At 69.9% G+C, this 115,343-nt stretch carries 84 protein-coding genes, 1 tRNA gene, 3 rRNA genes and 1 pseudogene (2 of these 89 running past the window's edge); 28 read left to right on the forward strand and 61 right to left on the reverse strand.

The features are described 5' to 3' along the window. Together QOM21_RS10125 and nrdR are read right to left on the reverse strand one after the other, a co-directional pair. A protein-coding gene (locus QOM21_RS10125) for a vitamin B12-dependent ribonucleotide reductase (protein WP_407549478.1) crosses the window boundary here: on the reverse strand, positions 1-1,009 show its 5' portion. The gene continues 1,871 nt to the left of window position 1, outside the view; 1,009 of the gene's 2,880 nt are visible here — the first part of the coding sequence; it begins with the start codon at positions 1,007-1,009; the stop codon falls past the left edge of the window. 121 nt (positions 1,010-1,130) lie between these two features. Further along, entirely contained in the window at positions 1,131-1,670 is a 540-nt protein-coding gene (gene nrdR, locus QOM21_RS10130) for a transcriptional regulator NrdR (RefSeq protein ID WP_393893343.1), read from the reverse strand. Positions 1,671-2,201: 531 nt separating this feature from the next. Here nrdR and lexA point away from each other — a divergent pair. Continuing rightward, positions 2,202-3,002, forward strand: coding sequence for a transcriptional repressor LexA (lexA, locus tag QOM21_RS10135; RefSeq protein ID WP_407549480.1), 801 nt, complete (start codon positions 2,202-2,204; stop codon positions 3,000-3,002). Positions 3,003-3,085: 83 nt separating this feature from the next. On the opposite strand, the gene QOM21_RS10140 is transcribed toward lexA, so the two are convergent. The 5 genes from QOM21_RS10140 to QOM21_RS10160 all read right to left on the reverse strand — a co-directional run bounded on the left by QOM21_RS10140 (position 3,086) and on the right by QOM21_RS10160 (position 11,326). Continuing rightward, positions 3,086-5,107 carry an ATP-dependent DNA helicase gene (locus tag QOM21_RS10140; protein WP_407549482.1) on the reverse strand — a complete coding sequence of 674 codons (2,022 nt, stop codon included), beginning with the start codon at positions 5,105-5,107 and terminating at the stop codon, positions 3,086-3,088. 41 nt (positions 5,108-5,148) lie between these two features. Beyond that, entirely contained in the window at positions 5,149-6,915 is a 1,767-nt protein-coding gene (locus tag QOM21_RS10145; RefSeq protein WP_407549484.1) for an IucA/IucC family protein, read from the reverse strand. A gap of 176 nt (positions 6,916-7,091) precedes the next feature. Continuing rightward, complete coding sequence (locus QOM21_RS10150; protein WP_407549486.1) at positions 7,092-7,793, reverse strand: GNAT family N-acetyltransferase; 702 nt, start codon at positions 7,791-7,793, stop codon at positions 7,092-7,094. Positions 7,794-7,895: 102 nt separating this feature from the next. Continuing rightward, entirely contained in the window at positions 7,896-9,935 is a 2,040-nt protein-coding gene (locus QOM21_RS10155) for an IucA/IucC family protein (RefSeq protein ID WP_407549488.1), read from the reverse strand. Further along, on the reverse strand, positions 9,932-11,326 hold the full coding sequence (locus tag QOM21_RS10160; RefSeq protein WP_407549490.1) for a diaminobutyrate--2-oxoglutarate transaminase family protein: 1,395 nt from the start codon (positions 11,324-11,326) through the stop codon (positions 9,932-9,934). The genes QOM21_RS10155 and QOM21_RS10160 overlap by 4 nt, the downstream gene beginning before the upstream one ends. A 279-nt stretch (positions 11,327-11,605) precedes the next feature. Here QOM21_RS10160 and QOM21_RS10165 point away from each other — a divergent pair, with 279 nt between their 5' ends. Then, on the forward strand, positions 11,606-12,796 hold the full coding sequence (locus QOM21_RS10165; RefSeq protein ID WP_407549491.1) for a trypsin-like serine peptidase: 1,191 nt from the start codon (positions 11,606-11,608) through the stop codon (positions 12,794-12,796). 139 nt (positions 12,797-12,935) lie between these two features. Here the strand turns inward: QOM21_RS10165 and hflX are convergent, their stop codons facing one another. The 6 genes from hflX to miaA all read right to left on the reverse strand — a co-directional run bounded on the left by hflX (position 12,936) and on the right by miaA (position 21,549). Next, positions 12,936-14,420 (reverse strand): GTPase HflX, encoded by a 1,485-nt coding sequence (hflX, locus tag QOM21_RS10170; RefSeq protein ID WP_407549493.1) that lies wholly within the window; start codon positions 14,418-14,420, stop codon positions 12,936-12,938. Positions 14,421-14,748: 328 nt separating this feature from the next. Next, positions 14,749-16,458 carry a M1 family metallopeptidase gene (locus QOM21_RS10175; protein ID WP_407549495.1) on the reverse strand — a complete coding sequence of 570 codons (1,710 nt, stop codon included), beginning with the start codon at positions 16,456-16,458 and terminating at the stop codon, positions 14,749-14,751. Between the two features lie 111 nt (positions 16,459-16,569). Next, a complete protein-coding gene (locus QOM21_RS10180) occupies positions 16,570-18,819 on the reverse strand; it encodes a RelA/SpoT family protein (protein ID WP_407549497.1) in 2,250 nt (749 codons plus the stop codon). Positions 18,820-19,038: 219 nt separating this feature from the next. Further along, on the reverse strand, positions 19,039-19,914 hold the full coding sequence (dapF, locus tag QOM21_RS10185; RefSeq protein WP_407549499.1) for a diaminopimelate epimerase: 876 nt from the start codon (positions 19,912-19,914) through the stop codon (positions 19,039-19,041). A 93-nt stretch (positions 19,915-20,007) separates the two neighbouring features. Continuing rightward, entirely contained in the window at positions 20,008-20,502 is a 495-nt protein-coding gene (locus QOM21_RS10190; RefSeq protein WP_407555626.1) for a hypothetical protein, read from the reverse strand. 108 nt (positions 20,503-20,610) lie between these two features. Beyond that, positions 20,611-21,549, reverse strand: a complete 939-nt coding sequence (gene miaA / locus QOM21_RS10195; RefSeq protein ID WP_393893331.1) for a tRNA (adenosine(37)-N6)-dimethylallyltransferase MiaA — start codon at positions 21,547-21,549, stop codon at positions 20,611-20,613. A 179-nt stretch (positions 21,550-21,728) separates the two neighbouring features. Here miaA and QOM21_RS10200 point away from each other — a divergent pair, with 179 nt between their 5' ends. Continuing rightward, a complete protein-coding gene (locus QOM21_RS10200; protein ID WP_407549501.1) occupies positions 21,729-22,052 on the forward strand; it encodes a hypothetical protein in 324 nt (107 codons plus the stop codon). 58 nt (positions 22,053-22,110) lie between these two features. After that, on the forward strand, positions 22,111-22,383 hold the full coding sequence (locus QOM21_RS10205) for an antitoxin (protein ID WP_407549503.1): 273 nt from the start codon (positions 22,111-22,113) through the stop codon (positions 22,381-22,383). A 181-nt stretch (positions 22,384-22,564) separates the two neighbouring features. Here QOM21_RS10205 and QOM21_RS10210 read toward each other — a convergent pair whose 3' ends face one another. Together QOM21_RS10210 and miaB are read right to left on the reverse strand one after the other, a co-directional pair. After that, on the reverse strand, positions 22,565-23,293 hold the full coding sequence (locus QOM21_RS10210; protein ID WP_407549505.1) for a class III extradiol dioxygenase subunit B-like domain-containing protein: 729 nt from the start codon (positions 23,291-23,293) through the stop codon (positions 22,565-22,567). 129 nt (positions 23,294-23,422) lie between these two features. Beyond that, positions 23,423-24,937, reverse strand: coding sequence for a tRNA (N6-isopentenyl adenosine(37)-C2)-methylthiotransferase MiaB (gene miaB, locus QOM21_RS10215; protein WP_407549506.1), 1,515 nt, complete (start codon positions 24,935-24,937; stop codon positions 23,423-23,425). 160 nt (positions 24,938-25,097) lie between these two features. Between miaB and QOM21_RS10220 the strand changes: the two genes are divergently transcribed. Then, positions 25,098-26,096 (forward strand): TAXI family TRAP transporter solute-binding subunit, encoded by a 999-nt coding sequence (locus QOM21_RS10220; RefSeq protein ID WP_407549508.1) that lies wholly within the window; start codon positions 25,098-25,100, stop codon positions 26,094-26,096. A 15-nt stretch (positions 26,097-26,111) separates the two neighbouring features. Here QOM21_RS10220 and QOM21_RS10225 read toward each other — a convergent pair whose 3' ends face one another. The 4 genes from QOM21_RS10225 to QOM21_RS10240 form a co-directional block, all read right to left on the reverse strand. Continuing rightward, positions 26,112-27,467, reverse strand: a complete 1,356-nt coding sequence (locus QOM21_RS10225; protein WP_407549510.1) for a DEAD/DEAH box helicase — start codon at positions 27,465-27,467, stop codon at positions 26,112-26,114. 144 nt (positions 27,468-27,611) lie between these two features. Continuing rightward, entirely contained in the window at positions 27,612-27,815 is a 204-nt protein-coding gene (locus tag QOM21_RS10230) for a cold-shock protein (protein ID WP_398554450.1), read from the reverse strand. Between the two features lie 225 nt (positions 27,816-28,040). Next, positions 28,041-29,456, reverse strand: a complete 1,416-nt coding sequence (locus QOM21_RS10235) for a sensor histidine kinase (protein WP_407549511.1) — start codon at positions 29,454-29,456, stop codon at positions 28,041-28,043. Positions 29,457-29,472: 16 nt separating this feature from the next. Continuing rightward, on the reverse strand, positions 29,473-30,216 hold the full coding sequence (locus QOM21_RS10240; protein WP_407549513.1) for a response regulator transcription factor: 744 nt from the start codon (positions 30,214-30,216) through the stop codon (positions 29,473-29,475). 276 nt (positions 30,217-30,492) lie between these two features. On the opposite strand from QOM21_RS10240, the gene QOM21_RS10245 reads away from it, so the two are divergent. From QOM21_RS10245 to QOM21_RS10275, 7 genes are all read left to right on the forward strand, one after another. Then, positions 30,493-31,278: an amino acid ABC transporter ATP-binding protein gene (locus QOM21_RS10245; RefSeq protein ID WP_407549515.1), complete on the forward strand. Its 786-nt coding sequence runs from the start codon at positions 30,493-30,495 to the stop codon at positions 31,276-31,278. Positions 31,279-31,334: 56 nt separating this feature from the next. Continuing rightward, on the forward strand, positions 31,335-32,246 hold the full coding sequence (locus QOM21_RS10250; RefSeq protein WP_407549517.1) for a glutamate ABC transporter substrate-binding protein: 912 nt from the start codon (positions 31,335-31,337) through the stop codon (positions 32,244-32,246). A 153-nt stretch (positions 32,247-32,399) separates the two neighbouring features. Beyond that, the gene (locus QOM21_RS10255) at positions 32,400-33,047 is read left to right on the forward strand and encodes an amino acid ABC transporter permease (RefSeq protein WP_407549518.1); all 648 of its coding nucleotides are present in this window, start codon (positions 32,400-32,402) and stop codon (positions 33,045-33,047) included. Between the two features lie 73 nt (positions 33,048-33,120). Next, positions 33,121-34,056, forward strand: a complete 936-nt coding sequence (locus QOM21_RS10260) for an amino acid ABC transporter permease (protein WP_407549520.1) — start codon at positions 33,121-33,123, stop codon at positions 34,054-34,056. A gap of 175 nt (positions 34,057-34,231) precedes the next feature. Beyond that, entirely contained in the window at positions 34,232-36,070 is a 1,839-nt protein-coding gene (locus QOM21_RS10265) for an FAD-dependent monooxygenase (RefSeq protein ID WP_407549522.1), read from the forward strand. 154 nt (positions 36,071-36,224) lie between these two features. Further along, entirely contained in the window at positions 36,225-36,767 is a 543-nt protein-coding gene (locus QOM21_RS10270; RefSeq protein WP_407549524.1) for a cysteine dioxygenase, read from the forward strand. 190 nt (positions 36,768-36,957) lie between these two features. Next, complete coding sequence (locus QOM21_RS10275) at positions 36,958-37,335, forward strand: rhodanese-like domain-containing protein (RefSeq protein WP_407549525.1); 378 nt, start codon at positions 36,958-36,960, stop codon at positions 37,333-37,335. A gap of 231 nt (positions 37,336-37,566) precedes the next feature. Here QOM21_RS10275 and recX read toward each other — a convergent pair whose 3' ends face one another. The 4 genes from recX to QOM21_RS10295 form a co-directional block, all read right to left on the reverse strand. Next, complete coding sequence (gene recX, locus QOM21_RS10280) at positions 37,567-38,241, reverse strand: recombination regulator RecX (protein WP_407549527.1); 675 nt, start codon at positions 38,239-38,241, stop codon at positions 37,567-37,569. A 6-nt stretch (positions 38,242-38,247) separates the two neighbouring features. Beyond that, positions 38,248-39,369 carry a recombinase RecA gene (recA, locus tag QOM21_RS10285; protein ID WP_407549529.1) on the reverse strand — a complete coding sequence of 374 codons (1,122 nt, stop codon included), beginning with the start codon at positions 39,367-39,369 and terminating at the stop codon, positions 38,248-38,250. Between the two features lie 236 nt (positions 39,370-39,605). Next, the gene (locus QOM21_RS10290) at positions 39,606-40,919 is read right to left on the reverse strand and encodes an AI-2E family transporter (protein ID WP_407555627.1); all 1,314 of its coding nucleotides are present in this window, start codon (positions 40,917-40,919) and stop codon (positions 39,606-39,608) included. A 227-nt stretch (positions 40,920-41,146) separates the two neighbouring features. After that, positions 41,147-41,341: a DUF3046 domain-containing protein gene (locus QOM21_RS10295; RefSeq protein ID WP_407549530.1), complete on the reverse strand. Its 195-nt coding sequence runs from the start codon at positions 41,339-41,341 to the stop codon at positions 41,147-41,149. A 78-nt stretch (positions 41,342-41,419) separates the two neighbouring features. On the opposite strand from QOM21_RS10295, the gene QOM21_RS10300 reads away from it, so the two are divergent. After that, positions 41,420-42,343 (forward strand): hypothetical protein, encoded by a 924-nt coding sequence (locus QOM21_RS10300; protein WP_407549532.1) that lies wholly within the window; start codon positions 41,420-41,422, stop codon positions 42,341-42,343. Positions 42,344-42,380: 37 nt separating this feature from the next. Here the strand turns inward: QOM21_RS10300 and QOM21_RS10305 are convergent, their stop codons facing one another. Genes QOM21_RS10305 through QOM21_RS10315 form a run of 3 tightly spaced genes read right to left on the reverse strand, consistent with a single transcriptional unit; the run spans position 42,381 to position 44,444 of the window. Further along, positions 42,381-42,689: an AzlD domain-containing protein gene (locus QOM21_RS10305; RefSeq protein ID WP_407549534.1), complete on the reverse strand. Its 309-nt coding sequence runs from the start codon at positions 42,687-42,689 to the stop codon at positions 42,381-42,383. Beyond that, a complete protein-coding gene (locus tag QOM21_RS10310; RefSeq protein ID WP_407549536.1) occupies positions 42,686-43,498 on the reverse strand; it encodes an AzlC family ABC transporter permease in 813 nt (270 codons plus the stop codon). Before QOM21_RS10310 ends, QOM21_RS10305 begins: the two co-directional genes overlap by 4 nt. Before the next feature lie 10 nt (positions 43,499-43,508). Next, entirely contained in the window at positions 43,509-44,444 is a 936-nt protein-coding gene (locus QOM21_RS10315; protein WP_407549537.1) for an AraC family transcriptional regulator, read from the reverse strand. A gap of 179 nt (positions 44,445-44,623) precedes the next feature. Here QOM21_RS10315 and QOM21_RS10320 point away from each other — a divergent pair, with 179 nt between their 5' ends. The 3 genes and pseudogenes from QOM21_RS10320 (at position 44,624) to QOM21_RS10330 (ending at position 51,283) form a co-directional block, all read left to right on the forward strand. Continuing rightward, the gene (locus tag QOM21_RS10320) at positions 44,624-49,372 is read left to right on the forward strand and encodes a DEAD/DEAH box helicase (protein ID WP_407549539.1); all 4,749 of its coding nucleotides are present in this window, start codon (positions 44,624-44,626) and stop codon (positions 49,370-49,372) included. Positions 49,373-49,608: 236 nt separating this feature from the next. Further along, positions 49,609-50,426 (forward strand): annotated as a pseudogene (locus QOM21_RS10325) (DNA-formamidopyrimidine glycosylase family protein). Positions 50,427-50,506: 80 nt separating this feature from the next. Then, entirely contained in the window at positions 50,507-51,283 is a 777-nt protein-coding gene (locus QOM21_RS10330) for an SDR family NAD(P)-dependent oxidoreductase (RefSeq protein WP_407549541.1), read from the forward strand. Positions 51,284-51,759: 476 nt separating this feature from the next. Here the strand turns inward: QOM21_RS10330 and QOM21_RS10335 are convergent, their stop codons facing one another. The 9 genes from QOM21_RS10335 to QOM21_RS10375 form a co-directional block, all read right to left on the reverse strand. Next, positions 51,760-52,230: a Dps family protein gene (locus tag QOM21_RS10335; RefSeq protein ID WP_407549543.1), complete on the reverse strand. Its 471-nt coding sequence runs from the start codon at positions 52,228-52,230 to the stop codon at positions 51,760-51,762. A gap of 178 nt (positions 52,231-52,408) precedes the next feature. Then, positions 52,409-52,792 (reverse strand): helix-turn-helix domain-containing protein, encoded by a 384-nt coding sequence (locus QOM21_RS10340; RefSeq protein WP_393893301.1) that lies wholly within the window; start codon positions 52,790-52,792, stop codon positions 52,409-52,411. Between the two features lie 109 nt (positions 52,793-52,901). Continuing rightward, positions 52,902-53,423, reverse strand: a complete 522-nt coding sequence (locus tag QOM21_RS10345; protein ID WP_407549544.1) for a CinA family protein — start codon at positions 53,421-53,423, stop codon at positions 52,902-52,904. Further along, positions 53,420-54,070: a CDP-diacylglycerol--glycerol-3-phosphate 3-phosphatidyltransferase gene (pgsA, locus tag QOM21_RS10350; RefSeq protein WP_407549546.1), complete on the reverse strand. Its 651-nt coding sequence runs from the start codon at positions 54,068-54,070 to the stop codon at positions 53,420-53,422. The genes QOM21_RS10345 and pgsA overlap by 4 nt, the downstream gene beginning before the upstream one ends. Beyond that, complete coding sequence (gene rimO / locus QOM21_RS10355; protein ID WP_407549547.1) at positions 54,067-55,551, reverse strand: 30S ribosomal protein S12 methylthiotransferase RimO; 1,485 nt, start codon at positions 55,549-55,551, stop codon at positions 54,067-54,069. The genes pgsA and rimO overlap by 4 nt, the downstream gene beginning before the upstream one ends. 103 nt (positions 55,552-55,654) lie before the next feature. Further along, entirely contained in the window at positions 55,655-56,464 is an 810-nt protein-coding gene (locus tag QOM21_RS10360; protein WP_407549548.1) for a helix-turn-helix domain-containing protein, read from the reverse strand. 225 nt (positions 56,465-56,689) lie between these two features. Continuing rightward, a complete protein-coding gene (locus tag QOM21_RS10365; protein ID WP_407549550.1) occupies positions 56,690-59,458 on the reverse strand; it encodes a DNA translocase FtsK in 2,769 nt (922 codons plus the stop codon). Positions 59,459-59,550: 92 nt separating this feature from the next. Next, positions 59,551-60,210 carry a two-component system response regulator gene (locus tag QOM21_RS10370; RefSeq protein ID WP_393893295.1) on the reverse strand — a complete coding sequence of 220 codons (660 nt, stop codon included), beginning with the start codon at positions 60,208-60,210 and terminating at the stop codon, positions 59,551-59,553. A 255-nt stretch (positions 60,211-60,465) separates the two neighbouring features. Beyond that, positions 60,466-65,991 (reverse strand): HAMP domain-containing protein, encoded by a 5,526-nt coding sequence (locus tag QOM21_RS10375; RefSeq protein ID WP_407549551.1) that lies wholly within the window; start codon positions 65,989-65,991, stop codon positions 60,466-60,468. 263 nt (positions 65,992-66,254) lie between these two features. Between QOM21_RS10375 and QOM21_RS10380 the strand changes: the two genes are divergently transcribed. Next, entirely contained in the window at positions 66,255-68,924 is a 2,670-nt protein-coding gene (locus QOM21_RS10380) for a SpoIIE family protein phosphatase (RefSeq protein WP_407549553.1), read from the forward strand. A 127-nt stretch (positions 68,925-69,051) separates the two neighbouring features. Here the strand turns inward: QOM21_RS10380 and QOM21_RS10385 are convergent. The 8 genes from QOM21_RS10385 to thyX all read right to left on the reverse strand — a co-directional run bounded on the left by QOM21_RS10385 (position 69,052) and on the right by thyX (position 79,385). Further along, positions 69,052-69,124, reverse strand: a tRNA-Thr gene (locus tag QOM21_RS10385). Between the two features lie 57 nt (positions 69,125-69,181). Next, positions 69,182-69,859 (reverse strand): DegT/DnrJ/EryC1/StrS family aminotransferase, encoded by a 678-nt coding sequence (locus QOM21_RS10390; RefSeq protein ID WP_407549555.1) that lies wholly within the window; start codon positions 69,857-69,859, stop codon positions 69,182-69,184. Positions 69,860-69,975: 116 nt separating this feature from the next. Next, a 5S ribosomal RNA gene (rrf, locus tag QOM21_RS10395) occupies positions 69,976-70,092 on the reverse strand. A gap of 74 nt (positions 70,093-70,166) precedes the next feature. Beyond that, positions 70,167-73,290 (reverse strand): 23S ribosomal RNA (locus tag QOM21_RS10400). A 303-nt stretch (positions 73,291-73,593) separates the two neighbouring features. Continuing rightward, positions 73,594-75,122 (reverse strand): 16S ribosomal RNA (locus tag QOM21_RS10405). Together the 16S, 23S and 5S rRNA genes form the textbook arrangement of a ribosomal RNA operon. Before the next feature lie 609 nt (positions 75,123-75,731). Beyond that, positions 75,732-77,417: a ribonuclease J gene (locus QOM21_RS10410; RefSeq protein ID WP_407549557.1), complete on the reverse strand. Its 1,686-nt coding sequence runs from the start codon at positions 77,415-77,417 to the stop codon at positions 75,732-75,734. Between the two features lie 113 nt (positions 77,418-77,530). Then, positions 77,531-78,430: a 4-hydroxy-tetrahydrodipicolinate synthase gene (gene dapA / locus QOM21_RS10415; protein ID WP_407549559.1), complete on the reverse strand. Its 900-nt coding sequence runs from the start codon at positions 78,428-78,430 to the stop codon at positions 77,531-77,533. A gap of 196 nt (positions 78,431-78,626) precedes the next feature. Next, positions 78,627-79,385: an FAD-dependent thymidylate synthase gene (gene thyX / locus QOM21_RS10420; protein WP_407549561.1), complete on the reverse strand. Its 759-nt coding sequence runs from the start codon at positions 79,383-79,385 to the stop codon at positions 78,627-78,629. 231 nt (positions 79,386-79,616) lie between these two features. Here thyX and QOM21_RS10425 point away from each other — a divergent pair, with 231 nt between their 5' ends. Both QOM21_RS10425 and QOM21_RS10430 read left to right on the forward strand, forming a co-directional pair. Beyond that, positions 79,617-79,856 (forward strand): hypothetical protein, encoded by a 240-nt coding sequence (locus QOM21_RS10425; RefSeq protein ID WP_407549563.1) that lies wholly within the window; start codon positions 79,617-79,619, stop codon positions 79,854-79,856. A 101-nt stretch (positions 79,857-79,957) separates the two neighbouring features. Beyond that, positions 79,958-80,515, forward strand: coding sequence for a hypothetical protein (locus tag QOM21_RS10430; RefSeq protein ID WP_407549565.1), 558 nt, complete (start codon positions 79,958-79,960; stop codon positions 80,513-80,515). 70 nt (positions 80,516-80,585) lie between these two features. On the opposite strand, the gene QOM21_RS10435 is transcribed toward QOM21_RS10430, so the two are convergent. The 6 genes from QOM21_RS10435 to eccD all read right to left on the reverse strand — a co-directional run bounded on the left by QOM21_RS10435 (position 80,586) and on the right by eccD (position 87,721). Further along, positions 80,586-81,038: a hypothetical protein gene (locus QOM21_RS10435; RefSeq protein WP_407549567.1), complete on the reverse strand. Its 453-nt coding sequence runs from the start codon at positions 81,036-81,038 to the stop codon at positions 80,586-80,588. Between the two features lie 15 nt (positions 81,039-81,053). Continuing rightward, positions 81,054-81,806, reverse strand: a complete 753-nt coding sequence (dapB, locus tag QOM21_RS10440) for a 4-hydroxy-tetrahydrodipicolinate reductase (protein ID WP_407549569.1) — start codon at positions 81,804-81,806, stop codon at positions 81,054-81,056. 116 nt (positions 81,807-81,922) lie between these two features. Then, the gene (locus QOM21_RS10445) at positions 81,923-83,302 is read right to left on the reverse strand and encodes a M16 family metallopeptidase (protein WP_407549571.1); all 1,380 of its coding nucleotides are present in this window, start codon (positions 83,300-83,302) and stop codon (positions 81,923-81,925) included. Further along, positions 83,299-85,521, reverse strand: a complete 2,223-nt coding sequence (locus QOM21_RS10450) for a polyribonucleotide nucleotidyltransferase (RefSeq protein WP_407549573.1) — start codon at positions 85,519-85,521, stop codon at positions 83,299-83,301. The genes QOM21_RS10445 and QOM21_RS10450 overlap by 4 nt, the downstream gene beginning before the upstream one ends. Before the next feature lie 296 nt (positions 85,522-85,817). Continuing rightward, on the reverse strand, positions 85,818-86,105 hold the full coding sequence (gene rpsO, locus QOM21_RS10455; protein ID WP_006602744.1) for a 30S ribosomal protein S15: 288 nt from the start codon (positions 86,103-86,105) through the stop codon (positions 85,818-85,820). 152 nt (positions 86,106-86,257) lie between these two features. Next, positions 86,258-87,721 carry a type VII secretion integral membrane protein EccD gene (gene eccD, locus QOM21_RS10460; RefSeq protein WP_407549575.1) on the reverse strand — a complete coding sequence of 488 codons (1,464 nt, stop codon included), beginning with the start codon at positions 87,719-87,721 and terminating at the stop codon, positions 86,258-86,260. 253 nt (positions 87,722-87,974) lie between these two features. Here eccD and eccCa point away from each other — a divergent pair, with 253 nt between their 5' ends. Then, positions 87,975-91,931, forward strand: a complete 3,957-nt coding sequence (gene eccCa, locus QOM21_RS10465; protein ID WP_407549577.1) for a type VII secretion protein EccCa — start codon at positions 87,975-87,977, stop codon at positions 91,929-91,931. An 80-nt stretch (positions 91,932-92,011) separates the two neighbouring features. Here the strand turns inward: eccCa and QOM21_RS10470 are convergent, their stop codons facing one another. Beyond that, positions 92,012-92,644: a WXG100 family type VII secretion target gene (locus tag QOM21_RS10470; protein WP_407549579.1), complete on the reverse strand. Its 633-nt coding sequence runs from the start codon at positions 92,642-92,644 to the stop codon at positions 92,012-92,014. Further along, positions 92,641-92,949 carry a hypothetical protein gene (locus QOM21_RS10475; protein ID WP_407549581.1) on the reverse strand — a complete coding sequence of 103 codons (309 nt, stop codon included), beginning with the start codon at positions 92,947-92,949 and terminating at the stop codon, positions 92,641-92,643. Before QOM21_RS10475 ends, QOM21_RS10470 begins: the two co-directional genes overlap by 4 nt. A gap of 238 nt (positions 92,950-93,187) precedes the next feature. Between QOM21_RS10475 and QOM21_RS10480 the strand changes: the two genes are divergently transcribed. The 3 genes from QOM21_RS10480 (at position 93,188) to QOM21_RS10490 (ending at position 97,744) form a co-directional block, all read left to right on the forward strand. Beyond that, positions 93,188-93,592 (forward strand): hypothetical protein, encoded by a 405-nt coding sequence (locus QOM21_RS10480; protein WP_407549582.1) that lies wholly within the window; start codon positions 93,188-93,190, stop codon positions 93,590-93,592. Positions 93,593-94,262: 670 nt separating this feature from the next. Next, the gene (locus QOM21_RS10485; protein WP_407549584.1) at positions 94,263-96,422 is read left to right on the forward strand and encodes an ATP-binding protein; all 2,160 of its coding nucleotides are present in this window, start codon (positions 94,263-94,265) and stop codon (positions 96,420-96,422) included. Next, the gene (locus tag QOM21_RS10490; protein ID WP_407549586.1) at positions 96,419-97,744 is read left to right on the forward strand and encodes an SUKH-4 family immunity protein; all 1,326 of its coding nucleotides are present in this window, start codon (positions 96,419-96,421) and stop codon (positions 97,742-97,744) included. Before QOM21_RS10485 ends, QOM21_RS10490 begins: the two co-directional genes overlap by 4 nt. 334 nt (positions 97,745-98,078) lie before the next feature. Here the strand turns inward: QOM21_RS10490 and QOM21_RS10495 are convergent, their stop codons facing one another. Beyond that, positions 98,079-98,390, reverse strand: a complete 312-nt coding sequence (locus QOM21_RS10495) for a hypothetical protein (protein WP_407549588.1) — start codon at positions 98,388-98,390, stop codon at positions 98,079-98,081. A gap of 499 nt (positions 98,391-98,889) precedes the next feature. Between QOM21_RS10495 and QOM21_RS10500 the strand changes: the two genes are divergently transcribed. Next, positions 98,890-99,222, forward strand: a complete 333-nt coding sequence (locus QOM21_RS10500) for a WXG100 family type VII secretion target (RefSeq protein ID WP_407549589.1) — start codon at positions 98,890-98,892, stop codon at positions 99,220-99,222. A 115-nt stretch (positions 99,223-99,337) separates the two neighbouring features. Further along, a complete protein-coding gene (locus QOM21_RS10505) occupies positions 99,338-100,384 on the forward strand; it encodes a PE-PGRS family protein (RefSeq protein ID WP_407549591.1) in 1,047 nt (348 codons plus the stop codon). A gap of 439 nt (positions 100,385-100,823) precedes the next feature. Here QOM21_RS10505 and QOM21_RS10510 read toward each other — a convergent pair whose 3' ends face one another. The 7 genes from QOM21_RS10510 to QOM21_RS10540 all read right to left on the reverse strand — a co-directional run bounded on the left by QOM21_RS10510 (position 100,824) and on the right by QOM21_RS10540 (position 108,469). After that, entirely contained in the window at positions 100,824-102,167 is a 1,344-nt protein-coding gene (locus QOM21_RS10510) for a S8 family serine peptidase (protein WP_407549593.1), read from the reverse strand. Positions 102,168-102,263: 96 nt separating this feature from the next. Then, positions 102,264-103,730, reverse strand: a complete 1,467-nt coding sequence (locus tag QOM21_RS10515) for a hypothetical protein (RefSeq protein WP_407549595.1) — start codon at positions 103,728-103,730, stop codon at positions 102,264-102,266. Between the two features lie 156 nt (positions 103,731-103,886). Next, positions 103,887-104,201: a hypothetical protein gene (locus tag QOM21_RS10520; protein ID WP_407549597.1), complete on the reverse strand. Its 315-nt coding sequence runs from the start codon at positions 104,199-104,201 to the stop codon at positions 103,887-103,889. A 2-nt stretch (positions 104,202-104,203) separates the two neighbouring features. Continuing rightward, positions 104,204-105,379, reverse strand: coding sequence for a type VII secretion-associated serine protease mycosin (gene mycP / locus QOM21_RS10525; protein ID WP_407549598.1), 1,176 nt, complete (start codon positions 105,377-105,379; stop codon positions 104,204-104,206). 301 nt (positions 105,380-105,680) lie between these two features. Further along, a complete protein-coding gene (locus QOM21_RS10530) occupies positions 105,681-105,974 on the reverse strand; it encodes a WXG100 family type VII secretion target (RefSeq protein WP_393895579.1) in 294 nt (97 codons plus the stop codon). A gap of 119 nt (positions 105,975-106,093) precedes the next feature. Further along, positions 106,094-106,417, reverse strand: a complete 324-nt coding sequence (locus tag QOM21_RS10535) for a WXG100 family type VII secretion target (protein WP_407549601.1) — start codon at positions 106,415-106,417, stop codon at positions 106,094-106,096. 375 nt (positions 106,418-106,792) lie between these two features. After that, positions 106,793-108,469, reverse strand: a complete 1,677-nt coding sequence (locus QOM21_RS10540) for a type VII secretion protein EccB (RefSeq protein WP_407549603.1) — start codon at positions 108,467-108,469, stop codon at positions 106,793-106,795. Positions 108,470-108,779: 310 nt separating this feature from the next. On the opposite strand from QOM21_RS10540, the gene eccE reads away from it, so the two are divergent. From eccE to QOM21_RS10555, 3 genes are all read left to right on the forward strand, one after another. Next, positions 108,780-110,003: a type VII secretion protein EccE gene (gene eccE / locus QOM21_RS10545; RefSeq protein ID WP_407549605.1), complete on the forward strand. Its 1,224-nt coding sequence runs from the start codon at positions 108,780-108,782 to the stop codon at positions 110,001-110,003. After that, positions 110,003-110,845: a hypothetical protein gene (locus QOM21_RS10550; protein WP_407549607.1), complete on the forward strand. Its 843-nt coding sequence runs from the start codon at positions 110,003-110,005 to the stop codon at positions 110,843-110,845. The genes eccE and QOM21_RS10550 overlap by 1 nt, the downstream gene beginning before the upstream one ends. Positions 110,846-111,173: 328 nt before the next feature. Then, positions 111,174-113,879, forward strand: a complete 2,706-nt coding sequence (locus tag QOM21_RS10555) for an SCO5717 family growth-regulating ATPase (protein WP_407549609.1) — start codon at positions 111,174-111,176, stop codon at positions 113,877-113,879. A gap of 152 nt (positions 113,880-114,031) precedes the next feature. Here QOM21_RS10555 and QOM21_RS10560 read toward each other — a convergent pair whose 3' ends face one another. Both QOM21_RS10560 and QOM21_RS10565 read right to left on the reverse strand, forming a co-directional pair. After that, positions 114,032-114,982 carry a bifunctional riboflavin kinase/FAD synthetase gene (locus QOM21_RS10560; protein WP_407549611.1) on the reverse strand — a complete coding sequence of 317 codons (951 nt, stop codon included), beginning with the start codon at positions 114,980-114,982 and terminating at the stop codon, positions 114,032-114,034. A gap of 266 nt (positions 114,983-115,248) precedes the next feature. Next, positions 115,249-115,343, reverse strand: partial view of a hypothetical protein gene (locus QOM21_RS10565; protein ID WP_407549613.1) — the end only. 5,362 nt of this gene lie beyond the right edge of the window; the window shows 95 of its 5,457 coding nt (coding positions 5,363-5,457); its start codon lies beyond the right edge, outside the window; its stop codon occupies positions 115,249-115,251.

Here is a 115,343-nt window from a genome sequence, read left to right on the forward strand (position 1 = left end):
ACGCCCAGGCGGCCTCCGCCATCTTGCGGAAGAGACCCTTGGCGTCGACCTCCTCGATGACCTCACCGGTCATCCGGCCGCGCAGGCCGAACTTCGAGCCGGTCTCGACGGCCTTCATGAACTCGTCGTTCACACGGACCGAGTTGTTGGCGTTCTGGTACTGGACGGACGTGATGTCGTCGCCGCCCAGGTCCATGTCGAAGCCGGCGTCGCGCAGCGCGCGGACCTTCTCCTCTTCCTTCACCTTGGTCTCGATGAAGGCCTCGACGTCGGGGTGATCGACGTCCAGGACGACCATCTTGGCCGCGCGGCGGGTGGCGCCGCCCGACTTGATGGTGCCCGCGGAAGCGTCGGCGCCGCGCATGAAGGAGACCGGACCGGAGGCGTTGCCGCCGGAGGAGAGCAGCTCCTTGGAGGAGCGGATGCGGGAGAGGTTCAGGCCGGCGCCGGAGCCGCCCTTGAAGATCATCCCCTCTTCCTTGTACCAGTCCAGGATCGACTCCATGGAGTCGTCCACGGAGAGGATGAAGCAGGCGCTGACCTGCTGCGGCTGCTTGGTGCCGACGTTGAACCACACCGGCGAGTTGAAGCTGAAGACCTGGTGCAGCAGCGCGTACGCCAGCTCGTGCTCGAAGATCTCGGCGTCCGCCGGGGAGGCGAAGTAACCGTTGTCCTCGCCACCCTTGCGGTACGTCTTGACCACACGGTCGATGAGCTGCTTGAGGCTCGACTCCCGCGTCGGCGAACCCACCGCGCCGCGGAAGTACTTGCTCGTGACGATGTTGACCGCGTTCACCGACCAGAAGTCGGGGAACTCGACGCCACGCTGCTCGAAGTTGACCGAGCCGTCGCGCCAGTTGGTCATGACGACGTCACGGCGCGCCCACTCCACCTCGTCGTACGGATGCACGCCGGGGGTGGTGTGGATGCGCTCGATGCGCAGACCCTTGCTCGCCTTGCTGCCCTTGGCGCGGGAGCCTCGTGCCGGGCCGCTCGTCGTCTCTGTCATTCCGCCTCCCTATACGGGCAAACGCCCATATGTGCACACTCATTCCGTGGCACGGTGTATGTCTTGCATATGCCGGGGCGCCTGCTCTAGCCCCGACCAGGTTCTTGGTTGCGCGCCGAACTCAGTCGGCGGCGGTGGCGGTACCGACGGCGAGGGCGCCGGTCGGGCCGCCGGCCTCCCCGTCGCTCCCGCGGTGCTGCCCGGGCGGTCCCAGCTCGCGCTGCTCCCGCAGCTCGGCGATGGCCGCCTCGAAGTCGTCGAGCGAGTCGAAGGCGCGGTAGACCGACGCGAAGCGCAGGTAGGCGACGAGGTCCAGCTCCTGAAGCGGGCCCAGTATGGCGAGCCCGACGTCATGGGTGGACAGCTCGGCGCTGCCGGTGGCGCGCACCGCCTCCTCGACCTGCTGGCCGAGCTTGGCGAGGGCGTCCTCGGTGACCGGGCGGCCCTGGCATGCCTTGCGCACACCCGCGATGACCTTGTTCCGGCTGAAGGGCTCGGTGACACCGCTGCGCTTGATCACCATCAGCGACGCGGTCTCGACGGTCGTGAAGCGGCGCGAGCAGTCGGGGCACTGGCGGCGCCGGCGGATCGACGTGCCGTCGTCCGTGGTGCGGCTGTCGACGACCCGGCTGTCTGGGTGCCTACAGAAGGGGCAGTGCATGGCTCCACCCTCCTCACCCTCGAAAAAACGGACGTACGCCACCGAATCCGGCGTACGACGAATGGCCTCCGACCAGCCCTTTCGGGCCCTTCGGAGCAGCCTCCAGCATAGGCGATCCCCGGAGCCTCGGAGGACCGGCACCACAACTTGTAGGCGGTGAATCGCATTCAAGCACTAGATGTGGTGTCGGGCCGCTTACGAGTGCCTACCGCGTGTCGCGGGGGAGGCGGGCCCGGGGGTCGCCCACGAGCGTACGGGAAGCCACCCGGCCGGCGGGCCGCAGGGGCCGGGATGACAGAATCGGCGCCGGCGCGGCGGACGGCGGCCACGGCGTGCCGTCCACGGAAGAGGCGACCGGAGAACTCGGGCGAAAAGGTACAGCAGAGGCCCGAATTGCCTTTCGGCTATACACCCAGCCACGCGACCAGGTCAGCCAATCAGCGAATATTTCACTCGAACGTGTGTTTGGCGCAACCTTTCGAAAGCTACTACCGTTGGCTAACTAGGGAGAACATTTCGAGAGGGGCCGACGTGACCACCACCGCAGACAGCGCGACCATCACCGCACAAAGCCACTCCCAGAGCCGATTCGAGCCTCCTCAATCGGCACGGAACACGCCGATGGACGACGCCACGTTGGACTCCGAAGAGCCGAAGCCCGCACGCTCGCTACCGGGCCGCCCGCCCGGAATTCGCGCCGACAGTTCGGGGCTCACCGATCGCCAGCGCCGGGTGATCGAAGTGATCCGGGATTCGGTGCAGCGCCGCGGCTATCCGCCGTCCATGCGGGAGATCGGCCAGGCGGTCGGGCTGTCCAGCACCTCCTCGGTCGCCCATCAGCTGATGGCGCTCGAGCGCAAGGGCTTCCTGCGGCGCGACCCGCACCGCCCCCGGGCGTACGAGGTCCGCGGCTCGGACCAGGCCACCAGCGCGGCCACCGAGACCGCCGGCAAGCCCGCGGCTTCCTACGTCCCGCTCGTCGGCCGGATCGCGGCCGGTGGCCCGATCCTCGCCGAGGAGTCGGTCGAGGATGTCTTCCCGCTCCCCCGCCAGCTGGTCGGTGACGGTGAACTCTTCGTGCTGAAGGTCGTCGGTGACTCCATGATCGAGGCCGCGATCTGCGACGGGGACTGGGTCACCGTCCGCCGTCAGCCCGTCGCGGAGAACGGCGACATCGTCGCCGCGATGCTCGACGGCGAGGCCACCGTCAAGCGCTTCAAGCGCGAGGACGGCCATGTGTGGCTGCTGCCGCACAACGCCGCGTACCAGCCGATCCCCGGCGACGAGGCAACCATCCTCGGCAAGGTCGTGGCGGTACTGCGCCGGGTCTGACCCAGCCCTCATGCCGAGCCCCGGAACCACTGCGCCGGTTCCGGGGCTCAGTTCTGTCCCCGCTCGGTTCCCCGCGTGTGGGGCTACTCCCCCGCCTCCGCAACGACGGCCGTCTCGTCCGTCCCGTCCGTGGCCGGCTTCTCGGCCGTCTGTGCGGCGGCGTCGATGGCGGAGAGAGAGCGGCGGACCTGATTGCGGTCGGTCGTGTACCAGAAGTCCGGCATCGACTTCCGCAGGAACGAGCCATAACGGGCCCGCTCCACCCGCGGATCCAGGACCGCGACCACCCCGCGGTCACCGGTGGCACGGACCAGCCGCCCGGCGCCCTGCGCCATCAACAGCGCCGCATGGGTCGCCGCCACGGCCATGAAGCCGTTCCCTCCGGCCTGCTCCACCGCCTTCTGCCTGGCGCTCATCAACGGATCGTCCGGGCGCGGGAACGGCACCCGGTCCATCACCACCAGCTGGCAGTTGGGCCCCGGCACATCCACGCCCTGCCACAGCGAGAGGGTGCCGAACAGGCACGTACGGGCGTCCTCGGCGAAGTGGCGGATCAGCTCGCCGAGCGTCTCCTCGCCCTGGAGCAGGATCGGCATGTCGAGGCGGCCGCGCAGCGCCTCGGCCGCGGCCTGCGCACCGCGCATCGACGAGAAGAGCCCGAGCGTCCGGCCGCCCGCGGCCTCGACCAGCTCCGCCAGCTCATCGAGCATGTCCTCGCGGTTGCCCTCCCTGCCCGGCTGCGCCAGATGCTTGGCGACGTAGAGGATCCCCTGCCGGGAGTAGTCGAAGGGCGAGCCGACGTCGAGACCCTTCCAGACCGGGATGTCCTCGCCCTGGACGCCTTCGGGCGACAGGCCGAGGGAGGCGCCGACGCCGTTGAAGTCGCCGCCGAGTTTGAGGGTGGCGGAGGTCAGCACGACGGAGCGGTCCGCGAAGAGCTTCTCCCGCAGCAGGCCGGACACCGAGAGCGGCGCCACCCGCAGGGACGCGCCGAAGCGGTCATGGCGCTCGTACCAGACGACGTCGTATTCGGAGCCGTTCGCGATGCGCTCGGCGACCGCGTGCACGTTCTCCACCGCGGCGAGGGCTTGTTTGCGGACGGCGTCCTCGTCCTGGACGGATTTGTCGCGGGTCGAGCCGAGTGCGGAGATGACCGTGCGGGCGGCGTCGCGCAGGGACATCAGGCAGTAGCCGAGGTCCTCGGGGATCTCCTCCAGGCGGCCGGGCAGCGCCAGCTCCATCAGCCGCTCGAAGGTCTCCGAGGCGGTCTGGAGCTGGTCGGCGGCCTTTTCGTTGACGAGCTTGGCGGCCCGGCGCACGGCGCGGTTGACCTGTCCCGGGGTGAGCTCGCCGGTGGCGACGCCGGTGACCCGGGAGACCAACTCATGGGCTTCGTCGACGATCAGCACCTCGTGCTGCGGGAGGACCGGCGCGCCCTCGATCGCGTCGATGGCGAGCAGCGCGTGGTTGGTGACGACGACATCGGCGAGCTTGGCCCGCTCCCTGGCGGCCTCGGCGAAGCACTCCGCGCCGTACGCGCACTTCGACGCGCCCAGGCACTCCCGGGAGGACACCGAGACCTGGCCCCAGGCGCGGTCGGAGACACCGGGCGTGAGCGCGTCGCGGTCGCCGGTCTCGGTCTCGTCCGCCCAGTCCCGCAGCCGCAGCAGGTCCTTGCCGAGCTTGCTCGTGGGCGTCGCCTGCTCGAACGGATCGAAGAGGCCGTCCTCCTCTTCCTGCGGGACGCCTTCGTGCAGGCGGTGCAGGCAGAGGTAGTTCGAGCGGCCCTTGAGCATGGCGAACTCGGGCCGGCGGCGCAGCTGCGGATGCAGGGCGTCGACCGTACGGGGCAGGTCGCGCTCGACGAGCTGGCGCTGCAGCGCGAGGGTGGCCGTCGCGACGACCACGCGCTCGCCGTGGGCCAGCGCCGGCACCAGATAGCCGAGGGACTTGCCGGTGCCGGTGCCGGCCTGGACCAGCAGATGGGCGTTGTCGTCCACGGCCTCGGCGACGGCCTCGGCCATCGCCACCTGGCCGGGGCGCTCGGTGCCGCCGACGGCGGTGACGGCGGCATGGAGCAGATCGGGGAGGGAGGGCTTCGTCATAGCGCTGCAAGCCTACGCGGGACCACTGACAGCCGGTCCGGTCACGGGGCGTGCAGGGGGTTGGGGACGGTGCCGTGCACGGCGGCGTGCGGGCGGTCGCTTCGGTCCCGGTAGCCGTCGACGTGCAGCCGGTTGCGGTTCAGGCACAACCGCTCGATCCGGGGGGTGAGCAGGTCGAAGGTCTCGTGCCGCTCCTTGAGCCGGGGGAAGCGCTCGTGGTGGCGCAGGATCTCCGCCCGTACGAGTGACCAGAACTCGGCCTCGGGAACGCCCAGTTGCTCCTCGCACAGCGGTGCGAGGTAGCGGAAGACCCCGACGAAGAGGCCGGAGTGGATGAACTGGGTCAGAAAGGCGGGCGGCTCGGTCAGCAGCACCGTGCGCACGTCGTCCGGCATGGACTGGTGCTCGGGCAGCGGCTGCGAGGTGGTGTTCACGTCGTCGACGAAGTCCTTGACCGCGAGCCGGGTGGGGACGTCGTGCGCGTCGAAGACGACGATGGCGTTCTCGCCGTGCGGGGAGAAGACCGTGCCGTACTGGTAGAGGAAGTGCAGCAGTGGGGGCAGCAGGGCGGCGAAGAGGCGGCGGAGCCAGTCCCGCGGCGCCAGCCCCGAGCGGTGCACCAGCTCCGCGGTCAGGGCGCGGCCCCGGGGGTCGGTCTGCAGGAGCGAGGCGAGGGTGCGGGCGCGCTCGCCGGGGTCGAGGTGGCGGCTGACGGGCTCGCGCCAGATGCAGCCGAGGAGCTCCTTGAACTGGTACGGGACTCTCGGGAGCCGGTCGTAGAGGGGGTGCTCGACGGTGACGGAGGCGGTCTCGCCGAGCAGGATCACCCGGGTCTCGTCGCGCAGGAAGGGGTCCTCGTCGCGCAGGCCGTGGACCCAGCGGGTGACGGCGGGTGCGGCGAGGGTGCGTTCGGTGGGCAGGCCGCGCCAGACAAGGGTGTTGAGGATGGACAGCGGCAGTTTGACCGTGCGGGCCTGCGGGCGGCTGAGATTGAGGAAGGTGCGGATCGACTGCTGCGGGAGCCGGAGGTCGTCGTCGCTCGGCAGTGCGATGAGGGAGCGGTCGGCGAGCTGCGGGGCGAAGAGCGGGGCGATGGTCTCGTCCCACTGCCAGGGGTGCACAGGGAGGTAGAGGTAGTCGTCGGGGTCGCCGCCCTGGCCGGTGACGGCGCGGGCGAAGGCGGCGCGGGTGGCGGGGGTGAGTTCCTCGGCATAGAGGCGGTCGGGGGTGGCGAGGGCGGGGACGCCCCGGTAGTGGGCGAGGCTGTGGTGCGCGGCGAGCCAGGGCAGCCGCTGCGGGGTGCGGGCCTCCGGGGCCCAGCGTTCGGCGTCGGCGGCGGAGAAGCCGAGCCGGCCCTTGTTCGCGACGAGCCAGGGGTGACCGGTCTGGTGGCCTTCTAGGGCGGCGTAGTCGAGGTCGGCGAGGGCGCCGGCGTCTACGGCGGTGGCGTCCAGGCGGGTGTCGGCGGCGAGGGTGGCGGTGAGCTCGCGGATGAGATGGCCGGTGGTGTCGCCGCTCAGGTTCAGCACGGTGTCGTGGGCCTGGGCGAGGAAGTGCAGGGGGTCGGCGTGGGGGGTGATGGAGTCGGGGTCGACGCGCCAGTGGCCGTAGGCGCCGCGCCGGGCGCGGAAGCGGTAGACCAGGTCGTCGGTGACCGGCAGCCGGTAGCGGGGGGTGCCGTCCGGGGCGGTGCCGTCGGGCTCGGGGGTGAGGACTTCCTCGTACGCGAACTCCGACAGGGTCTTGGCGAAGAGGCGGCGGGCGGCGTGCTGCCAGGCGCTGTGCGGGGGCTGGTGCGCAGGAGACAAGGCGGGACTCCTCTGAGCGGGACCGGCCCGGCTCGTGCGGGGACAGCAACCGGGGCGGCACGGTGGACAACGACGGGTGGAGGCGGATCCGGCGGAGAGGTGGACGGGTTGCGGAAGGCCGCGAGATGCGGCGGGTCGGGAACGAGGACCGGGGCCGTCCGTGGACGGCCCCGGTCTCAGAGCTGGTGGCGGTGGGCGCGGTCGCGGATCATCAGGGCCGCGCGTTTGTCGGGCAGCTCGATCTCGTCGGCGTAGCGGAATCCCGCGCCGAGGAACGCGGCGACGGACGGGACGTTGCGCAGATCGGGCTCGGCGATGACGCGTCCGCAGTGCGGCCGGTGGTCGAGGACGAGATCGGCGGTGGCGCGCAGCAGTGTCGTACCGAGGCCGTGTCCGCGGTCGGCACCGCCGCCGATGAGCAGGTGGATGCCGGTGTCCTGGGGCCGGGCCGGGTAGTAGCGGGCCACGGGGTCCAGGTCGGCGCGGTAGATCTCCCAGTAGCTCATCGGCACGCCGTCGAGCACGCCGAGGCAGGGCACGCTCCGTCCGTCACCGCGGAGCTGCGTGAGGAGGTGGGCCGCGGTGGTCTCCGCTGGCCCGGCCAGTTCCCAGAAGGCCGCGACTGCCGGATCGTTCATCCAGGCGGCGATCCGGCCCAGATCGCGGTCCGGTTGGACGGGGAGCAGTGCGAACAGCCCGGCCGGGGTGTCGGCCGGGCCCCAGCCCGCGAGGTGGTCGAGCAGGGCTCCGGCGGCCGGGGCGCCGGGTGGTGCCGGCGGCCGGGCTCCCGCGGCGAGCAACGCGTCCCATTCGGGCGGCAGTTGCAGGTCGAGGGTGTCGTCGGAGCTTGAGCTGAGGCCGGAATCGGTGGGTGGCACGGCGTCGCTCTCCTCTCGTGGCCGGGGCCGCGTGGCCTTGTGGGTCGCGGTGCGGCGGAGGCCGGGGCGGGTCCGGGGTCGGTGCCGGGCTGGTGAGCGCGGCTAGGGGGCCAGGGGGTTGGGCAGCGTGACGTAGACGGACTGGGTGTCGACGGGGCCGACCAACTCGTCGAGGCCGTGCAGCCGGGTGGCGAGGTTGGCCTTGCAGCGCAGGGTGCGGGCTGTCAGCAGGTGTTCGGGCAGTGTGGAGCGATGCCCGCGGGGCGCCGCGGCGGCGTCGGCGAGGAAGCGGCGGAAGGCGGCGAGCAGGATTTCCTCTCGGACCATGCGGTGCGCGCCGAACGCCCCGATGAGGCCGAGGACGTTGTTGATCCCGAGGTAGTAGGCGAACCGCTCGTCGGTGACATCGTCGGCGACGAAGCTGTCGCTGGTCGCGCCGATGCCGGGCAGCCGCCGTTGGAGGTCCGCGCGCCGGGACTCGCGGAAGTAGTAGCCCTGGTTGTCGCGGTACCGGCCGCCGACGGGCCAGCCGTCGGGGTCGAGCAGCACGAGGGTGTTCTGCTGGTGGGCTTCCAGCGCCACGCCGGCCGTGCCGTCGAGCCACAGCACGGGCCGTACGACGGCTTCGAGGTAGCGAAGGAACCACTCGGTGGCGACCGCGCCGAGGCTGCGGCCGGTGCGGACGCCGAGTGTGCTGACGAGACCGGCGAGCCGGGAGCGCATCCCCGGGTGACCGGGCCAGGGCCTCGGCGAGGTGAGTCCGGCGATGCAGACGGCGTCGTCGGTGGTGGTGAACGGGTTGTGGCGGAGGACGACGTCGAGCCCTTGGACGGGGGTGCCGTCGGCGCCGTCGACGGCGACATAGGCGGGGTCGCGGACGATGTCGAAGCCGGGGTGGACGGTCTGCCACTGCTCGGCGAGGCCGGTGCGCAGCAGCCGGTGGACCTCGACACCGCGCTCCAGTTCCTTGCGGAGGTTCTCGCGGCGGGAGTTGGTGATGCGCAGGCCGAGGGAGAGCTTGAGCATGGCGTCCGCGTCGGGGCGGTAGACCGTGCGGACCGAGGAGGTGGGGTGCCAGTGGGGGCCGCGGGGGCCGAGGTCGTGCAGCAGGCCGGCGTCGCGGAGGGCGGCGACGTCCGGGCGATCGGCGAGTTCGCGTGCCTGCCAGGGGTGCAGGGGCAGGGGGACGGTGCCGTCGGGGAGCGGGAGGACATCTCCGGCGAGGCGGGTGGTGAGCTGCTCGGCGGTGACGGGCTTGCCGCGTTCGGTCCAGGCGGAGTCGGTGGCGAGGACGGAGCGGTGCACGGCCATCCAGTGGAGCGGGAAGGCGCCGCGCAGTTCGGGTGAGTAGGCGCGGGTCTCCGCGTCGGTGAGGCCCTCGCGGCTCTTGGGTGTGGGGTGCAGCGGGTGGCCGAAGAGCAGCGACTGTTCCGCTTCGAGGAAGAGCGAGCCGTGGTCGTCGGCGGGGTGGGCGCGTCGGTCGGTGACGAAGACGGCGGTGCTGCGGACGGAGTTGGCGACCCGGCCGATCAGCTCGGCGCCGTCGCCGTCGGGCACCTGCCGCCGGCCGTCCGCGTCCGGCCGCGCCGCGCCGTCCGGGTCGGCCGGCTCGGCGTCCGCCGTCCCGGGGGCGGCGCCGTGGGCGGTGCGGCATTCGCCGCCGTACGCGGCTTCGCGGCGCAGCAGCGCGGCGAGGGTGACGGCGTCCAGGGGCGCGGCGTCCTCGGGGGCGCTTTCGAGTGTGGGGGCGCCGAGGCGGTGCCAGCCGGTGGGTGACCAGTAGCGGACGGGGACGAGCAGGGCGCTCGCGCTGGCGTGGAGCGGGAGGCGCAGCCGGGTGCCGGCCGGGGGGTGGGTGGCGCTCTCGCGGATCCAGCAGCGCAGGAGGTTCTCGATGCCCGCGGCGTCGGCGGCGACTGCCGGGTCGGGGTGGTCCAGGGGGTCGCCGGGAAGGAGGCTGTCGCCGGGTGCGGTGCCGGGGGTGGGGGCCCGGTGGAGCGCGTCCGCGGCGGGCAGGTGGCAGGGGGTGTCCGCGGGGCGCCGTTGCTGGCGCGGGACCGACTCGATCGTGCCCGCGCCCTGGGGGTGGGCGGGGAGCCGCTCGGCGGCCTGGATGCCGTCGGAGCCGGGGCGTTCGTTCATCGGGAGGTGCCTCGCATTGTCGTGGGGGAGGTGCCCGTCGGCGCGGGAGTGGTGCGGACCGCCGCCGCGATGGCGTCGGTGAGGCGGTCGAGGATCGCGTCCGCCTGCTCGTCGGTGATGGTCAGGGGCGGCAGCAGCCGGACGACGGCGGACTGCCTGCCGCCCAGCTCGACGATCAGGCCGCGGTCGAGGCAGGCGTTCTGGACGGCGACCGCGAGCGTGGGGTCCGCGGGGCGCGCGCCGGTGGCGTCGGCGTCGGCGTCCCGGTCGACGAGCTCGACGCCGAGCATCAGGCCGCGGCCGCGGACATCGCCGATGCAGTCGTGGGCCGCGGCGAGTTGGGTGAGCCGGGCGAGCATCCGGGCGCCGAGCTCCCCGGCGCGCCGGTCGAGGCCGTTCTCGCGGACGTGGACGAGGGTGGCGCGGCCGGCGGCCATGGCGAGCTGGTTGCCGCGGAAGGTGCCGGCGTGGGCGCCGGGCTGCCAGGTGTCCAGTTCCGCGCGGTAGACGATGACGGCGAGGGGAAGGCTGCCGCCGATCGCCTTCGACAGGACGAGTACGTCGGGCACGATCCCGCTGTGTTCCATCGCCCAGAAGGTGCCGGTCCTGCCGACGCCGGTCTGCACCTCGTCGACGATCAGCGGGATCCCCCGCGCTGCGGTGACGTCCCGCATACGGCGCAGCCAGCTGTCCGGGGCGGGGATCACGCCGCCCTCACCCTGGACCGGTTCGAGGATCATCCCGGCCGGGCGCGGTACCCCGCTCTTCTGGTCGTCGAGCAGGCTCTCCGTCCAGCGCGCGGCGAGTTCGGCACCGCGCTCGCCGCCGGTCCGGAAGGGACAGCGGTAGTCGGAGGGATAGGGCAGGCGGGTCACCGCGGTGGTCCGTGCGCCCCCGGAGGCGGCGAGCGCCCCCTCGGTCATGCCGTGGTAGGCGCCGGAGAAGGCCATCAGGCCCTCCCTGCCGGTCGCGGTGCGGACGAGGGTGAAAGCGGCCTCGACGGCGTCCGTGCCGGCCGGTCCGCAGAACTGGATACGGCCGTTCTCCGCCAATTCCCGCGGCAGGGTGGCGAAAAGTTCGGTGGTGAAGTCGTCCTTGACCGGGGTGGCCAGGTCGAGGGTGTGCAGCGGCGCGCCGGAGTCGAGGACTGCGCGGATGGCTTCGAGCACCACGGGGTGGTTGTGCCCGAGCGCCAAGGTGCCGGCGCCGGAGAGGCAGTCGAGGTAGCGCCGGCCGTCGGCGCCCTCGATGGTCAGTCCCCTGGCCCGTACCGGGACGATGGGCAGCGAGCGCGCGTAAGTGCGGGCGGCGGACTCACGCAGGGACTGTCGGCGCAGGATCCCCTCGTGGGACGACGGCGTGGCCGCCGGTGCTGTTTCGGTCAACGCCACGGCAGTTGTGACCTCCTGCTGATCTGCTCCTGGATGCCGCGGGCCCGTTTCGGGCAGCCCGGCTCTCCCCCGTACCTACCAACGACGGCGTCACCGGAGGATCACGGTTGAGCACAAGATCCTTGCCGCGGGAACCGGGGACCCGGGTGCCGCCGTCCCCTTCGGCACCGGCATAGTGGGGTGCTGCGCCGGGCTCTTTAAGGTTCATGACAAGACGAAACGGCGCACACATCCCGTTTCACCGAAGCGCAGTTCGAAAACATCAGGGGGAGCTCACCCATGCGATCCATACGTCGGCCAGTCCTGGCCGCGGCCGCCCTCACCGCCGTACTGGCGATGACCGCAACCGCCTGCGGGCCGGAGGGTGGCCAGGCGGACGCCAAGGCCACCGAGTCCGCGGCTCAGGACACCACGGGCGGAGGTGAGATCAAGATCCCCCAGGAGATCCAGGACAAGCTCAAGGAGCACGGGTTCGACCTGGACAAGTGGAAGAACGGCGAGTGGAAGAACTGGGACCGCGACACGTGGCTCCGTGAGGCCGGGGAGTTCATCAACCCGATCATCAAGGACTTCTGGAACCCGGACAAGATCGACAAGGTCAAGCCGCCCAAGGACCCGAGCAAGCCGGAGGACATCTCCGAGGACCAGGGCAAGACCGACCCCGAGCCCGCCGCGGTCCCCGCTCAGCCCGTCAAGACCCCGTACACCTCCACCGCTCCCGGCGTCGGCCTGCTGCTCTTCAGCACCCCCGAGGGCGAGTCGCGTTGCTCCGCCACGGTCGTCAAGGACCCGGCGCACCCCGGCAAGTCCAACCTGGTGTGGACCGCCGCGCACTGTGTGCACGCCGGCAAGAACGGCGGCTGGTACCGCAACATGATGTTCGTCCCGAACTTCAACCGGACGGGCCAGACCGCCGACAAGATGAAGACCACGCCCTTCGAGGACCGCGTCCCGTCGGGCAAGTGGTGGGCCGATGACATGGCGACGTCCAACCAGTGGATCAAGGCCGGCGGCGCCGTTCCCGGTGTGCCGATGGCTCCGTACGACTTCGCCCTGATGCACGTGAAGCCGGAGACCGGCACCGGCGGCAAGTCCCTGGAGGAGGTCGCCGGCGGTGCGTACGACGTCGAGTTCAACGCTCCGGCGATGAACAAGATCCCGAGCCTGACCGCCCAGGGCTACCCGGCCGAGGCGCCGTTCGACGGTGCCGTGCAGCAGCAGTGCACCGACAGGCCGACCCGCCTGTCGATGGACGCGCAGAAGCCGACCATGTACCGCATCGGCTGCACCATGACCGGTGGCTCCTCCGGTGGCCCCTGGTTCATCAAGGGCCAGGACGGCAAGCCCGTGCTGGTCTCCAACATGTCGATGGGGCCGCGTCCGGCCCGCTGGTCGGCCGGCCCGCACCTGGGCCCCGAGGCCAAGTCCATCTTCGACGCGATGAGCAAGCGCTGGGCCGCCAAGGGCTGATGCCCGACGGTGGTGGTGCCGGGTCCCGGCGCCACCACCGGCCCATGCATCAGGCCCGCCCCCGGACTTCCGGGGGCGGGCCTGATTGGTTTGCGCTCCGAGCCGTGCCCCCGAAAGGGACACGGCTCCCGGGGCGTCGCTACGCCGCGGGGACGAAGGGCTGGAATTCGGCGGCCAGCTCCTGGTGGACGCGCGCCTTGAGGACCGTACCCTCCGCGGTGTGCTCCTCGGAGAGAACCTCGCCCTCGGCGTGCGCCCGCGAGACCAGGGCGCCCTGGGTGTAGGGCACCAGCGCCTCGATCTCGACCTCGGGGCGCGGCAGTTCCTCGTCGAGGAGTTCGAGCAGCTCCGTCATGCCCTGGCCGGTACGGGCCGAGACGACGAGGGCGTGCTTCTCCTGCCGCAGCAGACGCTGGAGTACCAGCGGATCGGCGGCGTCCGCCTTGTTGACGACGACGATCTCGGGCACGTCCGTCGCGCCGACCTCCCGGATCACCTCGCGCACGGCGGCCAGTTGCTCCTCCGGCACCGGATGCGAGCCGTCGACGACGTGCAGGATGAGATCGGAGTCCCCGACCTCCTCCATCGTGGAGCGGAACGCCTCGACGAGGTGGTGCGGCAGGTGCCGTACGAAGCCGACGGTGTCGGCGAGGGTGTAGAGGCGCCCGCTGGGCGTCTCGGCCCGCCGGACGGTCGGGTCCAGGGTGGCGAACAGGGCGTTCTCCACCAGCACACCGGCGCCGGTGAGGCGGTTGAGGAGCGAGGACTTGCCGGCGTTGGTGTAGCCGGCGATGGCGACCGAGGGGACCTTGTTGCGCCGGCGTTCCTGGCGCTTGATGTCCCGGCCGGTCTTCATCTCCGCGATCTCCCGGCGCATCTTCGCCATCTTCTCGCGGATCCGGCGCCGGTCCGTCTCGATCTTGGTCTCACCGGGGCCACGGGTGGCCATACCGCCACCGCCGCTGGATCCGCCGCCGCCCATCTGCCGGGACAGCGACTGACCCCAGCCGCGGAGCCTGGGCAGCATGTACTGCATCTGCGCCAGGGAGACCTGCGCCTTGCCCTCTCGGGACTTGGCGTGCTGGGCGAAGATGTCGAGGATCAGGGCGGTCCGGTCGACCACCTTGACCTTGACGACATCCTCCAGGTGGATGAGCTGGCCCGGGGAGAGTTCACCGTCGCACACCACGGTGTCCGCCCCGGATTCGAGCACGATGTCGCGCAGCTCAAGAGCCTTGCCCGAGCCGATGTAGGTGGCCGGGTCCGGCTTGTCGCGACGCTGCACGACGCCGTCGAGCACCAGGGCGCCGGCGGTCTCCGCCAGGGCGGAGAGCTCGGCGAGGGAGTTCTCCGCGTCATGCACCGTCCCCGAGGTCCAGACGCCGACGAGCACGACCCGCTCCAGACGGAGCTGTCGGTACTCGACCTCGGTGACGTCTTCGAGTTCGGTGGAAAGGCCCGCCACGCGGCGCAGCGCCGCGCGCGCCGAGCGGTCGTACTGGTCGCCGTCACGCTCCCCGTCGATCTCGTGGCTCCAGGCGACGTCCTCTTCCATCAGGGCGTCGGCCCGAAGGCTCTCGGGGAGGCGCTGTCGGTCCTGCGGAAGGGAAGAAGAGGAGGTCATTTGATCCTTTGTGTCGTTGGGAGTCCACGATGGGGGCCTGCCGGTCCCACTGGGACTGTCGGTGATGACAACGTCCGAGCCGCCCGGGAGATTCCCCGGGCCCGTCGGCGTCGACCCGATGATGGTCCCACGCCCGGTGAAGCCCGTCACGCGGGTTTTCCGGTGATTTCCGGGCCCGGCGCGGCCCGCGCGCCGGGGAAGGCCGCCCTCCGTGGGTCGGCCCCCGGCCCGGGGCGGAGGGCCGCAGCGGTCACAGTCGGTGAGCAGCCGTGAGGGGCCGCGCGACAGCCGCTCCGCGCTCTCCCCTCACGACTCCGGTCGGGGCCCCTCAGGACGGCTTCCCCGCGTCCGTGAGCGACGGCTTGTCGGCCTCGTGCGGGCCACCGGTCGGCTTCTGCGACTCCGGCCGGTCCGCGGCGGGCTTCGGGGCCTCCGCCCGGTCGGCGGTCGGCTTCGGGGCCTCGGTCGGCGCCTCCGGTGCCGGGGCGGCCGTGGGCGACTGGCTCTTCCAGCTCGGTTCGCCCGGCATCGGCGGCGTCTTCGCCGCGTACAGCCACGACCGGAAGAAGCCCGCGAGATTCTGACCGGCGACGTCGGACGCCAGGGCGATGAAGTCGGCGGTACCGGCGACGCCGTCACGGTGGCGTGCGACCCAGGTGCGCTCCAGGCGGTCGAAGGCGGTGGGGCCGATCTTCTGGCGCAGGGCGTACAGCACCAGCGCGCTGCCGTCGTAGATGACCGGGCGGAAGATGCTGATCTTCTTGCCGGGGTCCGGCGGCTTGGGTGAGGCGGGCGGCCCGCCGGCGGCGCGCCAGCGGTCCGACAGCTCGTACGCCCGGCGCATCCGCGTCTCCAGGGACGCCGCCTTGCCGCCCTTCTCCTGCGCGTAGAGCGCCTCGTACCAGGTGGCGTGGGACTCGTTGAGCCAGACGTCGGACCAGCGGTGCGGGCTGACGCTGTCACCGAACCACTGGTGGGTCAGCTCGTGCACCATCACCGACTCGACGTACCAGGCGGGCAGCCGGTTGGTGGTGAACAGGCCCTTCTCGAAGAGCGAGAGGGTCTGTGTCTCCAGCTCGAAGCCGGTCTTGGCGTCCGCGACCAGCACCCCGTACGTCTCGAAGGGGTAGCGGCCGATCTTGCGCTCCATCCAGGCCAGGTGGCCCGGGGTCTTGGCGAGCCAGGGCGCGAGGGCGGCGCGGTCGGCGGTCGGTACGACATCGCGCACCGGCAGGCCGTGCGGTCCGCGACGGCGCAGCACGGTGGACGTGCCGAGGGAGACCTGCGCCAGCTCGGTGGCCATGGGGTGCTCGGTGCGGTAGGTCCAGGTGCGGCGTGGGCCGGGGTCCCCCTTCTCGGCCCGCTCTTCCACCGGCTTCCCCACCGGTTCCCCGTTGGCGACGGCCGTCACGTCCTTGGGCGCGGAGATGTGGAAGGTGAAGAACGCCTTGTCGGAGGGGTGGTCGTTGCAGGGGAAGACGCGGTGTCCGGCATCGGCCTGGTTGGCCATGGCCAGCCCGTCGGTGGTGCGGATCCAGCCGCCGTCGCTCTTGTCGCCCGGGTCGCTGGTGTGCCGGATGACGATGCGCAGCTCCTCCCCCCGCAGGACGGGCACGAGCGGGGTGACCACGAGGTCCTCGCCGTGCTGCTCGTGCTGCGCGGGGAGGCCGCCGACCATGACAGAGGAGACGCTCCCCCGGTCGAAGTCGAGGTTGATCCGGTCGAGGTCGCCGGTGGCCCGGGCGGTGATGTCGGTGACGGCGTTCAGGGGCCGGTCGTTGTGGCCGGAGTAGTCCAGGGAGATGTCGTAGGACGTGACGTCGTAGCCGGGGTTGCCGAGCATGGGGAAGAGGCGGTCGCCGATGCCGAGCGGCCCCGGGCCGGGAGGTACGGCCGCACCGAGTGTGGCGGCGGCCGCCAGCCCGAGTACGGCGGCACGGCGGGCGGCCTGCGAGGCGATCCGGCCGCGCGGGGCACGGGTCAGGCCGCGATCGGGGCGGTCGGGGTCTCGGGACGGGCGACGCGAGCGAAGGGACATGGGCTACCGCTATCAGCGCGGCCGCCCCGCCGGTGGACGACGCGGCACCACGGCACCCGAACGGGCGGTGGTTGGTGTCGTCCGGCTTACGCCCGCGCTACCCGTGATCGCTCAGCGGCGCGCCGTGGCGGCCTGTCTGGCGCGGCCGGCCCGCAACACGTCGAAGACGCCAGGTACTTGACGCATCGCGCGCATCAGCGCCGGCAGCCCGGCGGCGTTGGGGAGTTGCAGCGTGTAGGTGTGGCGCACCCGCTGCTCATGCGGGGGTTCGACGGCGGCGGAGACGACGGCGGCGCCCTCCGAGGCGATCACTTCGGTGAGGTCGGCCAGGAGGTGGGGCCGGCTGAAGGCCTCGGCGAGGAGCGTCACCCGGCAGCCGTGGCCGGTCTTGCCCGCGCCGCGCCATCGCACACCGACCGGCTGGCGGCCCGTCGCCGCCATCCGCGCCACGACGGGGCACAGCGCGCGGTGCACGGTGACCGTGCCGCCCCGGACGGCGAAGCCGGTGACGGTGTCGGGCGGCACCGGGGTGCAGCAGCCGGCCAGCCGCAGCGCCGCACCGGGCAGATCCGCCACCGCCAGCACGGAGGCAGGGGTGGACGAGGACCACGAGGAGAATCCGTCGTCCGGGGAATTCCGGAGAGCGGCGCCCTGTCCTGCTTCGGCGTCGTCGTGGGGGTGGTCGCCCGCCGGCCCCATGGCCCGTGCGCCGGGACGGCCGGCCGTCGGCAGCGGCTCCGCCAGCCGGCGGGCGATGGCGAGCCGGGCGGCGGGTGTACGGGCGTGGTCGAGCCACTCGGGCGAGGGGCCTGCCGCGGAGTCCGGCGCGATCAGCAGGTGCAGGCTGTCGCCGTCGTGCAGCACGGTGGAGAGGGTGGCGAGGCGGCCGTTGACCCGGGCGCCGATGCAGCAGTGCGCGGCCTCGCCGTGCCGGGCGTAGGCGGCGTCCACGCAACTCGCCCCGGCGGGCAGGCCGATGGCGCCTCCCAGGCCGCCCGGCTCCCCCTCCGCCACGCCGGCGGACAGCCCGTCCGACAGGCCGTCCGCGCAGAAGACCGTGATCTCCCGGTCCTGTGCGAGGTCGTCGCGCAGCGAGGTCCAGAACGTGTCGGGGTCGGGGGTCGTGCGCTGCCATTCCAGCAGCCGGGAGAGCCAGCCGGGGCGGGTCGGGTCGGCCCGCTCGCCGTCGGGTGCGTCCGCGCCGTCGGTGGGCGTGTACGGGTTGCCCAGGGCGATCACGCCCGCCTCGGCGACCCGGTGCATCTGGTGCGTACGGATCAGTGTTTCGGCGATCTCCCCGGCCTCGCCGGTGATGGCGGTGTGCAGCGATTGGTAGAGGTTGAACTTGGGGGCCGCGATGAAATCCTTGAACTCCGAGACGACCGGGGTGAAGCAGGTGTGCAGCTCCCCGAGCACCGCGTAGCAGTCGGCGTCCTCCGCGACGAGCACCAGCAGCCGCCCCAGGTCCGCGCCGGTGACCTCGCCGCGCCCCAGCAGGACACGGTGCACCGACACCAAGTGCCGTGCGAAGACATGGACTTCGGCCTCGATGCCGGCGTCGTGCAGGGTGCTGCGCACCCGGTCGGCGATGGCGGCGAGCGGGTCCGGCCGGCCCGCGTGTTCGAGCACCATGCGGCGGGTGGTGGCGTGTTCCTCGGGGTGCAGGATCGCGAAGACCAGGTCCTCCAGCTCGCTCTTGAGCGCCTGGACACCGAGGCGTTCGGCGAGCGGGATCAGCACATCGCGGGTCACCTTGGCGATCCGGGCCTGCTTCTCGGGCCGCATCACACCGAGGGTGCGCATGTTGTGCAGCCGGTCGGCGAGCTTGATGGACATCACCCGGACGTCGTTGCCGGTGGCGACGAGCATCTTGCGGAAGGTCTCCGGCTCCGCCGCCGCGCCGTAGTCGACCTTCTCCAGCTTCGTGACACCGTCGACGAGATAACAGACCTCGGCGCCGAACTCCGCCCGCACCTGATCGAGCGTCACCTCGGTGTCCTCGACGGTGTCGTGGAGCAGCGAGGCGGTCAACGTCGTGGTCTCCGCGCCCAGTTCGGCGAGGATCAGCGTCACGGCGAGGGGGTGGGTGATGTACGGCTCGCCGCTCTTGCGCATCTGGCCGCGGTGCGAGGACTCGGCCAGCACATAGGCCTTGCTCAGGATGTCGAGGTCGGCGTCCGGATGGTGTCCGCGGTGCACCTTGGCGACGTGCTCCAGGGCGTGCGGGAGGCCGTCACGGGGGGTCGGGCCGAGGAGCGCGGCGCGCCCGATCCGGCGCAGCCCCCGCACATCGAGTCGGGGGCGGCCGCGCTTGCGGCCCGCTGCTTCAGGAATACCAGGGTTAGTGGCCTCTGCGCTCATGGGCACCTCCGGCAGCGTCGACCGGCGGTTGGGCGCCGTCAGTTCGGACGTCCGGGCCGGTGCTTGATGCTACCGAGCCCATCACGCACCGCTGCCCGCCTCTCGCTCAGCGTGAAACGGATCACCCATTCGAGCGAAGAAGGCGGCTGGAGCCGTGTCCCGCGAAGGCCACCTGCCGTGGCTGCGGGGCGCCCGGTCGGGGCCCCGCGATGAGGTGCGTCAGGCCAGGGAGGCGGACAGCCAGTCCGGCTCGAAGGTGCCCTCGGCGACGATCACGGCCGGGCCCGTCATCTCGACGGTGCCGTCCGGCAGCTCGGTGATCGAGAGGCTGCCGCCGAGCACATCGACGGTGTACGTGACGGGAGTCCCGGTCTCGGAGGGGTCCACACCGTCCCGGCGCGCGGTGGCGACGGCGACCGCGCAGGCGCCGGTGCCGCAGGAGCGGGTCTCGCCGGAGCCGCGCTCGTGGACGCGCATCGCCACGTGCCGCGGGCCGCGGTCGGCGACGAACTCGATGTTCACGCCGTCGGGATAAACCGCCGCTGGGCTGAACGGCGGAACGCTCAGCAGGTCACCGGCGTGGGCCAGGTCCTCGACGAACGCGACGGCGTGCGGATTGCCCATGTTCACGTTGCGGGCCGGCCAGCTGCGGCCGTCCAGGGTGACCACGACGCCCTCCGCGGGCAGCTCGGCGCGGCCCATGGAGACAGTGACATCGCCGGTCTTGGCGACGTGCACACGGCGGATGCCGGCGCGGGTGGCGATCGCGAGGTCGCCCGCCTCGGCCAGCCCGGCGTGCAGCAGGTAGCGCGCGAAGACGCGGACGCCGTTGCCGCACATCTCGGCGATCGAACCGTCGCCGTTGCGGTAGTCCATGAACCACTCGGCCTCGTCGGCCAGGGCGCGTGCCTCCGGGTGCGCGGCGGACCGTACGACGCGGAGCACGCCGTCGCCGCCGAGTCCGGCCCGGCGGTCGCAGATCCGGGCGACCGCGGCCGCGGACAGGTCGAGCCGGCCGTCCGGGTCGGGAACGATCACGAAGTCGTTCTCGGTGCCGTGGCCCTTGAGGAAGGTGATGCGCTGTGCGGTGGTCACCCTTGAATCGTACGGGGGTGGCGGGGCGATCGGCGCGGGTGGGGCAACGGGCCCCGCGAGGGGCGGCCGGGTCCCGGCACGGTGCGGGACGCGTCAGCGCAGGCGGGCCACGCGCCAGATGGCAAGGGCCGCCAGGACGGTCACCACCGCGGTGTAGATCAGGACGACACGCCAGTCGGTACGCCGTCCGGAGCCGCGGACCGGCAGGCCGGGCCAGGTGTGGCCCACCCGGCGGGCGGCCATCATGCCCCAGCCCGCGGCGCAGCAGCACAGCAGCAGACCGAGCATCGCGATCACCGCGCCGCCGTCGCCGCCGAGCTCGAAGGCCAGGGGGAAGGCGAACATCAGCGAGCCGACGGCCGCCAGCACCACGATCGGCGCGAGCTGCCACAGCCGCAGTCTGCGCGGCGGGCGCAGCTCCCGGAAGGACGCGCCGTCCTCGGCGGGACCGTCATCCGCATCCGGACCGTCGGAGTCGTCCAGCGCGGCCTGCTCTGCCATGCCGTCGGGACCGTCCGCGGTCAGCGGTGCCGTGTCGGCGCCGTCGCGGTCCGGCTGCTGCGCTCCGTTACGAGGGCCGGCCTTCATTGCCACGCGCCCTCCCCACTGCAGATTGCACGCCTCGATCGAAGGTCGATGATGACACGCCCTCAGGGGGCCGGATGACGGCCGGAGCGTCCCGATGCCATGACGTGATCAGGCTGTGACCGGTCGTTCGAGCAACGCCAGCGCCTGCCCGGGAAGTTCCGCCCTTCGGTCCGCGGCGCCGCTCAGCCAGTGGACGCGCGGGTCCCGGCGGAACCACGAGTCCTGACGGCGCGCGAAGCGCTTGGTGGCGCGCACCGTCTCCTCGCGCGCGGCCTGCTCGGTGCACTCTCCGGCCAGCTGGGCCAGCACCTGCTGGTAGCCGAGCGCGCGGGAGGCCGTACGGCCCTCGCGCAGCCCCTCGCCCTCCAGGCGGCGCACCTCGTCGACCAGCCCGGCCTCCCACATGCGGTCCACCCGCAGCGCGATCCGCTCGTCCAGTTCGGGGCGCTCGACGTCGACGCCGATCTGCAGGGTGTCGTAGACCGCTTCGTGGCGGGGGAGGTTGGCGGTGAAGGGCCGGCCGGTGATCTCGATGACTTCCAGGGCGCGCACGATGCGGCGGCCGTTCCCGGCCAGGATCGCCCGGCCCGCCTCGGGGTCGGCGGCGGTGAGCCGGGCGTGCAGGGCGCCGCTGCCCAGCTCCGCCAGCTCGGCCTCCAGCCGGGCGCGCACCTCCGGATCGGTGCCGGGGAAGTCGAGGGCGTCGATGGCGCCGCGGACGTACAGGCCGGAGCCGCCGACGAGGACCGGGGTGCGGCCCTCGGCGAGGAGACGGTCGATCTCGGCGCGCGCCAGCTGCTGGTACTCGGCGACGCTGGCCGCGCGGGTCACGTCCCAGATGTCGAGGAGGCGGTGCGGGATGCCCTGCTGCTCGTCCGGGGTGAGTTTGGCGGTGCCGATGTCCATGCCCCGGTAGAGCTGCATGGAGTCGGCGTTGATGACCTCGCCGCCCAGGTGCCGGGCGAGCGCGACGCCCAGATCGGACTTTCCGGCAGCGGTGGGGCCGACGACGGCGATGACCCGCGGAGCGGGAACGGCGGTGTTCACCCCGTCAGTCTCGCAAACATCGGGCCGCCCTCTCGAACGAGCGACGTGACGGGCCACCTATGGGGTCGTTGCCCATTCGAGGTCCCGAGAGCCGGTGCACGACCGGCGCCCGCGGGCGGCGCAATGGGACGCTCCGGGTGGCGAGGGATTTCACCTGAATGCATAGGATAGGAGCAGTTATGGGTGTATTTTCCCGCTTTCGCCGCCGCCGGTCCGATGCGGCGACGGAGGAGAACGGAGCAGCGGAGGTGAGGGCGGAAGGAACGTCGCCCGAGGATTCCGCCGCCCCGGCCGACGACGCCGAGGGCAGCGGGGCCGCGCAGGCCGCCGAGGCGTCCTCGGAGGCCGCCGGCGCCCCGGAGGAGCCGGCGGAGGTGTCCGGTGAGACCGCCACGGCGGACGAGCCGGGTGCCGACGGGGCCATCGGGGCGGCCGCGAGCCCGGAGATTCCTCGCCAGCAGTCGGTGTCGGACAGCGAGACCGACAAGGGTGCCCGGAAGTAATTCCGGCGGCGGAGGATCGTTTCACAAGCTTCGGCAGCAGGGAGAAGGGAGCGCCGTAATGGGCCTGAAGGAGAATCTCAAGACCGGTGCCGACCACCTGAAGGGCCGGGCCGGCGACTTCGCCCAGCAGCATCACGACAAGATCGAGTCCGGTCTGGAGAAGGCCGCCAGGACGGTCGACGAGAAGACCAAGGGCAAGTACAGCAGCCGGATCCGTTCCGGAACCGGCAAGGCCAAGCACGCGCTGGAGCGGCTTTCGGAGCAGGCGGAGCATTCGCACGGCCCGGGACCCGCCAAACGCGCCCAGTGGCCCGACAAGGGGCCTTCCTGAGGCGGTGAGCAGGTCTTGGCGCGGGGAGCCGCGCCGGAGCCGGTGCACGGCACGCGAAGACGGCGACGGCCGCGAGGTGATTCACCTCGCGGCCGTCGCCGTACGTCCCCACGGGGAGCTGTCCCCGGGCGATCGGGGCCGCTCTCGTGGACGGATCCACTCCCGCGGCAGGCTCCGGCGGTCAGGACCACGTCGCCGCGAAGTAGCCGACGCCGTAGGGCGCCTCCTCGCGCAGCAGCCGACCCTGGAGCCCCGCGCCCTCTGCCGCGCCCGCCAGCACCTGCCAGCAGGCCCTCCCGGACGCCCGGAGGTCGAAGGCCAGCTCCTCGTCGAGCGCCCTCAGCGCGGCGATGTCGGCGGCTCCCAGCGCGCGTGCGGCCGCTGTATCGAAGCCCTCGGCACGCTCGTCGAAGTATCCCGGCGCCTTCACCGACCGGCAGGCGCTGCCGTCCCCCATCACCAGGAGCGCGACCCGCTCCGCGGATGCGGCGATCTCGCGGCCCACCGGCAGGCACCGGTCGCGGGCCAGCGGCTCGCCGACCCCGAGGCCCTCGACGGGGGCGTCCGCCCACTCCGTACGCGACAGCAGCCAGGCACCGACGGTCAGCGACGGCGGGAGCTCCCGCTCGGCCCCGGGGGACCCGGGTGACCCGGGGGACACAGCACCCAGCGGCACCTCCAGCTCCACCCCGAAGCCGCGGAAGGAGCCGACGGCGCCCTGCGGGTGGGGGCCGCGGCCCGCCTGTTCGGCCGGGCCGATGACGATCAGCCGGTCCGGCCTTGCCGCGGCGAGCACGCCGACCGCGTCGAAGGAGGCGGCACGCAGCGCCTCCAACTCGGGCGCGGCACCGGCGGCGACCTCCGGGACGAGCAGCGGCGGGCAGGGGCAGATGGCGGCGGCTACGAGCATGCCACGCAGCGTAACGCCCGGGATGCGGGCAACCCGCCCCGCCTGCGGTTCTGCCGTCCGCCGCAGGGCAGGCCGGCTCCGGCAAGGGCGGCCCGCCCCGAGGGTCGGGCCGCCCCGGCGAGGGGCCGGTCAGTCGCAGCCGCAGCCCGACGTGGGGGCCGGGGCGGGCGCCGGGGCGCCGATGGTGGGCAGGCCCAGCAGCACGCCCTGGGGCTTCTCGGCCGGGGCGGCGTTGCGCTTCTCCCAGGCGTCACCGGCGCGGGTGCGGCGCACCGTCCGGGTCGCGCCCTCGGCGAGGAGGTGGTGCGGTGCGGCGTAGGTGATGTCGACGGTCACCATGTCGCCGGGGCGCACCGGCTCCTCGGGGCGGGTGAAGTGGACGAGGCGGTTGTCGGGGGCCCGGCCGGACAGGCGCCGGGTCGCGTCGTCCTTGCGGCCCTCACCCTCGGCGACCATGACCTCCAGGGTGCGGCCGACCTGCTTCTTGTTCTCCGCCCAGGAGATCTCCTCCTGGAGGGCGACCAGGCGCTCGTAGCGCTCCTGGACGACGGCCTTGGGGATCTGGCCGTCCATGTCGGCGGCGGGCGTCCCCGGGCGCTTGGAGTACTGGAAGGTGAACGCCTGCGCGAAGCGGGACTCGCGGACCGTGTGCAGCGTCTGCGCGAAGTCCTCCTCGGTCTCCCCCGGGAAGCCGACGATGATGTCGGTGGAGATGGCGGCGTCCGGCATCGCCGCCCGCACCTTCTCGATGATGCCGAGGAAGCGCTCCTGGCGGTAGGAGCGGCGCATGGCCTTGAGGACCGAGTCGGAGCCGGACTGCAGCGGCATGTGGAGCTGCGGCATGACGTTGGGCGTCTCGGCCATGGCGGCGATGACGTCGTCGGTGAAGTCACGCGGGTGCGGGGAGGTGAAGCGCACCCGCTCCAGGCCCTCGATCGCGCCGCAGGCGCGCAGCAGCTTGCTGAACGCCTCGCGGTCACCGATGTCGGAGCCGTAGGCGTTGACGTTCTGGCCGAGCAGGGTGATCTCGCTGACGCCCTCGGCGACCAGCGCCTCGACCTCGGCGAGGATGTCGCCGGGCCGGCGGTCCTTCTCCTTGCCACGCAGCGCCGGGACGATGCAGAAGGTGCAGGTGTTGTTGCAGCCGACCGAGATGGAGACCCAGGCCGCGTAGGCGCTCTCGCGGCGGGTGGGCAGGGTGGACGGGAACGCCTCCAGCGATTCGGCGATCTCGACCTGCGCCTCCTCCTGGACGCGCGCACGCTCCAGCAGCACCGGCAGCTTGCCGATGTTGTGCGTTCCGAAGACCACGTCGACCCAGGGGGCCTTCTTGACGATGGTGTCGCGGTCCTTCTGGGCGAGGCAGCCGCCGACGGCGATCTGCATGCCCGGTCGGGCGGCCTTCTTCGGGGCGAGCTGCCCGAGGTTGCCGTAGAGCCGGTTGTCGGCGTTCTCCCGCACGGCGCAGGTGTTGAAGACGACCACGTCGGCACCTTCGGCGTCCTTGGGCGCGGGGACGTATCCGGCGTCCTCCAGCAAGCCCGACAGCCGCTCGGAGTCGTGGACGTTCATCTGGCACCCGTAGGTGCGGATCTCATAACTGCGCTTGACGCCCACTGCCTGGCTCCGGTCACTGCTGCTCATGCGTCAAGGGTAGGCGGTGTCCGGAGTGCCTCCCGACTCCGGAGCGGGCTGCCCGGACCCGGGGCCCGCGGGCCGCGCGGACGGCACGACGGGCGGCCGGGAGCCGTGCGGCAGCGGCACCCCCTCCCATTCGGGCGTCACTGCTGGCAGGATCCCGCCCATGGTCTCCGCACTCCCCCGCGCCTTCGGCCGCCGGGCCCTCCAGCTGACCGTCGCGGCATCGGTCGCGCTCGGCATGCTGCTGTGGTGGCTGCTGTCGACGGGTGCGGCCCCCTCCCCCGGCGGGAAGGTGACCCTGGCGACCGGGGTACCGACCGGGGTGTACGCGCGCTACGGGGAGCTGCTGAAGCAGGACATGGCCCGCGACATGCCCGAGGTCGACCTGCGGCTGGCCCGCAGTGAGGGGTCCATAGACAACCTGCGGCAGCTGGTCGCCGGGCGCGCGGGATTCGCCATCGCGACGGCCGACGCGGTGTCGACGTACCGCAGCAGGGGCGAGCCGGGCGCCGCACGGCTGCGGGCCTGCGCGCGGCTGTACGACGACTACATGCAGCTGGTCGTCCCGAAGGACTCCCCGGTCCGCTCGACCAAGGAGCTGCGCCGGCTGCGGGTCGGTGTCGGGGCGGACGGCTCGGGCGTACAGCTGATCACCCGGCGGCTGCTGGAGGCGGCGGGGCTGGACTTCGACAAGGACATCGAGCCGGTGCGGGTCGGTATCGACCGGATGCCGGGGCTGCTGGAGCGCGGTGAGCTGGACGCTTTCTTCTGGTCGGGCGGGCTGCCGACGACGGCGGTGCAGCACCTGGCGCAGCGGTTCCCGGTCCGCCTGGTGCAGCTCGGTGATCTGAGCCCGGCGCTGCACCGGCAGGGCGAGCGCACCCGCTACTACCGGGCCGCGGTGATGCCCGCCGACGCCTATCCGCTGGTGCAGGACGGGCAGGCGGTGAAGACCATCGCGGTGGCCAACCTGCTGGTGACGACGGACCGGGCGGATGCCGCGCTGACCGAGGGCATCACGCGGACCGTCATCGACAGCCGCGACCGGATCGGGCGGGAGGTGCACGCCGCCCAGAAGGTGGATCTGCGGACGGCGGTCTTCACCGATCCGCTGGCGCTGCATCAGGGCGCCCGGCGCTATTACGTGTCGGTCAAGCCCTGACGCCACGTCCCCGGGTCAGCTCCGCGGCGTCCCGGCGGAGCGGCGCGCGGGCCTGCTGCGGCGGGGGCGGCTCCTGCCGCCGTTGCCCGCGGCGCCGGCGGACGCCGCCGTGGCGGGCGCAGCGGTCACGATCGGGACACCGTTCGGTGTGCGCGCGCCGGTGATCCGTATCAACTCGGTGTCGCCGGGGGCGACCTCGGCGGTGCCCGGGGTGATCTGCGCCTGCCGCATCAGCCGGGTCATGTCCCGGCGCTGGCCGGGCGTGACGAGGGTGACGACGGTGCCGGACTCGCCGGCCCGTGCGGTGCGGCCGCCGCGGTGCAGATAGTCCTTGGCCTCGGTCGGCGGATCGACGTTGACGACCAGGTCGAGGCCGTCGATGTGGATCCCGCGGGCGGCGACGTTGGTGGCGATCAGCGCCGAGGCGTCGCCGGTGCGGAACTGCTCCAGCGTGCGGGTGCGCTGCGGCTGGGACTTGCCGCCGTGCAGCGCGGCGGCGCGCACGCCTTGGGCGAGCAGGTGCTTGGTGAGCCGGTCGGCGCCGCGCTTGGTGTCGACGAACATGATCACGCGGCCGTCGCGGGCGGCGATCTCGGTGGCGGTGGCGCGCTTGTCGACGTCGTTCACGTACAGGACGTGGTGGTCCATGGTGGTGACCGTCGCGGCCGACGGGTCGACGGAGTGGGTGACCGGGTCGGTCAGGAAGCGCCGGACGAGCTTGTCGACATTGCGGTCGAGGGTGGCCGAGAACAGCATGCGCTGGCCGTTGGGGTCGACCTTCTCCATCAGCCGGGTCACCTGCGGCAGGAAGCCCATGTCGGTCATCTGGTCGGCCTCGTCGAGGACGGTGACGGCGACCTGGTCCAGCTTGCAGGCCCGGCGGTCCAGCAGGTCGGCGAGCCGTCCGGGGGTGGCGACCAGCACCTCGGTGCCCTTGCGCAGCGCGTCGACCTGGCGGCTGATCGAGGTGCCGCCGACGACGGTGGCGGTTCGCAGCTCCAGCGCGGCCGCGTACGGCGCGAGCGCGTCGGAGACCTGGCCGGCCAGTTCACGGGTGGGTACGAGCACCAGCGCCAGCGGGCGCTTGCTCACGGCGCGCTTGCCGGCGGTGCGGTGCAGCATCGCGAGGCCGAAGGCGAGGGTCTTGCCGGAGCCGGTGCGTCCGCGGCCGAGCACATCCCGGCCGGCGAGGGTCGCGGGGAGGGTGGCGGCCTGGATGGGGAAGGGCTCGGTGACGCCCTGCGCACGCAGCGCGGAGAGGAGGGCCGGTGCCAGCGGCAGCTCGTCGAAGGAGCCGGCGGGCGGAGGAGGAGACGCCGGTGCGGGCGTCTGCGGGGCGGCGCTCTGTCGCGGTGCGGTCGCTCGTGTCACTGAAGGCCCTTCAGGGGAGGCGCTGGTGGGTCGTCACGATCTCGCACGCCGTGATCCGCATGTCACGCTCCGGCGTCCGTACACACGGGACGGGGCCCGCACCGGCCTGCCGGTGCGGGCCCCGTACGCGAGACGCGGGGTGCGTCAGGCGGGGACGATGTTCTCCGCCTGCGGGCCCTTGGGGCCCTGGGTCACGTCGAACGAGACCTTCTGGCCCTCCAGCAGCTCACGGAAGCCCTGAGCCTGGATGTTCGAGTAGTGGGCGAAGACGTCCGGGCCGCCGCCGTCCTGCTCGAGGAAGCCGAAGCCCTTTTCCGAGTTGAACCACTTCACGGTGCCAGTAGCCATGTTTTTCTCCTTCATGGGGCAAACCGGAGACCGCACTTCGCGGACTCCATGTCGCCGAGATGATTGCCCCACACCGGAAAGGTCCGGAAAACAATGAACGCCCGGGGCTACAAGCCTCCGGGCGCGCACAAAGTTCATGGGTACCACAACTGCAACGCTGTTCACGTTAGCACAGATTCCGGTGGTGATGCGGCGAATGCCCTGGTGGCCGGGCAGGGCCGGGGTTCACGGTGCGTTGCGCGGCACGGTGACGGTGACCCGGAGACCGTGCGGCGGGTGCGGAGCGAAGGCGAGGCCGGCACCGCCCGCGGCGAGCAGCGCACGGGTGATCGACAGCCCCAGACCCGATCCGGAGACGTTCTGGTGGCGGCCGCTGCGCCAGAAGCGGTCGCCGATCCGCGCCAGCTCGTCCTCGGTCAGCCCGGGACCGCGGTCGGCGACGGTGACGCGGACGCTCTCGCCGTCCGCGGCGACCGCGACGGTGACCGGTTCGCCGGGCGGGGTGAACTTCAGGGCGTTGTCGACGACCGCGTCGAGCGCGCTGGAGAGGGCGATCGGATCGGCCCAGCCGGTGACGGCGCTGTGGCCCTCGTACGTCAGCCGGACGCCCTTGTCGTCGGCCAGCGGGCGCCAGGAGCCGACGCGTTCGACGGCCAGCGCGGCGACGTCGGTGAGCTGGAGATCGGCGGGGGTGTGCTCGGCGAGGGCGAGGTCGAGGAGGTCGTCGAGGACATGCGCCAGGCGCTTGCCCTCGGTGCGGACCGAGGCGATCTCCTCGTTGCCGTCGGGGAGCTCGAGGGCGAGCAGCTCGATGCGCAGGAGGAGCGCGGAGAGCGGGTTGCGCAGTTGGTGGGAGGCGTCGGCGACGAAGGCACGCTGCTGTTCCAGGACGTCCTCGACGTTGTCGGCCATCTCGTTGAACGAGCGGGCCAGGCGGCGCAGTTCGGGTGGGCCCGCGGTGGCGGCGACCCGGGACTTCATCCGGCCGGTGGCGATGTCGTGGCTGGCCGCGTCCAGCACCCGCACCGGGCGCAGCACCCAGCCGGTGAGGCGGAAGGCCGCGGCGACGGCGAGGAGCATGGCGGCGCACACCCCCGCCGCGATGGTCAGCCAGCCGTCCACGATGTGCGAACGCATCTGCGCGGTGGGCGAGTCGGTGACGACGACCGCGACCACGTCACCGTCCCGGATGACGGGCGAGGCGACGGGGATGCGGCCGTCTCGGTCCCAGGGCCAGATCTGCCGCGGGTCGTGGCTGCGGCGGCCGGCCAGCGCCTCGCGGAACGCCTGGGCGCCTTCGCGGTCGCGGGGCACCGGCAGGTCGCCGGGGGCCGCGGCCATCGGGGTGTGATCGCGGTAGAAGACGCCGGCGCGGATGCCGTAGAGGTCGTGGTAGCGGGCCAGCTCGGAGCGCAGGGTGTTGCGCCGCTCGTCCTCGTCGGGGCTCTTTACCGCCGTGTCGGATTCGGGGCGGGCGGTGACGAACTGGGCCAGGGAGGCGAACCGCGCGGCGTCGTCGATCCGGTCGACGACGACCCGCTGCTGCTCCACCCCGGCCGTGATGACGCCGAGCGGGATGCCGAGCGCGAGCAGCACACCGGCCATGAGGACGATGAGGAGCGGAAGGAGTCGGGTGCGCACGTGCTCGCGGCGGCCTTCAGGACGCCGGCGAGGCGGGCGGCGTGCCCGGAGCGGCGGGGGCCGGGACGACCAGGCGGTAGCCGACGCCGCGGACGGTCTCGATCAGCGCGGGCATCCGCAGCTTGGCGCGGAGCGAGGCGATGTGCACCTCCAGGGTCCGGCCGGTGCCCTCCCAACTCGTGCGCCACACCTCGCTGATGATCTGCTCCCGGCGGAAGACCACACCGGGGCGCTGGGCGAGGAGGGCGAGCAGGTCGAACTCCTTGCGGGTGAGCGGGACCGCGGTGCCGTCCACGGACACCTGGCGGGTGGAGAGTTCGACGCTGACCGCGCCGAGCCGCACCGCGTCACCGCCGCCGGGGCTCTCCTCGGCCTGCTGGTCGGGGCCGCCGGAGGCGTTGCGCCGGCTCACCGCGTGGATACGGGCGAGCAGTTCGCCGGTGTCATAGGGCTTGACGACGTAGTCGTCGGCGCCGAGATTGAGGCCGTGGATGCGCGAGCGCACGTCCGAGCGCGCGGTGACCATGATCACCGGGATGGCGCAGAGCTTGCGGATCCGGCCGCACACCTCGAAGCCGTCCTGGTCGGGCAGGCCGAGATCGAGGAGCACCACGGCGAACGGCTCCGTGTCGTGGGGCAGCAGCGCCTGCAGGGCCTCCTCGCCGCTGCGTGCGTGCACGACCGCGACGCCGTGCTTGGCGAGCACGGCGGACAGGGCCGCGGCGACATGATCGTCGTCCTCGACGAGCAGCAGTCTCATCGGCCTCCTCCTCGGTTCCGTGCGTACAGGCCACAGGGCATCTACGGCGATAGGTGGTGTGCGCGTCAAGGGGAGGCCACCCCCGCGACGCCATCCGTTACCCAGCCGGTACGCCGGGGGCATGCCGGCACCGGACACGCACTGTCGTAGGTCTTTCACCCAGTGTGTCCCTTTGCGGCCGGATCGTTATGCTCAATTTCCCCTCAGATGTAATGACGCTGGTCGAAGGCCGTTACTAGGGTCCTCCACAACCGAGGAGGACGGAGCTACACGCCGATGAGCGAAGTATCGGTGACCAAGAACGCCGAGGGTCCCGCGCCGGCAGGGGATCAGCTGGTCGTGCTGGACAACGTGAACAAGCACTTCGGCGCGCTGCACGTGCTCCAGGACATCGACCTGACGATCCGCCGCGGCGAGGTCGTCGTCGTGATCGGGCCCTCGGGGTCCGGCAAGTCGACGCTCTGCCGCACGATCAACCGCCTGGAGACGATCGACACCGGCAGCATCAGCATCGACGGCAAGGCACTGCCGCAGGAGGGGCGTGAGCTGGCGCGACTGCGCGCCGACGTGGGAATGGTCTTCCAGTCCTTCAACCTCTTCGCGCACAAGACCGTGCTCGAGAACGTGATGCTGGGGCAGACCAAGGTCCGCCGGACGGACAAGGCGGCCGCGGAGAAGAAGGCCCGCGCCCTCCTGGACCGGGTGGGCGTCGGCACGCAGGCGGACAAGTACCCCGCCCAGCTGTCCGGTGGTCAGCAGCAGCGCGTGGCGATCGCCCGTGCGCTGGCCATGGACCCGAAGGTCATGCTCTTCGACGAGCCGACCTCGGCGCTGGACCCGGAGATGATCAATGAGGTGCTGGAGGTCATGCAGCAGCTCGCCCGGGACGGCATGACGATGGTCGTCGTCACCCATGAGATGGGCTTCGCCCGCTCCGCGGCGAACCGCGTCGTCTTCATGGCGGACGGCCGCATCGTCGAGGAAGCCGAGCCGAACCAGTTCTTCAACAACCCGCGCAGCGACCGGGCGAAGGACTTCCTGTCGAAGATCCTTCACCACTGAGGCCGCAGTTGGGCCACCATGTTTGCCAACACTTGTTGAACCAAAGGATGTTCACCATGAGGATTCGTAAGACGGCCGCTGCGGGTGCGGTGGTGCTCGCTCTGGCGGCGACGGCGACCGCGTGTGGCGGCGAGTCGGGTACGGCCGGCGACAAGCCCGCCGGTGGCGATCTCTTCAGCGGCAAGTACAAGGTCGCCTCGGCGCCGAAGATCGACTCGGCGGTGCTGAAGAAGGCCCAGAAGGCCAAGAAGATCACCATTGGCGTCAAGGCCGACCAGCCGTTCCTCGGCTTCAAGGACCCGGCGACCGGCAAGTACTCCGGTTTCGACATCGAGATCGCCAAGATGGTCGCGGCCGACCTCGGTTTCTCCGAGAAGCAGATCACCTTCAAGACGATCGACTCCAACGTCCGTGAGACCACCATCTCCAACGGCTCGGTGGACTACTACGTCGGTACGTACACGATCAACGACGAGCGCAAGAAGCAGGTCGGCTTCGCGGGCCCGTACTACACGGCCGGCGCGGACCTCCTGGTGCGCAAGGACGACAAGGCCATCAAGGGCCCGGACTCGCTCAAGGGCAAGAAGGTCTGCTCGATCGTCGGCTCCACTCCGCTCCAGGAGATCAAGAAGCCGAAGTACGGCGCCGACACCAACGAGCAGTCGAAGTACTCCGACTGCGTCAAGCTCCTGCTGGACGGCGCGGTCGACGCGGTCACCACCGACGACGCGATCCTCAAGGGCTACGCCGCCCAGCGGCCCGAGAAGCTCAAGGTGGTCGAGAAGCCGTTCACCAAGGAGCCCTACGGCGTCGGCATGCTCAAGGACGACAAGGCCCTGCGCAACGCGATCACCGACGCGCTGGAGAGCCACATCAAGAACGGTGACTACAAGAAGGCGTACGAAGGCACGCTCGGCAAGTCGGGCTCGTCCTACGTCGCCCCGGAGACGCCGCTTCCGCGCTACTGAGGCGCCCGCGCATCTCTCCGACTGCGCCGCCCCGTACGCCCGCCGCGGCGGGTGTACGGGGCGCGCTGTCTTCCGGCCCGCACCGACGGCCCCGCGCCGACGTCCGCACCGGCCCCTTCCCGCCGTCGACCTGACCGCTACCGCGGAGACCTCATGAACGTACTCCTCGATTATCTGCCCGAGTTCCGCGACGGATTCCTCGGAACCCTGGCGATCACCGCGTCCAGCGCGCTGCTCGCCCTGGTACTCGGCGTTCTCATAGCCGGTTTCCGGGTCTCTCCGATCCCGCCGCTGCGCGCTTTCGGGACGGCCTGGGTCACGGTGCTGCGCAACACGCCGCTGACGCTGCTCTTCCTCGTCGCGTTCTTCGTCGTTCCCCAGATCCTCTTCCAGGGGGCGAGCCCGTACATCCTCGCCACCCTGGCCCTCGGCTTCTACACCTCCTCCTTCGTGTGCGAGGCGGTCCGGTCCGGTATCAACACCGTGCCCCTGGGCCAGGCCGAGGCCGCCCGCAGCATCGGCATGACGTTCTCCCAGACGCTGCGCGAGATCGTGCTCCCGCAGGCCACACGCACCGTTCTGCCGCCGCTGAGCAGCATCTTCATCGCGCTGACGAAGAACTCCGCGATCGCCGGAGCGTTCGGCTACAGCGAGCTGTTCAACGTCTCCAAGCTGCTGAACGACAAGGGGTACGCGATCGCCTGGATCTTCCTGTGGACCGCGCTCGCCTACCTCGTCATCACCTTCGCCATCAGCGGTCTCTTCCGGCTGGCGGAGCGCCGGATGGGGGTCGCCCGATGAGCGGACGTGACAGGCGGAACAGCATGACGTGGATGCCACGCGCAGGCGGGGCGGAACAGAGCGAGGTAAGGGCATGAGCGGCGCCAGCGTTCTCTACGACGTACCGGGACCGAAGGCGAAGGTACGCAACCGCTTCTACACCGTCCTCGGCTCCCTCGCGGTGCTCTCGCTGATCGCTTTCGCGTTCATGCGGCTGAGCGCCAAGGGCCAGCTCGAGCCCGAGGTGTGGAACATCTTCAACAACGCCGGTGTGCGGAGCAACATCCGCGACGGCGTGGTGACGACACTGTCCGTCTTCGCGGTCGCGGCGGTGCTTTCGCTGGTCCTGGGCGTGCTGCTCGCGGTGGCACGGCTGTCCGACCACAAGCCGGTCCGCTGGCTGGCGACGGGCTTCATCGAGCTCTTCCGCGCCGTCCCCCTGCTGATCACGATCTACGCGCTGTGGGTGATCCTCCTCAGCAACCGCGAGAGCCTGGGCCTGTCCGGCAGCGAGCCGCAGTTCTGGGCGCTGGTGATCGGCCTGACGATCTACAACGGCTCGGTGCAGGCCGAGGTGCTGCGGGCCGGCATCAACTCCGTGCCCAAGGGGCAGAGCGAGGCCGCCTACGCGCTGGGCATGAGCAAGACGCAGGTCATGACGACGGTGCTGATTCCGCAGGCCGTCCGCGCGATGCTGCCGACGATCATCAGCCAGCTGGTGGTGACCCTGAAGGACACCTCCCTCGGATACATCATCACGTTCGAGGAGCTGCTCTACACGGCTCGCCTGATGAGCACCAACATCATCGTCAACGGCAACGACACCTACGTCCCGGTCATCATCGTCATCGGCAGCATCTACGTCGCGATGTGCCTGGCGCTGTCCGCCCTGGCGAACTGGATCGAGCGGCGCGGCCGCCGGGCCAGGACGGGCATCGGGGTGACCGAGGCCGGTGAGCCGGTGGCGGCGACCGACGCCCTGGAAGTCCACGACCCGATCCCCGGCGGGCCGGTCGACAAGAAGGACTGACGGTACGACAGACTGTCCTCGGACTGCCCGAAGGCGGCGGCGCACATGCCGCCGCCTTTGGTCACTTGACGGGGACGGCCGCAATGGGTTGCATACGCTGTGTGATCACGCACCGGGCTCCAACTGCCAGTTCCCGTACGCCCCGTAAGCACCGCTGGACTCGGGGAGCCACGCCGTGGACCCGGTGATCGTCGTCGGGGCCGGCCCGGTCGGCCTCTCGCTCGCTCTCTCCCTGGCCCGCCTCGGTGTCCCTTCGGTCGTCCTGGACGAGACCACCGGCCAGGAGGACACCCGGCCCGCCCGCACCGCCGTGCTCCGCGAGGAGACCGCGGAATTCGTCGGACGCCTCGGCTGCGCCGACACCCTGGAGACGGCGGGCACCCGCTGGACTGCCTGGCGCACGATGCACCGCCGCCGGCTGCTGGAGCGCGTCGTCTTCGACCACCCGGCGCCCACCGCCACGCCCTCCCCCGTCCACCTCCCCCAGCACTCCCTGACCCGCGCGCTGCGCGCCGCCCTCGCCCGCGAGAAGCTCGCCGAGATCGTCACCGGCAGCCGGCTGGCCGAGCTGGAGCAGGACGAGCGCGGCATCAGCGCCCACACCCGCGGGCCCAACGGGACCTGGTGGCGCGGCAGTTACCTCGTCGGCTGCGACGGCCCCCGCTCGACGGTCCGCAAGCTGCTCGACATCCGCTTTCCGGGCCGCACGGCCGTCGAACGGCATGCCGTCGCGGCGCTGCGCACCGACCTCCCCTGGCCCGGCGAGGCCCTGCTGCACCGCTCACCGACCCGGCACGGCGGGCCCCGCGGCGAGGTCTCCGCCCGCCCGCTGGCCGACGGCGTATGGCGGCTGGACTGGCTGCTGCCGCCCGGTCGTGAGCTGGTCACGCCGGACGCGCTGGTCGCCAGGATCCGCGACTCCCTGGCCGGATGGGCGCACGAACCGGTGACCGGGCCGGACGGCGCCACCGAGGCCGCCCACGGCACCCCGCACTCCCGAGGGCGCGGCCACGGGCGGCTGGTCCCCCCGTACGAGCTGCTCGACACCGGCGTCCACACCGTCCATCACCGGCTGGCGCGGCGCTGGCGACTGGGCCGTGCCTTTCTCGCCGGTGACGCCGCGCATCTGCTGGGCGCGCTGGGGACCCAAGGGCTCGACGAGGGGCTGCGGGACGCCGAGAACCTCGCCTGGAAGCTGGGCCTGGCCTGGCACCAGGGCGGCTCCGAGACCCTGCTGGACAGCTACCAGGCGGAGCGGCGCGGGTCGGTCGCGGCGCGGCTGCGCGCCGCCGACCAGGTGCTGCCACTGCTTCGGGAGGGCGGCGGAGCCCGCTGGCGGACCCTGGTGCCGGGCGGCGCGCGCGGTCGCTGCGAGATGCTGACGGACGGGCATCTGGGCCGGGGCCCGCTGGGCGCACCGCCGGCGTACGCCCGCTCCCCGCTCGCGCCGACCGCCGAGCAGGCCGCGGGCACGCCCGTCGGCACCCTCCCGGGAGCGCCCGTCACCGATGTCCCGGTGACCGCGTCGGACGGCTCGGTCGTCCGGCTGCGTGACCGGCTGGGCCACGGGCTGCTGGCGGTCCTGGTGGCGCCCGGTACGGGCGTGTGGGACCGGCGGCACTGGAAGTCCGCGGGCCTGATGCCGCGGCTGACCGGCACCGTCTCCGGGCTGCCGATGCCGGCCGAGGTCCTGGTCACGGAGTCCTATCCGGGGGCTCCGGCACACACCGTGCTGCTCGTACGGCCCGACGGCCACCTCGTCACCGCCCTGTCCGGCGTCCGGCCGGAGGAGCTGTACGCGTGCGCGGACGCGGTGCGGGGAGGGTCCGACCGGGAGGGGATGCGGCAGCTGCCACGGCCCGCCGCTCCCGAGGGGCCCGGCGCGGGCGGCGAGAGCAGGGCCGCGGCGGACAGTCCGGCCGAGGGTGCCGCGCCCGGGTCCGGATCCGCTCACGACGCGCTTCCGGCTGTTGACCGTGCGGGAACACGCATGCTTCACTCCGAGGGTGACTGATCACGGCTCGCGATTCTGGCGGAGGGTCCATCTGGACCTGGTCCGCTATGCGGGCTACATGTGTAGTCCGTCCTTCTGATTCGCCTTCCTTCCCGCGCGGCCCCTCGTCATCTCCTGGCGGCCGCGCCTCTTCGCGATCACCAGGACGGTTTCCGTGCCCGACGTACGTACCCTTGCGCGCCCGCATGCCGCCGGCCAGGACAGTGGCCCCGGCGCATCCGAGCTCCTCGACTTCGCCCGCCGCACCGCCGCGGACAGCGCACTCGTCACCTCGCTCCCCCTCGACCCCGAAGGCCGCACCTGGATCCGGCTGGACGGGCCCGGCGGCAGCGAGGCGTGGCTCATCGGCTGGCCGCCCGGCACGGGCACCGGCTGGCACGATCACGGCGGCTCGCGCGGCGCCTTCGCGACGGCCGACGGTGAGCTGACCGAGCAGTCGCTCGCGGTCCAGCTGCCCACCGAGGGCTGGAAGACCCTGGAACTCGCCGACGGCGTGGACCGGGAGCGCACTCTCAGCGACGGACGGGGCCGCGCCTTCGGCCCGCACCATGTCCACCAGGTGCTCAACCTCTCGCACGACACCCATGCGGTGTCGGTGCACGCCTACTACCCGCCGCTGCCGCTGATGCGCCGTTACAGCCGGACCGGCCCCGTGCTGCGGCTCGAAGAGGTCGAGAGCCCGGAGGAGTGGGAGTGAGCGCCCGGCAGAAGGGGGACGTGACGGTGCGCATGCGTCGTGCCCCGAGGAGGCGCGAGCCGTTGCCGGTGACCGCCCTGACGCGTCCGGCCGACCGGATTGGGCCCGTCGGGCCAGTTGTTCGGGGGCGGGACACCGTGGACAACGGCAGCGCGGGAAGCACCGGAGCCATGAGAGGGGTGCGGGCGGGATGAGCGCCGTTGAGGAACTGCTGGACAGGGCCCGGGAAGAGCTGGAGCGCGTCAGCCCCGAGGAGGCCGCCGCGGTGCAGGAAGCCGGCGGGCTGCTGGTGGACATCCGCTACGCGGCGCTGCGGGAGCGCGACGGCACCATTCCCGGCGCGCTCATCGTCGAACGCAACGAGCTGGAGTGGCGGCTCGACCCGACGGGCGAGCACCGCGCCCCGGAGGCGACCCATCACGCCCTGCCGGTCGTGGTGATCTGCAACGAGGGCTACGCATCGAGTCTCGCGGCCGTCTCCCTGCGCCAGTTGGGCCTGCACCGCGCGACCGACCTGACGGGCGGCTTCCAGGCGTGGCGGGCAGCGGGTCTGCCGGTTAAGGGCTGAGGTCCGGGGGCGGACTGCGGTCCGGGGGACGTGCCGGGCGGAAGTCGGACGCGGCCGGGACACCGGACGACGGCAGGTGGTCGGGGCGCCTGGGCGGCGCCCCACCGCTGCTGTCCGTACCGGACGCCGCTCGCCCTGCTCGCTTCGTCTCCGTCGAACCGGCCGGCGTTCCGTGCCCGGCCGGACTCGGCTGTTCGACGACCGGGCTGCGATGTCGCACGGGGCAGGGGCTCAGACGTCCGGCAGATGCTGGTCCAGCAGTTCCGGGTCTTCGCCTTCCTCTTCCAGGGCACGGCGGACCACGCGCAGGGCGAGACCTTCCGGATAGCCCTTGCGGGCCAGCATCCCGGCCAGTCGGCGGAGCCGCTTCTCCCTGTCCAGCCCCCGCGTCGTACGGAGCTTGCGGTCGACCAGGGCGCGGGCGGTGGATTCCTCCTGCTCGGAGTCGAGGCGCCCGACGGCCTCATCGATCACGGCGGAGTCCACGCCCTTGGTGCGCAGTTCGCGCGCGAGGGCACGGCGGGCCAGCCCCCGGCCGTGGTGGCGTGATTCCACCCAGGCGTCGGCGAAGGCCGCGTCATCAATGAGCCCGACATCCTCGAATCGGGACAGCACCTCCTCCGCGGCCTCCTCGGGGATGCCCCGCTGATGCAGGGCGTCCCCGAGTTGCTTGCGCGTACGCGGGCTTCCGGTGAGCAGGCGCAGACATATGGCCCGTGCCTGCTCCTCGGGCGTACGCGGTGGTTCCGTCGTGGCCTTCGGCGCGTCCGGGTCTCCCCCGCTGAAGGCAAGGGCGGAACCACCGCCCTTCTTACGGCGGCCCCTGCGGCCGTTACGGTTCTCGGCGTCGCCCGCAGCGCTGCTGGTGTCGTCCTCGCTGCCCGGCCATTCCGTTCGCCGCGTCATGGCGGACTAGCTTTTGGCCGCGGTGGCCTTGGAACCCTTGGCGGCCTTGGCCGCCGGTGCCGGAACCGCGGCGGCCGGGTCGGCCACCACCCCCGCGGCGTCCGCGCCGGGCTCCGCTGCAGGTTCCTGCGGCTTCACGCCGATGCCCAGCTTCTCCTTGATCTTCTTCTCGACCTCGTTGGCGAGGTCCGGGTTGTCCTTGAGGAAGTTGCGGGCGTTCTCCTTGCCCTGGCCGAGCTGGTCGCCCTCGTAGGTGTACCAAGCGCCGGACTTGCGGATGAAGCCGTGCTCCACGCCCATGTCGATCAGGCCGCCCTCGCGGCTGATGCCCTGGCCGTAGAGGATGTCGAACTCCGCCTGCTTGAAGGGCGGTGCGACCTTGTTCTTCACGACCTTGACGCGGGTGCGGTTGCCGACCGCGTCGGTGCCGTCCTTGAGGGTCTCGATGCGGCGGATGTCGAGCCGCACGGAGGCGTAGAACTTCAGCGCGCGGCCACCGGTCGTGGTCTCCGGCGAGCCGAACATCACGCCGATCTTCTCGCGGAGCTGGTTGATGAAGATCGCGGTGGTCTTGGACTGGTTGAGCGCGCTGGTGATCTTGCGCAGCGCCTGGCTCATGAGCCGGGCCTGGAGGCCGACGTGGGAGTCGCCCATTTCGCCCTCGATCTCGGCCCGCGGCACCAGGGCGGCGACGGAGTCGATGACGATGAGGTCGAGCGCCCCGGACCGGACCAGCATGTCCGTGATCTCCAGGGCCTGCTCGCCGTTGTCCGGCTGGGACAGGATCAGGGCGTCGGTGTCCACACCGAGCTTCTTGGCGTACTCGGGGTCGAGTGCGTGCTCGGCGTCGATGAACGCCACGGAGCCGCCGGCCTTCTGGGCGTTCGCCACGGCGTGCAGCGTGAGGGTCGTCTTACCGGAGGACTCCGGACCGTAGACCTCCACCACACGGCCGCGGGGGATGCCGCCGACGCCCAGCGCCACGTCGAGCGCGGTCGAGCCGGTGGGGATGACCTCGATGGGTTCGTTGGGCCGCTCCCCCATGCGCATCACGGCGCCCTTGCCGAATTGCCGTTCAATCTGTGCGAGCGCAGCGTCGAGCGCCTTCTCGCGGTCAGTGCCTGCCATGGGTTCCACCCGATTTGCTTGAGTCGATCGCTTCACGTCCATGACGCTAACGCCTGCCACTGACAATGCGCCCGGACCCGGCTCCAGCCTGTGGATAACTCCCGGAAAGCTCCGGGACACAGGTCGGATCTCCCATGAGAATGGATGTTCGATTTTGATGTCAAGCGCACCACCCGTGCACCCGGGAAGCGGCGCGCCCCCGCCACAGGAGCCGCCGCCCGCCCCGGCGGCCGCCCTCAGCGGCGGTTCTCGGGACCGCCTTCGTCGTTCCCCTGCTCCCGGCCCGGGTCTTCGTCGCCCGGCTCTTCGCCACGGGCATCCTGACCGCCGTCGTCCGGGGCCGGCTCCTCCCCGGGCTTCCCCTTCTTCTTCCCGGGCCCCGGATCCAGATGCGACCCGCCCGGACCCTTGCGCCAGTCCTCCAGGGGCGCGGTCGGCTGCCTGGCGTGCAGGGTGCGCCGGGCCCGCGCGAGCACCCGCGCGCCGCGCCTGCGCCCCGCGCCTCCCCGGACGCGCGGATCATTGGTGACCTCGTACCGCCTGACGTACGCGCTCAGGAACGCCTGCAGCGTCGCGGTGGCCGGGATGGCGATCAGCGCGCCGACCACTCCCATCAGCGCCGTGCCCGCGACGACCGATCCGAAGGCGACGGCGGGGTGAATATCGACGGTCTTCGCGGTGATCCGGGGCTGCAGGAGGTAGTTCTCGAACTGCTGGTAGACGACCACGAACCCGAACACCCACAAGGCGTACCAAGGGTTGACGCTGAAGGCGATCAGTATCGGCAGGGCGCCCGCCAGATAGGTGCCGATGGTCGGGATGAACTGCGAGACCAGGCCCACCCACATGCCCAGCGCCGGGGCGTACGGCACGCCGAGGATCTCCAGCAGGACGTAGTGCGCGACGCCCGAGATCAGCGCCATCAGGCCGCGGGAGTAGAGATATCCGCCGGTCTTGGCGACCGCGATCTCCCAGGCGCGCAGCACCTCGGCCTGCCGGCTCGGCGGGAGGACGGAGCACAGCGCTCGGCGCAGCCGGGGGCCGTCGGCGGCGAAGTAGAACGAGAACAGAGCGACCGTCAGCAGGTTGAACAGGCTGCCGAGCACCGTCGCGGAGACGGCGAGGACGTTGTTGGCGCTGTCCTGGACGTACTTCTGCAGCCAGTCGGACTTGAGCAGGTTGTTCTGCACCTCGACCCGCGAGAGGTGGGTGTGGAAGGTGTCGTTCGTCCAGCTGATGACGGAGTCGAGGTAGTGCGGGAACTCCTCGACCATCGTGGTGATCTGACCGGCGAGCATGGAGCCCAGCAGGGTGAAGAAACCGGCGGTGATGACGAGGACCCCGAGGAACACCGATCCCGTGGCGAGCCCGCGCCGCATGCCGCGGGCCGCCATCCAGTCGACCGCGGGTTCGACGGCCAGCGCGAGGAAGAACGCGATCAGTACGTTCAGCAGGAGGTTGATGAGCTGGTGGAACGCCCAGCTGGCGAGCTGGAAGCAGCCCACGAGAGCGAGCGCGAGCAGCATGGCGCGCGGCAGCCAGCGCGGCATCCGGGTGCCGAAGCGATCCTCGGGCCGTGGTTCGTCGTTGCTGGTGATCTCATCTGTCGCGGGCACGGGCCAAGTGTCGCGCACGGGTAGGACAGTGCACGGCCTGCCCCGCGCATTCGTGCGAGATGGGGCGCCCCTGGGCTTCCATCAGCGGGCCGGGGACCGACGCCGGAGGTCACGGGGTCACGGCGGCCGCCAAGGGGTGCGCACAGCCGCCGGAGCCCGGCTCACCGCTTGTCGTAGGGCACATCCATCGTCGAGCAGACCACCCGCCACACCTCTTTGGCGCTCCAGCCCGCGTCCAGCGCCTCGTGGACCGTCCGGCCGCCGAGGTCGGACATCACGTGATCGCGCGCGAAGGAGTCGGCGTACGCCCCACCGAAGTGATCCGCCATCCGCTGCCAGAAGACCGTCAACCGCATGCCCCCAGTATCCCGCCCTGGGAGGGCAGCCGTGCACGAGCCGCTGTCACGGGGCGGTGTGGGCTCTACGGTCGGGCCATGGCCGAAAACGCAAGCCCCTCCCCGACCGCTGTGGCGCGTGCCGAGCGCTTCGTCTGGCTGACCGCGCGGGTGCTCGAACAGCGGCTCTTCGAGTACCACTTCCTGGGCGGCGGTGCGGACGCGGTGGAGACCGCGCTCGCCGCTTACCGCAATGACGACGACGGCTACGGCCACGCCCTGGAGCCGGATCTGCGCGGCCCGGTCAGCCAGCCGCTGCACACCGCGCACGCCCTCGCGGTGCTGGACGGCATCGGGCGCTGCGAAGGCCGCCGGGTGGAGCACGTCTGCCGCTATCTGACGCGGATCTCGACTCCGCAGGGCGCGCTGCCGGCGCTGCACCCGTCGATCAGTGGATACCCGTCCGCGCCGTGGATCCCGGTGGTCGACGAGCCGCCGAGCGCCCTCCTGGCGACCGGGCCGGTGGTGGGTGTGCTGCACCGCAACGAGGTGTGGCACGCCTGGCTCTTCCGGGCCACGGACTACTGCTGGGCCGCTGTGGAGTCGCTGGACAAGACCCACCCCTACGAGCTGGAGGCCGCGGTGGCCTTCCTGGACGGCGCACCGGACCGCCCGCGGGCGGCGGCCGCCGCCAAGCGCCTCGGCAGCCTCGCGCGGGAGCAGAGGCTGGTCCTGTTGGACCCCGACCGCGCGGCGGACGTCCCCGTGGCGGAGGGGTACGGCCCGGAGGAGCACCACCTGGCGTACGACTTCGCCCCCAGGCCCGACTCGCTCGCGCGCCGGTGGTTCAGCGACGCGGAGATGGACCGGGCACTGGAGCATCTGGCATCGCTCCAGGAGGAGGACGGCGGCTGGCCGCTGAACTGGCGGTCCTGGGCTCCTGGCACGGCCCTGGAGTGCCGCCCGATGGTGACCCTCAAGGCCCTGCTCACACTGCGCGCCTACGGCCGGCCCCTGGGCTGAGGCGGGAACGCCCGGCCGCTCCCGCCTCGGCCGGCAGTCACCCTCCCAAGGCCCGCACCCCGGCGGTGACGACCACCGCGACGCCGATGACCAGGAGGAACGGCGCCCGCAGAACGAGCGCGAGGGCCGCGGCGGCGACGCCTGCCGCCTTGGCGTCGAGCAGCAGGTGCTGCCCGTCGCTGAAGGTCTGCTGTGCGGTGAGCGCCGCCAGCAGGGCAACCGGCAGGAGGGCCGCGAGCCTCTTGACGAGCGGGCGCTCCAGAAGGCCGGCGGGCGCCGCGAGACCGAGGAACTTGACCAGGTAGCAGCCGACGGCGGTGGCGCCGATGGCGATCCAGACGCTCATGTCAGGTCCTCCTCGGTGTCGGCACGGCTGTCGCCGCCTTGCCCCTGAGGGGCGTGCGGCGCGACCGGGGTCCCGTCGGCCGCCTTCTTCTGCGCCCTGCGCCCCTCCAGGAAGAGGACCACGGGTGCGGCGAGCGCCGCGAGGAGGACCGGGACACCCGTGGGCAGCACGGGCGTGGTCACCATGACCAGCACCACGGCGAGGCCGGCGGACGCCCGCTCGACGGTGGTCCTGAGCATCGGTGCGAGCAGCGCCAGGAAGACGGCCGGACCGGCCGCGTCCAGACCCCAGGCGGCGGTGTCTCCGAGCGCCTCGGCACCGAGGGCGCCGCCCAGGGTGGTGAGGTTCCACAGGATGTACAGGGTCAGCCCGGTGACGGTGAAGCCGAGGCGGGCACTGTGCCGATCGGGCTGCGCCAGGGCGACGGCGGACGTCTCGTCGATGACCCAGTGGGCGGCGAGGGGCCGGACGGACGCCCGGTAGCCGAGGACCGCGGACAGCCGCAGCCCGTAGAAGGCGTTGCGGGCCCCCAGGAAGAACGCGCCGGCGGCGGCGGTGAGCGGGTTGCCGCCCGCGGCAAGCGCGCCGACGAGGGCGAACTGCGAGGCCCCGGTGAAGACCAGCAGGCTGAGCGCGCAGGTCTGGAGGATGCTGAGGTGGGCCCCGGCAGCGGTCACACCGAAGGCGAAGCCGGAGAGGCCCACGGCGACGCCGACGCCGAGGGCGTCCCTGATGACGGCGGAGTCCGGTGTGGCGGGCCGCGGCGGCGCGGCCCGCTCCGGGGTGGCTATGTCTGTCTGTTCTGGCACACCCGCGACGTTAGGCGGAGGCGCGGCCCGGAGTCTTGTACGTTTTTGCGCCGACGCGGCGACCGGCGCGTTCCCTGCGGTACGCGCCGGGCGGCACGCCGACGATCCGGGTGAAGTGGCGGTTGAGGTGTGGCTGGTCGGTGAAGCCGACGGCCAGGGCTGCCTCGGCGGGTGCGCTGCCCGCCTCCAGGAGGCGGCGGGCCCGGCGCACCCGGGCGTCGGTGAGCCAGGTGTGCGGCGGCATGCCGTGGACGTGCTTGAAGGCCCTCAGCAGCGCGAACGGGCTGGTCCCCAGCTCCGCCGCCAGCTTCTCCAGGGAAGGCGGGTCGGCCATCCGCTCCTCCAGGACGGTTCTGGCGCGGTCGGCGGCGTCGGCACCGGCCGACCGGGGCGTGCGTGCCGGGAGGGGACCGCCGTAGCTGCGCAGCAGGCGGGCGACGGCGATCCGCAGCAGGCTGTCGGCGGCGAGGGCGTTGCCGGCCTCCGCGGCCCGGTGGATCCCGGTGATCATGCCGCCCAGGTGCGGGTCCACGGCGACGGTCTCGGTGAACCCGGCGGTGCCGCGCAGCGCGGTCGTCTCCTCGGCGATCTCGGAGACGAGCTCGGCCGAGGGGTAGAGCGTGGAGTAGGCCCAGCCTTCGGGGACGCCGGCGCGCGCGGTGTGCGCGACCTCCGGATTGATCATGATGACGCCGCCGTGGCCGGCCCGGATCACACCGGACGGCAGGCCGACCTCCTCGACCCCGTCGGTGACCGCGCACACGACGTAGCCGTCGTGGGCGTGCCGGGGGAAGGAGTGCCGGACGTAGCGTGCGCGCAGCAGTTCCAGACCGGGCAGCTCCGGAAACGCCCAGTGGCGCGCCCACTCGCCTCGGTCCCGGGGCGTGACCACCGCACCGGACCCACCGCCCTCCGCGGCGGTGCCCTCCTCGCTGCCCGTGACCATGACTCCATTCTGCGCCTGCACGGTCGCGTCCTCCCTGCACGTCCGCAGCGTGGACGATCCCGCACGGTCTCGTCGGGGAGGGACGGGCCCCGGGCGGGCGGCCACGTCCGGCACCGGCACGCGCCGTCCGCCCGCCGCGTACGGCCGCATTGTCAGTGGTGCGGTGCACGATGGGGAACATGGCCAAGGCAGCGCTCGACTCGTTCTCCCCCGCGACCCGCGGCTGGTTCGCCGGGGCGTTCAGCGCGCCCACCGCGGCGCAGGAGGGCGCCTGGCGGGCGATCGGGGAGGGATCCGACGTCCTCGTGGTGGCGCCGACCGGCTCCGGCAAGACCCTCGCCGCCTTCCTGGCCTCGCTGGACTCCCTGGCGAGCGCGCCCCCGCCGGCCGAGCCGAAGAAGCGCTGCCGGGTGCTGTACGTGTCACCGCTGAAGGCGCTCGCCGTCGATGTCGAGCGCAATCTGCGCAGCCCGCTGACGGGCATCCGCCAGGAGTCGGTGCGGCTCGGGCTGCCCGAACCGGACGTCACGGTGGGCATCCGCTCGGGGGACACCCCGCCCGCCGAGCGCCGCTCGATCGCCAACCGCCCGCCGGACATCCTCATCACGACCCCCGAATCGCTGTTCCTGATGCTGACGTCCTCGGCCCGGGAGGCACTCGCGGGCGTCGAGACGGTGATCCTCGACGAGGTGCACGCCGTCGCCGGCACCAAGCGCGGCGCGCATCTGGCCCTCTCCCTGGAGCGGCTGGACGAGCTGCTGGACCGCCCGGCCCGCCGGATCGGCCTGTCGGCGACGGTCCGGCCGGTGGAGGAGGTCGCCCGCTATCTGTCGCCGCAGCGGCGGGTGGAGATCGTCCAGCCGCCGTCCGGCAAGCGGTTCCACCTCTCGGTCGTCGTCCCCGTGGAGGACATGGGCGAGCTGGGCGGCTCCCCGGTGCAGGAGGGCGAGACCGGGGAGAAGCCGTCCATCTGGCCGCAGGTCGAGGAGAAGATCGCCGACCTCGTCCAGGCCCACCGCTCCACGATCGTCTTCGCCAACTCCCGCCGGCTGGCGGAGCGGCTGTGCAACCGCCTCAACGAGATCGCCTACGAGCGGGCCACCGGCGAGGCCATGCCCGAGGCGCACTCCCCCGCGGAGATCATGGCCGAGGCCGGTGCCGCCAAGGGCGCGCCCCCGGTCCTCGCCCGCGCCCACCACGGCTCGGTCTCCAAGGAGCAGCGCGCCCAGGTGGAGGAGGACCTGAAGGCCGGCCGGCTGCCCGCCGTGGTGGCGACCTCCAGCCTGGAGCTGGGCATCGACATGGGCGCGGTCGATCTGGTGGTCCAGGTCGAGTCCCCGCCGTCCGTCGCCTCCGGGCTGCAGCGGGTGGGCCGCGCGGGCCACCAGGTCGGCGCGGTGTCGACGGGCATCGTCTTCCCCAAGTACCGCGGCGACCTGGTGCAGGCCGCCGTGGTCACCGAGCGGATGCGTTCGGGCGCCATCGAGGCCCTGCGGGTGCCCGCCAATCCACTGGACGTCCTCGCCCAGCAGATCGTGGCGATGACCGCGATGGACACCTGGGACGTGGAGGAGCTGCTGGCGGTCGCCCGCCGGGCGGCGCCGTTCGCCGCGCTCCCCGAGTCGGCGTTCACCGCGGTGCTGGACATGCTCGCCGGTCGCTATCCCTCCGACGCCTTCGCCGAGCTGCGCCCGCGCCTGGTGTGGGACCGCGTCGCCCGGACGGTGACGGGCCGCCCCGGGGCGCAGCGGCTGGCCGTCACCTCCGGTGGCACGATCCCCGACCGCGGTCTGTTCGGCGTCTTCCTGGCGGGCGGCGACTCCGGCAAGGGCGGTGGCGGGCGCCGGGTCGGCGAGCTGGACGAGGAGATGGTCTACGAATCCCGCGTGGGCGACGTCTTCACGCTCGGCACGACCTCGTGGCGCATCGAGGACATCACCCGCGACCGCGTCCTCGTCACCCCCGCACCGGGCGTCCCGGGCCGGCTGCCCTTCTGGAAGGGCGACCAACTCGGCCGTCCTCTGGAGCTGGGCCGGGCCCTCGGCGCGTTCCTGCGCGAGGTCGGCTCGCTCGGCCCGGAGGAGGCCCGCGCCCGCCTCGCGGCGGCCGGGCTCGACGACTGGGCGACCTCCAACGTGCTGAGCTATCTCGCCGAGCAGAAGCAGGCCTGCGGTCATGTCCCGGATGACCGCACCATCGTCGTCGAGCGGTTCCGCGACGAACTGGGCGACTGGCGGGTCGTCATCCACTCCCCCTTCGGCGCGCAGGTGCACGCCCCCTGGGCGCTGGCGCTCGGCGCCCGTCTCTCCGAGCGCTACGGCATGGACGCACAGGTGATGCATGCCGACGACGGCATCGTGCTGCGGCTGCCGGACGCCGACCTGATGGGCCTGGACCTTCTCGACGACGGCTTCGAACCGGGCGGCGACCCCGGCCTCGCCGCCCGGGGCACGGAATTCGACCCGGAGCAGTCGCCCGTGGGCGCCTCGGATGTGGTCTTCGACCACGGCGAGGTCGATCAGCTCGTCACCGACCAGGTCGGTGGCTCCGCGCTGTTCGCCTCCCGGTTCCGCGAATGCGCCGCCCGCGCCCTGCTGCTGCCGCGCCGCAGCCCCGGCAAGCGCACCCCGCTGTGGCAGCAGCGCCAACGGGCGGCACAACTCCTCCAGGTGGCGAGCGAGTTCGGGTCCTTCCCGATCGTGCTGGAAGCCGTCCGCGAGTGCCTGCAGGACGTCTTCGACGTACCGGGTCTGACGGAGCTCATGGGCGATGTCGAGGCGCGCCGGGTGCGCCTGGTGGAGGTCACCACCCCCGAGCCGTCCCCGTTCGCCCGTTCGCTGCTCTTCGGCTATGTCGCCCAGTTCCTCTACGAGGGCGACTCCCCCCTGGCCGAGCGGCGCGCCGCCGCGCTGTCCCTGGACTCCCGCCTGCTGGCCGAGCTGCTGGGCCAGGCCGAGCTGCGCGAGCTGCTGGACGCCGAGGTGCTGGCCGAGCTGGAGGGCGAGTTGCAGTGGCTGACGGAGGACCGCCGCGTCAAGGACGTCGAGGGCGTCGCCGACCTGCTGCGGCTGCTCGGGCCGCTGACGGATGCCGAGTTGGTCGAGCGCGGCGCGGATCCGGCCTGGCCCCGGGAGCTGGCCTCGGCCCGCCGTGCCATCACGGTGCGGATCGCCGGCGCCGACCACTGGGCCGCGGTGGAGGACGCCGGACGCCTGCGCGACGCCCTGGGGACGGCCCTTCCGGTCGGTGTGCCGGAATCGTTCACCGAGCCGGTCAAGGACCCGCTGGGCGATCTCCTCTCCCGCTACGCCCGCACCCACGGCCCCTTCACCTCGGAGCAGGCCGCCGCCCGCTTCGGCCTGGGCACGGCCGTGACCGATGGCGCCCTGCACCGTCTGGCCGCCGCGGGCCGTGTCGTCCAGGGTGAATTCCACCCGGCCGGCATCGGTCAGGAATGGTGCGACGCACAGGTGCTGCGCAGGCTGCGCCGCCGCTCGCTGGCCGCGCTGCGCGAGGAACTGGAGCCGGTGCCGCCGGCCGCGCTCGCCGCCTTCCTCCCCCAGTGGCAGCACGTCACCGCGCCGGGCGGCCCGGGCCGGAGCGGGTCGCACGGCCTGCGCGGCATCGACGGCCTGGTCCGCGCCATCGAGCAGCTCCAGGGCGCCCCGGTCCCCGCGTCCGCCCTGGAGAAGCTGGTGCTGCCGTCCCGCATCGGCGACTACACCCCCGCGATGCTGGACGAACTCACCGCCACCGGCGAAGTGGTGTGGTCCGGCGCCGGCGCGCTGCCGGGCAAGGACGGCTGGGTGTCCCTGCATCTCACGGACTCCGCGCCGCTGCTCCTCCCTCCCCCGCTCCCCCTCGAACTCACCGCGCTGCACGAATCGGTGCTGACCACCCTCGCCCCCGGGTACGGCCTGTTCTTCCGGCAGATCACCGACCAGGTCCGTGCCACCACCCACCCCGAGGCCACCGACCCGCAACTCGCCGATGTGCTCTGGGATCTGGCCTGGTCCGGGCGGTTGAGCAACGACACGCTCGCCCCGCTGCGCGCCCTCCTCGGCTCGGGCCGCACGGCCGGCTCGACCGCCCACCGCGCCCGGCGCGCCGTCCCCCGCGGCCGGTACGGCTCCCTGACCGCCGCGACGGGCCGTACGGGCCGCCCCACCGCCTCGCGCTCCGGGCCGCCCACCGTCGGCGGCCGCTGGTCCCTGCTCCCCGCCCTCGAACCGGACGCCACCCACCGCGCCCATGCGCTGGCCCGTACGCTCCTGGACCGGCACGGCATCGTCACCCGCGGCGCGGTCGCCGCGGAGGGCGTCGAGGGAGGTTTCTCCGCCGCGTATCGGGTCCTTGCCGTGTTCGAGGAGTCCGGGCAGGCGCGCCGCGGGTATGTCGTGGAGGGGCTGGGCGCCGCGCAGTTCGCGATGGACGGCGCGGTGGACCGCCTGCGCGCGGTCAACACCCAGCGGGAGCGCACGGCGGACGACGCCCTGCCGGACGGGAGCGCGGGCCGGCATCGCCGCGGCGGGCCGCAGCGCGCCGTGGTCCTGGCGGCCGCCGACCCGGCCAACGCCTACGGCGCCGCCCTCCCGTGGCCCGACCCGCCGGAAGGGTCGACCCACAAGCCCGGCCGCAAGGCGGGCTCCCTCGTCGTCCTGGTCGACGGCGAGCTGACGCTCTACATGGAACGCGGCGGCAAGACCCTGCTGATCTGGCCTCTCGGCGACGATCCGGCCGGCGCCGGCAGCGACGCCCGGGTCCAGCCCGCCGTCGCGGCGCTCACCGAGGCGGCCGGTGCGGGCGCTCTCGGCACCATCACCACCGAACGCATCAACGGCACCGCGGCCCTCACCTCCCCCTTCGCCCCGGCCCTGGAGGCCGCCGGCTTCCATCCCACCCCCCGGGGGATGCGGCTGCGCGGATGACGGATCCGCGCCCCGATCCCACCGGTCGCGGCACTACCGCTACGGCACGCGCCCGGCGGCCGGCAGGCAACGGTGGGCGGTCAGCACCACAGGCCCGGCACCCAGCGGCCGGCGATCCGCGGCCGGTACCCGGCGGTCAGCGATCAGCGATCAGCCATCGACCGTCGGCGCCGTCGGAACGGGAAGCCAACGGCCGCATCCGCCCTCCCGACGCCGCTCCCCGGCATGATGGATCCATGCCCGAAGGCGACACCGTCTGGCGTCTGGCCCAGCGCTTGCACGACGCGCTGGCCGATCACCCGCTGACCCGTTCCGACCTCCGTGTCCCGCAACTCGCGACGGTGGACCTGACCGGCCGCACGGTGCTCGGTGTCCTCCCGCGCGGCAAGCACCTCCTCACCCGCATCGAGGGCGGCCTCACCCTGCACTCCCATCTCCGCATGGACGGCGCCTGGAAGATCTACCGCCCGGCCGAGCGCTGGCGCGGCGGCCCCGCCCACCAGATCAGGGCGATCCTCGGCACCGAGCAGCACACCGTCGTCGGCTACCGCCTCCCCGTCCTGGAGCTGCTGCGTACCAGCGACGAGTCCCGGGTCGTCGGCCACCTCGGGCCCGACCTCCTCGGCCCCGACTGGGACCCGGCCGAAGCCCTGCGCAGGCTGCTCTCCGTCCCCGCGCGCCCGCTGGGTGAAGCCCTGCTCGACCAGCGCAATCTCGCCGGCATCGGCAACGTCTACAAATGCGAGCTCTGCTTCCTCCTGCGCGCCTCGCCGTGGCTCCCCGTCGGCGCCCTCCCCGACCCCGAGCGCGCCATCACGCTCGCCAAGAAGCTCCTCGAAGCCAACAAGCACCGCCCGGCCCGCGTCACCACCCCCAGCGCCCGCACCGACCGCCGGCTGTGGGTCTACGGCAGGGCAGGGCAACCTGCCGACGCTGCGGCACCGAGATCCTCTCCGCCGACCAGGGCCCGGCCCCCGAGGAACGCGTCACGTACTGGTGCCCGGCCTGCCAGCCGGAGCCCCCCGAACCACACCGCGGATCCGCAGCCCCCTGACGCCCACGGCCTCCCGGCCGCGCAGAATCCGCCCGTCCCGCCAATTGACGCACCGTCAGCTGTCTCTCTACCCTCACGCCATGCCTGTCACGGCGTACGACCTCATGGGCCGCACCGCGATCGTCACCGGCGCCGCGAGCGGCATCGGGCGCGCCACCGCCGTCCTGCTCGCGGAGGCGGGCGCAACGGTGCACTGCGCGGACCGCGACGGCAGCGGGGCCGAGGCAACCGCCTCGACCATCAACCGCTCCGGGGGCGCCGCCCACCCGCATGTCCTGGATGTCGCCCGGCGCGATCAGGTCGCCGCCGTCGTCGAGGAGGCCCGCCGCGCCACCGGCCACCTCGACGTGATGGCCAATATCGCCGGGATCATGCACACCTCGACGGTCCTGGAGACCGACGACGCGGATCTCGACCGGGTCTGGAACACCAATTTCAAGGGTGTGCTGCACGGCTGCCAGGAGGCCGCTCGCGCGATGCTCGCCGCCGGCACCCGGGGCAGCATCGTGACCATGGCGTCCGGCGCCATCGACACCGGCGCTCCCGGGCTGCTCTGCTACGGCGTGGCCAAGGCGGCGGTCGTCCAGCTCACCAAGACCCTGGCCTCCGAGGTCGGCCGGCACGGCATCCGCGTCAACGCCGTCGCCCCGGGCTGGGTGCGGACCGCGATGACCGACCGCCACACCAGCGAGGCCCGGCAACAGGCGGAAGGCCCCATGATCCGGATGTCTCCCCTGGGCCGGGTGGGTGAGCCCGAGGACATCGCGCACGCCGTACTCCATCTGGCGTCCGATGCCTCGTCCTTCACGACCGGCCAGATTCTCCGCCCCAACGGCGGCGTCGCCATGCCGTGGTGAGCGCCCTCCAGGCCTCCCCCCCCGGCCTGGCGCGCCCGCGCCCGCGGTCACCGCGGCCCGCCCAGGGGACGCAGTGCACCGGAAGCAGGCTCAGCCCCCACCCGCCTGCCGCCACCGCCCCCTCGACCATGCCCGCCGCCTGGGGCCACAGCGTGAGCCGGAGTACGGCCCACCACCACAGCCCGCCGATGACGGTCACGGCTATCCAGCGCCCCGGTATCGCCCGGGAAGGCCGGTCTTCCGGCCCGCGGGCCGGAAGTCTCCCGGTCACGCCGCGGGCCACGAAATCGTGCCACGCCATGGCTGCCTCCTCCGACCGACGCTAAGCGGACCCGCCACCCGGCGCGAGGGCGCACCGGGGCAGTCCCGGCGCGCACCGGGTGGCGGCACGCCCATCCGTGGACGGCGCGTCCTGCGACGGGACGGGCAGCCGGCCACCGGACACCGCGGCTCTCGACGAGGCGGCCATCAGCCGGTCAGTACGACTCGGCCTGGAACATCCAGTGGTGTTTCTCCAGCTCCGCCGTCAGCCCGATCAGGATGTCCTGAGTGACCGGGTCCGGGTCACCGGTGGCGTTGATCCGCTCCCGCATCCGCTCGATGATCGCGGCAAGCCCCGTCACCAGGGTCTGCACCGCGTCACCGTCCTTGATCCAGCCGTCCGACACCTCGCCGATGCCGCTCGTCTTGGCGATCGTCACGGCCCGGCCGTCCGGCGACACACCGATCGCGGAAGCCCGCTCGGCAACGGTGTCGGCGTGCTGCCGCGCGGTGTCCACGACCTCGTCGAGCTGCAGATGTACGGAACGGAAGCGCGGACCCACGACATTCCAGTGCACCTGCTTGGCGACGAGGGAGAGGTCCACCAGGTCGACGAGCGCGCCCTGCAGGGCGTTGCCGACGACGGTGAGGTCTTCATCGGACAGCGTGCTCTTGACCACAGGCATCCAAATGCTCCTTTTCAGGTGAATGTTCCGATTTACTCATCGTACAAACGATTGTTCCGTTCTGAGTAGATCGGGCGGTCCGACCGAGCGGGTACCCGCACCCACCGGGCCCACACACGCCACAGAGCCCCGACCGGCGACAACCGGTCGGGGCTCTGCAGGGAATGGAACAGGGGCGTCAGGCGGCGACGACATCCACGACGTCCGCCGGGGACTTGATGGTCACACGGTCCTCCGGCACGCCGGCCAGGGACGTGACGGACACCGAGTTGAGCTTCGGCCGCACCGGTGCCGGCACCGGGTCACTCGCGGCCGCGGACTGTGCCAGCTCGGCGAGTGCCAGCTCATCGCTGACCTCTCGCATGAGCTCTGACATGCGCACATCCAACGCGTCACAGATCGACGAGAGCAGCTCGGAGGACGCCTCCTTCTGCCCCCTTTCGACCTCGGACAAATAGCCGAGTGATACCCGAGCGGAGGAAGAGACCTCGCGCAGGGTTCGGCCCTGGCGCTGACGCTGTCGGCGCAGCACGTCACCCAGCAGGCGACGAAGCAGAATCATCGCTGGCTCCCTCCTCGGACCTCGGATCCGGATCCTTCTCGCCCCACCGTACCGCCTCGGGCCGCAGCCGTGCCGGGCGCAAGTTCGTGTTCTCTCAGGGCTGCAAACATCAATTCCCCCTGTGTTGTTCCGTATCCTGTGCCCGCGCATTTTCTGTCAGTTCGCTCAACAACAGGATGATCACGGCTTCCACGGTGTCCAGGCGGATTCGGTCACGATCCCCCTCCAGTGCCAGCCTGCGTACCTCGCCCGCACCATCGGGGCCCTGAACCGCCACGAACACGGTCCCCACGGGCTGCCCGTCCTGGGGATCGGGGCCTGCGACCCCGGTCGTGGCGATGCCCCAGTCGGCGCCCAGAGCCCGTCGCACACCGCTCGCCATCTGGCGCGCGACCTCACCGTCCACGGCTCCGCGCTCGGCCAGCAGCGCGCCGTCCACGCCCAGCACGGCACGCTTGAGGTCGGTGGCGTAGGCGGTCACCGAACCCCGTACGACACGCGAGGCCCCCGGGACGGCGGTCAGCGCGCCCGCGACCAGGCCACCGGTCAGCGATTCGGCCACCGCCAGGCTCTGCCCGCGCCCCGCGAGCTGCTCCAACGCCCCGGCCGCCGCAGAACCCGGCCCGGTCACCGTACGGCTTCCCGATCGGCCCGCTCGGCGCGCTCCTTGGCCAGCCCGGCCCGGCGCATGGTGACGGCCTGGCGGACGTAGTCCAGCCCGGTCGCGACCGTCAGCACCACGGCCACCGCCATCACCCACCAGCGCAGTGTCGCCAGCGGCCCGGTCAGCACCAGGACGTACATCCCCACCGCGGTGCCCTGCGCCAATGTCTTGATCTTGCCGCCACGACTGGCCGGAATCACACCGTGCTTGATCACCCAGAAGCGCATCAGCGTGATGCCCAGCTCACGGAAGAGGATCACGCCGGTCACCCACCACGGCAGATCGCCCAGCACCGACAGGCACACCAGCGCCGCGCCCATGATCGCCTTGTCCGCTATCGGGTCGGCGATCTTCCCGAAGTCCGTGACCAGGTTGTACGCGCGGGCCAGGTGCCCGTCGAAGATGTCGGTGATCATGGCGACGGCGAAGGCCGCCCAGGCGAAGGCGCGCCAGGCCGGATCCGAGCCGTCCTCGTGCATGAGCAGCACCACGAACGCCGGGACGAGCACCAGCCGCAGCATGGTGAGGACGTTGGCGATGTTCCACAGCCCGGCCTGCCGGACGACCGGCGCCGTGCGCGGGCCACCCGCTGCGGAAGCCGGGACTCCGGTCATCTGCCCGCCTCCTCGGTACATGCCGCGCCGTCGACCGACAGCACCTCGGCCACGAGGTCCACGCCCTCGCTCGCCACCACCTTTGCTTCGACCATACGACCGGGAGCAAGCTCCAGGTCGGACGAGAGCAGCGTGACCCCGTCGGTTTCCGGTGCCTGGTGCGCGGCCCGCCCGACGACGCCGTCCTCCTCGTCGATCCGGTCGACCAGCACCCGGACATGCTCACCGACGCGCTCCTCGGCGCGCTGCGCGGTCAGCTCCTCGGCCAGCCGCGAGACCCGCGCCAGCCGCTCGGCGACCACGTCCGGATCGACCTTCTCCTCGTAGGAGGCGGCTTCCGTGCCGTCCTCGTCGGAGTAGCCGAAGACGCCGATGGCGTCGAGGCGGGCCTCGGTGATGAAGCGTTCGAGCTCCGCGAGGTCGCTCTCGCTCTCGCCCGGGAAGCCGACGATGAAGTTGGAGCGGGCACCGGCCTGCGGCGCCTTCGCGCGGATCTGCTCCAGCAGCTCCAGGAAGCGCTCGGTGTCCCCGAAGCGGCGCATCGCGCGCAGCACCCCGGGCGCCGAATGCTGGAAGGACAGATCGAAGTAGGGCGCCACCTTGTCGGTGCCGGTCAGGACGTCGATGAGCCCGGGCCGCATCTCGGCGGGCTGCAGATAGCTGACGCGGATCCGCTCGATGCCGTCCACCGCGGCCAGCTCCGGCAGCAGCGTCTCCAGCAGCCGGATGTCGCCGAGGTCCTTGCCGTAGGAGGTGTTGTTCTCGGAGACCAGCATGACCTCCTTGACGCCCTGCTCGGCCAGCCAGCGGGTCTCGCCGAGCACGTCGGAGGGCCGGCGCGAGATGAAGGAGCCACGGAAGGACGGGATCGCGCAGAACGAGCAGCGCCGGTCGCAGCCGGAGGCGAGCTTGACCGAGGCCACCGGGTTGCTGCCGAGCCTGCGGCGCAGCGGCGCGCGCGGCCCCGAGGCGGGTGCGACGCCCTCCGGGAGGTCCTCCGGGGGCGTGTCCTGGGCGTGGCCCGGCAGCGCGACCTCGGCCGCGCCCTGCCGCTCGGCGGGGCTGATCGGCAGCAGCTTGCGGCGGTCGCGCGGGGTGTGCGAGGCGTGGATGCCGCCGTTGAGGATGGTCTGCAGGCGGTCGGAGATGTCGGTGTAGTCGTCGAAGCCGAGCACGCCGTCGGCCTCGGGCAGCGCCTGGGCGAGCTCGGTGCCGTAGCGCTCGGCCATGCAGCCGACGGCCACCACGGCCTGGGTCTTGCCGTGATCCTTCAGATCGTTGGCTTCGAGCAGGGCGTCGACGGAGTCCTTCTTGGCGGCTTCGACGAAGCCGCAGGTGTTGACGACGGCGACATCGGCTTCGGCGGCTTCCTCGACGAGCTCCCAGCCGTCCGCTGCCAAGCGGCCTGCGAGCTCCTCCGAGTCCACCTCGTTACGGGCGCAGCCAAGGGTGACGAGGGCGACGGTACGGCGTTCGGGCATGAGGCTCAGCCTACTTCGTCCCGGCCGTACCCATTGCGCCCAGGTCTCCGCCGCCGGTCCCGGGCATTCCGGGGCCTGGCGGCGGAGGGGGTCGCGCGGGGTATCAGCCCGCCTGCGGGTCTCCGGGGGTGTAGCTGAGCCGCTCCACGGATCCCTCGTCGCCGACCTGCTTGACCTCCTTGCCGTTGACGTACAGCTGTACGGCTCCGGCGTTACCGAGGACCAGGTCGATCCGCTTCTTGTCGGTGAAGGTCTTGGACTCGCCCTGCTTGAGCAGGCCGTCCTGGAGGAGCTTGCCGTTGGCGTCCTTGGCGGACACCCAGCTCTGGCCGTCCCGGGCGGTCACCTTGATCGTGACCTTGTCCTTGGGCAGACCGGCGATGGCACTGTCGGAGGGCTGGGGCTTGTCGGGCTTGACGGTGGGCCTGGTGGTGCTCGGGGCGGGCGCCGGCTTGCGGGCGCCCGTGGTGTCGTCGGCCGCGATCGGGCCGCCGCTGTTCTTTTCCCCGCCGTTGAACATCGTGAAGCCGACGAAGCCGACGACGGCCACGATCGCCGCGACCATGGCGGCGGTCCAATTGGGTCGCCGGGGCTCCGCACGGATGCGCTCGGCCTCGAAGAGGGGCGCGGCGGGGGTCGGCGCGGGCCGTCCGCCGTGCTCGGCGTCGAACTGGCCGATGAGGGGTTCGGGATCGAGGGAGACGGCGCGGGCGAGCGTACGGATGTGTCCCCGGGCGTAGACGTCGCCGCCACAGCGCGAGAAATCGTCCTGCTCGATCGCGTGCACGATGGGGATGCGCACCCGTGTCGTCGTACTGACCTCTTCGACGGTCAGCTGTGCGTCGATACGGGCCTGCTGGAGGGCGCGACCGACGGAAGGCCGGTCGTCTTCGGGGGAGTTGCCGATGGACACGGGGGCGCCTTTCGAGCGTGTAGCCACCTGCTGGAGGTTCAGTCTAGGGGTGGAGCGAAAGGGTCGGGCAAGCGGGAGAGCAGAGTTTGTACGCCATCAGAACGCCCGCGGTCGGAGCCGGCGGGCCAGATGTTGCAGCATCGTTCCCTCACCTCCCTCAACTTGACGTATCGGCAGGAGAAACGGTTGCGTCCCCGTCTCGTACGGGTGAGCCGGACGTCTGTGCTACTCGGTAGCCTCCCCCCGGATCACCGCGAGCACTCCGTCCAATTCATCCGGCTTCACCATGACATCGCGTGCCTTGGAACCCTCGCTCGGCCCGACGATGTTGCGTGATTCCATGAGGTCCATCAGCCGTCCGGCCTTCGCAAAGCCCACCCGCAGCTTGCGCTGAAGCATGGACGTCGACCCGAACTGGGTGGAAACGACCAGTTCAGCGGCCTGACACAGCAGATCGAGGTCATCGCCGATGTCCTCGTCGATCTCTTTCTTCTTCGCCGTGCCCACGGTGACGTCGTCACGGAAGACCGGCGCCATCTGATCCTTGCAGTGCTGGACGACTGCCGCGACTTCGGACTCGGTCACGAAGGCGCCCTGCATACGGACCGGCTTGTTGGCGCCCATGGGCAGGAAGAGCCCGTCGCCCTTCCCGATCAGCTTCTCGGCGCCCGGCTGGTCGAGGATGACCCGGCTGTCGGCGAGCGAGGAGGTGGCGAAGGCGAGACGGGAGGGCACATTGGCCTTGATCAGGCCGGTGACCACGTCGACGGACGGGCGCTGGGTGGCGAGCACCAGGTGGATGCCGGCCGCGCGGGCGAGCTGCGTGATGCGGACGATGGAGTCCTCCACGTCCCGCGGCGCCACCATCATCAGGTCCGCCAGCTCATCCACGATGACCAGCAGATACGGGTAAGGCGCCAGCTCGCGCTCGCTGCCCTCGGGCGAGCTGACCTTGCCGTTACGGACCGCTTCGTTGAAGTCGTCGATGTGCCGGAAGCCGTACGCCGCGAGATCGTCGTAGCGCAGGTCCATCTCGCGGACCACCCACTGCAGCGCCTCGGCGGCGCGCTTGGGGTTGGTGATGATGGGCGTGATGAGGTGCGGGATGCCTTCGTAGGCGGTCAGCTCGACCCGCTTGGGGTCGACCAGCACCATCCGCACATCCTCCGGAGTGGCACGGAGCATGACGGAGGTGATCAGGCAGTTGATGCAGGAGGACTTGCCGGACCCGGTGGCACCGGCCACGAGGACGTGCGGCATCTTCGTCATGTTCGCCATGACATAGCCGCCCTCGACGTCCTTGCCGAGCGCCACCAGCATCGGGTGCTCGTCGCCCGCGGCGTCGGCCAGCCGCAGAACATCGCCGAGGTTGACCATCTCGCGGTCGGTGTTGGGGATCTCGATGCCCACCGCGGACTTGCCCGGGATCGGGCTGATGATCCGGACGTCCGGGCTGGCGACGGCATACGCGATGTTCTTGGCCAGCGCGGTGATCTTCTCGACCTTCACCGCCGGGCCCAGCTCGACCTCGTAGCGGGTGACCGTCGGCCCCCGGGTGAATCCGGTGACCGCGGCGTCGACCTTGAACTCCTGGAAGACCGTGGTCAGGGACGCCACTATGGCGTCGTTGGCGGCGCTGCGGGTCTTGCCGGGGCCGCCCCGGGCGAGCAGGTCGAGCGAGGGCAGCGAGTAGGTGATGTCGCCGGACAGCTGGAGCTGCTCGGCGCGCGCCGGCAGCTCTCCGGACGGCTCCGGCGCGGCCTTGGTGTAGTCCGGCACCGCCGAGGACTGCTCGGCGGCGGGCGACGGCTCCGGGCCCCGGGCCGGCGGCACCGAGCCGCTGTCCCCCGTGTCGCTCTCGCCGCCGCGCTCCCGCCGCTCCCCGGAGATGCTGCTGCTCAGCCCCGCGACGAGCGGGGAGGGCTGGACGCCGTGCAGGACCGCGCCGTCCAGGGATGCGGCAGCCGCGGCGGCCACATCCACCGCGTCCATCGCCCGGTCACCCGGCTGTACGGACGCCCGGCGCGGACGGCGGCGCCTGGCGAGCGCCTCCTCCTCCCGCGCGTCCGGATCGTCCGCTTCCACCGGGCCGCCGCGCCGCGCCCGTCGGGCGGGCTGCTCACGCCAGTCGTCGTCGTAGTCGTCCAGCTCGCCGACGGCGCCCTCGGGCTCCAGGGGCTCCAGCACGCCCAGCTTCACGCAGAGCGCCCGCAGCCGCTGCGGGATGGCGTTCACCGGCGTCGCGGTCACCACCAGCAGACCGAAGACCGTCAGCAGCACCAGCAGCGCCACGGCGAGGGTCTGGCCGACGGCGAAGATCAGCGGCTTCGAGGCGGCCCAGCCGACATAGCCGCCGGCGTCCTGCATCGCCGCGACGCCCTCGTCCCGGCCCGGCGACCCGCAGGCCATCGCGACCTGTCCGAGGACCCCCACGACCAGCGCGGACAGCCCGATGATGATCCGGCCGTTGGCCTCGGGCTGCTCGGGGTGCCGGATGAGCCGTACGGCGATGCCGCCGAGCAGTATCGGAGCGACCAGGTCGAGCCGCCCGAAGGCACCCGTCACCAGCAGTGCGACGAGATCGCCCACCGGGCCGCTGAGGTTGGACCAGGTGCCGGCCGCTATCACCAGCGCCACGCCGAGCAGCAACAGCGCCAGCCCGTCCTTGCGGTGGGCCGGGTCGAGGTTCCTCGCACCGCGGCCCACACCGCGGAACAGCGCACCGACGGCATGCGCCACGCCCAGCCAGCAGGCACGGACGAGACGGTAGATGCCGCCGGTGGGCGACGGCGCCGGTTTCGGGGCGGCCTTCTTCGCGGGCGCCCTCTTGGCCGGCGCCCGCTTCGCGGCCGCGGTCTTCTTCACCGGTGGCTTCCTGGCGGACGAAGCCTTCTTCGCTGCGGCCTTCTTGGCGGCGCCTCCGGCCTGTCCGGCGCGCTGCTTCGAGGGGCCCGCCGTGCTCTGGGATCCCTTGCCGGACGTACGTGAGGCCATGGTGACGAGATTACAGCCGACGACGCGCGTGACACGAGCGCGCGGCGTTTCACCCATTCGTGTCGCGCGTGCGCCTCATGAGAGGGCGTCAGTTACCCCGCGCCGTTTCCCGATCCCGGCTCGAGCGCGTCCAGCGCTCTGCGCAGGCCCGTGAGCTTCCGCTCCAGATGCGCGGCGGTGGCCACCGCCGCGGCGTCCGCGGACTCGTCCAACTGCTTGGACAGCGCCTCCGCCTGCTCCTCGACCGCGGCAAGTCGCGCCGACAGCTCGGCGAGCAGCCCGGCGGACTCCTTAGCCTCGTCGGGGCTCGGCCGCCCGCCCTCCAGCTGCAGCCTCAGCAGAGAGGCCTGCTCCCGCAGTTGGCAGTTCTTCATGTACAGCTCGACGAAGACCGAGACCTTCGCCCGCAGCACCCACGGGTCGAACGGCTTGGAGATGTAGTCGACCGCACCGGCCGCGTAGCCGCGGAAGGTGTGGTGCGGCCCGTGGTTGATGGCCGTGAGGAAGATGATCGGGATGTCGCGGGTCCGCTCCCGCCGCTTGATGTGCGCGGCGGTCTCGAATCCATCCATTCCCGGCATCTGCACATCGAGCAGAATCACCGCGAAGTCGTCCGTGAGCAGTGCTTTGAGCGCTTCCTCCCCGGACGATGCCCGCACCAGTGTCTGATCGAGCGCAGAGAGGATCGCCTCCAGCGCCAGCAGATTCTCCGGCCGGTCATCGACCAGGAGGATTTTGGCCTTCTGCACCATGGCCCGCCCTCCTCGCCCCGGCATGGAACCGGACGCCGCCCCAGGGGACGACTCCGTCACGCCGCCCGTCCTTGTGCCGGTCATGGTAGCTGCACCCCGCTTGTCGCCACACCCTGTCACCGCGATGTCACTGTGCACGTAGCAGAAACGCAGCGGGAGACCAGAAGGTTCCCCGAATCCCACGCTTCCACACGTCCACGGCGACCCTGAGTCAGCACGCGGTGATCCTCTTTCGGCTCCATAGTGGACGCCCCGTCACTCCGCGCGCATCCATTGCTCCATGACCGACAACAGATGATCGGTATCCACCGGCTTGGTCACATAGTCGGAGGCTCCGGAGTCGATGCTCTTCTCCCGGTCGCCCTTCATCGCCTTCGCGGTCAGCGCGATGATGGGCAGCCCGGCGAACTGCGGCATCCGACGGATCGCGGCCGTGGTCGCGTAACCGTCCATCTCCGGCATCATGATGTCCATCAGCACCAGGACCACATCGTCGTGCTGTTCGAGCACCTCGATGCCTTCCCGGCCGTTCTCCGCGTACAGCACCGAGAGCCCGTGCTGCTCCAGGACGCTGGTGAGCGCGAAGACGTTGCGGATGTCGTCGTCGACGATCAACACCTTCTCACCATGGAACCCGCCCTCGGGCCCCGGGGCCACCAGATCCTGGCCGTTGCCGAGCCATTGCTCGTCCGCGGGCTGCTGGGTGGTCGGCTGCGCGGGCTGGGACGGCTGTGAGGGCGCCTGCGCCGGATGCTTCGGCGGCAGGGACGACGGCGGCAGCGCGAACCGCCGGGCGCCGCCCGAAACGCTGCGCCTGCGCCGCCGGTTGAGGGTGCCGGGGTCGTTCGGCTCCTCACCCTGCAGCTCCTCGGCCTCGGCCTGCCGCACGACCTCCGTCTCGCGTGCCTCCGCGTCCATCGCCAGCCCGCCGGCCACCAGCTGCGGGTAGCCCTGCGGAGGCAGCCCACCGGGGTTGTGCGGCAGGTACAGCGTGAAGGTGGAGCCGCGGCCGGGCTCACTGGCCGCATGGATCTCACCGCCCAGCAGCCGGGCGATCTCCCGGCTGATGGACAGGCCGAGACCCGTACCGCCGTACTTGCGGCTGGTCGTGCCGTCCGCCTGCTTGAAGGCCTCGAAGATGACCCGCATCTTGCTCGACGCGATACCGATACCGGTGTCGGTCACCGAGAAGGCGATCATGTCGGCGTCCGGGTCGCGCAGCGAACCGTGCTCCAGCAGCTGCTCCCGGATCGCCACCGGCACGTCCGTGCGGGCCGGCCGGATGACCAGCTCCACGGCGCCGCTGTCGGTGAACTTCACCGCGTTGGACAGCAGGTTGCGCAGCACCTGGAGCAGGCGCTGCTCGTCGGTGTGCAGGGTGGCCGGCAGCTCCGGGGAGACCCGCACGGAGAAGTCGAGTCCCTTCTCCGCGGTCAGCGGCCGGAACGTCGCCTCGACGTAGTCGACGAGCTGGACCAGCGCGATCCGCGTCGGGCTGACGTCCATCTTGCCCGCCTCGACCTTCGACAGGTCGAGGATGTCGTTGATCAGCTGGAGCAGGTCGCTGCCCGCCCCGTGGATCGTCTCGGCGAACTCCACCTGCTTCGGGGAGAGATTGCCCTCGGCGTTGTCGGCCAGCAGCTTGGCGAGGATCAGCAGCGAGTTCAGCGGCGTGCGCAGCTCGTGCGACATGTTCGCCAGGAACTCCGACTTGTAGCGCATGGAGACCGCGAGCTGCTCGGCGCGCTCCTCCAGGACCTGCCGCGCCTCCTCGATCTCGGTGTTCTTCACCTCGATGTCGCGGTTCTGCGCCCGCAGCTGCTCGGCCTTCTCCTCCAGCTCGGAGTTGGACAGCTCCAGCGCCTTCTGCCGGCTCTCCAGCTCACCGGAGCGCTCCTTGAGCTGCTCGGTCAGTTCCTGCGACTGCTTGAGCAGGACCTCGGTCTTGGTGTTGACCGAGATGGTGTTGACGCTGGTGGCGATCATCTCGGCGATCTGGCTGAGGAAGTCCTTCTGGATCTGGGTGAACGGCTGGAACGAGGCCAGCTCGATCACGCCCAGCACCTTGTCCTCGAAGAGCACCGGCAGCACGATCACGTTGGCCGGCGGAGCCTCCCCGAGCCCGGAGGCGATCTTGAGGTAGCCCGAGGGGACGTTCTCCACCAGGATGGTGCGCCCCTCCTCGGCGGCCGTGCCGATCAGCGTCTCGCCCGGCCGGAAGGTCGTCGGCATCCCGCCCATGGCGTAGCCGTAGGAGCCCATCAGCCGCAGCTCGTACGCGCCCGCCTCGCCGCCGTCCGCGCCGATCTCCTGGCTGTCGGGCTGCGCGGCGAGGAAGAACGCGCCGTGCTGTGCCGAGACCGCGGGCGAGAGCTCGCTCATGATGAGCGTGGCGACGTCCTTGAGGTCGCGCCGGCCCTGCATCAGGCCGGAGATCCGGGCGAGGTTGCCCTTGAGCCAGTCCTGTTCCTCGTTGGCGAGGGTGGTCTCCCGGAGCGTGGAGATCATGGTGTTGACGTTGTCCTGGAGTTCCAGGATCTCGCCGGCCGCGTCCACATCGATGCGGACGTTGTGGTCGCCGAGGGTGACCGCCGCGGCGACCGCGGCGATGGCACGCACCTGACGGGTCAGGTTGCCGGCCATCTCGTTCACCGATTCGGTCAGGTCCTTCCAGGTGCCGGCCACGCCCCGCACCTGCGCCTGACCGCCCAGCTGGCCTTCCGTACCCACCTCGCGGGCCACCCTGGTGACCTGCTCGGCGAAGGACGACAGCTGATCGACCATGGTGTTGATGGTGGTCTTCAGCGCGAGGATCTCACCCCGCGCGTCGATGTCGATCTTCTTGGTCAGATCACCCTTGGCGATGGCGGTGGTGACCATGGCGATGTTGCGGACCTGGCCGGTGAGGTTGTTGGCCATGGAGTTCACCGACTCGGTGAGGTCCTTCCACGTACCGGCGACGCCGGGGACGCGGGCCTGACCGCCCAGGATGCCGTCGGTGCCCACCTCGCGGGCCACTCGCGTGACCTCGTCGGCGAACGACGACAGCGTCGTGACCATGGTGTTGACCGTGTCGGCGAGCTGCGCGACCTCGCCGCGCGCCTCGACCGTCACCTTCTTCGTCAGATCGCCGTTGGCGACCGCCGCCGAGACCTGCGAGATGTTGCGGACCTGGATGGTCAGGTTGTTGGCCATCAGGTTCACGTTGTCGCTGAGATCCAGCCAGATACCGGTGGCACCCGGCACCCGCGCCTGACCGCCCAGCTGCCCCTCGGTGCCCACCTCACGGGCCACCCGCGTCACCTGCTCGGCGAACGAGGACAGCTGGTCGACCATGGTGTTCACGGTCGTGACCAGTTCGAGGATCTCGCCCTTGGCGTCGACGGTGATCTTCTTGGACAGATCACCGCGGGCCACCGCTGTCGTCACCTCGGCGATGTTGCGCACCTGGGACGTCAGGTTGTTCGCCATGAAGTTGACGGACTGGGTGAGGTCCTTCCACGTCCCGCTGACGCCCTGCACCTCGGCCTGGCCGCCCAGGATGCCCTCGGTGCCCACCTCGCGGGCGACCCGGGTGACCTGCTCCGCGAAGGACGAGAGCTGGTCGACCATCGTGTTGAGGGTGTTCTTCAGCTCCAGGATCTCGCCCCGGGCGTCCACGTCGATCTTCTGCGACAGGTCACCGCGCGCGACCGCCGTGGCGACCTGCGCGATGTTGCGGACCTGAGCGGTCAGGTTCCCGGCCATGCCGTTCACCGAGTCGGTCAGGTCCCGCCAGACGCCCGCGACGCCCGGCACCTGCGCCTGGCCGCCCAGCCTGCCGTCCGTACCGACCTCCCGGGCGACCCGGGTGACCTGCTCGGCGAACGCGGAGAGCTGGTCGACCATCGTGTTGATGGTGTTCTTCAGCTCCAGGATCTCGCCGCGCGCGTCGACGTCGATCTTCTGCGACAGGTCGCCCCGCGCGACCGCCGTGGTCACCTGCGCGATCTGCCGCACCTGCGAGGTGAGGTTCCCCGCCATGAAGTTGACGGAGTCGGTGAGTTCCTTCCAGGTACCGCTGACGCCGTCCACGCGGGCCTGGCCGCCCAGGCGGCCCTCCGTGCCCACGTCCCTGGCCATCCGGGTGACCTGATCGGCGAACGACGACAGCTGGTCCACCATGGTGTTCACGGTGTTCTTCAGCTGGAGCATCTCGCCGGAGACATCGACGGTGACCTTCTGGGACAGGTCGCCGTTGGCGACCGCCGTCGTCACCTGCGCGATGTTGCGCACCTGCCCGGTCAGGTTCCGGAAGGCGGTGTTCACGGAGTCCGTGAGGTCCTTCCACGTCCCCGCCGCGCCCGGCACCGCGGCCTGGCCGCCGAGCTCACCCTCGACACCGATCTCCCGCGCCACGCGCGTCACTTCGGCACCGAACGACGACAGCTGACCCACCATCGTATTGACGGTGTTCTTCAGCTCCAGCATCTCGCCGGCCACGTCGACGGTGATCGTCTGGGACAGGTCACCGTTGGCGACCGCCGTCGTCACCTGCGCGATGTCCCGCACCTGCGCCGTGAGGTTGCGGAACGCGGTGTTCACCGAGTCGGTGAGGTCCTTCCACGTTCCCGCCGCGCCCGGCACCTGCGCCTGACCGCCGAGCTGGCCCTCGGCGCCGACCTCGCTCGCCACCCGCGTCACTTCGTCCGCGAAGGTGCGCAACGTCTCGGTCATGGTGTTGATCGTGTCGGCGAGCTGCGCGACCTCGCCGCGCGCGCTGACCGTGACCTTCTGCGACAGGTCGCCGTTCGCGACCGCTGTCGTGACCTGGGCGATGCCGCGGACCTGTGCGGTGAGGTTTCCGGCCATGAGATTGACCGAATCCGTGAGGTCCTTCCACACTCCGGCGACACCGGGGACCTGCGCCTGACCGCCGAGCTCCCCTTCGGTGCCGACCTCGCGGGCGACCCTGGTGACCTCGGAGGCGAACGAGGAGAGCTGGTCCACCATCGTGTTGACGGTGTTCTTCAGCTCCAGCATCTCGCCGGCGACGTGAACCGTCACCTTCCGGGACAGATCACCCTTCGCGACCGCGGTGGTGACGAGAGCAATGTCACGCACCTGCGCGGTGAGCCGGGAGGCCATCGTGTTGACGGATTCCGTGAGGTCCTTCCACGAACCCGACATTCCGCGCACCCGCGCCTGACCGCCGAGCTTGCCCTCCGTACCGACCTCGCTGGCCACCCTCGTGACCTCGTCGGTGAACGCCGAGAGCTGGTCGACCAGGCCGTTGACCGTACGGCCGACCTTGAGGAACTCGCCCCGCAACGGATGCTCCGAGGAGCTGTCCGAACTGCGCGAGCGCAGGTCCATCCGCTGTTCCAGGTCACCCTCGGACACCGCCGACAGCACCCGTCCCACTTCGGAGACGGGCCGTACGAGGTCGTCCACCAAGGCGTTCGAGGCGTCGATGGCCGCGGCCCAGGAGCCCTCGCAGGCACCGACCTCCAGCCGTTCCGTGAGTTTTCCCTCACGACCGACCACCCTGCGCACCCGGGCGAGCTCACCCGTCAGGTGCAGATTGCGGTCCGCCACCTCGTTGAATACCGCCGCGATCTCCGACATGACGCCGTCGCCGGAAACCGTCAACCGCTTGCGGAAGTTCCCGTCCCGCATGGCGACAAGAGCGACCAACAGCCGATTCAGGGCAGCCGTATCCACCTCGGTCGTCCCATTGTTCCGGGATCGTCCGCCTTTTGCGCGTGTGCTTGCGCCCCGCGCCGCTGCGCCAGACTCCACCGTGTCCCTCCCGCAGGGTCGACCGTTCTACCCAGGCTTTCTCGTGATGCTCGCCCAGTGTTTCACCATGGCCCAACGAGGCCATAACAGTTCGGCAGCATCGCACACCCGTCCCGGGGCACGATTAGGGCGGAAACACACGTGACCGGCATCCGCAGGCGCGGCGAAGGTAAGTAACCTGGCATACGGCTGTCCACCCCGCCCCGGCCATCCAGTACGGGCGGTGGTGCGAGCACAACAGGTATTCGGAGGGGCGCCGCAGCATGGGGGAGCAGATCACCGACACACGCACGAGGAGACCAGTGATCACCGCGCGGGCCGCCGCCACTTTCGAGCCGGTCGGGCGCTCTGTCGCCACTGCCCGTGCGTTCGTCCGTGACACCCTCCAGGGCTGGGGCTACGGCGACATCGTCGACGACGCCGTCGTGTTGACGAGCGAGCTCGTGACCAACGCCGTGGTGCACGCAGGCACCGCCGCGGACGTGCTGTGCCTGCGGACGGACGGCGGCGTGCGCATCTCCGTCGCCGACCGGTACCCCGAACGTGAGATTCCGCTCCAGAACGCCGGCCAAACCATCGTCCACCCGGACCGCGAGGGTGGCCGCGGCCTGCTGCTGTGCGGCGCCCTCGCCTCCCGGTGGGGTGTGGAGTACACCGCGGCCCAGAAGCACGTCTGGTTCCAGCTCGACCTCCCCGACCGCCCCGCCGGCACCCGCTCCGCCGGCCCCGCCCTCCCCGTGGACGCCCTCCCGGTCACCGACACCCGCGTCCGGGTCGCGGTCATCCAGATCGACCGCAGCGGCTGCATCGGTTTCTGGAACGACGACGCCAAGGACCTCTTCGCGTACGACCCCGAGCAGGTCATCGGCAAGCCCCTCACCGACTTCGCCGCCTGGCCGCACACCCCCGGCACGGGCACCGGCATCGCCGAGGCCCTCCAGCTCTCCCGCTGGGAGGGCTCCTACGGCATAAGGGGCGCCGACGGCCGGGTCGTCCCCGTCTACGCCTCCCACCTCCGCGTCCGCGACGCCGACGGCGAGGCGTCCACGGTCTGCCTCCTGGTCCGCGACCACGAACGGGCGATCCTGCAGAGCCCGCAGCGCAACCCCGCCCCGGACGCCGCCTCCCAGGGCGCGCAGTCGGAGGGCCGCCCGTCCGACCCGTTCGAGGTCTTCATCGGCTCCCCCGCCCCCGACGACCTCGACGGCCTCCTCCAGCGCACCGTCGAACGCGCCCGCGACATGCTCGACGGCGATGCCGCCTACCTCCTGCTGGCCACCGACGACGAGACCGAGCTGGAGGTCCGCGCCTCCACCGGCCTGCCCTCCGCCCGCCAGCGCTTCGCCCGCGTCCCGGTCGAGGCCGGCTCCGGCCGCTACGGCTCCGCCCGGATGCCCGCCGTCCACGAGGACCTCACCGCCGTCCCCGGAGCGGTCCCGCTGCTCAGCGGCACGGGCATGCGTTCGGTCGTCACCGTCCCGCTGAAGGTCGAGGGCCGGCTGACCGGCTCCCTCGGCGTCGCCGCGGAGGCCGCCGGCCGCTACACCAACGAAGAGGCGCTGCGCCTCCAGTTCGCCGCCGACCGCATCGCCCTCGCCGTCGAACGCGCCCGCCTGACCGAACTGGAACGGCTCCGCCGCGGCTCGCTGTCCTTCCTCGTCGAGGCTTCCGACCTCCTGGCCGGCACCCTCGACCGCGACCAGACCCTGGCCCTGATGGCCCAGATGACGGTCCCCACCCTCGCCACCTGGTGCGCCGTCTACACCGTCGCCGACCAGAGTTCGGAACCCGAGCTCTCCTACGTCCTGCACGAGGACGAGGACCGCATCGACGGCCTCAAGACCCTCCTGATGAAGGTCGATCCGCCCGAGCCGGTCCCCACCCCCGGCGCCCGGGTCTGGACCGCCCCCACCGACGCCGCACACGACGCCGCCCTGCGCACGTCTCTGCGCAGCCTCGGCCTGGGCAACTCCGCCCGCCCCTCGACCGGCCCCGGCGCCACGCTCGCCACCGCGTCCGCGGTCGGCGGCGAGACCGTCGTGCTGCCCCTCGTCGCGCGCAACCGCGTCATCGGCATGCTGACCCTCGGCAAGCCCACCGAGGAGCACTTCCGCCAGGAGATCCTCGAACTCGCCGAGGACCTCTCCCGCCGGGCCGCCCTCGCCCTGGACAACGCCCGCCTCTACTCCGAGCGCACGGCCATCAGCCAGTCCCTCCAGCGCAGCCTGCTGCCCCCGGAACTCCCCGAAGTACCCGGCGTCGAGGTCGAGGTCATCTACCGCGCCGCCGGCGAGGGCAACGAGGTCGGCGGCGACTTCTACGACCTCTTCCCCATCCGCGACGGCGCGTACGGCTTCGCCATCGGCGACGTCTGCGGCACGGGCCCCGAAGCCGCCGCCGTCACAGGCCTGGCCCGGCACGCCCTGCGCCTGCTCGCCCGCGAGGGCTTCAGCGGCCCCGCCGTCCTGGAGCGACTGAACGCCGCGATCCTCGACGAAGGCGCCCGCAGCCGCTTCCTGACGCTCCTTTACGGCGAACTGTGGCCGCAGGAGGACGGCAGCGCCCTCCTCAAGGTCGTCTGCGCCGGCCATCCCCTGCCGCTGCGCCTGCGCCAGGACGGCTCCGTCGAACCGGCCGCGGAACCCCAGCCGCTCCTCGGCGTCATGGAGGACCTCGAACTCTACGAGCAGAACGTCACCCTCGACCCGGGCGACGTCCTCCTGTGCGTCACCGACGGCGTCACCGAACGCCGCGAGGGCACCCGCATGCTCGGCGACGACGGCCTCACCGACGTCCTGACCACCTGCACCGGCCTGACCGCCGGCGCCGTCGCCGCCCGCGTCCTGCGCGCCGTGGAACGCTTCGCCGCGGAACCGGCCTCCGACGACATGGCGATCCTCGCCATGCGCGTGCCCGAGGTCCCGACCGACTGACACCCGTGAGGGCCGGTTCTCCCGATCCGGCCCTCACACCCGAGCGAAAGCCACCCACGGCTGAAGCGCCGTCAACTTCCGGACACAACAAAGGCCCCCGCCGAATGGCGGGGGCCTTTGTTCTCTGAGCCCCAATACGGAATCGAACCGTAGACCTTCTCCTTACCATGGAGACGCTCTGCCGACTGAGCTATTGGGGCGCGTCGACGGGATAGATCATACCTGAAGTCCGCGCCGCCTCCGAACCACCCATCGGATCAAAAGGCCGGCTGCAGCAATCCACCCAGCGCATTGCAGGCACCGACGACCTTGTGCAACTCCCGCCGCGACAGTCCCGCATGCGCCGGCAGCGCCAGCGTCTCGTCAACGGCCCGCTCGGTGTGCGGCAGGAACACATCCCTCCGCAGCCCCGGCATCCGGTACACGGGCGCCTGCACGGGAACCCGGCACATCACACCCTTGGCCCGCAGGGCACGCACGAACGCGTCCCGGTCGGGCCGCCCGTTCCCCGGCACCCGCACGACATAGTGCTCGTACGTGTGCCCCACGGCCGCCTCCGGCGTCCGGACTCCACTGAGCCTGCCGTCCAGGTACGACGCATGCTCCCGACGCCGCTCCACACCGCCCGGGTCCGCCCCGGGCTCTTCCTCGACCATCACCAGCAACCCGTGGCGCTGGCCGATCTCACGTATCCAGGCCTCGTTCGCCCGCCGACCGAAACGGTGTACAGCAACGACCGCGGCGGTCCTGCTGGTGACGACGTCGGACACAGCGGCCGGGTCCACGCAGTAGCTGTCGGCGTCCACGTCGGCGAACACCGGCAAGGCACGCAACTGGACGACCGCCTCGGCCACTTCGGCGTTGCCGTAGGCGGGCACCACGACCTCATCGCCGGCGCGCACCCCGGCGGACTTGAGCGTTTCGAATGTCCCCATGTCTGCGGATCCTGGTCAGGCCAGGTGAACGTCACGTTACGAGCACCACCAGAAGACCAGAACAAAAAAGCTCCGGTCCCTGAACCAAGAGGTTCAGGGACCGGAGCTGAATGATTGTTCGGCGGCGTCCTACTCTCCCACAGGGTCCCCCCTGCAGTACCATCGGCGCTGAAAGGCTTAGCTTCCGGGTTCGAAATGTAACCGGGCGTTTCCCTAACGCAATGACCACCGAAACACTATGAAGTTAACCAACCCGGCAAAAACACAGGTCGTTACTTCAGAACCTACACAGTGGACGCGAGCAACTGAGGACAAGCCCTCGGCCTATTAGTACCAGTCAACTCCAACCGTTACCGGTCTTCCATATCTGGCCTATCAACCCAGTCGTCTACTGGGAGCCTTAACCCCTCAAAGGGGGTGGGAGTACTCATCTCGAAGCAGGCTTCCCGCTTAGATGCTTTCAGCGGTTATCCTTTCCGAACGTAGCCAACCAGCCATGCCCTTGGCAGGACAACTGGCACACCAGAGGTTCGTCCGTCCCGGTCCTCTCGTACTAGGGACAGCCCTTCTCAATACTCCTACGCGCACAGCGGATAGGGACCGAACTGTCTCACGACGTTCTAAACCCAGCTCGCGTACCGCTTTAATGGGCGAACAGCCCAACCCTTGGGACCGACTCCAGCCCCAGGATGCGACGAGCCGACATCGAGGTGCCAAACCATCCCGTCGATATGGACTCTTGGGGAAGATCAGCCTGTTATCCCCGGGGTACCTTTTATCCGTTGAGCGACGGCGCTTCCACAAGCCACCGCCGGATCACTAGTCCCTACTTTCGTACCTGCTCGACCCGTCAGTCTCACAGTCAAGCTCCCTTGTGCACTTACACTCAACACCTGATTGCCAACCAGGCTGAGGGAACCTTTGGGCGCCTCCGTTACTCTTTAGGAGGCAACCGCCCCAGTTAAACTACCCACCAGACACTGTCCCTGATCCGGATCACGGACCCAGGTTAGACATCCAGCACGACCAGAGTGGTATTTCAACAATGACTCCACAACCACTGGCGTGGCTGCTTCAAAGTCTCCCACCTATCCTACACAAGCCGAACCGAACACCAATATCAAGCTATAGTAAAGGTCCCGGGGTCTTTCCGTCCTGCTGCGCGAAACGAGCATCTTTACTCGTAGTGCAATTTCACCGGGCCTATGGTTGAGACAGTCGAGAAGTCGTTACGCCATTCGTGCAGGTCGGAACTTACCCGACAAGGAATTTCGCTACCTTAGGATGGTTATAGTTACCACCGCCGTTTACTGGCGCTTAAGTTCTCAGCTTCGCCACACCGAAATGTGACTAACCGGTCCCCTTAACGTTCCAGCACCGGGCAGGCGTCAGTCCGTATACATCGCCTTACGGCTTCGCACGGACCTGTGTTTTTAGTAAACAGTCGCTTCTCGCTGGTCTCTGCGGCCACCCCCAGCTCACCGAGTAAATCGGATCACCAGAAATGGCCCCCCTTCTCCCGAAGTTACGGGGGCATTTTGCCGAGTTCCTTAACCATAGTTCACCCGAACGCCTCGGTATTCTCTACCTGACCACCTGAGTCGGTTTAGGGTACGGGCCGCCATGAAACTCGCTAGAGGCTTTTCTCGACAGCATAGGATCATCCACTTCGCCACAATCGGCTCGGCATCAGGTCTCAGCCTTAACGTGTGACGGATTTACCTACCACACGGCCTACACCCTTACCCCGGGACAACCACCGCCCGGGCTGGACTACCTTCCTGCGTCACCCCATCACTCACCTACTACAAGTCTGGTTCGTCGGCTCCACCACGTCCCTTTGTCCGAAGACTCCAGGCCGGCTTCACGGACTTAGCATCGCCTGATTCAATGTTTGGCGCTTCAAAGCGGGTACCGGAATATCAACCGGTTGTCCATCGACTACGCCTGTCGGCCTCGCCTTAGGTCCCGACTTACCCTGGGCAGATCAGCTTGACCCAGGAACCCTTAGTCAATCGGCGCACACGTTTCCCACGTGTGTATCGCTACTCATGCCTGCATTCTCACTCGTGAACCGTCCACAACTCGTTTCCACGGCTGCTTCACCCGGCACACGACGCTCCCCTACCCATCACAGTCCCCGTTGGGGGTATGTACTGCAATGACACGACTTCGGCGGTGTGCTTGAGCCCCGCTACATTGTCGGCGCGGAATCACTTGACCAGTGAGCTATTACGCACTCTTTCAAGGATGGCTGCTTCTAAGCCAACCTCCTGGTTGTCTCTGCGACTCCACATCCTTTCCCACTTAGCACACGCTTAGGGGCCTTAGTCGATGCTCTGGGCTGTTTCCCTCTCGACCATGGAGCTTATCCCCCACAGTCTCACTGCCGCGCTCTCACTTACCGGCATTCGGAGTTTGGCTAAGGTCAGTAACCCGGTAGGGCCCATCGCCTATCCAGTGCTCTACCTCCGGCAAGAAACACACGACGCTGCACCTAAATGCATTTCGGGGAGAACCAGCTATCACGGAGTTTGATTGGCCTTTCACCCCTAACCACAGGTCATCCCCCAGGTTTTCAACCCTGGTGGGTTCGGTCCTCCACGAAGTCTTACCTCCGCTTCAACCTGCCCATGGCTAGATCACTCCGCTTCGGGTCTTGGGCACGCTACTCAACGCCCTATTCGGACTCGCTTTCGCTACGGCTTCCCCACACGGGTTAACCTCGCAACATACCGCAAACTCGCAGGCTCATTCTTCAAAAGGCACGCAGTCACGACTGCATGTGCAAGCACATACAGCGACGCTCCCACGGCTTGTAGGCACACGGTTTCAGGTACTATTTCACTCCGCTCCCGCGGTACTTTTCACCATTCCCTCACGGTACTATCCGCTATCGGTCACCAGGGAATATTTAGGCTTAACGGGTGGTCCCGCCAGATTCACACGGGATTTCTCGGGCCCCGTGCTACTTGGGTGGTTCTCAAGCAAGCCGTTGATGTTTCAGCTACGGGGGTCTTACCCTCTACGCCGGGCCTTTCGCATGCCCTTCGCCTACACCAACGGTTTCTGACTTGCCTCATCGCCGGCAGACGATGAAAGAGAACTCCCACAACCCCAACCACGCAACCCCTGCCGGGTATCACACGTGACTGGTTTGGCCTCATCCGGTTTCGCTCGCCACTACTCCCGGAATCACGGTTGTTTTCTCTTCCTGCGGGTACTGAGATGTTTCACTTCCCCGCGTTCCCTCCACACTGCCTATGTGTTCAGCAGCGGGTGACAGCCCATGACGACTGCCGGGTTTCCCCATTCGGACACCCCCGGATCAAAGCTTGGTTGACAGCTCCCCGGGGCCTATCGTGGCCTCCCACGTCCTTCATCGGTTCCTGGTGCCAAGGCATCCACCGTGCGCCCTTAAAAACTTGGCCACAGATGCTCGCGTCCACTGTGCAGTTCTCAAGCAACGACCAGCCACCCATCACCCCGCCACACAAGGCGAGTTCACTGGGGCCGGCATCACGAAGGTCCAGACTCGAAAGTCCGTACCCTCAGATACCCAACAGCGTGCCCGGCCCACCCGATCCATCCTCACGTTCCACGCCGAAGCAGTACTAATGACAACCAACCGAATGTGCCGAATAGTCAACGTTCCACCCATGAGCAACCACCGTCGAACATTTGCCGACGAAGTGGCCTCTGACCAACCGAAGTCGGTAAGAAATGCTCCTTAGAAAGGAGGTGATCCAGCCGCACCTTCCGGTACGGCTACCTTGTTACGACTTCGTCCCAATCGCCAGTCCCACCTTCGACGATTCCCTCCCACAAGGGGTTGGGCCACCGGCTTCGGGTGTTACCGACTTTCGTGACGTGACGGGCGGTGTGTACAAGGCCCGGGAACGTATTCACCGCAGCAATGCTGATCTGCGATTACTAGCAACTCCGACTTCATGGGGTCGAGTTGCAGACCCCAATCCGAACTGAGACCGGCTTTTTGAGATTCGCTCCACCTCGCGGTATCGCAGCTCATTGTACCGGCCATTGTAGCACGTGTGCAGCCCAAGACATAAGGGGCATGATGACTTGACGTCGTCCCCACCTTCCTCCGAGTTGACCCCGGCAGTCTCCTGTGAGTCCCCATCACCCCGAAGGGCATGCTGGCAACACAGAACAAGGGTTGCGCTCGTTGCGGGACTTAACCCAACATCTCACGACACGAGCTGACGACAGCCATGCACCACCTGTACACCGACCACAAGGGGGCGCCTGTCTCCAGGCGTTTCCGGTGTATGTCAAGCCTTGGTAAGGTTCTTCGCGTTGCGTCGAATTAAGCCACATGCTCCGCTGCTTGTGCGGGCCCCCGTCAATTCCTTTGAGTTTTAGCCTTGCGGCCGTACTCCCCAGGCGGGGAACTTAATGCGTTAGCTGCGGCACGGACGACGTGGAATGTCGCCCACACCTAGTTCCCAACGTTTACGGCGTGGACTACCAGGGTATCTAATCCTGTTCGCTCCCCACGCTTTCGCTCCTCAGCGTCAGTATCGGCCCAGAGATCCGCCTTCGCCACCGGTGTTCCTCCTGATATCTGCGCATTTCACCGCTACACCAGGAATTCCGATCTCCCCTACCGAACTCTAGCCTGCCCGTATCGAATGCAGACCCGGGGTTAAGCCCCGGGCTTTCACATCCGACGTGACAAGCCGCCTACGAGCTCTTTACGCCCAATAATTCCGGACAACGCTTGCGCCCTACGTATTACCGCGGCTGCTGGCACGTAGTTAGCCGGCGCTTCTTCTGCAGGTACCGTCACTTTCGCTTCTTCCCTGCTGAAAGAGGTTTACAACCCGAAGGCCGTCATCCCTCACGCGGCGTCGCTGCATCAGGCTTTCGCCCATTGTGCAATATTCCCCACTGCTGCCTCCCGTAGGAGTCTGGGCCGTGTCTCAGTCCCAGTGTGGCCGGTCGCCCTCTCAGGCCGGCTACCCGTCGTCGCCTTGGTAGGCCATCACCCCACCAACAAGCTGATAGGCCGCGGGCTCATCCTTCACCGCCGGAGCTTTCCACCACCAGACCATGCGGTCGGTAGTCGTATCCGGTATTAGACCCCGTTTCCAGGGCTTGTCCCAGAGTGAAGGGCAGATTGCCCACGTGTTACTCACCCGTTCGCCACTAATCCCCTCCCGAAGGAGGTTCATCGTTCGACTTGCATGTGTTAAGCACGCCGCCAGCGTTCGTCCTGAGCCAGGATCAAACTCTCCGTGAATGTTTGCCGGTAATCCGGCGAAACACACACGAGAGCGGAACGAGCGGACGGAATAAGTCTGCTCGTTCACAGCGTCCTCGCTGTGTGTGCCACCCACGCCACATGGACGGGATGGACTTTCAAAGGAACCTCATCCACCGAGGTGGACGGGGTATCAACATATCTGGCGTTGACTTTTGGCACGCTGTTGAGTTCTCAAGGAACGGACGCTTCCTTTGTGCCTGTTTCACCAGGCTCTCCGGGCGCTTCCCTTCGGTCTTGCGTTTCCGACTCTATCAGATCCTCGCGGTCCTGATTTTCGCCGGTGCGATTCGGCCTTTCGGCTTCTTCGCGTTTCCGACTCTATCAGATCCTTTTCCGTTCCCCCGCTTATCGCGGTGGGTTCGAAATGCGGTTCCGATTACCTGTCGGAGGGGGTTTGCCTTTCGGCGGTTCCGACTTTATCAGATTGCTCTGGGCCGGATTTCCGCCCCCTTCGGAGCGAGCCCCGTACGCGCAGGCGTGCGGTGCTTCCCGTTCAGGCGGAGCCGTAAACGTACTGGAGCGGGGCGCCTGGATGCAAATCCGGGCGCCCCGCTCCGCTTACGTACGTTCGTACGACCCTGTGCGTCAGACCTCGACGACCACGGGAAGGATCATCGGGCGGCGACGGTAGTTGTCCGACACCCACTTGCCGACCGCACGACGGACCAGCTGCTGGAGCTGGTGGGGCTCCATGACGCCGTCCTGGGCCGACTTGGCCAGAGCCTCGTCGATCTTGGGGATCACGCCGGAGAACGCCGCGTCGTCGATGCCCGAACCACGGGCGTGGAGATGCGGCCCGCCGACGATCTTGCCGCTGCTGCTGTCCACCACGACGAAGACGGAAATGATGCCTTCGTCGCCGAGGATGCGGCGGTCCTTCAGATGGGTCTCGGTGACATCGCCGACCGAGAGGCCGTCGACGTAGACGTAGCCCGCCTGGACCTTGCCGACGATCTTCGCGACGCCCTTGACCAGGTCGACGACGACGCCGTCCTCGGCGATCACGATCCGGTCCTTGGGCACGCCGGTCAGGGCGCCCAGCTCGGCGTTGGCGCGCAGATGCCGCCATTCGCCGTGCACCGGCATCAGGTTCTTCGGCTTGCAGATGTTGTAGAAGTACAGCAGCTCGCCGGCCGAGGCGTGGCCCGAGACATGGACCTTGGCGTTGCCCTTGTGGACGACGTCCGCGCCCCAGCGCGTCAGGCCGTTGATCACGCGGTAGACCGCGTTCTCGTTGCCCGGGATGAGGGACGAGGCCAGGATGACCGTGTCGCCCGGGACGATGCGGATCTGGTGATCGCGATTGGCCATCCGGGAGAGGGCGGCCATCGGCTCACCCTGGGAGCCCGTGCAGACCAGCACGACCTCGTCATCGGGCAGGTCGTCGAGGGTCTTGACGTCGACGACCAGGCCGGCCGGGACCTTCAGGTAGCCCAGCTCGCGGGCGATGCCCATGTTGCGGACCATCGAACGGCCCACGAAGGCGACCCGGCGGCCGTACTCGTTCGCCGCGTCGAGGATCTGCTGGATGCGGTGCACATGGCTGGCGAAGCTCGCCACGATGATGCGCTTCTGGGCGTTCGCGAACACCGTCCGCAGGACGTTGGAGATGTCCCGCTCGGGCGGTACGAAGCCGGGGACCTCGGCGTTCGTGGAGTCGGAGAGGAGGAGGTCGATGCCCTCCTCTCCGAGCTTGGCGAAGGCCGGGAGGTCCGTCAGGCGCCGGTCCAGCGGGAGCTGGTCCATCTTGAAGTCGCCGGTGTGCACGACCATGCCGGCCGGGGTGCGGATGGCGACCGCGAGCGCGTCGGGGATGGAGTGGTTGACCGCCACGAACTGGCAGTCGAAGGGGCCGATCTTCTCGGTGTGCCCCTCCTTGACCTCCAGGGTGTAGGGGCGGATGCGGTGCTCCTGGAGCTTGGCCTCGATGAGCGCGAGGGTCAGCTTGGAGCCGATGAGCGGGATGTCCGGCTTCTCGCGCAGGAGGAAGGGGACAGCGCCGATGTGGTCCTCGTGGCCGTGCGTGAGCACGATGCCGTCGATGTCGTCGAGGCGGTCCCTGATGGACGTGAAGTCCGGCAGGATCAGGTCGATTCCGGGCTGCTCCTCCTCGGGGAAGAGCACTCCGCAGTCGACGATCAGCAACCGACCGCCGTATTCGAAGACCGTCATGTTGCGGCCGATTTCACCCAGGCCGCCTAGGGGGGTGACCCGCAGGCCGCCCTTGGGAAGCTTCGGCGGTGCGCCGAGCTCGGGATGCGGATGACTCAAAAGACTCTCCTCACCACACGCGCCACGCTGCCGTCGAGGCACGTGGCGCGCATGACATTCGTGCACTTGCTATGTGGCGGTTGTTGGTCCGTGTTCAGTTGTGAAGTCTGTGATCAGAGCTGTACCCCGCCGGCGGCAAGATCGCGCGTCAGCTGTTCGGTCTCCTCGGGGGCGAGCTCCACCAGCGGCAGGCGCAGCGGGCCGGCGGGCAGGCCCTGGAGGCCGAGCGCGGCCTTGGTGGTGATGACGCCCTGGGTACGGAACATGCCGGTGAAGACGGGCAGCAGCTTCTGGTGGATCTCGGTGGCCTTGGTGACGTCACCGTTGAGATGGGCGTCGAGCAGGGCACGCAGCTCGGGGGTGACGACGTGGCCCACGACCGAGACGAATCCGATGGCTCCGACCGAGAGCAGCGGGAGGTTCAGCATGTCGTCACCGCTGTACCAGGCGAGGTCCGAGCGGGCGATGGCCCAGCTGGCGCGGCCGAGGTCGCCCTTGGCGTCCTTGTTGGCGACGATCCGCGGGTGCTCGGCGAGCCGGACCAGGGTCTCGGTGTTGATCGGGACACCGCTGCGGCCGGGGATGTCGTAGAGCATGACGGGCAGCTCGGTGGCGTCCGCGATGGCCGTGAAGTGCCGCAGGAGGCCCTCCTGCGGCGGCTTGCTGTAGTACGGCGTGACCGCGAGCAGGCCGTGGGCGCCGGCGTCCCGGGCGGCGCGGGCGAGCTCCAGGCTGTGGCGGGTGTCGTTGGTGCCGGCTCCGGCTACGACGAAGGCGCGGTCTCCGACCGCGTCGACCACGGCACGGACGAGCTGGGCTTTCTCCGCATCGCTGGTGGTCGGGGACTCTCCGGTGGTGCCGTTGACGACGAGGCCGTCGTTGCCGGCATCCACCAGGTGGGCGGCGAGCCGCTGCGCGCCGTCGAGGTCGAGGGCGCCATCCGCCGTGAACGGCGTGACCATGGCGGTCAGCACCCGCCCGAAGGGGGTCTGCGGTGTGGAAGTCGGAGCCATGGGTCCCACGCTACTCGTAGCTCACCACGGGATGCGCCTCTGGGGAGCAGGGATGTGGACTCCGGCACTGCCTGCTCGGGGGTTCAAGCAGTGCCGGGTCCGTTTGTTCAGCGTAAATGAACTTCTCAAAATGCCGCAATCCGGACACTTTGCCCGCCTCTGCGCGGGGCCGCGGCGTCCGGCTGCCACCTGGGCTTTACGGCGCCACGCGACCGTTCGCGTTGAATGCGCCGTACGTGAGCGGCATCAGCTTTGCCCAGTGGGCCTCCATCTGCTCGCCGACCATTTCGATCTCCCGCTGCGGGAAGGACGGCACGGCCGCGAGTTCGTGCTGGGTGCGCAGGCCGAGGAAGTGCATCAGCGACCGGGCATTGCAGGTGGCGTACATGGACGAGAACAGGCCGACGGGGAGCACCGCACGGGCGACCTCGCGGGCCACGCCGGCGGCCAGCATCTCCTGGTACGCCTCGTACGCCCTGCGGTAGGTGTCCTCCATGACGCGGCCGGTCAGCTCGTGCTGCGCCTGGGTGCCCTCGACGAATTCGTACTTCCCGGGGCGGCCCTGCTGCACCAGCTTGCGGGACTCACCGGGGACGTAGAAAACCGGCTCCAGCTGGCGGTAGCGGCCGGATTCCTCGTTGTACGACCAGCCGACGCGGTGCCGCATGAACTCGCGGAAGACAAAGATCGGCGCACTGATGAAGAAGGTCATCGAGTTGTGCTCGAAGGGGCTGCCGTGCCGGTCCCGCATGAGGTAGTTGATCAGGCCCTTGGAGCGCTCGGGGTCCTTCTGCAGCTCCTCCAGGGACTGCTCGCCGGCCGTGGAGACGCGGGCCGCCCACAGGACGTCGCTGTCGGCCGCGCTGTGCTTGACCAGCTCGACCGTCACCTCGCTCCGGAAGCTGGCGGCTGCGCCGTCAGGGCTCTCAGTGCTCTCGGCGGGGGTGTGGGACACCGGCGGTTCCTTCCAATCGATCCTGTGCGGCGCCCAGCCTACGGCCCGCCACTGACAGCCGGGGAAATGCGAAGTGATGCCGCGTTAGGCATATTTCGGACCCCGGTGGCATCAGTGCGTAGCGCGCTTGATATTTTTCACAGAAGTTACTGAAAACGGGCACCAAGCGGACGCCTCAGTCGTCTAACTCTGTGACAGTGCCCACCTCGAGGTTCCTAGGAGAGCCCGCTCATGTTCCGCCGGCGAGAGCCCGTCCCGTTCGCCTTTGTCGCCGAGGCAGACCGGTTCCGCAGCAATGTCACTCCCCCGCCCCGCGATCGCCCCTCCCGTGCACAGCTCCTGGGGCAGTCCCTGATGGCCCTGACAGTCGTGGGCGGCCTGGCCGGCGCCCTGCTGTTCGGCGTACCCGCGCTGCAGCAGGACAGCTCCGGTACGGGCCGGGTTCATCACTCCGAGGCCGCACACCGCTGAGTGGAGGGGTGGGGCGCACCGCTGAGTGGTTCCGCCTCGCCGGGCCCGATAACCTCACCGGTCACAGCTTGTGTCACCGTGCCCCTGAGTGAGGATCAGCCGTGCCCCTGCCCTTCCTGACGGCCGACCGCGACCTCGACTTCGACAACCATGCGGCGGAGACCGCTCCGCTGCCCCATGACGAGCCCGACCACTGGCGCCGTCCCTACCGCCCCGGACCGTGGCGTGTGGGGGCGGCGGCTGTGCTGTTGCTGCTCGCGTCGTTCGTACTGCTCTCCGCCATGATCATCGCGCTGGCCGGCTCGCTGCCCGGCGCCGTGGCCTGTGTCGCGACAGGGGCGCTTGTGATCGCCCTCGCGGTGCGCCTGCTGCGCGTGGGGCTGTGGGTGAGCGCGAGCGGATTGCGCCAGGTCGGGCTCCTGCATACGACGACCGAACCGTGGAGCGCCGTCGCCCAGGTCCGTACGGTCCAGCAGCCGGTGCGCTGGCTGGGCCTGCCGCGGACGGTGCAGGGGCAGGCCCTGGTCGTGTATCGGACCGAGGGCGAGCCGCTGCGGATTCTCGTGACCGACCACAACGGCGACTTCCTGTCGCGCCCTGAGGCGTTCGAACGCGCCGCGGACGTGCTGGAGGCCTGGGCGGCGGAATACCGCTCCTAGCCCTCTGCCGCGGGGCACGGACGGCGTGACCGCCGGCTCCGTACCCACCGCCGTGCGGGCCCGTAGGGACTCAGGTCCGTACGGGCCCGTTGTCGTGCAGGGCGATGGCGCGCTGCATGGCCTTGCGGGCCCGCGGGGTGTCCCGGGCGTCGTGGTAGGCGACCGCGAGGCGGAACCATGTCCGCCAGTCGCCGGGCGCCTCCTCCGTCTCGGTCTGCCGCTTGGCGAAGACCTCGTCGGCCGAGTCGCGGTCGATGCGGCCGCCCGGCGTCCGCCGCAGCTCGTCGACCGGCAGACCGCCCTCGGCCTCCAGCTCGCGCGAGAGGGCTCCGGCCTTGCGGGCGAACTGGGTGGTGTGCCACAGGAACCATAGGCCGATGAACGGCAGGATCAGGACGGCCACCCCGAACGTGACGGTCAGCAGGGTGCCCTGCTCGATGAGCAGGACGCCGCGGCTGCCGACGAGCACGAAGTAGGCGACCAGGACCGCCGCCAGGACGAAGTAGGTGAGCTTTGCACGCACGGTCGGATCTGCCCGTCAGTCCAGGTCGAGGAAGTTCTCCAGGCCCACGGTCAGGCCCGGAGTGCTCACCACCCGGCGCACACCGAGCAGGATGCCCGGCATGAAGCTGCTGTGGTGAAGGGAGTCATGGCGGATGGTGAGGGTCTCCCCCACGCCGCCGAACAGCACCTCTTGGTGCGCGAGCAGACCGCGCAGCCGTACGGAGTGCACCGGGATGCCGTCGACGTCCGCGCCGCGGGCGCCGTCCAGGGCGGTGCTGGTGGCGTCCGGCTGCGGGGCGCTGCCGGCCTCCTCGCGGGCCTTGGCGATCAGCTCGGCGGTGCGGGACGCGGTGCCGGACGGGGCGTCCGCCTTGTTCGGGTGGTGCAGCTCGATGACCTCGGCGGATTCGAAGAACCGGGCCGCCTTCTGCGCGAACTGCATGGTCAGCACCGCGCCGATGGAGAAGTTCGGGGCGATGAGCACTCCCGCGCCGGGAGAGGCGGCGAGCGAGGTGCGCAGCTGCGACAGGCGCTCGTCGGTCCAGCCGGTCGTGCCGACCACGCCGTGGATGCCGTGGCGCAGGCAGAAGTCGAGGTTGCCCATCACGGCGCCGGGGTTGGTCAGCTCGACCACGACCTGGGCGTCGGCCTCGACCAGCGTCTCCAGCTTGTCGCCCCGGCCGAGGGCCGCGACCAGCTCCATGTCCTCGGCGGCCTCGACGGCTCGTACGGCCTCGGAGCCGATGCGCCCCTTGGCACCCAGCACGGCCACGCGCAGCTTGCTCATCGTTTCCAGCTCTCTCTTCGTGGTACGGGCGGCTGGGCCCGGCCGGCGGCGGTGCGCCGGTTCGGGCCCAGAGCCTGTGGCGAAAGTATCGCCCGGCACGCGGCGCCTGGCACGCCCTAGGCGATGGCTTCGTCCAGCCGGGCCGCCTGCCGGTCCTTCAGGGGGCCGATGACCGACAGCGACGGGCGTGAGCCCAGGACGTCACGGGCCACCTCGCGCACTTCGTCGGGGGTGACCGCCGCGATCCGGGCGAGCATCTCGTCGACCGACATCTGCTCTCCCCAGCACAGCTCGCTCTTGCCGATGCGGTGCATGAGCGCTCCGGTGTCCTCCAGACCGAGCACCGTGGAGCCGCGCAGCTGACCGATCGCGCGGCGGATCTCGTCGTCGGTGAGGCCGTCGGCCGCCACCTTGTCGAGTTCGTCGCGGCAGATCTTAAGCACGTCGTGCACCTGGTTGGGGCGGCAGCCTGCGTAGACGCCGAACAGTCCGCAGTCGGCGAACCCGGAGGTGTAGGAGTACACGCTGTACGCCAGGCCGCGCTTCTCGCGGACCTCCTGGAAGAGGCGGGAGCTCATCCCGCCGCCGAGTGCGGTGTTCAGCACGCCCATGGCCCAGCGACGGTCGTCGGTGCGGGCCATGCCGGGCATGCCGAGGATCACGTGCGCCTGCTCGGTCTTGCGGTTGAGCAGGTCGACGCGGCCGCCGGCGCGAAGGGCCCGGCTGCCGCTGCGCGGCGCCATCGGGGCGGCGTCCGCGCGATCCAGGGCCCCGGCGCGCTCGAAGGCGCGGCGGACCATGCGGACGACCTTGGCGTGGTCGACGTTGCCCGCGGCGGTGACGACGAGGTGCGTGGGGTCGTAGTGCTTCTTGTAGAAGCGGCGGATGCGCTCGGGGGTGAGGGCGTTGACGGTGTCGACGGTGCCCAGCACCGGGCGGCCCAGCGGGGTATCGCCGAGCATGGTGTGCGCGAACAGGTCGTGCACGCAGTCGCCCGGGTCGTCCTCGGTCATCGCGATCTCTTCGAGGATGACACCGCGCTCGGCGTCGACGTCCTCGGCCTCGATCAGCGAGCCGGTGAGCATGTCGCACACCACGTCTATGGCGAGCGGCAGGTCGGCGTCCAGCACGCGCGCGTAGTAGCAGGTGTACTCCTTCGCGGTGAAGGCGTTCATCTCGCCGCCGACGGCGTCGATCGCGGCGGAGATGTCCAGCGCGCTGCGCCGCTCGGTGCCCTTGAAGAGCAGGTGCTCCAGGTAGTGGGTGGCGCCGTTGAGGGACGGGGTCTCGTCGCGGGAGCCGACGTTCGCCCAGATCCCGAAGGTGACGGAGCGGACGGAAGGCAGCGTCTCGGTGACGATGCGCAGGCCGCCGGGGAGGGTGGTCCTGCGGACCGTGCCGGCGCCTGCGGTGCCCTTGAGAAGCGTTTGGGTACGGGCGACGGCCCGCCCCTCCGAGGAGGTGCGGGCCGTCGTCCGTTGCGTCCGGGACGTCACTTGGCGGCGTCGTCCTTCTTGTCGTCGCCTTCGGCGTCCTCGCCCTCGATCACGGGGATCAGGGAGAGCTTGCCGCGCTGGTCGATCTCGGCGATCTCGACCTGGACCTTGGCGCCCACGCCGAGCACGTCCTCGACGTTCTCCACGCGCTTGCCACCGGCGAGCTTGCGGATCTGCGAGATGTGCAGCAGGCCGTCCTTGCCCGGGAGCAGGGACACGAACGCACCGAAGGTGGTCGTCTTGACGACCGTGCCCAGGTAGCGCTCGCCGACCTCCGGCATGGTCGGGTTGGCGATGCCGTTGATCGTGGCGCGGGCGGCCTCGGCGGCCGGGCCGTCGGCGGCACCGATGTAGATGGTGCCGTCGTCCTCGATCGTGATGTCGGCGCCGGTGTCCTCCTGGATCTGGTTGATCATCTTGCCCTTGGGGCCGATGACCTCACCGATCTTGTCCACCGGGATCTTGACGGTGATGATGCGGGGCGCGTTCGGGGACATCTCGTCCGGAACGTCGATCGCCTCGTTCATCACGTCGAGGATGTGCAGACGCGCGTCACGGGCCTGCTTCAGCGCGGCGGCCAGGACCGAGGCGGGGATGCCGTCGAGCTTGGTGTCGAGCTGCAGCGCGGTGACGAACTGCTTGGTGCCGGCGACCTTGAAGTCCATGTCGCCGAAGGCGTCCTCCGCACCGAGGATGTCGGTGAGGGCGACGTAGTGGGTCTGGCCGTCGATCTCCTGGGAGATCAGGCCCATGGCGATGCCGGCGACCGGGGCCTTGAGGGGCACACCGGCGTTCAGCAGCGACATGGTGGAGGCGCAGACCGAGCCCATGGACGTCGAGCCGTTGGAGCCCAGCGCCTCGGAGACCTGGCGGATCGCGTAGGGGAACTCCTCGCGCGTCGGCAGCACCGGCACGATGGCGCGCTCGGCGAGCGCACCGTGGCCGATCTCGCGGCGCTTGGGCGAACCCACGCGGCCGGTCTCACCGACGGAGTACGGCGGGAAGTTGTAGTTGTGCATGTAGCGCTTGCGGGTCACCGGGGAGAGGGTGTCCAGCTGCTGCTCCATGCGGAGCATGTTGAGGGTGGTGACGCCCAGGATCTGGGTCTCGCCACGCTCGAACAGCGCCGAGCCGTGCACCCGCGGGATCGCCTCGACCTCGGCGGCGAGCGTACGGATGTCCGTCACGCCGCGGCCGTCGATGCGGACCTTGTCCTTGATGACGCGCTCGCGGACCAGCTTCTTGGTCAGCGCGCGGTAGGCACCGGAGATCTCCTTCTCGCGGCCCTCGAACTGCGGGAGCAGCTTCTCGGCGGCGATCTCCTTGATGCGGTCCAGCTCGGACTCGCGCTCCTGCTTGCCGGCGATGGTCAGCGCCTTGGCGAGCTCGGTCTTGACCGCGGAGGTCAGCGCCTCCAGGACGTCGTCCTGGTAGTCGAGGAAGACCGGGAACTCACCGGTGGGCTTGGCGGCCTTGGCGGCGAGGTCCGACTGGGCCTTGCACAGCACCTTGATGAAGGGCTTGGCGGCCTCGAGACCGGCGGCGACGACCTCTTCGGTCGGGGCCTCGGCGCCGTCCTTGACCAGCTGGACGGTCTTCTCGGTGGCCTCGGCCTCGACCATCATGATCGCGACGTCGCCGTCGGGCAGCACACGGCCGGCCACGACCATGTCGAAGACCGCGTCCTCGAGCTCTGTGTGCGTCGGGAAGGCGACCCACTGGCCGTTGATCAGTGCGACACGGGTGCCGCCGATCGGGCCGGAGAAGGGCAGGCCGGCCAGCTGCGTGGAGCAGGAGGCGGCGTTGATCGCGACCACGTCGTAGAGGTGGTCGGGGTTGAGCGCCATGATCGTCTCGACGATCTGGATCTCGTTGCGCAGGCCCTTCTTGAAGGAGGGGCGCAGCGGCCGGTCGATCAGGCGGCAGGTGAGGATCGCGTCCTCGGACGGGCGGCCCTCACGGCGGAAGAAGGAACCGGGGATCTTCCCGGCTGCGTACATCCGCTCCTCGACGTCGACGGTCAGCGGGAAGAAGTCCAGCTGGTCCTTCGGCTTCTTGGAAGCGGTGGTGGCCGACAGCACCATGGTGTCGTCGTCCAGGTACGCCACGGCGGAGCCGGCGGCCTGCTTGGCCAGGCGGCCCGTCTCGAAGCGGATGGTGCGGGTGCCGAAGGATCCGTTGTCGATAACGGCTTCGGCGTAGTGGGTCTCGTTCTCCACCAAGAAAATCTCCTCGTCAGCGTCCGCTGCCCGTGTGGCAGGGGACCGTCTTCGGTGGAGCGCCGGTACGGGCCGGTCTTCGATCGAAGCACCCGGAGTGAGTGGCATGGAGTGTGTCCATGGATCATCCGGGGGCCACTACCGAGGACCGGCGGCCAGAAGGCGCTCCTACCGCGTTCGCTTTTGCGATATGCCACCAGACTACAAAGGTTCCGTCCACCACGGGGCGGCGGAAGTGTCCGGTGCGTACGGCAAAGGGAGCGGCTCCCGGTGGGAACCGCTCCCTCTACGGCGTGTTACTTGGCGCCCGCCGCGCCGCGGCGGATGCCCAGGCGCTCGACCAGCGCACGGAAGCGCGTGATGTCCTTCTTCGCCAGGTACTGCAGCAGGCGGCGACGCTGGCCGACCAGCAGCAGCAGACCACGGCGGGAGTGGTGGTCGTGCTTGTGGGTCTTGAGGTGCTCGGTCAGGTCCGAGATGCGGCGGGAGAGCATCGCGACCTGAACCTCGGGGGAACCGGTGTCACCCTCCTTGGTGGCGAACTCGGCCATGATCTGCTTCTTCGTAGCGGCGTCGAGCGACACGCGGTACTCCTCAGTGTGTTTCGGTCCGTGAGCGCCCCTGGTTTGCTTCACAGGGAATCTTGGATGACTCGACCGGGCCGTCACACAGCGTACCAGCTGCAAACGGCCCCCCGACCGGGTGGTCGGGGGGCCGCGGGAGCGACGGGCGGCCGCTAACTGCCGGTGAGGCCGCGCACCGTGCCGTAGACATCCAGGACCGCGAGGCAGAGCGGCACCAGGGACAGCAGGACCAGGCCGTCGAAGATGTCGAAGATCCGGCCCCAGAAGGGGGTGACGCCCTTGCGCGGGACGACCAGGCCCACACCGACCAGCAGGGCGGCGCCCGCCGCGATGCTGCTGGAGAACCAGACGGTGCGGATGTTCAGCGGGCCGGAGTCCTTGAAGCGGTCGAGCTCGACGAAGATCTCCGTCGGCGGGTGCAGCGCGATGCCCAGGATCAGCAGGACGATCGTGAGGATGCCTGCGATGGTCAGGCAGGCGACCTGCGCGGTGTAGTCGAACAGCCGGGCGCGGAGCATGATCGTGATGCCGGCGGCCAGGGCCATCAGCTGGGCCCAGCCGTTGTCGGAGAAGCCCAGGACCACACCGGCCGAGCCGACGACGAGGGCGGAGCAGCCGGCGACGAGGCCGAGGAGCAGCTCGTGGCCGCGGCGGGCCTGGTTGCCGATCTTGACGAAGTCGACGGACTCGGTCTCGCCGCGCTCGCCGTCGTAGCCCTTGGCGATCTGGTCGGGCGACTTGTAGCCGATGGGCAGCCGGGCGAAGCGGGCGGACAGGCCGGGCAGCCAGGCGACCATGGCGATGGACACGGCGGCGGTGACCGCGGCGACCTCGCTGGGCGAGGCGTCGGTGAGGATCGCCGCGAAGACCGCGAGGGTGCCGACGGCGGACAGGAAGGCGGCGGCCACGAAGGGGGCGTCACCGCGGGGCAGCAGGACCACCAGGAGCGCGGAGGCGACCAGCACGGTCACGCAGCCGACGAGGAGGTGCAGCCGGCCGGGGCCGGAGCCGGGCTCGACGGCGAAGATGCCGGAGCCGGCCAGCAGCAGGTGCGGCAGTGCGGCGAGGCCCAGCGCGATGGAGGAGCTGTGGTCGTCGTAGACGCGGGCGCGGACGCCGGCCAGGGCGACCAGGACGATGCCGGTGACGCCGGCGATGATGCCGGGCAGCCGGTGCATGTCGCGCTCGAGCGGGTTCGAGAACCAGAGCGCGAAGGCCATCATGACGAGCAGCAGCACGCCGGCGGTGAGGCCGACGAAGTTCATGAGGTCGTCGCTCCACCGGCTGCGGTTGCGCTTGACCGCGGACGCGACGGCGTCGGAGACGTCGTCGAACACCGGCAGGGGCAGCGACTCGGCGAACGGCTTCAGCAGGAGCAGGTCGCCGTCGAGGATCTGCTGCTGAGCGAGCGACTGTCCGGCGTCGAGTACGGTGCCGTCGCGGCGCACGAGGTGGTAGCCGGTCGGGGCGCCCTCCGCCTGGGACTGTCCGGAGAGCCGCAGGATCTCCGGATAGATGTCGACCAGTGCGACGTCCTCCGGCAGAGCCACATCGATCCGTGCGTCCGGCGCAGCGACTGTGACCCGGCAAAAGCCGGTGCCTGTGGTCGTGCTCACCTGGCGGTTCCCCCTATCCGTTGGGCGTTTTGTCGCGTCGCGCGCCGTATATATAGGGCCGTCACAACAGGGCCTCGGCACGCTCGCGGTGCGTCAGCGTACCGTCCGATTCGACGGCTGCCCCACCCACCCCGGCACTTGACGTTTAACAGTAGGATCAACGCCTGCGTCGAGCCAAGGACTTGGTTCGGGGGACCGTCAAACCAACGGGGGCGGTCCGAGACTGCGAGATGCATGAAGGACTGATGCCTCGGTGAGCGTTGTCATCGTCAAGCGCCCGCCCCGCGCGCTGCCACCTGAAGTTCCCTCCGAGGAGGTGACACTCGAGGCGCCTCCGGAGCTTCCCCGCGAGGGCGACCAGGACAACATCCTGATGAGCCTTATGCCCATGATGGGTATGGCCTCGTCGGCGGCATTCCTGTTCATGGGAAATCAGCCGTTCATGAAAATCATGGGCGGCGTCATGGTGGCGTCCACTCTGGCGATGGCGATCGTGCAGATCGTCAAAGCCCGCCAGGGGCCTTCCGGGCAAATGCTCCAGGAACGCCAGGATTACCTCAAGTACCTTACGCAGAAGCGGAAAGAGGTACGGCGTACCGCCCGCAAGCAGCGGGATGCCCAGCTCTTCATCCACCCGGACCCGGGTCAGCTGTGGTCCGTCGTGGCCGAGGGCAAGCGGGTGTGGGAGCGCCGGGCGACCGACCCCGACTTCGCTCAGGTGCGACTGGGGCTCGGACCCCAGCAGTTGGCCACGCCGCTGAAGGCTCCGGAGACCGCACCGGTCGACGAGCTGGAGCCGCTCACCGCGCACGCGATGAAGGAATTCCTCGACAAGCACGGCCACTTGGACGACCTGCCGCTGGCGGTGTCGCTGCGCGCCTTCTACCACCTGACCGTCTCCGGTGACCCGGACACGGTGTACGGCGCCTCCCGCGCCATGATCGCCCAGCTGTGCACGCTGCACTCGCCCGAGGACCTGGTGGTGGCGGTCGTGGCCGCCCCCGGTGCGCAGGCCGAGTGGGAGTGGATGAAGTGGCTGCCGCAGGTCCAGGACAAGACCGTGGACGGCGCCGGCACCCGCCGTCTCGTCGTCGGTGACCTCGGTGAGATCGAGGAGTTGCTGGCCGACGACCTGGACGGGCGCGGGCGCTTCAACCCGCAGGGCACCCCGGTGACCGACACCCCGCACGTGGTGATCGTGCTGGACGCCGGCGAGGTCCCGATGGACTCGGTGATCGCCGGGGCCGAGGGCCTGCAGGGCGTCACCATCCTCGAGGTGGTCCCCGGTGACCTGGACGAGATCCGCGGTGGTCTGGCCGTACAGGTGTGGCCGGGCAAGCTGGTGCTGGAGTCGGCCAGCGGCGCCGTCTACAACGGCGTCTGCGACACCCTGTCGATCTCCGAGGCCGAGGCCCTGGCGCGCCAGCTGGCGCCGCTGCGGGCCGGCTCCGGTGCGGACGGCGAGGAACCGCTGCTGTCGAACCTGGACTTCACCGACCTGATGAACATCGGTGACGCCGGTTCCGTCGATGTGTCGCGTACGTGGCGGCCGCGCACGCTGCACGAGCGGCTGCGGGTGCCGATCGGTGTCGACAAGGACGGCCAGCCCGTCATGCTCGACATCAAGGAGGCCTCGCAGGAGGGCATGGGCCCGCACGGCCTGTGTGTCGGTGCGACCGGTTCCGGTAAGTCCGAGGTGCTGCGCACCCTGGTGCTCGCCCTCGCGGTCACGCACTCCTCCGAGACCCTCAACTTCATCCTCGCGGACTTCAAGGGTGGCGCGACCTTCACGGGTATGTCGGAGATGCCGCACGTCGCGGCGGTCATCACCAACCTCGGTGAGGACGTCACACTGATCGACCGCATGCGCGACTCGATCACCGGTGAGCTCCAGCGCCGTCAGGAGCTTCTGCGCTCCGCGGGCAACTACGCCAACATCACCGACTACGAGAAGGCGCGTGCCGCGGGTGCCCCGCTGGACCCGCTGCCGTCGCTGGTGATGGTGCTCGACGAGTTCTCCGAGCTGCTGACCGCCAAGCCCGACTTCATCGACATGTTCATCCAGATCGGCCGTATCGGCCGTTCCATGGGTGTGCACATGCTGCTCGCCTCGCAGCGTCTGGAAGAGGGCAAGCTCCGCGGTCTGGACACGTTCCTCTCCTACCGGCTGGGTCTGCGGACGTTCTCCGCCGCCGAGTCGCGGACCGCGATCGGTGTCCCGGACGCGTACCACCTGCCGAACGTTCCCGGTTCCGGCATCCTGAAGTACGACACCGAGACGATGGTGCAGTTCAAGGCCGCGTACGTCTCGGGCCCCTACCGCGGCCCCGGCGCCGGCGGTGGCCCGGGCGGCAGCCGCACCAACCGGCTGCCGGTCCCGTTCACGGCGGCACCGGTCGTCGAGCAGATCATCGAGGACCCCACCCCCGTCGAGCCGACCGAGCCGCAGCAGGACGACGCGCTGGCCGACACCGTCCTGGACGTCATCGTCCAGCGGATGCAGGGCCAGGGTCCGCCGGCTCACCAGGTCTGGCTGCCGCCGCTGGAGGAGTCGCCGACCGTCAACCAGCTGCTGCCGACGCTCGCGGTCACCCCGGAGCGCGGCGTGCACGCGCCGGAGTACACCGCGCTGGGCAAGCTCGTGGTGCCGGTCGCGCTGGTGGACAAGCCGTTCGAGCAGCGGCGTGACGTGATGTACCTGGACTTCTCCGCCGGTGCCGGTCACGGCCTCGTCGTGGGTGGTCCGCAGTCCGGTAAGTCGACGCTGATCCGGTCCGCGATCGCGGCGTTCGCGCTCACCCACACCCCGCAGGAAGTGCAGTTCTACTGCCTCGACTTCGGTGGCGGCGGCATGCTGACCATGGAAGGTCTGCCGCATGTCGGCGGGGTCGCCTCGCGTCTGGACGCGGAGAAGGTGCGCCGTACGGTCTCCGAGGTCGTCGGCATCCTCAACGAGCGTGAGGAGTTCTTCCGCACGAACAACATCGACTCCATCTCGACCTACCGCCAGCGGCGGGCGGCGGGCGCCTTCCCCGACGAGAAGTGGGGCGACGTCTTCCTGGTCATCGACGGATGGGGCACCTTCAAGACCGATTACGAGCAGCTCGACCCGGTGATCCTGGACATCGCCGGCCGGGGCCTCGGTTTCGGTGTTCACCTCGTCATCGCCGGTTCGCGGTACACCGAGGTGCGTCCCGCCCTGCGCGACCAGCTCCTCAACCGCGTCGAGCTGCGCCTGGGTGACGCGATGGAGTCGGAGTTCGACCGCAAGCGCGCGGAGAACGTCCCGATGGGCAAGCCCGGACGCGGTCTGTCTCCCGACAAGCTCGACTTCCTGGCGGCGCTGCCGCGCCTGGACGGGATGAGCGATCCGGAGTCGATCAGCGACGGCGTCGCGAATCTCGTGTCGACGGTCAACGAGCACTGGCAGGGCGAGCCCGCCCCCGCGGTGCGGATGCTGCCGACGATGCTGCACGTCAACGAGCTGCCGAAGGGCAGCGACTACCCGGAGCACGGCATCGCGATCGGTGTCGACGAGACGACGCTGTCGCCGGCGTTCATCGACTTCGAGACGGACCCGCTGCTGGTCATCTACGGCGAGAGCGAGTCGGGCAAGTCCGCACTGCTGCGCCTGCTGACCAAGCAGATCGCCGAGCGGTACCCCTCCGACAAGGCGCTGATGGTGGTCTCCGACTACCGCCGTGCGCAGCTCGGCGAGGTCCCCGAGAGCCACCTGTACAAGTACTGCGCCGCGGGGCCGCAGTTGCAGGAGGTCATCACTGGTCTGGCCGGTTCGCTGGGCCGCCGGATGCCCGGGCCGGACGTCACGCCGGAGCAGCTGCGCAACCGCAGCTGGTACGACCTGCCGGACGCGTTCGTGATCGTGGACGACTACGACCTGGTGGCGACGAGCAGCGGCAACCCGCTGCAGCCGCTGCTGGAGTACCTGCCGTTCGCGCGCGACCTGGGTCTGCGCCTGATTCTGGCGCGCAGCTCCTCGGGTGCCGGGCGGTCCTCGTTCGAGCCGGTGATGCAGCGCACCAAGGAACTGGGCGCGCAGGGGCTGATCCTGTCCGCGGACCCGGGCGAGGGCCCGCTGATGGGCAACGTCAAGGGCCAGAGGCTGACGCCCGGCCGGGCCACGTTCATCACGCGTAAGCGCGGTGCGCAGCTGGTCCAGACGGGCTGGCTGCCGGCGAACAGCGGCTGACCCGGATAGATGAAACGGCGGTGGGGCGTCCCTCTCAGGAGGGGCGCCCCACCGCCGTTTCGTGTGACCTGTGCTCGGCGTCAGCCGAAGGCTCCGCGCTCCGGCTTCTCGGAGTTCGCCTCCGGCTTCGCCTTGGGGGCTTCCTCAGGGGCCGCGGCAGCTTCCGTCCGCCTTCCCTTGGCGATGTTCTGCCCACCGCGCACTGCCGTGCCCTCTTCCGGCGGCCCGAAGGGGTTGGGGCCCTGCGGTGCCGTGGAGGTCTCCCACTCATGCCGCACGGACGGCCGTTGGCTCTGTCCGCCTCCGCCGCCTCCCTTGCGCAAGGCGCCGCCGAGTCCGTTCGCGAGCTGGCCGAGCGCCATGAAGCCGTAGGCGGCATTCGTACCCGAGGACCCCGAGTCGCCTCCCGAGGAGCTCTCCGCCTTCGGCGCAGCGTGGCCCTCCTCGGAGTTGCTGTCCGAGGACGGAGCGGCGGCTGCCGTCTCCAGGTCGGCGGCGGCCAGTTCGAAGGACGGGAGGGTGTCGTCGACGGACCGCTTCAGCTTGTGCCAGTCCGCGGCGAACGCCTCCCCCGCGGGGCCGTTCCAGTGGGCGGCCGCGGCGCTGCCGACGTGGCGGTCCAGGTCGCGTACGAGCCGGTCGAGGTGCTTGCCCATCTCCCGCCAGCCGGCCGCCGCTTCGTGCAGGGCCTCGGGGTTGCGTCGCTCGGTCACTTGACGCTCCGCATCATCTCGACGAGCTCGTCCTCGGCCGCCTGCGTGTTGGCGACGGTCTCCTTGATGCCGCCGCCGACCTCGGCGAGCCGCTGCTGAAGCTGTGTGAGGGCCCGCTCGGCCTGTTCGTACACCTCGCGGTACGGGCGGGCGGCCTCATGGCTGCCGAGCCCCTCCCGCAGCGCCTCGGCGTCCGCCCGCCGTCTGAATGCGGTCAGCTGCCGGCCCAGATCGTCCGCGGATATCTCGAAGGTTGTACCGAGCTTGTGCAGCTCCTCGGTACCGATCCGGACCTCATCCGACATCATTTCTCCCCGAATTGAATGACAGTGACCTGTCGAACATCGCCACAGGTCTAGCACACCCGCAATAGGGCAGGAGCGGCCTGCGCAGCGGCCGTACGGCGGCCCGCGGAATGCATACGGATCAATACCCGGCATTACCGACAACCCCGCCTTGACGGCTCGTTCACACCCCTCATTAGACTCTGGACGCCGGTGCAGCACACGCGGTTGCTGTGCCACCACGTTCTAGGGGGCAACCATGGACAACGAGCGGCAGATCCAGGACGAGGATCTGATGGACGTCGCCGCGGATCCGGAGCAGGCGCACCGGCTCCGGAAGGCGCTGAAGACGCTGGCGGACAACCCGAATGTGGGTGGCAAGCTCCAGGAGATGGCGCAGGAGGTCCTCTCCGGCAGGATCGGCATGAAGGACGCCATCCAGACGCCGGGCTACATGGACGCGCTGGGCGACCGGATGAGCCAGATCCGGCGGGCCGCCGAGGACCAGACGCAGGCCGAGCGGGAGGCCTCCCGCGAGCAGTTCGCCGCGTGGACGAAGCAGCAGGAGGAGCAGGAGGAGAAGGAGCGCGCCGAGCGGGACGGCCCCACGGGGAACATCGTCAGCTCGCCGCGTCGCGGCCGTGGCGGCGGCCACCGGGGCTGATCCGCTCCGTTCGGGGGCGATCCGCTCTGCTGGTGGGGCGAGCACCTTGAGGCGCCTGGCTCGCCGGTACCTCGGTGCTCGGCTCCGGGAGGGCGGATCGCATGCGGAAGCGCCCGCCCCTCGGCCGTTCGAGACGGTCGGCCCGGCGGGCGGTCCCCGGCTGGCGGCCTCGGCGGGCCGGCTCGGTCGATCACTCCGACCGGCCGATCACCCCACCCCGTCACCGCATTGCGGATCGCTTCCGTTTATCGCGTTCCGTCGAAATGACTCATAGGGAAGAAAGCGGAGCATCGGCAGGGGCGTGGCAGAAGATCTGCGCAGATCTTCTCCCTTTCCGCACAGGACGATCGTGTTCCGCACGGGACGCTCCCGTTTTCTCCACACGGAATCACCCGTAATGCACCGGCATCGCCTCAAATGACGTCGGGGCGAACGGGCGACCGGAGGTGCCGCGGGGCGAGGGGGAGGCGCGGATTTCTCAGGGTCGCGGCCCGAAAGAGCCCCGTCGTACGCCCGAAACCGCTCCCCCACGACCGCCGGCGCACCAACGCTCCGGCCGGTGCCCCCGGTTCGGTGGCATCCCGGCCCCGGCAGTCCCGCGGGAGGGGCCCTGATCATAGGATCGACGGGGTAAGACGCAGGATCCACGAACAGTGGAGGGCGGGATTTCATGGGGGACGAGGAAGTCATGAACGCCTCAGGCGAGGGAATCGCCACGACGGCCCGGTACGCACCACACCCGTTCATCGGTGGCCGCACCGCCGTGCTGCGCGCACTCGCGGCCTGGCGCATGCGGTGGCCCGGAGCGCCCCGCGTCATCGTGCTCACGGGCAACCCGGGCAGCGGGAGGTCGCGCCTGGTCACCGGCTTTCTGATGCTGTGTGACCCGGGCTACCGCAAACAGCTTCCGCTGGACGATCTGGACCCGGCGACGGTGCCTCCGGACCTCCCCGCGCCCGCGGTTCCCGGCCCCGCCGGGCGCACCGCGGCCCAGCTGCTGTGGATCATCGCGGAGCATTTCGAGCTCGGCGCCGTCCGTGCCGAGGACGTCTTCACCGAACTCTCCGCCCGCGAGGAGCCGGTGACGATCGTGGTGCCGGACGTCGACGCCGCAGGGCCGGTGCGCGCCGCCGACGAACCGGCTCGGCTCGTCCAGGACGTGCTCAAGCCGCTCGCCGCGACCGAGTCGGTTCAGCTGCTCGCCGACGTACCGCGCGAACTGGCCGCGGAACTCGCCGAGTCGCTGCCCCTGGGCCAGGTCCAGATCATCGATCTCGACGCCCCGGAGTGGGCCGACCCCGACGGCCTGGCGCTGCACGCCGCGACCGGCCTCGATCCGGCTGCCGGAGCGCCCGACCTGCCCTTCACCGCCGACCCGGAGATCCGCCGGTCCGTCGCCGAGGCGATGGCCCGCCGCGCCGACGGCAATCACCTGACGGTCCAACTCGCCCTGCAGTCGCTGCTGATGCAGCCCGAGGGCTTCGATCCGTCGGACGAGGAGCTGCTGCCGTCCGATGTCGGCGAGGCACTCGATCTGCACGCCCGCCGGCTGGGCGCCGACCCCATGACGCTCCGCCTGATGCTGGCGCCGCTGGCCTTCGCCGAGGGCGACGGGCTGCCGGTCCAGCTGTGGGGGCGGCTGGCGAACGCCGTCGCCGAGCGGGACATGAGCCAGGACATCGCCGCCGGCATGCTGCTGGCCGCGCCGTTCATCCAGCCGGTCGAGACGGCGGACGACGTCCCGGAGAGCCGGACGGCGGAGGCCGAAGCGGCCGGCGCGGGCGACGGTGAACCGAGCGACGACGGGCCCGGCTCCGCTGCCGACCGCCGCACCCTGCTGCGTCTGATGCACCCCGCCGTCGCCGAGGAGATCCGCGCCGGACTCCCCGACGCCCGGGACGCGCAGACCAAGATCGCGATGGCGCTGCTGGAAGCGGTGCCCGACCAGGACTGGTCCAAGGCCGACCCGTACATACGCGATCACCTCGCGGCACACACACTCGACGCCGGTCTGCTCCCGCAGCTCCTCACCGACCCGAGCATGTTCGCGCACGCCGACCCGGTGACGCTGCGGACCGCCATCGAGGCCGTACCGCTCGCGGAACTCGGCGCCCCGGCCCGTACGTATCTGCGCACCGCTCCCCTGCTCACCCGTTCCCAGGCATCGGTCCCCCTGCGGGCGGCACTGCTGGAGTCCGCGTTCGTCGAGGACGGTCTGACGCCGTACGCGCAGGCGCTGCACCGTCTGGGCATCCCGCTGCCGTGGCGCACGCTGTGGAGCGTCCAGGTCGCCGGGGTCAGCGGAGTGACGGTCGGCTCCCTGCCCCAGGACGGCGGACCCGACGGTGCCGGGACCGACGGCGCAGCGGCTGTCCCGGCGCGCCCGGTGGCCGCTCTCCTGGTCCCCGAGGGCACCCCTGGGGCCCGCTCCCTGCCCAGGACCGAAGGTGACGCCGGCGAGCCCACGGGCCCGGCGCTCCTCCTGCACGACCTGTGGGGACCCGACTTCCTCGACGCCGACCCGGCTCAGGTACTGCGCCCCTCCGAAGAGGCACGGGAGGCGGGGCCGTTGGGCCTCAGCCGCGGCGCCGACTATCTGCGGGTCTGGGCACGGGAGAGCCGGCAGGTGGTCGCCGCACTGATCTCCGACACCCCGTTCACCGGTGTCGATCTCTCACCCGACGGCGTCCTCGTCGTCGCCACCGCGCGCGGCGTGACCGCCCGGCAGATCACCGCGCCGCTCCCCGCGGCCGCCCCCACCGTGCCGGCCCAGGCCGTCGGCACCGCTGACGCTGTCGCTTCTCACGGCCTCGAAGGAGACCACTCGTGATCACTCAGGCGCAGGCACAAGCCACCGCTGAACGCTGGCTCAACCCCGAGGGACACCAGGGGCCGCCGCGCGAGGTGGCCATGCAGGAGTTCGACCTCGGCTGGGTGGTCTGGGCCGTTCCGCCGCCCCCGGAGGTCGACCCGGAGACCGGGCAGCGCCGCCCCCCGGCGGAGATCGGCACCGCGTGCGGCGTCGTCGACCGCGGCTCCGGCGAGCTGACGGTCTGGCCGTCCGTACCGGTCGACGAGGTCGTGCGGATGTACCAGCAGAAGCACGGCGCGGACGGCGACGCGGCTCCTGCCGCCTCGGAGCCGGTCACCGGCCCGGGCAACACGGCCGTCGCGACGTACGACGACCCGGCCACCGGCGAGGAGACCAGCCTCGCCCGGGTCTCCGGACCCGGCCTGCCGCCCGCCGAGCACCAGCTGCACGAGGAACTTGTCCGGCTCGGCGTACGCGGTGAGGACGTCCGCGCGGTCCACAGCGACCTGCGCCCCGCACTGCTGCCCGGCGGCTACCCGGGAGACTTCGTCTTCCGCGTCTTCCCCAACGCCACGTTCTCCTGCACCGAGGGCTACGGCATGCGGCCCGAGGAGCGCGCCGAGGGCGTCGCCGGGCTGCTGCGGCACGTCGAGATGATGCACCAGATCGCCGGGCAGCAGGCCCCGCCGCGACCGCACCGGGTGCCTCTGCCGCAGAACGTCGAGGCGGCGCCGCCGATGCGCGACGTGGCGCTGGGCAAGCACCTCGCCGAGGTGTTCGGTCAACAGGAGGTGGTGCGTCCGGACGTGGACGACATCGCCGCGACGCCGCTCCCCGAGGCGGCGAAGGGCACGCTGACCTGGGCCGGACTCCCCGCCACGGTCCCCTACTTCTTCACCGCCGACCAGGTCGCCGGTCCGCCGGCCGGCGGGCTGTTCACCGATGTGGCGAGTCACCTGCGGGCCGTCGGCACGCAGGCCGCGGAGGGGACGCTGGAGACCCTGGCCGGCTATGTCCGGCTCGGCACGGACGGCCTCTACACCGTCGCCGTGCAGTGCACCGCGCCGGAGAACAACCAGGGTTTGATCGGCACCGTCTGGGCGGTACAGCCCTCCTCGGGTGGCGGCCGCTTCGTCAACCGCACCCTCGCCGCCTACCTGCGCTCGCTCGCCCTGCTGGCGACCACCCGCAAGGAGATGCAGGGGATGGACCCGCGCGCCGCGGGCGCCGCGGTGGCCGCGTTCCAGGAGCAGATCGCGGCGATCGACTCGTGGGCCCTTGACGACGACGGCAACTGGTGGTCACTGGTCATCGAGCAGATGTGGCACGGGTTGTTCTAAGGGGCGGCAAGGGGCGGAGGCAGCGGCAGCGGCAGCGGCAGCGGCAGGAAAGGCTCAAGGGCGACTGAGTCCGAAGGGACAGTCAGGGCCCGTCAGGCGCTGATGGGGCCGCCGGGGCAATGCACCGGCCGGCCGCCTGCCTGCCGTCTGCCTGCCGCTCCCGACATCGCGCGTACGGACGCCCGGCAGGCCAGGCAGGGGAGTCAACCCGGCAGGCCAGGCCGGGCAATCCCGCAGCCAAGCCGCCTGTCCCCGTAGCCAATACGCCCGCCTTCCCGTACGCGATCACCCGCTGACGCGACAGCGCCGTACACCGCCGCGACGATCTCCCGTCTCAGGGCAGCAGCAGCCAGTCCGCAGCGAGCGCCGCGGCCAGGCCGGCGCCCAGCAGCCACGTGCCGAGCCTGGTGCGCCCGTTCCTGCTGAGTTCGATCACAATGCCGCAGAGAATCAGCGCGGCGCCGTACACCCCGACCACCAGTACCGACGTACGAGACGCCAGGCGCACCACGAGCACCAGCGCCATCGCAGCCATCAGCACCGAGGCCAGGACGATGCGTATCCGACGAGCTTGGCGAGGCGTCAACCCCACACGGCTCTCGGGAAGGGGCTGTTCACTGTCGGTTGCGGGTGCGGGTGCGTCCATGAACGGGATGCTACGGGACCTCTGTTCGACTGCGCGCCCAGACTCCGTCGATCCCATACAACCCGGAACGGTCCAGACGGAATTCAGCCCACCGCGCGAGGTCTGTCGCCGGTCCTGAATGATTACGCGGTACAGGGCCGGCGCGCCGGCACTGGTCAGTGAACGCTCATGCCCGCCCCGTGCCGCCACAGGCAGCCACAGATATGTCCGGGCACCGAGTCACCGGCGCAGCCCCTCACATTTGACTGTTCGCGCACCAAAATTTGACCTCACCTTTCGCTATCCGTTTGGTAGTCGGTACAGCCGTCCAGCTCAGCCGAACACAAGGGACATCGACGTCGGCCGCGTGAACAACTACCCCTAATTCAAAGCCGACTTGAGGTACGCGACCGGCACCATCCCTCCACATGAGCCGCCTTGACATGGATACGCCCAGATCACCTAATGTGAGATCCTTAGACGTGACAAACACCGTGCACGGCACGGCAAAACGGGGGCAATGGTGGCAGGCAAGGCATTCGACGTCGATCCGGATGTACTGAGGACGCAGGGCGACGCGTTCGTGAACATCGGCAGCGACTTTTCCAAGGCGTCGAAGAAGCTCAAGGACGACCTCGACGCCCTTGAAAGCCCCTGGATCGATTGCGACTTCGGCGAAGCCTTCGACGCCATCTACACACCCATCGCAAACGGAATGTTCGATTCGATGGACTCGCTCGGAGAGCGGCTCGAAGGCATCGGCGACAAGCTGCAGAACATGGCTCGCACCTACGCCGATTCCGACGAGCAGGGCATCCACACCATCAGCGCCGTCGGCCGCCCGGCCATCTGACGCCGCGCACCGCCGACGGGCGACGCTCCGGTCCCGCCCCTCGGCGCACTCCTCATCTATTCTCCACACCACTCAGCAATCGGCTATTTCCGCACGGGGGACGATCACTGTGTCAATGACGCTGCCAGAAGAGGTCAGCTGGGTCCTGGACCTCCTCGGCTACAGCTGGCCGGACGCCGACGAGGACAAGCTTTTCGAGGCCGCGTCGATCTGGCGCAACTTCGCCGAGCAGGTGAACCAGGCATCCAACCTGGGCACGTCAGCAGCCAATGAAGTGGTCTCCGCCAACTCAGGAGACGCCGTCGACGGCTTCTCCGAGGAGTGGGGCGCCTTCTCCGGCGGCTCGGGAAGTGGTGACAACTACCTCCGCGACGCCGCAGCTGCCGCCGAGGTCATCGCCCTCGCTTTCGACGCAGCCGCGATCGCCGTCATTGCCGGCAAGATCGCCGTCATCGTCCAACTCGTCATGCTGGCCGTAGAACTCATCGCGGCACAGGCGGCAGCGCCCTTCACCTTGGGCCTGTCAGAGCTCGGTGCCGCCGGCGCCACCCAGGCGACGCGTGTGATGGTCCGCCAGATCCTCGACAAGATCAAACGCGAGGTGATGGAGGCGGCCACCAAGGCCATGGAGCACGCCACCATGGACGCCATCAAGAACCTGGCGAAGAAGGCCGTGTCCAAGGAAGCCCGCAAGCTGGCCATGGACTACGTCAAGACGACCGTCAAGGAAGAGGTCAAGGACAAGGTCGTCACCGCCGCCAAGGAAGGCGCCAAGGACTTCGCCATGGAGACCGTGGTCGGCGGGGCCAAGGAGAAGGCCGCGGAAGCCGGCAAGGAGATGGCCGGCAACGTCGTCGAGCAAGGCATCGAAAACCACTTCGGCGCTCGCGACGGAATCGACTGGGGCGAGACCGCCGACATCGGCAAGGAGAAGGCCGGCGAATACGTCCAGGACGTCAAGGACGGTGCCAAGGACGCAGTCAACGGCTACGTGGACGGCGTCGCCGGCCTCGCCGACCCCACCACCTACGTCGACCGCGCCCGCGAAGACCTCACCAACCGCGGCCTGGACCACGCCCAACGCCGAGTGGACCACCACACCGGAGGCGCCGCCAGCCGCAACCCGGACGCGACCGACGAGGTCCGCTCGGTGTTCGGCTAGAGCCGGCAAGACCAATACAGCGGGGTAGGCGAGCCCGAGTTCAGTGGCCCGAGCGCTTCTCCTCGGCCCGATGCCCGCATCGTGATCCCACTCCTGCCACCTAGCCCGCCAGGATCACGCACAAGGCAAAGGGGGCCATCCTTGAGCTGGCCCCCTTTTCACGTCACGATCGTCTGCATCCCTCATCAACTCCTGTCGATCCAGCCAGTCGGAGCCGCGGCGGTAGGCGTCGCACACCTCACAAGCGTGCCACCCACTGGACGTAGCGTCCGCGCGAAGCCCACGCCACAACGCCTCTCCCAAAAAGCTTGGGACCCGCAGCACAAGCTGCGGGTCCCAAATTTTTTCGCCGCTCCACTGTCACCAGCTGCGTGCTCGTCTCAACGACACGGCTTGGCCAGTGCCCGGCTCATGGTTTCTGCCCCAGCCCTGCGGGCTTCTACTGACGCGGCGGCTGGTTGGGCGGCGCCGACGGGAAGGAGGGTGCGCTCGGCTGCTGTTGATACGGGCCGGCCTGCTGGTAGGGGCCGGGCTGCTGCGGCGCGAACCCCGGACCACCGGGCCCGCCAAAGCCACCCGGGCCACCGGGGGGCGGGCCGTTCCGACCATTCTTCTTCTGCCGGATCACAACGATGGCGATGATCCCGACAACGACGAGAACGCCCACTGCGATACCTACGATGGCACCGGTGCCGAGGCCTTCACTCTTCTCACTGGCATCCTGGCTGCTGTTCCCTGATGCGCCCGAAGCCGTCCCACCAGAACCCTCCGCCCCTGCCTGCGGATCAGACGCCTTCAGGGGGCCACTCTTGGAGCCAGCAGGGATATCCGCTGTCAGCGCCTTGAAGGGTCGAATGAAGCCATACCCGTAATGTGGGTCGGGCAACTTGAGGCCCTTCTCACCTGGAGGCAATCCAGCCGATTTCACAAGGCGGTTGGCAATCTGGCCTGCTGAGAGGTCGGGGAATTTGGAGCGCAAGAGCGCAGCGGCAGCTGAGACATAAGCCGTGGAGTCAGATGTCCCGTCCGCTCGCCGGTATGGGTAGTCCGACCTCGCAGCGGAGGCAGATGTGATCTCTACACCTGGAGCGGAAAGCATCATCTGACTGCCGTAGTTAGACTTCTTCCAGGCCTTCCCTGATTTGTCCACAGCTCCCACGGACACAACACCGGGATTGGCGGCCAAGGGACTGAGTTTGCCTTCGCCATCATTCCCTGCCCCCGCTACAACCAGGACATCCTTTTGGGCCGCATAGGCAAGTGCGCGCTTGTCGTCGCTACTGAGGAACGAAGGAGCAATCGACATGTTGATGATTGATGCGTCCTGATCGACTGCATACCTAATCCACTCAGCGAGGCCGGTATTATCCACTCCGACTCCGAGTGCTGGCCTCCCTACGGGAAGAATCTTCACGTCCGGCGCGAGACCTCTCACGCCATCAGCGTTACCTGCGCCATGGCCATGTCCGGCGATGAGTGAAGCCATCGCAGTCCCGTGGTCTTCTCCGCTCCCATTATCTCCACGACCTCCGTCGATGAAGTTCTTTCCGGGCAGCACATTCCCCTTGAGGTCTGGATGGCTGCCAAAAATGGGATCATCAATAACCGCGACCGTGACGCCCTTGCCCGTCGACTCCTTCCAAACGCTTTCAGCATCGAATGCCTTGAGCGGCCACTGTGCGTCTCGAATTTCGTCAGCCAAAGCGGTCGGAGCAGCGCTGAAGAGCAGTGCTCCCGCCACCACCGCGCCGCCCACTGCACGCAGCGTCCGCGTGAAGCTCATGCCGTACACCTCTCCCTAACAGAGTCGGGCCCGCAGCCCGAAGACTGCGGGCCCGACTTCGATTCCGCCGATCACTTGATCTTGGCCGACAGGTCTCTACTCGATGACCTTGGGCGCCACGTTACGCTCACTTGTCCAGGTCTCTTCGTCTTCGACCAGGTAGTCGGGGCGCTGTCCGTTCTCGCCCTTCTCCTTGCCCTTTGCGCCATGAGCTCCAGGCGCGCCGGCCATTCCCGCCGGACGGCGCCCGCCTGTTGCCCCCTGCTGCGTGCCGCCACGACTGCGGTGCAGGCCAGATCCGCCCTGGCCAGCCGTACCTGCCTTACCACCGGGTCCACGGATGACACCGCCCTTTTGGCGAGCCAGCGCACTGCCCTTCCCGGCGCTGTTGGCGCCGCCCTTGCCCGCGCCAGCGGCACCTCCGCCCATGCCCGGCATGCCGGCACGACCGCCACGCGCACCTGCGCCAGCGCCCGCAGCTCCGCCCATCATGCCGCCAGCCATACCGCCGCCAATGCCGGCACCCGAGCCCGCGCCAGATCCGCCTGAGCCTGCCCCCAGTCCGCCGGTACCCACACCGGCGCCGCCACCGACACCGCCTCCCCCGAGCCCAGAACCACCACCAGCCCCAAGTCCGCCTCCTCCCAGACCGTCAAGTCCGGTATGCACGTTAGGCGCTGGCGGCTTCGGAACACTGCCGATGCCGCCATCGATACCAGGCGTCTTCGGCGCATCCATTGCAGGCGGTGTTGTATACCCGGGCCCCTTCATCCCTGGAATATTCCCTCCAGGGCTACCCGGCTTGGGAGCCGATGGCGTCGGACCAAACGGTGCGATGGGCGGGATGGTACCGCCGCCATTGTCATCTCCGGGCGGCTGGATCCGACCGCCGTCGTCGACCCCTCCGGTATCCTTCAAAACCTTGGTCCCCGCCCGGTACGAAGTAGCCAACTGCTCCATGTAATGGGCAGCCTCCAGCTCTCGCTCGCGGCCGAGCGACAGGTTTCCCCGGTTTTGGTTCATCGCATCGTAGATGCTCATGTTCGGGTTCTGGAGGGCGGAGTTCAGGCCCGAGTCGTCGCGGCCGTCACCTGCTCCCAGCATCTTGGCGGCCGCGCCGCCCGCAGGGCCGAGGAGAATTCCCGCCTTGCCCGTACCGGAATTCGCGAGGTCGGCGACGCGGTCGGCCTTGCTCTCCAGCCAGCTGGGCTCTTCGACGGCTTCGACCAGATCCTTGACCTTCTTCAGGTGCTCGCTGATCTGGCCCATGATGTGCCCGGTGTTGTGCGGGTACGGGGCGAGGTTCGCGAAGTTCTGGCTGATCTTTTGAGCCGCCGTGGCGAACTGCTCGGCGGAGTGACCGTGCCAGGATTGCAGGACCTTGGTTACGGCATCGTCGAAGTGCTTCTTGATGCCGCCGTTCCAGTCCTCTCCGACGAGAGAGACGCGGACTTTCTTCCAGCCCTCGGCAACGTTGTGGACCTCGCCCGGGTTGGCTCCCGACACCATGTCCTTGACCTGATTGAGCCTCAGGTTGGTGAACTGCGGCCGGCTCTGGCCCACGCCGGCAGTGTCGGGAGCTCCTGACCCGCCCCCACCCGTGTTCGACGGCGGCTTGACCTCTGCCGCCTTGAAGCCACTGTTATCCGATGTCATCTTCCGTCCCCCACTCCCTCATCGAACATTCCCTGAACTCTCACTTCGTTCCGACCGCTGAAGTCACTTCATGCTGACGGAGTTGTCTGCCTCAGCGTCCTGGTACGCGCCCCTGACCTTTGAAGACTTCTGGCCGAACTTGTCGACAAGACCCTCCACCAGATCGATCAGGTCCTCGATCTTCTGCTTCATGTTCTGGTGGGCACCGTAGAGCTCGCTCTCTTCCGAGAACCCCTTGCCCAAGGTGCCCTTCGCCAAGAACGTGCTGCTCTTGGCCGTGCTCTTCGAGGTCCCCATGTCCTTGAGGACCTGGTTGAGCTCCTTGACAACCTGGTCCAGGGCGTCCAGGTCGACGCCGTACTCCTCTTTACCGCCCATAATTAAGACTCCCCGTTCCTGCTGAATCCAGTTTTACGTCGCCAGTCGCGTAGTGCGATGGCAGAGCCTACGACCAGGCCGACGGCGAGAAGGCCGCCGCCCATGATGTAGATGGCGATGCGGGCGCGTCGGTCCTCGGTGGTTTCACCGAGGGGGACGAAGGACGATTGGATCTTGATGCCTTCGCCCGCGTTGTTGTCCTTGTTCGGCTGCGGCTGGCCTGTGGGCCTGGTGTCGTCGTTGAGGGCTGCTACCGGGTCCACGACGCCCCAACCGATGTAATCGTTGTGTTCCTTGCTCACCCGCTGAGCAGTCTGCTCGAGGTGCCAGATGACCTCTTGCGGCGACCAATTCTCGGCCTTGTGCTTCTGCATCAGGAGGGCCGCGGTACCCGCGACGTACGGAGCAGAGAAGCTGGTGCCCTGGTCGACGCAGTTACCGCCGTCCGGAACGGTGGAGACCATGTCGACGCCGGGCGCGGCGATTTCCACGAAGGGACCGGACTGGGAGAAGGGCGCGCGTTCGTTGTTCCGGTCGGAGGCGGCCACTGCCAGAACATTCGTGTACTCCGTGAACGCCGCGGGGAACATGTCCTTTTCACCGCCGTCGGCGCCGCCGTTGCCTGCCGAGGCGACGACCAGAACGCCGGCGTTCTCAGCTTTCGCGATCGAGCGCTCGAGCGTGGGCAGCTGATTCCTATTGGCGTCGGTGCCCTGGGAGATGTTGATGATGTCGACTTTTGCGGCGAGTGCCGCGTCAATGGCTCGTGCGAGGCTGTCAGCAGTACCGGGCTTCTCTTCCGTGGTCTGCTGGAAGGGAATGACCTTGGCCCCGGGCGCAATGCCGAAGAAGCCGGAACCGGACTTCGGCCTTGCAGCGATGATGCCTGCGACCTTGGTTCCGTGGCCGACCTTGTCCACGGTCTCCTTGCCCTTGACCAGGCTCTTGCCGCCGGGGCCGATCGCCTTCTCGAGCTGCTGGTTGCCCGCGTCGATGCCGGTGTCGATGACGCCGACGCGAATTCCCTCGCCCTTACCGCTCGCCCACATCTGATTGGTCAGGAGGCGCTGCAGCGACCAGGGAGTCTCTTTGATGTCATTGGTGTTGAACTTGCATTCCCCACTGTTGAGCGGCACATTCTCGTCCGCGGTGGCCGGCGCTGCGGCGGCCCAGGACATGCCGACTGCGCACGCTGCCGTAACCAGTGCAGCCGCCGCTCGTGGGCGGTGCCCGGCTCGGTGACCAATGGCGCGAGATACCACGGGTTGTCTGCTCTCCATGTGTGGTGGATTGGACGAGAACGAGAGGTGAGGAAACAGTAGGGAACGGGAAGGTTCTCAGGCGTGGGACGGCAGTCCCGAAGCACTGGTGGACGGCAGAAGGGCGAGCGCACTGTTGCAGCGCGCCCGCCCTCATTGACCACTGTGCGAGCCGTCGGGCTGCTCAGTCGTTCGCCGTCCTCACAGCACTGACGTGAGGTCAGCCCGCCCAGATACCGGCGTTCTTCGACTCGGTGCTCTGGTAGTTCTGAGCGGCCTGGTCCAGCGCCTTGGCGATGGCCTCGAGCGTCGAGTGCAGAGACGCGGCGCGCTGGTCCCACTCGCGCTGGCGGGCCTGGTAGCCCTCCTGCGCGGAACCTTCCCAGCTCGCGGCGATCTTCTTGACGCCCGCCTCGAGGTCATCGAGCTGCTGGCGGATGTTGTTGGCCGTCCCGCGCACGTCGGAACTGGCCTGCGAGATCGTCGCAAAATTGACGAGGATCTGGCCGGACATAGTGTCTCCTCGGGGAGTTGATAGGGCCTGGTCGATTCACGTGCCGCAGTCGGCCGACGGGACTGGTCGGCACGCTGCGGCTGCTGGGCCGTTGCGCCGCGAGGTGCGGCGCGGCCACGTCATCCGAACGGGGAAGCCTGCGCGGAGACCTGCGAGATCGACTGAGCCTGCTCCTCTTCGGAGGCCGAGTAGTTCTTCGTGGTCGAGTCGATCGCTTCCTTGATCTCACCCAGGAGCTGGTTGAGACGGTTGGCGTCCTCGTTCACCTGCGACTGCAGCTGGTTGTACGAGGAGGCCGCAGCACCCTTCCACCCGGACGTGATGGTGTCGACGACCGTGTTCAGGCGCGAGATCTCGCCCTGGATCGACTGGTTGACCGAGGAGATCTTGCCGCTGAACGCGACCATCTCCTCCTCGGTGGTTGTGTACTGCTGACCAGCCATAAGTCAACGTCCCCCATGAGACTCGTACGTGTACCGCCCGGTGCCGGCTAAGACACTCACGCGGTTGGCATCTTTGGCTGACGCCTTAGGCCACTTTAACCACTCCGCACGCCTGTCCCCAACAGGGAATGGCGTCTTGTGACGGGATCACAACATAGTCAACTACCTGTTGGGGAAGCATTGTTCGGCGTAACCGGGCAGATGCGGTGCTATCGGTCAGGGCCGAAAGCGACAGGCAACAGGATGAAGATCACAGCGCAGTCGAGATCACAACGAAATGGGTGTGGGCCGGCCGCTCAAGGCGCGGCCCACTCCGATATTGCGTGAGGCCGCGCCGGTGCCCCATTCCTGGGGTGCGGCGCGGCCTTCAGCAGCTTACTGGGCCTGCGGCTTCTCCGCGTCGTGGACGTTGAGCTGCGGGCCGGCCGAGAGCAGCTTGGACCAGGCCGAGAGGATCAGCGGCGGATGCGCACCCTTGTAGCCGAGGTGGAGCTGCGCCTGGTCCCTCTCCTCCTTGTCGCTGCCGGCCTTGCCCGCACCGTCGTTACCCCTCGGGACGAAGTAGCGCAGCCCGGTGTCGGTCACGAGGTAGAGAGGGCCTTCCTTCTGCTTCCCCGTGTCCACCTGCTGGTACAGCAGGCCGCTACCGGGGGTCACATAAGACGACGAACCGGAGGCGATCTTGGCGGGGTAGTCCTTGCCGATCCAGGTCTGCATGTCGGGCACGCCGTTCGGGAACCCGAGGTACTTGCCCGCGTCTCCGGGGTACTTGGTGCTGGTTCCGTTGTAGACGCTGCAGGACACGCCGCTGTCGGTGGGCGTGGTCAGCCCGCCGGTCTGCGACGGATGCTTGAAGTCGTTCGCCGCTTCGACGTCCTCGGACGGCCACGGAAGGGGGATGTCCGTGTTCGGAATCGTCCCCAGGTACTCCTGGGCCCCGCCCTTGTCGTCTTCCAGCGGCTTGATGTCCGTGCTGGCCAGCTTCTTGGCGTCCAGCGCCGATCCGGAGTGCCCCAGGTCGGTGGCGTTCTGCCCCGTGAGCAGGAGCTTGGCGATGAAGTTCGAGACCTTCTTGACGCCATCCGGAAGGACGACGTACTTCTGCCCCGAAGCCTTGTCCTCGACCACCATGCCGACCTTGTTGTACTCCGCCGGGACGCCGTCGGTGTCACTGCTGGGCCGGCCCGCTCCCGGGAACGTCGGCATGGAGATCGGCATCGGGCTCTTGATGACGGTGTCCATCCACTCCTGCGTGACGTCCTGCGGCTCGGCCTCGCCGAAGATCACACGTCGGAGCTGAGGATTGTCCTGCTTGCCCTTGGAGGGAAGCGTCCCGACGGGGGCGGAGCTGAATTGGAACGCGACGCCGTGCTGGTCGACCAGCCAGAACTGACCGTCGGGGTCGCGGACGTAGAGCGCCTGGTGCAGATCGAGCTTGCCCCTGCCCTCGACCTTGTCCTTGTCCTTGCCGCCGAGGACGAACACAGCCTGTTGCGGCTTGCTGTTGGTGCCGCTGCCGGGCCGGTTGCACACGGCCCAGGTCTTCGCCTTGTTGGCGTCCTCGGGACCCGGGAGGCGGTCGGGGGCGTACGGAATGCCAACTGCCGGGCCGTGCGCGAGCTTACCGTCGAGCTCGGATTCCTTGACCTTGACGACCTGGAACTTCGGGTCGAGAAGCAGCTTGGCCGATGCGAGGTTCAGGACGGGGTGGAGCAGTTTCTGGTCTTTACCGTTGGCGTCCTTGCTGGAAAGGACGACATAACGCGTGGTGGATTCATCCCCGACGATGACGTTCTTCCCCACCTCGTCCCACCCCTTGGGGGCAACGGGCTTGAGAATGCCGCACGCCCCGAATCCCACCAGGATCAGGACGCCCACCAGCACACTCGGCAACACCGCCTTCAGCGGCCTCGGCGCGCTCTCGATCGAGCCGTTCGGTAGCGGCTTCAGAAATGCCGCATTCGTGCGCTTCCGCGCAAACGAATACGCATTCAGCTCGTCCCGACGTGATGCCATTGTTGCTTTCTCTCCCCGTCTGTCGGATCCCACCATCGACCGCCCCCGGCACTCACGCCGTAGCGCCCTCTACTATGCCGTGTGTCGATCGACCCGTACGGTACGGGTGCCACCTTCCAACGCACCAGTCTCAGCGGCGGCCGATACGCCTAGAGGCCACACCACCAGTAGAGGAGCAGGCCGGGGGATGTCCAGCGCCACCAGGGCTCGACGCCGCAATGGGCGGCAACAGCAGCAACAGCCTTCCGCTGCACCGCAATATGCGGGAAACGCTGGCCAAAACGGTACAGCTCCGGGCAATAGAAGAGGTCGCGACGGGGGCACGGAAGCGCGCCCGTCCGGTCCGGTGTCGCCCCGGCTGCGCCAGCAGGCCGGGACCATCGGCGGTGTCCGCGTCCAGCAGCTGGCCATCATCGAACTCGCCGCTGCGCTGGTGCTGCTGGGCTGGTCGATCAACGCCGCCGCGCTGACCGCGGCCGTGGTGTTGGCAGCCGTACTGGTCGTCTTCGCGATCGGCCGACGCCGTAAGATTCCGCTGCCGGAGTGGATCACGACCGTGCGCGCCATGAAGCGCCGCGGCAAGAACAGCAGCGAGGCGGTCGCCGCCACTCAGGGCGTCGAACCCGCCTTCGCCCCGGTAGTTGAGTGCGACCCGGCGTTGCGCACCTTCGAGTACACCGACGCGGAGCAGCGCCCCATCGGCTTCGTCGGTGACGGCACCTTCCTCACGGCCATCGTGCAGGTGGACGCCAAGGATGAGCCGTTGCGGCCGCATCGCGGCAGCCACATGCTGCCGCTCAACGTGCTGCACACCGCGCTCGATGTCGAGGACATCCACCTCGAGTCGGTCCAGTTCGTGCAGTACACCCAGCCCGCGCCGGCTCCGCATCTGCCCGAACAGGCCGTCGCCGCGCGCTCGTACGCGCCGCTGCAGGCCCAGTCGCAGACGCCGGCACTGCAGCTCACCTGGATCGCGCTGAAGCTCGATCCGGAGCTGTGCGCCGAGGCCATCGAGGCCCGCGGCGGTGGGATGGAAGGCGCCAAGCGTTCGCTGCTGCGCGCCGCCGACCAGCTCGTGAGCCGGCTGACCGCACATGGCGTACGCGCCCGGGTGCTCGCCGAACGCGAGGTCGTGGCCGCCATCGGCACCGCGGTCTGCGTCAGCCCGCGGGCCGCGAACGGCGCGATGGGACGGGACGGTCGTGCCGCCCGCCGCACCCAGGAGACGACCCGCGCCTGGCGTTGCGATGACCGCTGGCACTCCACGTACTGGATCGGCCGGTGGCCCCAACTGGGCGAGGGTGGCGCGCCGTTGGCGGCCGTCACTCAGCTGCTGACCAGCACCAGGGCGATGGCCAGCACCTTCGCACTGACCGCGTCGCACGGCGGTGGCCGTGCCCCCGCTATCACCGGGTACGTCCGCCTCTCGACGCGCAGTGAGAACGAACTCTCGTCCGCGCAGAACGAGTTGGAGCGCCGTGCCGGTTCTGTGAAGGTAGGGCTCGTACGGCTCGACCGCGAACAGCTGCCCGGCCTTCTGGCCACGCTTCCCCTCGGAGGTACCCGCTGATGGCCACGCCCACCTATCAGCCACGCGTCAATGTCAGTGGCAACGGCTGGCGCAACCCCCCGATCGGGGGCGCCGACAGCAACCGCCGCCTCAACCACCAGCCGCGCCCCGACGAGGAGCAGTCCGGGCCGACCGGGCCGAAGCCGAAGCCCGGCTTCGGTCTGCGTGGTCCCCGGCGGAGCCCGCACGTGCTGACCGCGGAGTCGCTCGGTTCGCTGACCCTGCCGGTCGGCGACGACGGCGTCGTCATCGGCATAGACCCGCAGAACCAGCCCGCCGTGCTGAGCGTGCTGCGGCCCGCGCCGATGGAGATCGCGCTGGTCGGCAGCATGTGGATGGCGCAGGTCCTGGCGCTGCGTACGGTCGCCATCGGCGCCCGTGTCGCGGTGGAGACCGCGCGCCCGCCGGCCTGGGGCCAGATGGCGCAGGCAGCGGGCGGCGGGCAGCAGTGTGTGTCCATCCATGACGTGCGCCAGATCGCGCCGCAGGGACCGTCGGTTTCCAGCCCGGTGCTGGTCGTACGGGACATGGGTGCGCGTCCGCCGCGCAACCAGCTGGCCCCGAGCCCGTGGCAGTCGGTGCTGACGGTGCTGCCGTTCCTCGGGCCGCGTTCGCCGCAGATGCTGAGCCGGGCCGATCTGGTCGGTCTGCAGCGGCTTTCGCCCGAGGAGGCGGAAGTTGTGACGCGAATCATGCGGTTGCCCGAGCAGGTCGGAGCGGTGCTGCCGACCCTCAGCGACAACGCCATGCTGTGGTGCTCGCGGGACGGCCACCAGTTCGTGATGACCCAGCCGACCGAGGCGGAGACCAACCTGCTCGGCGGGCCGCGACGCATGGACTGACCGTGATGACGGGCCGGTTGCCGGCGCAGCGCGGTGCGCGCGCGTCGGCGGCCGGTCCGGGCACGACCTACGGGCGCATCCATGGGTGCGCCCGTAAGCGTGCCCCAAGGGCTTGAAGACGACATGACATCGACTGCCGTTATGGGCCGACTCTTGATTAGGCTGTATGGAGAGCCGCAGGAGCACACCGGCAGCAGTCGATACGGGGATGGAGACAGTTAGTGTTGGCGCAACCCCGGGTGGTGTGTTCCGACTTCCGCTACACCCGATCGATCCGCCTGTATCCGGTCCTGCCGTTCAGGTGCGTTGCAGTACACCAGGAGGCACAGTGAACGAGCAGGAGGCTTTCCGTCCGGACGGGAACGATCCTGACGACGACCAGTCCGAGTTCGACCTGACCGGTGAATTCAAGATCGATTTCTCGGCTCCGGCCTGGTACGCGAGCAACGACACCAGCGGAGGCGGCGCGGGTGCCGCTGCCTCTTCTGCGCCTCCTCCTGCGCCTTCTCCCGCCCCTCCGCCGACCGGCCAGCCCCTGGCGGGCCCGGCTCAGGGCGGCCCTCCTGGTGCCCCCGTGCCCGGAGTTCCGCAGCAGGGTGCGCCCGGTCCGGCCGCCCCGCCGCCCGCGGAGGCCGCACCGCCCGGGTTTCCGATGCTGCGCCCGAACGGCGAAGGCGACGCACCGGCCGCGGCGACTCCTCCGGCCGAGCCGGTGGCGCCCGTAGCGGCGCAGGACGGTCCTGCCACGGATTCCGACGCCGGTTCCGGCAATGTGCGCGCCGGCAGCGGTGTCGACCCGTCCGCCTCCCTCTGGGATGACGACGACGATGACACGGAGTCGGAGACCTCGGCGCCCGAGGCCGAGGCGGAGAGCGGTGCCCCCGCGGCTCCGCAGACCGATGCTGCGACTGCGGCGACTGCGAGCGCGGCGGCCAACTCCCCCGCCGAGGGCAGCACTCCCGCCCCCGCCCCCGAGGCATCCGCTCCGGTCGCCGGCCAGCCCCCTCAGGGCCAGCCTCAGCCGCAGCAGGGCGCGCCCGTGCAGGGTGTACCGCAGCAGCAGGCCCCGACCACACCCCCGCAGGGTGTGCCGCAGGCCGCGCCGCAACAGGGTGTCCCGCCGCAGGGACATCCCCAGCAGGGCGCTCCGTGGGGCGCCGCCGGCGACGGTCAGCAGCAGGGTGTGCCCGGGCAGGGTGCGCTGCCGCCGCTGCCGCCGGAGTATCAGCCCGCGGACCCGCGCGTGGCGCAGGCCCAGGGCGGTCATCCTCAGCAACAGCCCCAGCAGGGCCAGCAGCAGGCTCACGCGCCGCAGGCCCAGCAACCGCACCAGCAGCCCCAGGCTCAGCAGCACCCCGGCTATCCCCAGCAGGGACAGCCGCAGCAGGGACAGCCCCAGCAGGCGCCCCCGCAGCAGGGCGGCTACCCCCAGCAGCCGCAGCAGCCGCAGCAGCCTGCTTACGGTTACCCGCAGCCCGCCTACGGCTACCCCCAGCAGGCCCAGCCCCAGCAGGCGCCCGCGCAGCAGCACCCCAACCCGCAGGCTCAGCAGGCCGGTTACGGCTACCCGCAGACCGGCGCACAGGGGTACCCCCAGCAGGGACAGCAGCAGCCCGGCTACGACCAGCAGCAGGCAGCTGCCCAGGCCCAGCAGGCCGCACAGGCTCAGCAGGCGGCTCAGGCCCAGGCCGCTCAGGCTCAGGCTCAGGCCGCTCAGCAGGCCCAGCAGGCGCCGCACCAGCCCCTCCCGGGGCAGCAGGTCGGCGACCCGAACGCCGCGGCGAACTACGCCTCGTACTCCCAGCCGGGTCAGCAGCAGCCGCAGCAGCGGGCCGCCCCCGGTGCACCGCTGGGCTACAGCGCGGCCGTCGAGCTCACCTCCGACCGACTGCTGCGCAACCAGCCCAAGAAGCGCAAGCCGGGTGCGAATGCCCAGCCCTCGAAGTTCAAGCTGGGTGCGAAGAAGGAGGAGGCCGAGCGCCAGCAGAAGCTCGCGCTCATCCGGACTCCCGTGATGTCCTGCTACCGGATCGCGGTGATCAGCCTCAAGGGCGGCGTCGGCAAGACCACGACGACCACCGCGCTGGGCTCCACCCTCGCGTCCGAGCGCCAGGACAAGATCCTGGCCATCGACGCGAACCCGGACGCCGGCACGCTCGGCCGACGGGTCCGCCGCGAGACCGGCGCGACCATCCGTGACCTGGTGCACGCGATCCCACATCTGCACAGCTACATGGACATCCGCCGGTTCACCTCGCAGGCCCCCTCCGGCCTGGAGATCCTCGCCAACGACGTCGACCCGGCCGTCTCGACGACGTTCAACGACGACGACTACCGGCGCGCGATCGACATCCTCGGCAAGCAGTACCCGATCATCCTCACCGACTCGGGTACGGGTCTGCTCTACAGCGCGATGCGTGGAGTCCTCGACCTCGCCGACCAGTTGATCATCATCTCCACCCCGTCGGTGGACGGCGCGAGCAGCGCCAGCACCACGCTGGACTGGCTCTCCGCACACGGCTACGCCGACCTGGTGCAGCGCGGTATCACCGTCATCTCCGGTGTCCGTGAGACCGGCAAGATGATCAAGATCGACGACATCGTGTCGCACTTCGAGACGCGGTGCCGCGGAGTGGTGGTCGTCCCGTTCGACGAGCATCTCGCCGCCGGTGCCGAGGTCGACCTCGACATGATGCGGCCCAAGACCCGCGAGGCGTACTTCAACCTCTCCGCCCTGGTGGCCGAGGACTTCGCGCGGGCACAGCAGGCCCAGGGGATGTATCCCCAGCAGCAGATGGGCGGCGACCCGTACGCCCAGCAGCAGTACCCGCAGCAGGGGCAGCCGCCACAGGGCCAGCCCGCCCAGCAGCAACAGCCCCAGCAGCAACAGCCCCCGGCCGGTTACCCGCCCCAGCAGGGCGGGTGGACCCAGCAGCCCGCGCAGCCGCCTGCCCACTGGCAGCAGCAACAGCCCGCTCCGGACGCGCCGCTGCCGGATCAGCCCGGCTGGCAGCAGCAGCCGCCTCCGCAGTAGGGGCGAGCGGGAGGACCCCAGGAGAAAGGGGCAGGGCCCGGCACGTGAGTGCCGGGCCCTGCCCCTTTCGTGACCATCCTTCGTACGGGTGAACTCCCCTACGCGGAAAGGAAGTTGGCGCGGAGCGCCGTGCCCCTCGTCGGGAGGGCGCCTCAGCTCGACGCGGCGGCGATCAGCCCGCGTGCCTGCTTCACGTCGATCGCCATCCGCTCCAGCAGCGCGTCGAGCGTGTCGAACTTCTCCTGGCCCCGGATGTAGGCGAGGAAGTCCACGCCGACGTGCAGGCCGTAAAGGTCGAGGCCGACCCGGTCGATCGCGTACGCCTCGACCGTGCGGATCTTGCCGTCGAACTGCGGGTTGGTGCCCACCGAGACGGCCGCCGGCATCGCCTCGCCCTCGACGTGCAGCAGGCCCGCGTAGACGCCGTCGGCGGGGATGGCCGTGTGCGGCAGGGTCTCCACGTTGGCCGTCGGGAAGCCCAGTTCGCGGCCGCGCTGCGCACCCCGTACGACGATGCCCTCGACGCGGTGCGGACGGCCCAGGACCTCCATCGCGCCCGTGACGTCGCCGTCCGCGACCAGGCGTCGGGTGAGCGTGGAGGAGAACGGCTCGCCGCCGCCCGCCTCCCCGCGCTCGAAGAGGTCGATGACCTCGACGGTGTAGTCGTAGGTGGTGCCGAGTTCGGCGAGCGTCTCGACGTTGCCGGTGGCCTTGTGACCGAAGCGGAAGTTGGGGCCTTCCACGACGACCTGCGCATGCAGCTTGTCGACTAGGACCTTCACCACGAAGTCGGCCGGGGCGAGCTTCGAGAATTCCTTGGTGAACGGCAGGATCAGCACCGCGTCCACCCCCAGCTCGGCCATCAGCTCGGCCCGCCGGTGGTGCGGGGCGAGCAGCGGCGGGTGGGTGCCGGGGCGCACGACCTCGCTCGGGTGCGGGTCGAAGGTGACGACCACCGTGGGGATGCCCAGCTCACGGGCGCGTGCCACCGCCTGGCCGATGATCAATTGGTGACCGCGGTGCACCCCGTCGTATGAGCCGATGGTGACGACGCTGCGTCCCCAGCCCTCGGGGATGTCCTCCAAGCCACGCCAGCGCTGCACTGTGCCCGCTCCTCGCCCGAACTCTTGTCCGTCCACTGCGCCAATGTGCATGGCGCAGGTCTAAGACTGCCATGCCGGAGGCGGAGCTTCGCGCGAAGGGTGGCCTCGCTTCCGTCGCATCGGACATCTGGGACCGGCCGGGCGCGCGGGAGGGCGGAGTGCCGCGCGGGAGGGCGGAACCGGTTCCGACATCAGGACGGCGGGTGCGCGTGCCCGCCGCCTGCGCGGCCCTCGTACGCCGGGCCGGGTGCGCGTGCCGACGGCGGTCAACTCCGGCAGCCGGCGAGCGTGACGCGGGCGCTGGGGCCCACCACGGCGGCCCAGTCGTCCGGCGCCGAGGCGACCCACTCCTGCACCCTCC

Source organism: Streptomyces sp. Pv4-95, assembly GCF_045782725.1.
Taxonomy (GTDB): domain Bacteria; phylum Actinomycetota; class Actinomycetes; order Streptomycetales; family Streptomycetaceae; genus Streptomyces.

What these genes read in the sequence shown, in the direction of transcription:
- nrdR (WP_393893343.1), bottom strand. Translation starts at nt 1,670, where the DNA reads ATGCACTGCCCCTTCTGTAGGCACCCAGACAGCCGGGTCGTCGACAGC.
- QOM21_RS10140 (WP_407549482.1), bottom strand. Translation starts at nt 5,107, where the DNA reads ATGACGAAGCCCTCCCTCCCCGATCTGCTCCATGCCGCCGTCACCGCC.
- QOM21_RS10155 (WP_407549488.1), bottom strand. Translation starts at nt 9,935, where the DNA reads ATGAACGAACGCCCCGGCTCCGACGGCATCCAGGCCGCCGAGCGGCTC.
- QOM21_RS10165 (WP_407549491.1), top strand. Translation starts at nt 11,606, where the DNA reads ATGCGATCCATACGTCGGCCAGTCCTGGCCGCGGCCGCCCTCACCGCC.
- hflX (WP_407549493.1), bottom strand. Translation starts at nt 14,420, where the DNA reads ATGACCTCCTCTTCTTCCCTTCCGCAGGACCGACAGCGCCTCCCCGAG.
- QOM21_RS10175 (WP_407549495.1), bottom strand. Translation starts at nt 16,458, where the DNA reads ATGTCCCTTCGCTCGCGTCGCCCGTCCCGAGACCCCGACCGCCCCGAT.
- QOM21_RS10180 (WP_407549497.1), bottom strand. Translation starts at nt 18,819, where the DNA reads ATGAGCGCAGAGGCCACTAACCCTGGTATTCCTGAAGCAGCGGGCCGC.
- QOM21_RS10190 (WP_407555626.1), bottom strand. Translation starts at nt 20,502, where the DNA reads ATGAAGGCCGGCCCTCGTAACGGAGCGCAGCAGCCGGACCGCGACGGC.
- QOM21_RS10200 (WP_407549501.1), top strand. Translation starts at nt 21,729, where the DNA reads ATGGGTGTATTTTCCCGCTTTCGCCGCCGCCGGTCCGATGCGGCGACG.
- QOM21_RS10205 (WP_407549503.1), top strand. Translation starts at nt 22,111, where the DNA reads ATGGGCCTGAAGGAGAATCTCAAGACCGGTGCCGACCACCTGAAGGGC.
- QOM21_RS10210 (WP_407549505.1), bottom strand. Translation starts at nt 23,293, where the DNA reads ATGCTCGTAGCCGCCGCCATCTGCCCCTGCCCGCCGCTGCTCGTCCCG.
- miaB (WP_407549506.1), bottom strand. Translation starts at nt 24,937, where the DNA reads ATGAGCAGCAGTGACCGGAGCCAGGCAGTGGGCGTCAAGCGCAGTTAT.
- QOM21_RS10220 (WP_407549508.1), top strand. Translation starts at nt 25,098, where the DNA reads ATGGTCTCCGCACTCCCCCGCGCCTTCGGCCGCCGGGCCCTCCAGCTG.
- QOM21_RS10230 (WP_398554450.1), bottom strand. Translation starts at nt 27,815, where the DNA reads ATGGCTACTGGCACCGTGAAGTGGTTCAACTCGGAAAAGGGCTTCGGC.
- QOM21_RS10240 (WP_407549513.1), bottom strand. Translation starts at nt 30,216, where the DNA reads ATGAGACTGCTGCTCGTCGAGGACGACGATCATGTCGCCGCGGCCCTG.
- QOM21_RS10245 (WP_407549515.1), top strand. Translation starts at nt 30,493, where the DNA reads ATGAGCGAAGTATCGGTGACCAAGAACGCCGAGGGTCCCGCGCCGGCA.
- QOM21_RS10250 (WP_407549517.1), top strand. Translation starts at nt 31,335, where the DNA reads ATGAGGATTCGTAAGACGGCCGCTGCGGGTGCGGTGGTGCTCGCTCTG.
- QOM21_RS10255 (WP_407549518.1), top strand. Translation starts at nt 32,400, where the DNA reads ATGAACGTACTCCTCGATTATCTGCCCGAGTTCCGCGACGGATTCCTC.
- QOM21_RS10260 (WP_407549520.1), top strand. Translation starts at nt 33,121, where the DNA reads ATGAGCGGCGCCAGCGTTCTCTACGACGTACCGGGACCGAAGGCGAAG.
- QOM21_RS10275 (WP_407549525.1), top strand. Translation starts at nt 36,958, where the DNA reads ATGAGCGCCGTTGAGGAACTGCTGGACAGGGCCCGGGAAGAGCTGGAG.
- recX (WP_407549527.1), bottom strand. Translation starts at nt 38,241, where the DNA reads ATGACGCGGCGAACGGAATGGCCGGGCAGCGAGGACGACACCAGCAGC.
- recA (WP_407549529.1), bottom strand. Translation starts at nt 39,369, where the DNA reads ATGGCAGGCACTGACCGCGAGAAGGCGCTCGACGCTGCGCTCGCACAG.
- QOM21_RS10290 (WP_407555627.1), bottom strand. Translation starts at nt 40,919, where the DNA reads ATGCCGCGCTGGCTGCCGCGCGCCATGCTGCTCGCGCTCGCTCTCGTG.
- QOM21_RS10295 (WP_407549530.1), bottom strand. Translation starts at nt 41,341, where the DNA reads ATGCGGTTGACGGTCTTCTGGCAGCGGATGGCGGATCACTTCGGTGGG.
- QOM21_RS10300 (WP_407549532.1), top strand. Translation starts at nt 41,420, where the DNA reads ATGGCCGAAAACGCAAGCCCCTCCCCGACCGCTGTGGCGCGTGCCGAG.
- QOM21_RS10305 (WP_407549534.1), bottom strand. Translation starts at nt 42,689, where the DNA reads ATGAGCGTCTGGATCGCCATCGGCGCCACCGCCGTCGGCTGCTACCTG.
- QOM21_RS10315 (WP_407549537.1), bottom strand. Translation starts at nt 44,444, where the DNA reads ATGGTCACGGGCAGCGAGGAGGGCACCGCCGCGGAGGGCGGTGGGTCC.
- QOM21_RS10320 (WP_407549539.1), top strand. Translation starts at nt 44,624, where the DNA reads ATGGCCAAGGCAGCGCTCGACTCGTTCTCCCCCGCGACCCGCGGCTGG.
- QOM21_RS10330 (WP_407549541.1), top strand. Translation starts at nt 50,507, where the DNA reads ATGCCTGTCACGGCGTACGACCTCATGGGCCGCACCGCGATCGTCACC.
- QOM21_RS10335 (WP_407549543.1), bottom strand. Translation starts at nt 52,230, where the DNA reads ATGCCTGTGGTCAAGAGCACGCTGTCCGATGAAGACCTCACCGTCGTC.
- QOM21_RS10340 (WP_393893301.1), bottom strand. Translation starts at nt 52,792, where the DNA reads ATGATTCTGCTTCGTCGCCTGCTGGGTGACGTGCTGCGCCGACAGCGT.
- pgsA (WP_407549546.1), bottom strand. Translation starts at nt 54,070, where the DNA reads ATGACCGGAGTCCCGGCTTCCGCAGCGGGTGGCCCGCGCACGGCGCCG.
- rimO (WP_407549547.1), bottom strand. Translation starts at nt 55,551, where the DNA reads ATGCCCGAACGCCGTACCGTCGCCCTCGTCACCCTTGGCTGCGCCCGT.
- QOM21_RS10365 (WP_407549550.1), bottom strand. Translation starts at nt 59,458, where the DNA reads ATGGCCTCACGTACGTCCGGCAAGGGATCCCAGAGCACGGCGGGCCCC.
- QOM21_RS10370 (WP_393893295.1), bottom strand. Translation starts at nt 60,210, where the DNA reads ATGGTGCAGAAGGCCAAAATCCTCCTGGTCGATGACCGGCCGGAGAAT.
- QOM21_RS10380 (WP_407549553.1), top strand. Translation starts at nt 66,255, where the DNA reads ATGGGGGAGCAGATCACCGACACACGCACGAGGAGACCAGTGATCACC.
- QOM21_RS10390 (WP_407549555.1), bottom strand. Translation starts at nt 69,859, where the DNA reads ATGGGGACATTCGAAACGCTCAAGTCCGCCGGGGTGCGCGCCGGCGAT.
- dapA (WP_407549559.1), bottom strand. Translation starts at nt 78,430, where the DNA reads ATGGCTCCGACTTCCACACCGCAGACCCCCTTCGGGCGGGTGCTGACC.
- QOM21_RS10425 (WP_407549563.1), top strand. Translation starts at nt 79,617, where the DNA reads ATGTTCCGCCGGCGAGAGCCCGTCCCGTTCGCCTTTGTCGCCGAGGCA.
- dapB (WP_407549569.1), bottom strand. Translation starts at nt 81,806, where the DNA reads ATGAGCAAGCTGCGCGTGGCCGTGCTGGGTGCCAAGGGGCGCATCGGC.
- QOM21_RS10475 (WP_407549581.1), bottom strand. Translation starts at nt 92,949, where the DNA reads ATGTCGGATGAGGTCCGGATCGGTACCGAGGAGCTGCACAAGCTCGGT.
- QOM21_RS10480 (WP_407549582.1), top strand. Translation starts at nt 93,188, where the DNA reads ATGGACAACGAGCGGCAGATCCAGGACGAGGATCTGATGGACGTCGCC.
- QOM21_RS10485 (WP_407549584.1), top strand. Translation starts at nt 94,263, where the DNA reads ATGGGGGACGAGGAAGTCATGAACGCCTCAGGCGAGGGAATCGCCACG.
- QOM21_RS10495 (WP_407549588.1), bottom strand. Translation starts at nt 98,390, where the DNA reads ATGGACGCACCCGCACCCGCAACCGACAGTGAACAGCCCCTTCCCGAG.
- QOM21_RS10500 (WP_407549589.1), top strand. Translation starts at nt 98,890, where the DNA reads ATGGTGGCAGGCAAGGCATTCGACGTCGATCCGGATGTACTGAGGACG.
- QOM21_RS10505 (WP_407549591.1), top strand. Translation starts at nt 99,338, where the DNA reads ATGACGCTGCCAGAAGAGGTCAGCTGGGTCCTGGACCTCCTCGGCTAC.
- QOM21_RS10510 (WP_407549593.1), bottom strand. Translation starts at nt 102,167, where the DNA reads ATGAGCTTCACGCGGACGCTGCGTGCAGTGGGCGGCGCGGTGGTGGCG.
- QOM21_RS10520 (WP_407549597.1), bottom strand. Translation starts at nt 104,201, where the DNA reads ATGGGCGGTAAAGAGGAGTACGGCGTCGACCTGGACGCCCTGGACCAG.
- mycP (WP_407549598.1), bottom strand. Translation starts at nt 105,379, where the DNA reads ATGTCCTGGGCCGCCGCAGCGCCGGCCACCGCGGACGAGAATGTGCCG.
- QOM21_RS10530 (WP_393895579.1), bottom strand. Translation starts at nt 105,974, where the DNA reads ATGTCCGGCCAGATCCTCGTCAATTTTGCGACGATCTCGCAGGCCAGT.
- QOM21_RS10535 (WP_407549601.1), bottom strand. Translation starts at nt 106,417, where the DNA reads ATGGCTGGTCAGCAGTACACAACCACCGAGGAGGAGATGGTCGCGTTC.
- QOM21_RS10540 (WP_407549603.1), bottom strand. Translation starts at nt 108,469, where the DNA reads ATGGTGGGATCCGACAGACGGGGAGAGAAAGCAACAATGGCATCACGT.
- QOM21_RS10550 (WP_407549607.1), top strand. Translation starts at nt 110,003, where the DNA reads ATGGCCACGCCCACCTATCAGCCACGCGTCAATGTCAGTGGCAACGGC.